Source organism: Pantoea sp. CFCC18179 (assembly GCF_059412405.1).
Map to the genome: position 1 here is coordinate 287664 of NZ_JBNBPM010000001.1, position 115343 is coordinate 403006.

Sequence of the window (115343 nt, forward strand, 5' to 3'; positions counted from 1 at the left end):
CAACAAATTTCCAGTTTCGTCATACCATTCTCCTTTTCATGACTTCTGGCTCGTGAGGAATGCTTCAGTTAGTCTGCTTAATTAAACAGTTTACGTGGAACTCGCACTATGGCATTCGATTTTAATCAATGGATAGACCGTCGTCACAGCGATAGTTTGAAATGGCACAAATATGGTGATCGCGATGTGCTGCCTTTGTGGGTTGCCGACACCGATTTTCGCTCGCCGCCCTGCGTGATTGAGGCCATTAAAAAGCGTGCAGATCATGGTGTGTTTGGCTATGGAGATACGCCAAGCGGATTGATTGATATCACAGTTTCCCGCTTAGCGCAGCGCTACAACTGGCAGATTCAGCCGGACTGGATTGTGCTGCTGCCCGGTGTGGTGTGCGGTTTGAATCTTTCGGTCCGCGCATTCACGGAATCAGGCCAGGCAACGGTTGCACCGACGCCAATTTACCCACCGTTTCGCAGTGCAGCAAAATTAGCGCAGCGCGCGCAAGTTAATCTCCCGATGCAGTTACAGGATGATCGTTGGGTGATGGATCTCGACCATCGTGCGATGCAGGGTAACGAGCGTTTATTGATGCTGTGCAATCCGCAAAATCCGGGAGGCACCGTTTATCGCCGCGAGGAGTTGGCAGCACAATTAGCCTTCGCCCAACAGCATGATTTGATCGTTTGCTCCGATGAAATTCATTGTGATTTATTGCTGTCGCCCGATGTTCAACACATTCCTTTCGCCGCATTGAGTGAAGATGCCGCACAGCGCAGCATCACACTGATTTCACCGTCCAAAACCTTCAACATTGCCGGATTGGGCGCATCGATGGCGATCATTCCCAATCGTGAATTACGCCAACGTTTCAAACGCGTGCGTGAAGGCATTGTGCCCGGCGTGGATATTTTGGCCTTGGTGGCGGCAGAAGCGGCATGGCGTGAAGGTGACGAATGGCTGGCCGCGCAGCTTAATTATCTGCGCGCTAATCGCGATTGGCTGGTTGAGCAAATAAACGCGTTGCCAGAATTGCAGATGGCGTCACCGGAAGCGACCTATCTTGGCTGGATCGATGCTAGCCAGCTGCACGTTGATAATCCCACCAGTTACTTCGAGCAACACGGCCTTGGCTTCTCGCCAGGACACGATTTTGGCGACGATAACTTTGTGCGTTTCAACTTCGGCTGCACGCGTGCAACGCTGGAGCAAGCTGTTGCACGCTTACAAAAAGCCGTGATGGCGCGCCGTTAACCCTGTTCGCTGGCGACAATATCTTCCAGTCGCCACGGATGAAACTTGATGGTGGTTTGCCCATCCGTGACGGCCAGCGTCGGATTGGGCAAACGCTCATTCTCCCCTTTTGGCGCGCTAGTCTTAAACGAAATGCCCGGCTGCGTTAGCGCAGTATCTGCAAGTAGCGCCATGGCACGCACACCCAGGGTTTCCGGTTCGCCGCGCAGCACAATCTCCACATGCTCCCAACCTTCATGGCGATACAGTTTCTCCCCCGGCCATGGCAGTTCAATCACATCCACTTTCCACCCCACAACGTTAAGTGGTTGATGCAATTTGAACAGGCAAATTGGACGTCCATTGATGATGGCTTCTGAGAATTGCGTGCCGATTTGCAAAAAACCCGCTTTCCAGCGTTCGGCCGTGGCGAATTGATGGCAGCGCACGGCAAGGTGATCGGCTTCGTGCTCAGCCAGATTAATGCCTAAACGATTAGCAAATTCTGCCAGAGAGTGCTCAAAACGAGTCAGGTCTTGTTTTAAATCGTCCAGTTCCGTAGGAAAGTGGCTCTGCATCACGCTATTACCTCTACATCAGTTCAAGTTTATTAATCAATTCAAAAAATGATACGCGTTGATTCCGCTTGACAAAATTGTCGGATTCATCCGATTTCAGCACAGAATCGGCTGAAAACCGCATAAATCGCTTATTCATTTCGGATTTATCGCCAAATCAGGTCCAGCAGTTACTTTATGAAAGTGGCTTAACTCACTGTTATTAATCAGAATAGTTAATACAATGAGATAACTCTTATTTAAGATACAAACAATTGCAGCTTGATACCCTTTCTTATAAATTTGTGGTTCACAACTACAAGGAACGGCCTTATGTCCATGCTCATTGTTGTCGCAGTCCTGATTGCATTAATGGGATTTGCCATTTCCCGCCATTGGAAGGTGCGAGAAGACAAAAGCGTTAAAAATCCTCGTCGTCACCCACGGCGCCGTTAATCGGCGCCGAGGCCCGATGTGCCCCTTTCATCCGCGCGAAAAGCTGACGCACTTTAACATTTCACGTATACTTCCCGTCTTATTTTTCCGTCCCGCCGCGCAGTTGCGGGATGAAGACATCGGCTCGCCGCCTGCTGGCGGGCCTTTTCAGCATATGAAGGTAACGCGGTGAATATTCAGGCTCTTCTTTCCGACAAAGTCAGTCAGGCAATGGTAGCGGCGGGTGCGCCTGCCGATTGCGAACCCCAGGTTCGTCAGTCTGCAAAGGTTCAGTTCGGTGATTATCAGGCGAACGGCATCATGGCCGTGGCGAAAAAACTCGGTCAGGCACCGCGACAACTGGCTGAACAAGTGATTCAGCATCTGGATCTGCACGGCATCGCCAGCAAAGTCGAAATTGCCGGTCCCGGCTTCATCAATATCTTCCTTGATCGTCAATGGCTGGCGGCGCAAACCGCGCAGGCGCTGCAACTGCCGCGTCTTGGCGTCAGCGCCATCGCGCCGCAAACCATCGTGGTGGATTATTCGGCACCCAACGTGGCTAAGCAAATGCACGTCGGTCACGTCCGTTCCACCATTATTGGTGATGCGGCGGTGCGCACGCTGGAGTTCCTGGGTCATAAGGTGATTCGTGCTAACCACGTTGGCGATTGGGGCACCCAATTCGGCATGCTGATCGCCTATCTGGAAAAGCAGCAAAACGAAAATCACGAAGAGATCGCGCTGGCTGATTTAGAAGCCTTCTACCGCGAAGCCAAACTCACTTATGACGCCGACGAAGCCTTTGCCGAGCGCGCACGTGGTTACGTGGTGAAACTGCAAGGTGGCGATGAATATTGCCGCAGCATGTGGAAGAAGTTGGTCGACATCACCATGAGCCAGAACCAGCTGGTCTATGACCGTCTCAACGTCACGTTGACGCGTAAAGATGTGATGGGTGAAAGCCTGTACAACGACATGCTGCCAGGCATCGTCGCCGATCTGCGTGAAAAAGGTTTAGCCGTCACCAGTGAAGGCGCCACCGTAGTGTTCCTTGATGAGTTCAAAAACAAGGAAGGCGAACCGATGGGCGTGATCATTCAGAAGAAAGATGGCGGTTATCTTTACACCACCACCGATATCGCCTGCGCCAAATACCGTTTCGAAACGCTGCACGCCGATCGCGTGCTGTATTACATCGATTCACGCCAGCATCAGCACCTGCAACAAGCATGGACCATCGTGCGTAAAGCGGGCTATGTGCCGGAATCGGTACCGCTCGAGCATCACGCTTTCGGCATGATGTTAGGCAAAGATGGACGTCCGTTCAAAACCCGCAGCGGCGGCACCATTCGTCTGGCCGATTTGCTGGATGAAGCGGTTGAACGCGCACATACGCTGGTCAGCGAGAAGAATCCTGAGATGTCAGCGCAAGAGCTGAAAGATCTGTCCGAAGTGGTCGGTATCGGCGCGGTGAAATACGCCGATCTGTCTAAGAGCCGCACCACCGATTACATCTTCGATTGGGACAATATGCTGGCCTTCGAAGGCAACACTGCGCCGTACATGCAGTACGCCTATACTCGCGTGTTGTCAGTGTTCCGCAAGGCCGGTATTGATGCCGACAGCCTGAGCGGCGACATCGTGCTGACCGAAGAGCGTGAAGCACAGTTAGCCACACGTTTGCTGCAATTCGAAGAAGTGATCACTCAGGTTGCGCGCGATGGTACGCCACACGTGATGTGCGCCTATCTGTACGATCTGGCCGGTCAGTTCTCTGGCTTCTACGAACATTGCCCAATTCTCTCCGCCGAGGACGAGAACATCCGTCAGAGCCGCTTGCAGCTGGCCGCATTAACCGCGAAAACGCTGAAACAAGGTCTGGATACGCTGGGCATTAAAACCGTCGAACGTATGTAATCCCCACAGCGGAGATCGCCGTATAGGGCTCTCCGCTGTTTTCCCTCTCTTTTCTGTCAAAAATCCCCTTAATTCTGCTGTGCAGTTGGCTTTTCTCCTGCCCAACACCGGCTAATTCTCTACCTTCTTACCCTTTCTCAATTTTCCGACACAGCTCACCAAATAAACAAAACTCATACCTTCATAACCATTTTATGGCAGACAAAGTCGCACGCCATCCCTAATTTGGTTATGGAAGCAAGAACACAAAAACACGCAACAAGCTGTTTTAAAAGCTAAAAACTATAAAACTTACCCCTGCAATCGGGTTAAAGTGATGCCCCCGGCCCGTGTCAGGGCGGAAAAAAATCTCAACCCGATAACGTCATTAATAAAAAAATCAGAGCGTATCCTATGAGCAACCACGACATTATCGATGTAAAAGGCTGGATCGACGCCCGCCCGATCAGCGGATACCAATGGCTGACCCTCAGCCTGTGTTTCATCATCATCATGTTCGATGGCTACGATGCGGCAGCGATGGGTTTCATTGCGCCCGCGCTGATTGAAGATTGGGGCATCAGCCATGCGGAAATGGGGCCAATTCTCGGCGCTGCGATGTTTGGCGTGGCGATTGGCGCGCTGATTGCCGGTCCGTGGTCTGACAAATTCGGCCGCAAACGCGTGCTACTGCTGTCGATTGCCGTCTTTGCCTGTTTCAGCCTGATGAGCGCCTTCGCCCGTACGCCGCTGGAAATGGGTGCGTTACGTTTTCTCACTGGCCTCGGTCTCGGCGCGGTGATGCCCAACTGCGTCACGCTGGTTTCGGAATATATGCCGGAGCGCCGCCGCAGCCTGATGATCACCGTGATGTACAGCGGCTTTAATATCGGCTCCGGACTGGGCGGATTCATCGCCGCCGGCATGCTGCCGCACTTTGGCTGGCAAGCGGTGCTGGGTTTTGGTGGTCTGCTGCCATTGCTGATGTTGCCGCTGTTGATGTGGCTGCTGCCGGAATCGGCGATGTACATGGTGGTACGCAAGGTGAGCCGTGACAAGATTGCCGCCGTGCTCAAACGTTTGGGCGGCGAGTTCTCTGCCGGTACCGCCTTTGTGCTCAATGCGCCAATCATCCCGAAAAAGGCGCAGGTGCTGCAGTTGTTCAGCCGCGGCTATGCGGGCGGCACTGTCGTATTATGGCTCACCTACTTCATGGGGCTGTTTGTTATCTACCTGCTTAACGGCTGGCTGCCGACCATTCTCCGTTCTGGCGGCGTAACGCTGGAGCGCGCCGCGATTGTGGCTGGCTTATTCCAACTCGGCGGCACCTTTGGTGGCCTGATGGTTGGTGGGCTGATGGACCGCTTCAAAGCAAAATACGTTATCGCCCTGTTCTATCTGTTCGGCAGCTTCTGTCTGGTATCTCAAGGCATCTGGAGCTTTGGCCCGAATGTGCTGGCCCTGCTGGTGTTCCTCGCAGGCGTCTGTATCAACGGCGCGCAAACCGGATTGCAGGCGTTCTCCCCGGCCTTTTATCCCACGGAAATGCGTGCCACCGGCGTGTGCTGGATGCACGGCATTGGCCGTAGCGGCGCCATTATCAGCTCTTTGCTGGGCGGCGTGTTGCTTGGCGTTTTCCCTGGGCAAACCGCTATTTTTATCGTTTTGTCGCTCCCGGCAGTTTTGGCGGCACTTTCCATCACCCGACATCACCCTGCACAGGTGGCTCGTCAGGTAAAAGGCATCGACCTTAATGACCTGCCGTCCCTGTCGCGTACCCTCAATAATCGATGAAGTAGAGGTCAAAAAATTATGGCTAAAATCATAGGCGGTTTAGCAGTTTCCCATACCCCCACCATTGGCTTTGCGGTTGATCACAACAAGCAACAGGAAGGCGCATGGGCACCGATTTTCGATGGTTTTGCACCGATGCAGCGCTGGCTGGAGGAGAAGAAGCCGGACGTGCTGCTGTATGTGTTTAATGATCATGTTACCTCCTTCTTTTTCGATCACTATTCGGCCTTTGTGCTGGGCATTGATGACGAATATGCCGTTGCGGATGAAGGCGGAGGCCCACGTGATTTGCCACCGGTTAAAGGTCATGCGGCGCTGTCACAGCATATTGGTGCCAGCCTGATGGCAGATGAGTTCGATATGTCATTCTTCCAGGACAAAGCGCTGGATCACGGCCTGTTTTCGCCGCTGTCGGCACTGGCACCGTGGCAAGGCGGCTGGCCGATGCAGGTGGTTCCGCTGGCGGTGGGGGTTTTACAGTTCCCGATTCCAACGGCGCGTCGCTGCTATAAACTTGGCCAGGCGCTGAAGCGCGCGGTGGAGAGTTTCCCGGAAGATCTGAAAGTCGCGGTGGTGGCGACCGGCGGCGTTTCACATCAGGTACACGGCGAGCGCTGCGGCTTCAACAATCCCGAATGGGATGCGCAGTTTATCGATCTGCTGATTAACGATCCTGAACGCCTGACCGAAATCACGCTGGCTGAATACGCCACGCTCGGCGGCCTGGAAGGAGCGGAAGTAATTATGTGGCTGATCATGCGCGGTGCGCTATCGGCCAACGTCGAAAAACTGCATCAGGATTACTATCTGCCTTCGATGACCGGTATCGCCACACTGATCCTCGAAAACCAGTCACGCGAAGCGCCGGTCGATGTGCACCAGCGTCAGCGCGATAAGATTAACCTACAACTCAGCGGCGTGGAAAAACTGCCTGGCACCTACCCATTCACCCAAGCGCGCAGTCTGAAAGCGCTGCGTATCAACCGCTTCCTGCACCGCATGATCCAGCCAGAGTGGCGTAAGCGTTTCCGCGACGATCCGCAGGCGCTGTATCAGGAAGCCGGGCTGACCGCTGAAGAGCAAACGCTGATTACCCAGCTCGACTGGCGCGGCATGATCCATTACGGCGTCAGCTTCTTCCTGCTGGAGAAACTGGGCGCGGTGGTTGGCGTGTCTAACCTGCATATCTACTCGGCGATGCGCGGCGAAACGCTTGAACAGTTCCAGCAAACGCGCAATCAGCAGGTACTCTACTCGGTGGCGGGGAAAGCAGACTGATGTTTACGCAACCGGTTATCGACTGCCATCACCACGTTTTTGATCCCAAAAACTTCCCATGGACGCCTGAGAGCGCCTATAACCCGGACGGACACGAGCTGGCGACGCCGGATTACTATCGCGCCGTGATGCAGGCCTACAACATTCGGCACTCGCTGATTGTCGGCCCGACGTCTGGCTACAACACCGACAATCGCTGCCTGCTGGATACCATTAAGCGCGGAGAAGGACGTTTCAAAGGCATTGCTGTTACGCCGCGCGACGTGGATAGCGACACGCTCGCCAGCCTGAAAGATCAGGGCATCGTTGGCATTGCACTTAACGTGGCGATGCTGGGCACCGAACCGTTTATCCAACTTGATGCTCTGATGGGCAGGCTAGCGGAGCTGGATCTCTTTGCCCAGATTCAGGTACAGAACGATCAGCTGTTGGCGCTGTTGCCGCTGCTGTCGCGCACCCGCACGCGCCTGCTGATCGATCACTCCGGCCGCCCCGATGTCAGCGCTGGATTAGCACAACCCGCCTTTCAGGCGCTGCTATCGCTGGCCGGTCAGCAGCGCACCAGCGTCAAACTTTCCGGGTTGGCGAAATTCTCCCGGCAGCCGTATCCCTTCAGCGACGGTCATCCTTATTTGCTGGCATTGCTGAACGCTTTCGGCGCGGAGAACTGCATGTGGGGATCGGACTGGCCTTTCCTGCGTGCCACTGAACGTATGGATATGGGTACGCAATTGCTGCTGATTGAACAGCTGATCCCCGATGAACAGAGCCGCCGTCAGGTGCTTTGGCACACGCCACAGCGGCTGTTTGGTTTTACGGAATTACAGGAGTCACGATGAGAACCATCTATGTACTGAACGGCCCGAACCTCAATCTGTTGGGCACGCGCGAGCCAGAAACCTACGGCTCCGATACGCTGCAAAGCGTGGAAGCGCTGTGCCGCGCAACAGCGGAAGAGTTGGACGTGGCGATTGAATTTCGCCAGACCAATCATGAAGGTGAAATGATTGAGTGGATTCAGCAGGCGCGTTTCGCGGCGCAAGCGCTGGTGATCAACCCGGCGGCGTGGACGCACACCTCGGTGGCAATGCGCGATGCAGTGACCGGCGTGGCATTGCCGCTGTGGGAAGTGCACATCACCAATGTACACAAGCGTGAGCCTTTCCGTCACCACTCCTATCTTTCCGACGTCGCGCAGGGCGTGATATGCGGCTACGGCATTCGCGGCTACCGCTATGCGCTGATGGAAGCGGCGCGCGCAACCTGATTATTGGTCCTGCCCGCACACTTCACGCAGGCAGCGGATCAATGCATCTGCTGCCGGTGAATGGAGACAACCCGCACGCACCGTAAGCCCAATGGCGCGATCGGTATCCGGTAACGGCACCGGTAGCGCCACCAGCGCACCGGAAGCCAGCTCCACTTCCAGCTGGTGCGCGGAGACTGCCGCCAGCATATCCGACTGCATCAGCAAGCCGCGCACTAACGCCAGATCGCCGGTTTCCACCACCGGATCGGGTGCCGGAATGCCCATCGCCTGAAAACTGTTATTCAGCAGATAACGCGCTGGCGTGGCCGAACGCGGCAACACCCAACGCGCAGCCCGCAAATCGTCGGTGGAAAGTTCACGCCCAACTAACGGATGATCGTGACGCGCCAGCAGCACCATGCGTTCAGAGAAAAGCGTTTCGCGCGTCACGTCCAGCGCATCTTCATCGCGGCGCAATGCGCCAAAGATAAAATCGATATCGCCAGATCGCATCTCAGAAGCCAGCACGCCAAAAGCACTTTCGCTGGTTACCACGCGTACGCCCGGATAACGCGCCGTCAGCATCACGATCGCCTGCGGCAGAATGCGCGTACGTCCCAGCGGCAATGCACCCACGCGCACCGTTCCCTCCAGGATCCCGCTGCGGGCGGCAATGTCGGCCGGAATGTGGCGCAGTTCATTTAGCGCACGTCGCACGTTGGCTTCAATTTCACGCCCAGCCAGCGAAGGCATCATGCCGTGCGGCGTGCGCTCCAGCAGCGCGATGCCTGCGCCGTTTTCCAGCACGCGCAGCGCGGCGCTCACTGCGGGTTGGCTCAGTCCGAGGCGGGTTGCCACCGTCTGCATGTGCCTGGTCTGACACAGCGTGATAAAAATTTGCAGCCGACGTACGTTAAACAGCCACAGCGGTTCCGCATCGCTGCGCTGCGCACCGCGTCCTTGCAATTTGGCCAGCCGCTGCGGCACCTGATGCAGCTCCTCAATCGCTCGCAACGCGCGCGGCAGTACACATTTCCCGAAGTCTGTCAGCATCATGCCACCGGCGTGACGTTCAAACAGCGTGACGCCTAACGTGAGCTCAAGGTCGCGAATGGCGCGAGTAATTGCCGACTGGGTGCGAAATAATTCATCTGCCGCCCGTGAGACACTGCCTTGTGCCACGACCTGACTAAATGCCCTGATTTGCATCAGATTTGTCAGCTCCTGCGTGTCCTTTTCTGCCATCTTTCCCTGCCCATTTTCGCCACCGTTCAATGTCGCAATATAAATAAAACGCATACCTGGTGCAATTAAATGAATTATCGCCGTCAGGTTGGCAGTGACAGCATGGAAAAAAACAGCGGAGGAGTATGCCATGACTAACAACACCCCAAAAAAAACCGCGCTGGTGGTCAGCGCTCACTCAGCGGATTTCGTCTGGCGCGCCGGTGGCGCCATCGCGCTGCATCATGCGCAGGGTTATGACGTCCACGTCGTTTGTCTCTCATTTGGCGAACGGGGCGAGTCAGCCAAGCTGTGGCGCAAAGGGGATATGAGCGAGGCGAAAGTCAAAGCCGCTCGCCGCAACGAGGCGCAGGCCGCCGCTGAGATCCTCGGTGCCAGCATCGAATTTTTTGATCTCGGCGATTATCCGCTGCGTGCCGACAAAGAAACCCTGTTCCGCCTTGCCGACGTCTATCGCCGGGTGCTGCCACACTTTGTTCTGACTCACTCGTTGCAAGATCCCTACAACTACGATCATCCGATGGCCACACATCTGGCGCAGGAAGCACGGATTATCGCCCAGGCCGAAGGCTATCGTCCGGGTGAAAAAATCGTCGGTGCGCCGCCGGTTTACTGCTTCGAACCGCATCAGCCCGAGCAGTGCAACTGGAAGCCGGATGTGCTGCTGGATATCACCTCGGTGTGGGACAAAAAATATCAGGCAATTCAGTGCATGGCCGGACAGGAACATCTGTGGGAATACTACACGCGCGTGGCCCAGCAGCGCGGCGTGCAGGCCAAGCGTAATGTCGGCATTACCACCAGCCGCGACATCATTTATGGCGAAGGCTATCAGAGTATCTTCCCGCGCGTGACGGAGGATCTGGCATGAGCATCATCGCTAAAAAAGGCGTTGCGGTGCGCCACATTCCCCGCGCGGCGGCCGCAGATATCGACGCGCTGGCCCGCTCCGGTGTCGCTACCGTGCACGAAGCGCAAGGCCGAAAAGGCTTGCTCGATCCCGCTATTCGCCCGATTCAGAGGGATAGTGCCATCGCGGGCAGCGCGGTCACGGTGCTGGTGGCACCGGGTGACAACTGGATGTTCCACGTCGCGGTGGAACTTTGTCAGCCGGGCGATGTGCTGGTGGTGGCGCCGACCTCGCCGTGCAGCGACGGTTTCTTCGGCGACCTGCTGGCAACGTCACTACAGTCGCGCGGTGTGCGTGGACTGGTGGCGGATGTTGGTGTGCGCGATAGTCGCACATTGCGCGAAATGGGCTTTGCCGTCTGGTCGCGCGCGGTATATGCGCAGGGCACGGTGAAAGAGACGCTTGGTTCGGTGAATGTGCCGCTGGTGTGTGCGGGACAGCTGATCTGGCCGGGTGATGTCATCGTGGCCGATGACGACGGCGTGGTGGTGGTGGCGCGTAACGAGGCTGCCAGCGTGGCAGCCAAGGCGCGTCAGCGTGAAGAGCTGGAAGAGAGCAAACGCCTGCGTTTAGCAGCCGGTGAGCTAGGTCTGGATATCTATCAGATGCGCCCGCGCCTGACAGAGAAAGGGCTGCGCTATCTCGACACGCTTGATCAACTGGAGGATTAACCATGCGCCAGCGTCGCATTCCCTGCTTACTGATGCGGGGTGGCACCTCCAAAGCTGCCTGCTTTCTGGCACAGGATCTGCCAGCGGATCCTGTGATCCGCGATCGGGTGTTGCTGGCGGTAATGGGATCGCCCGATATCCGCCAGATTGACGGTCTCGGCGGTGCTGACCCGCTCACCAGCAAAGTAGCGATCGTCAGCGCTTCGCAACGCGACGATGCCGATGTCGATTATCTGTTTGCCCAGGTCAGCGTCGATCAAGCCTGCGTGGATTACGGGCAAAACTGCGGCAACATCCTCGCCGCCGTTGGGCCCTTTGCCGTCGAACGCAGGCTGGTAAAGGCAGGCAATCAACGCACTCAAGTCCGCATTTTTATGCAGAACACCGGGCAGATTGCCGAAGCTGAGTTCGCCACGCCCGACGGTGAAGTCAATTATGACGGCGACTTACGTATTGATGGCGTGCCGGGCCGCGCAGGCGAGATCGCCCTCACCTTCAAAGACATTGCCGGATCGAGCTGTGGCGCGCTGTTGCCGACCGGTCAGCCACGCGATCGTTTTGATGGCATCGACGTCACCTGCATCGATAACGGCATGCCAGTGATTCTGATACGTGCGGCGGATGTCAATCGCAGCGGCTACGAAAGCCGCGACGCGTTAGATAATGACAGTGAGCTCAAGCAGCGGCTGGAGTCGATTCGCTTGCAGGCCGGGCCGTGTATGAACTTAGGCGATGTCAGCCAGCGTACGGTGCCCAAAGTCACGCTGCTGGCAGAAGCGCGCCACGGCGGTGCGATCAGCTCACGCACTTTTATTCCACACCGCTGCCACGCTTCAATTGGCGTGCTCGGCGCAGTGAGCGTCGCCAGCGCCTGCCTGATCCGCGGCAGCGTCGCCGATGGACTGGCGCGCACCAGCCAGCAATCGCAACAGCGCCTGAGTGTGGAGCATCCCAGCGGCGAATTCAGCGTGCTGCTACAGCGCTCAGGCGATAACCCGCTGGCGGGTTGCGGTCTACTGCGCACCGCACGCGCTATTTTTGCTGGTGAGGTAATGATTCCGGCGGCGGTATGGCCATTCAAAAGGAGTAATGAATGAACATCACCTTTATTGGTTATGGCGAAGCGGGCGGCATCCTCGCCCATGACTTACAGGCGCAGGGCAACGTGGTGACGGTTTGGGATCGCAAAGCCCTCGCGGCAGAAACTCTGCCCGCGCTACAGCAAAAAGCACAAGAGAGCGGCGTGCGGCTGGCGACTTCGCTGGCGGACGCGCTGCAGGACGCCATGCTGGTGTTCTCCACCGTCACCGCTTCTCAGGCACTCAATGTGGCTCAACAGGCGGCAGCACTGTTACAGGCTGGACAGCACTTTCTCGATCTCAACTCGGTGGCACCGCACACCAAACGCGCCGCTGCTGAACTGATTAACGCCGCGGGTGCCAGCTATATCGACGTGGCGGTGATGGCGCCGGTACCGCCCAAACGGCTGGCGACGCCGCTATTGCTTGGTGGTGCTCAGGCTGAAGGTGTGCAGCCGCTGCTGCAAAAATTGGGCTGCAACAGTCGCCTGCTCGGTGCTGAAGTGGGGGAAGCTTCGGCGATTAAGATGTGCCGCAGCGTGATGATTAAAGGCCTCGAAGCGCTAACCACCGAATGCCTGAGCGCGGCGCGGCAGTACGGCGTAGAACAAGCGGTGCTTGATTCGCTGCACGCCAGTTTCCCTTCGCTGGGCTGGAATGATCAGCTGCCGCACTACCTGATTAGCCGCGTGGCGGAGCACGGTCAACGGCGTGCTGAAGAGATGCAGGAAGTGGTGAAAACGTTGCAAGACGTCAAGGTGCCAGCCGCCATGAGCGCCGCGATTGTTGCCACGCAGCAAGGTCTGATTGATGCGTTAAATGCCCGTTCCCTGCGCTATCAACAACTGACACCGTTCGTTTGGCAAGACACGCTGGATAAGATCTATCCACCTCAATGAGTTATACGCCTAGAGGTATGCGTTTTATTTATCGGCAATTGTTTACATTTTTGTAACAGCGTAGCGTAAGCGAAACGAGAAGCACGTTTTAAAACAATAAATATTGGAAGCAGAACATGAAGATTAGAGCATCTGTCGCCCTTTCCCTGCTGCTGGCAGCGGGTATTGGCCAGGCCAGTGCAGCCGTACTGGACGCCAGCCACACCAACCAGGTTATTACCAGTGTCAAAAACAGCATCAGCGCGCAGCATAGCACCGGCTGCGTGGCAGTGGTCGATGCCAGCGGCACGCTGCTGGCCTTTCAGCGTCTTGATGGCGCGTCGCCAGGCTGTGTCGATGCCGCGATTGGTAAAGCACGCACTTCCGCGCTGTATCACGCCCCTTCCCTGAAATTTATGCAGCGTTTGCAGAATGGCGAAACTACCGTGCTCGCCATCCCGCACGCTGTAGCACTCGGTGGCGGTTTCCCGCTGACGCTGCAAAATGAAGTGGTCGGCGCGGTCGGCGTCAGCACCCCCAAACAGGATCTGGATAACCAGGCTTCAGAGGCTGCCGCTCAGGCACTGAAATAACTTTCGAGAATTTCCATGATGACTCTTTCACGCCGCCGGCTGCTGACCGGCACGGCGGGCCTGCTGGTGGCTGGCGTCCTGACGCAGGTGCTTCCTGGCAGCCAGGCTTTTGCCTCGCCGCCGTTGGCCGCCGCAGTCGCGCCTTCCACCAGTTTTACTGCGATTTCCGCCCGATTAACCGGTCTGGAGCAGGCGGATGCCCTGCTGGCGCAGCGCCTCTATAGCTGGCTGCACGACCATTTCCCACAGCTGGATAGCCAGCTCGATATGCTCAACACGCTACTGCAACAGCAACCCACCGCCAACGGCAGCAGCCTGCTGACACTGCTTAATACGCAGCCCAAAGCCCTCAACGATCTCTATCAGGCGCTGGTTTCCGGCTGGTATCTCGGCGTTGTCGGCCCGTTGCCGCGACCGCAATGCATCGCTTTTGAAAATATCGTCAGCTATCAGCTGCTGCGCGATTCCCTGTTACCTCCGAGCTACGCGCCGGGGCAACCTAACTTCTGGACGCAGCCACCTGCAAGGAGAGCACATGTCTGATTCATTAAGCGCCGATGTGGTGGTGATTGGTGCCGGGATTGCCGGTTCTCTGGCGGCGCTAAAGATGGCCAAAGCGGGTGCATCGGTGTTGATGCTGGAGTCCGGTCCGGAGATCAAACGCGATCAGGCGGTAGAGTATTTCCGCAACTCGCCGTTTAAGGGTGACTTTACCGAACCTTATCCGCCGCAGCCGTGGGCACCACAGCCAAAATTCATTCCCAGCGATAACAATTACCTGATCCAGAAAGGCCCGGATCCCTATCGCGCCCAATATCTGCGCGGCACCGGCGGCACCACTTGGCACTGGGCTGGACAAGCGTTCCGCCTGTTGCCAAACGATATGCGCATTCAGTCGCTGTACGGCATTGGTCGCGACTGGCCCATCAGCTATGACGAGCTGGAACCCTATTACTGTGATGCCGAATATCAGATGGGTGTTTCCGGTGACAGCGATCTGGCCTCGCCGCGTTCGCGCCCTTACCCGTTGCCGGGCATTCCACTGCCTTACGGCTTCGATCGCCTGAAGCAGCGCCTCGGCCCGCTGGGTTACGAAGTGGGGATTGGCCCGCAGGCGCGCAACAGCATCGCCTATGATGGCCGTCCGGCCTGCTGCGGCAACAATAACTGCATGCCAGTTTGCCCAATTGATGCGCAGTATCACGGCGGCATCGCTGCACGTAAGGCGCTGGATGCCGGTGTTAAAATCGTCACCAATGCGGTGGTGTTCCGCATTGAGGCCGATGACAAAGGCATCATTCAAGCGGTGCACTATCTCGATCAGAACAAAGCGCGCCATCGTGTCACCGGCAAACAGTTTGTCCTGACCGCCAATGGCATTGAAAGCCCGAAAATCCTGCTGCTCTCCACCAGCGATCGCTACCCGAACGGCATCGCCAACAGCTCTGGCATGGTGGGCCGTAATCTGATGGATCATCCGGGATCGTCAGTGGAGTTCTATGCCGATGAGCCCGTGTGGTTCGGCCGTGGACCGATGCGTCCCGGCAGCATCAATAATATGCGCGACGGCGATTTCCGTGGCGAACGTTCAGCGCTGCGTATCGACCTCGCCAACACCTCGCCGGTGCGCTATCTCACCGAACGACTGGTACGTCAGGGCTACTACGGCAAGGCACTTAACGACAAGTTGGCCTTCCAGGCAGAGCGCTTTGTCCAGCTGAAGTGCCTGCTGGAGATGCTGCCGGAGCCGCAAAACCGCGTCACGCTGAGCAAAACCGAGAAGGATGCCTGGGGCATTCCACGCCTCGAGGTTTACTACAGCTTCCCGGAATATGTGCATCGCGGCTATGACCAGTCGATGATCGATTTCCAACGCATGGTGAAACAGATGGGCGGAACCGAGGCGGTCTACAGCAAACGCGGCGTTTACGACAACAACCAGCACATCACCGGCACCATGATCATGGGCAGTAATCCGCAGGATTCAGTAGTGGACGGTCACTGCCGTACTCACGATCACCCGAATCTGTTTATCGCTGGCACCGGCATTATGCCGTCAGCTTCGACGGTCAACTCAACACTGACCGGAACCGCGCTGGCGTTACGTATGGCCGACAGCGTTCTGACAAGCTTGTAAGGAGCATCCGATGAAACCTGTATTTATTCAGGCCGCCATCGCGGTGGTCTTGATGCACTGCGCCATGGCGCAGGCGGCAGACAATGCTGCCCAGATTAAGCGCGGCGAATATCTGGCGCGCGCCGGCGACTGTACTGCCTGTCACACCGCTACCAACGGCCCGCTGTTTGGCGGCGGCTTTGCAGTCAGTACGCCTTTCGGCCAGATCTGGGGCAGCAATATCTCCTCCGATAAACAGTACGGTATTGGTAGCTGGAGTGACGATCAGTTCGTTGCAGCAGTGCGCGACGGTATTGGCAAAAATGGCGAGCAGCTCTATCCAGCTATGCCATATGACTCCTTCACCAAAATGAAGCGCGACGATGTGCTGGCGATCAAAGCCTATCTCATGTCGATGCCACCGGTGCATCAGGCTTCACCGCAAACCGACCTGCCGTTTCCGTTCAATCAGCGCTGGGGAATGCGCTTCTGGAAGTGGTTTAACGTTGATAAGGGCGAATTGCAGAACGATGCGCAGCAGAGTGCGCAGTGGAATAATGGTCGTTATCTGGTTGAAGCGCTGGCGCACTGCGGTACTTGCCATACGCCACGTAATCTGACCATGGGCATGGATAACGATAAAGCACTGGCCGGCGGCGATCTCGGCGGCTGGATGGCGTACAACATTACGCCGGATAAGCAGGCAGGCATCGGTGACTGGAGCCAGCAACAGCTGGTGACCTACCTGAAAACCGGATTTGTCGCCAATAAAGCCAGTGCCTCCGGCCCGATGGCCGAAGCTGTTGAGCACAGTCTGCAATATCTGCCGGAGAGTGATCTGCAGGATATCGCCACCTATCTGCGCGACGTTAAGCCACAGCCAGACTTGCAGCAAACCCGTGCGCGCGACAGTTGGGGACAACCTTCCACCGCGCTGATTGATCTGCGCGGTGCCGATGACGCGACCCGCAATGCCCAACCCGGCGCGGTGCTGTTTGCCGGTAACTGTGCTAGCTGTCACGGCGCGGAAGGTGCGGGATCGGGCAGCGGTTTCCATGCATATCCGTCGCTGTTCCATCACACCAGCACCGGCGCGGTAGATGGATTAAACGTGGTATCGGTGATCCTCAATGGCGTGCATCGCCATATGACTGAGGGCGAAGTCTTTATGCCGGCTTTTGCACCCGAGCTTAGCGACCAACAGGTGGCAGACGTCAGTAACTTTGTTACTCAGCAGTTTGGTAATCCAGCGGCGGCTAAGGTGAATGCAAAGCAGGTGAAAACGTTAAGAGAGGATGCCAAGCTGGCTTTTCCAGCGATTTACGCTCAGGGTGATAAGCCTTAATCAACTTACTCGGCGACGCAAGACGCGTCGCCGAGGTGTAACGCATTATTGATAATTCACTGTCACCTGGCTGCTAATCACTCGTAATCCCGGCGGTAACGCACCCTGCCCTTGAAAGCCAAACGCCAAATGCAACGTCTCATCCGCCGCGACGTTTGCTAAACCACGCGTGCTGCCGTTAGCGCCTTCAATTTCGACACAACGGTCAGCCGCACATAACCGCACCACCAAACCCGACGGCGCGGGGCGGCTAAGCTGATAGCGCCAGTTCACAATCGAGATATTGCCCGGCGCGGCCGAAGGTGCTTTCAGCGCGGGCGTCATCAACCAGTTGCCACGCACACCCAGGCTCGGCCCGCTGGCGTTCGCAGTCCAGGCACCGTCGGCGGCATCGCTTGCCAAAGGTAATGACATCATCGGCAACATCATTAACGCCCAGCACCAACGACGCATTATTTGCCTCCAATGGTGGCGGTCATGCGGATCTGGCGATTGTCGGTCAACTCCATATTCGACAACACAATCAACTGCGGCAAATTGCGACGCAGGAAGCGCGCCAGCAGCGCACGCAGCGGATGATTCACCAGCAGCACTGGCGGCGCGCCGGCCATTTCCTGTTGCTGCAATGCGCCTTGCGCCTGCACCATCAGACGATCGGCCAGGCCAGGTTCCAGTCCACCGCCACCCTGCAAGGCTTGCAGCAGCAAGCGTTCGAGCGTGGCATCCAGACCAATGACCTGCACTTCGCCATTGCCTGGGAACCACTGCTGGGTAATCGCACGACCGAGCGCCACACGCACCACGCTGGTCAACTCTTGCGGATCGTTTTGTACCGGCGCATGTTCCGCCAGCGTTTCGATAATGGTGCGCATATCGCGAATCGACACGCGCTCAGTCAGCAGGTTTTGCAGCACTTTATGCAGCGTGGTTAAGGTGATGACGCCCGGCACCAAATCTTCCGTCAGCTTCGGCATCTCTTGCGTGACGCGATCCAACAGTTGCTGCGCTTCCTGACGACCAAACAGCTCGCTGGCGTATTGACCAATCAGATGGTTGAGATGTGTTGCTACCACGGTGCTGGCTTCGACCACGGTAAAGCCCTGAATCTGCGCCTGCTCTTTCAATGCGCTGTCGATCCAGATCGCCGCCAAGCCAAAAGCAGGATCGACGGTCGGTTCACCCGGCAGCGAACCGGCTGCGGTACCTGGGTTGATCGCCATCCAGCGGCCCGGATACGCATCGCCGCTGCCTATTTCCACCCCTTTCATCAGAATGCGATAGCGCGCAGGCGGCAGTTCCATGTTGTCGCGGATATGCACCACCGGCGGCAGGAAACCAACCTCTTGCGCCACTTTCTTACGAATGCTGCGGATACGTCCCAGCAGCTCGCCATTTTGCAGGTGATCGACCATCGGAATCAGGCGATAACCGACTTCCATACCCAGCGAATCTTCCAGTTGCACATCGGTCCACGACGCTTCGACCGTGGAGGGCGTTTCCTGAGTTTTCACCAGACTGGCGGATTCTGCCGGTTTCTTCGGCTGCATTTCACGGCCGCGCAACCACCAGGCGAGGCCCAGTAATGAAGCGGTGAATAACAGGAACACAAAGTTTGGCATGCCCGGCACCAGGCCAAGTAAACCAATCACGCCGCCGCTGAGCATCAGCACTTGTGGGTTTTTAAACAGTTGCGAAACCATCTGTTCGCCGACATCCTGATCGGTGCCGACACGCGTAACGATAACACCGGCCGCGGTAGAGATAACCAGCGCTGGAATTTGCGCCACCAGGCCATCACCGATGGTCAACAGCGTGTAGGTTTCGCCCGCATGACCGAGATCCATACCGTGCTGCACCACACCAACCAGCAACCCGCCTATGACGTTTATCACCATGATCAAAATGCCGGCGATGGCATCACCACGCACGAATTTACTCGCACCGTCCATCGAACCGTAGAAGTCGGCTTCCTGCGTGACCTCGGTACGACGTTTTTTAGCTTCCTCTTCACCAATCAAACCGGCGTTGAGATCGGCATCGATCGCCATCTGTTTGCCGGGCATACCATCCAGCACAAAACGCGCGCCGACTTCGGCGATACGACCAGCACCTTTAGTGATAACCATGAAGTTGATGATAACGAGGATGATAAACACCACGATACCAATGGCGAAGTTGCCGCCGACGAGGAAGTGACCAAAGGCTTCAACCACGCGCCCCGCCGCATCCGCACCGGTATGACCTTCCAGCAAAATAATACGCGTCGAGGCGACGTTCAGTGCCAGACGCAGTAGCGTCGAGAACAGCAGAATGGTGGGGAAAGCGGCGAATTCCAGCGTGCGCTGGGTGAACATCGCCACCAGCAGCACCATGATTGACAGTGCAATGTTGAAGGTAAACAACAGGTCGAGAATGAACGCTGGCAACGGCAGCACCATCATCGACAGGATCAACATGATCAGTACTGGACCGGCCAGCACCTGCCACTGCGTATCTTTAAAGTTGCCCGGTAAACGCAGCTTCTCGGCTAAGTTAGCCATCGTTTCTGTTCTCTCCTGCAAAGTCCATGTCTGCCGGAACCGGCAGGTTTTTTGGTTTGTTTGGAATCAGGCCGCCTTCACGCTTCCAGCGCCGCAGCTGCCAAACCCATGCCAGCACTTCGGCCACCGCGCCATACAGCGCGCCGGGGATGAACTGACCAATTTCTGTGTGTCGATATAATGCACGCGCCAGCGGCGGTGCTTCCAGAATCGGGATGCGATGCTCTTTAGCTAATTCACGAATTTTCAGGGCGATATCACCGGCACCTTTTGCTACCACTTTCGGCGCGCTCATCTTGCCTTCCTGATATTTCAGTGCCACCGAATAGTGCGTCGGGTTGGTGACAATAACGTCCGCTTTTGGCACATCAGCCATCATGCGACGGCGTGCTGCGGCACGCATTGCCTGGCGAATGCGTCCTTTAACGTGCGGATCGCCTTCGTTCTGTTTGTGTTCGTCACGGATCTCCTGGCGCGTCATCTTCAGCTTTTTGAAGTAGCTATATAGCTGCCAGAACACGTCAAAGCCGACCATCGGGAACAGACCCAACATCACCAAGCCGCAGCAGGCGGCCATCAGCGATAATCCGTGATGCAGCGCGTTGATCGGCGGTTCGCTCATTAAACGCAGCATTTCTTGCCAATGGCTCCAGATGTACCAACCCGCCACCAGCGCCACCAGCGTCGCTTTCATGATCGACTTCAGCAATTCAGCAGCGGTTTGGCCGGAGAACATGCGACCGATACCGCTCAGCGGGTTGAGCTTTTTCACATCGAACTTGATGGATTTACCGCTGATATTGAGGCCACCGAGCGCCATCGGTGCCGCAATCGCCACCACCACCAAACCGCCCATCAGCGGCAGCACCGCAATCATCGCTTCTTTAATCAGGCTACCGATGTGGGCGATGATCACTTTGTCATCCGTCACCATGCCGTGATCGAAGCGAAATCCGGTGGCAACCATACTGGCCAGTCGTTCCGCCATGCTGTTGCCACCAACCCACAAAATCAGCAAGCCAATCAACAACATCATTACTGAAGTCAGTTCGCGCGAACGCGGAATCTGCCCTTCCTCACGCGCCTTTTCAAGTCGGTGGGGTGTGGGCGATTCTGTTTTGTCCTCGTTACTCTCTTCAGACACGGCACAACCTCAGCCAGCAGGAATTCTGAGCATAGAATGCCAAAAGCCCGTCAGGCTAAAGCGCGGATTAAAGGGGAGAAATGTGAGTTTATTTAGCCATAAGTGAAATTGGGTTGAGGTGCAGAATAACAGCCATGCAATAAAGGCATAAAAAAAGGCGTCCTGCGCCATGACTAAGCATGTGTAGGACGCCTTTATCCAAAGCACTCGTTTTGCCGTAAACCAAACAAATGCACAATGTCAGTAGTGTTTTGCAAAGTGTGTGCCAATCACCAAACTGTGGATTTCAGGCGGTTTTGCATTGGGCAAGGTGATTTAGACGGCTGGTTTGCACGGTGACGAAGCAAGGCTGCACATTTTCTGTGCAACTCGCCTTAATTTGCCTTATAAGCCATCCAAAGCAAAAGCCATGCCGTGCTGTAGTTTTAATGGACAGATTTGCGCCCGGAAATTCCGAAAGTCACAAAATTGTTTCGCTGAGCAATCTTTTTTAATCTTAAGAAATAGATTAATCTTATTTACCATTTTTGATTGGACCTGGCAGTGACTAAAAGCCACTGCGCAGCCGGTTATTGTTAACTCGCACAAATAAATTAACCCAGCTTATCTATCACCGTGACTATGCGTTTTATATCATCGGCCTGCGTCGCTTTTTCGCCCGGTAGCACGGGATTTATCAGGGTGCAATGGTTTGAATTCTCAAAAGTCTTAGGTAGACTTAGTTCAGCACTATCTTTCTGTAATCTGTCTGTTTTTTTGATGGCTTTCTCGCTGCCTAATCTGCCCGCCTTCATGGCTCGTGCCGCAGATTACTCTGCAGCTAATCTGATGAAATTTGAGGATCATGGTGAATAAGAGTCTCGTGCTTACATTGCTGGCGGTTTTAACCTTGGCCGGTTGTAAAGCGCCGCCACCGCCGGTTAACGACGATACGCTGGTCACCAGCGAAGTGAACGGCGTGAAGCTGGTTCATCGTAATGCGGTGGCAGCGCCAGGCGAGTTTACGCCCGTGAATGAGAGCTATCGTGCGTTGTATGCCGCATCCGTTATGACCACGCCCGATTTCGGTGGCAAAGTGGTGCGCTATCTGGATAACGCCAAACCGTTTGAAGTATTGGGTCGGGTTGAACACAGCTGGTTAGCCGTGGCTGATGAACCTAACGGCCAGTTGATTGGCTATATTCCACCGAAAGCCGGTGTGGAAAGCAGTCGCTACGACGCTACCATCCGTAGCGATCGTCCGCGTCCCCGCCGTAATAGCAAGCAAGTCTGCGTCGCCGTAGGTGGTGCCAGTAAAGCTTGTCGCACTAACGATACCGCGACCTGGATTTTAGACTGATAATGCAATCCGGCGCACAGCGTCCGCGGCGGTTCTGATGCCGCGGACTGTGATTTTCGCCCTTGCCAGGACAATCGAGATTTAATGACTCAGGATTCCCTTGCGCGCGATGGCATTGTCGCGAGCAATGATAACCTTTTGCTTAATGCCGCAGCACCGATCCTGAATGCCGTGGTACGTATACGGCAGGCCGCTACACATGACGATCCCGCGGGTTTACGTCAGTTATTGATCGAAGAAATCCGTCTATTTGAACAGCGTTGTAAACAAGCCGGTTTGCCGTTTGAGATGATCATCGGCGCGCGCTATTGCCTGTGCAGCGTATTGGATGAAGCCGCCGCGCAAACGCCGTGGGGCACACGCGGCGTGTGGTCCGGCAATGGCATGTTAGTCACGTTTCATAACGAAAGCTGGGGCGGCGAAAAAGTGTTCCAGCTTTTATCGCGCGTATCGCAAAGCCCACAGCAACATTTGTGGCTGCTGGAAGTGATTCACTACTGCTTATTGCTGGGCTACGAAGGCCGTTATCGCGGCAGTGACAGCGGGCGCGCACAGTGTGACGGCATCCGCAAACGCCTGGCACAATTGATTGCTGAAAATCGTCCCTCAAGCGCTAATCCCGTGACGCCATTAGTGGAAGTGCATCCACTGGTCAGCACCTTGACGCGTCCGATGGTGCCGCTGTGGGCGTGCGTGACCTTAGCCACTTTGGTGGCCTGTTTGATTTACAGTGGCCTGAATTGGCGACTTGGCAATGCCGCGGAACCGCTGCTGCGTGCCATCTACCAAACCCCGCTACCGCAAATTACCCCCGGACGTCGCCCCACTTCGCCGCAGGCGTTGCTCGATCTGCATCAACGCTTGAATGATGTGATTGCCGCTGGTCAGTTGGAAGTGAGCGATGGCGCGTTCGGCAGCAAAGTGATTATTCCCGCCGATAAACTGTTCGCCAGCGATGGCACCGTGGTGAATCAAGTCGGCCGCGCGCTGTTAGCGCACGTCGCCAGCGCGATGAAAACCGTCAAAGGCACGGTGCTGGTGTCGGTGTACACCGATAACAGCCCGGTGGATGGCCGTTTTGCCTCAAGCTATGAATTCTCATCGGCCCGTGCCCGCGCGGTGACGCAATTGCTGAATCCGCAGTTGGCTGAAGGCCATAGCGTCAAAGCCGAAGGCCGTGGCGACAGCAATCCGCTGCTACCTAATGACAGCAACGAAAACCGCGCACGCAATCGTCGCGTGGAAATCACTCTGTTTGCGACCCCGGAAACCCTTGGCAATCATCAGGGAGACCAATGATGCGCGCATCACTGCAACATCTGTTAACCCATCGTCTGCTGTGGAGCCTGATTGGCGTCACCGCATTGAGCTGCGTGCTGTGGATGCTCGGCCCGTTGTGGAGCTGGGGCGATACACGTCCGCTCGAGCCGGTTTTGCCGCGCCAGTTAGCGGTGGGTTTCTTGTTCTTCCTGTGGCTGCTGTTCCAGTTCATTCCCGCATTGTGGCGCGGCTGGTTCAACAGCAAATTGCTTAATCGCTTACAGCAGATGAGCCAGGAAGAGTTATCCGATCGCCAGGCCACCGAAACCTTGTTAACCCAGCGCTTCAGCGAAGCCGCGCTGCGTTTAAAGCGCACCCAATTTGGTCGCCGTCATCAGAAAAGCTGGCTAGCGCGTTTTCAAAGTCATTATCTGTATCAACTGCCGTGGTACGTGATGATTGGCGCGCCCGGTGCCGGTAAAACCACGGCACTGCTCAATGCCGGATTAGAGTTTCCGCTGACCGATAGCCTTGGTAAAGCGGCGATTCGCGGCGTCGGCGGCACGCGCCATTGTGATTGGTGGTTCACCGACAGCGCAGTGCTGATCGATACTGCGGGACGCTATGCCTTGCAAGAGAGTCAGCGCGCGCGGGACGGCGCAGAGTGGCAGAGCTTCATCAATCTGCTGAAACGCTATCGCACCCGCCAGCCGATTAATGGCGTGATCATGACTATCAGCGTCTCCGATCTGCTGACCGACTCCGCCGAAGCACGCCACGCGCAGGCCAGCGCGTTACGCGCTCGTATGGCGGAATTGCACCAACACACCGGCATTCATTTCCCGGTGTATGTGATGGTGACCAAAACCGATCTGCTGAAAGGCTTTATGAGTTTCTACGGCGCGCAGAGCAAACAGCAGCGCGATGCAATTTGGGGCTTCACGTTCCCGTGGGAACCCGGTAAGCCGCATAAAGACAATTGGCATCGTAGCTTTGCCCAGCAATACCAACACGTTGAGCAGCGCTTGCAGCAACAGTTGGCGAATGTGATGTCGGCGGAACGCGATTTGACCCAGCGTGCTGATAGCTTCCTGTTCCCGCAAGAATTCAGTTCGTTGCGCCCATTGTTGAATGAATATCTTGATGTGGTGTTTTCCAGCCAACAAGAGCCGATTGCCTGGTCACCGCGCGGTCTGTTCTTCACCAGCGGCACCCAGGAAGGTTTACCGTTTGACCGCATCATGGGCGAACTGAACCGCAAATTGCAGTTGCCGCATACCGGCGAAAGCAGCCTGGCGGCGTGGGATAGCGTCAATCGCAGCAGCCCGATTCCGGGCAATAAAGGGCAAAGCTTCTTTATTCGCGATTTGCTGAGTGATTTGGTGTTCCGCGAAAGCGGCCTGGCGGGTAGCAATCGCCATTGGGAATACCGCAATCGCCTGTTTCACTGGATTGGTTACGGCGCGCTAACCGGCGCATTGCTGCTGCTTTCAGGTTTGTGGCTCACCAGTTACATCCAAAACCAGCGTTATCTGGACCAGGTTGCGGCGCGCATCGTCCCGATTACCACGCAAAGTCAGCAGGTGATTCATCAGCCCGCCGATAATATTTTTGATCTGCTACCCTTCTTAAATAATCTGGTGAAGCTGCCGCTGTCCGAGCGTTTTTCCCTCGACAATCCACCGCTTACCATGCGCGTAGGATTGTATCGCGGCAACCAGGTGAGCGATGCGGCGTGGGCGCTTTATCAAAATGCGCTTAAGTCTTTACTGTTGCCACGCGTGGCCCAGCAGATCACCAATTTGCTGCGTGACGATCCTGGCAACGATAACGAATACAGCCGTAATGCGCTGCGTGCGTATCAGATGCTGTATCAACCGCGCAATTATGATGGCGAGTTCCTGCGCGGCTGGTTGATGCAGAATTTACAGCGTACCTTGCCGAATGATGTCAGCGCGCGTGATTTACAGCAGCTTGACTGGCATCTGAGCCAGCTATTAGACCAGCAAATCCAGTCTTCGCCCTATGCGCGTGATAATGCGTTAATGATGCGCAAGCTTGCGGAGAATCTGAAAAATGCCGGTGACGATAGCAATATGCTGGCGATTGCGCCGCAGGCCGTTTCGCAGCGATTGACCAAACACAGTGAGTAATGGTGAGGTAACGATGCCGACACACACTGCGCCTGGCTGGTATGGCAAATTACCGGCAACCGGCGATTTTTTACGCCAGCGTCTGAGCGAAAATACCGTGACGCCCTGGAGTCATTGGTTTCAGCAAGGTTTGATGCAGTGGCATCAGCAACCGGATGCCACTACCGCACAATTTTTGCGCGCGCCGGTGTGGAACTTTGTGTTGCCGCTCTCGCCATTACGCCAGCACGTGCAGATGGGCTGCTTATTGCCGTCCTGCGATCGCGTGGGTCGCGCGTGGCCGCTGCTGGCGTTGCGCAGTTTTCCAGTAAATAGCTGGCACAGCTCGCAACTCGGCGTTTCCGGCGACTGGTTTCAGGAGTTAGGCGCGTTGCTGTTGCATGCGGTGCGCGATCGGCTCAATCCCGATGCGCTGGAACAACAGATGCAGCACTTATCACCGCTGCTGGTACCGGATACGCAGCGCAGCGACATCATGGATGTGATCGGTTTTGAAGATTTACCCTGCACGCTAAGCTGGCGTGAAGTGGCTGACAGGTTCGATCCGCAGCAGCACATTAGCTACTGGTGGAGTAATCGCAGTGACGGTTTTGGTCATGCCACGCATAAACACAGTGGCCCGCTCACTGCGCAACTTTTTTCGCTGTTATTTAACCCGGCGTCTGGTGCACAGCCGGGCCGCAACGGCCTCTATCCACCGATGTTTGAATAGGCCGTGGCGTTTGCCTCGTAACGGGATGACTCATGCAATTTACCATTGTGCAGTGCAATACGGATGTGCCCGCAAAGACGGTTGCCTTCAAACCGCCCGGCGGCACCATTGGCCGCAGTCAAGATAACGATTTGGTTTTGCCTGATGAATCGCGGGCAATATCGCGTTTGCAGGCGCTGGTGCACCTGTCTGCAGAAGGTGAATGCCGCTTGACCAACCAAGGCAGCGTCACCTCGGTGGTGCTGAATGGCGTCGCGTTGGCGCGCGGATCGCAAGTGGCGCTGCACGATGGCGATACGCTGCAAATTGGCGATTATGGATTGGAAGTGCGCGATCCCCTTCAACTTAATGGTCAGCATGATGATCCGTTGGCGTTATTTGCTGAGAGCCATGCTGATCCGCTGGGCATGTTGCAGGAGCCGGAGATCGTTCCCGAACCCGCCGCACGTCAGGAACGCCGCAACGACCCGCGTTTGGCGATTGATCCGCAAAGCGATGCTCCGACGTTGCCCAGCGTGCAGCCGGGTGTCGATCAAGACAAACTGATTGCCGCGTTGCTGGAAGGGATGGGGCTGAATAACGGCCATCAAACCGCCATTACCGAAGAGCAAATGCGCGTCACCGGACGCATGCTGAGCCTGTTTTCCCAAGGCACCGTCGCCCTGCTTTCTTCGCGTTCGATTCTCAAACGCGGCGTGAAAGCCGACATGACGATGATCCTCAACGAAGCGAATAACCCTTTCAAAATTTTGCCATCGGGTAAAACCGTCTTGATGCAGATGTACCAAAGTCAGATGCCCGGCTTTATGCCACCAGAACCGGCGGTACGTGATGCGTTGGTCGATTTACAAGCCCATCAACTCGGTATGATTGCCGGCATCCGCGCGATCATTGCGGCGATGCTGCAATCCTTCAATCCGCAGCGGCTGGAAGAGGAAGCGCGCAAAGATGGCGTGCTGCCAAAACTGGCGTTCAGCGGCGGGCGTAAAGCGGCGCTGTGGGACTACTTCTCGCGCCACTATCAGCGCACCGCTGGCGAGATCGAAGATGACTTCCACACGCTGTTCGGCGAAGCCTTCCTGCATGCCTACGATATGGAAGTGAATCAGTACAAAGATTCCCAAACGCGGACTGAAGACGCATGAAAATGATGTTTGCCAGCCGCTGCCAGCAAGGCATGCGCGATGAAAATCAGGATCGCACCGGCGCCGAGTTAGATGATCATAAAGCCTGTTTTTTAGTGTGCGATGGCGTTGCCGGCCTGCCCGGCGGCGATATGGCGGCACAGCTGGTGCGCGACACCTTGCTGACACAACTTCAGGAAAGCGCTGTTTTCACGCCAGAAAGTACCCGCGCGGCGATTGAACGCTGCCAGCAAGTGTTGGTTGAGGCGCAGGGAAACAATCCGAATTTTTCACGCATGAGCACCACTCTTGCCGCGCTGTTTATTGACCGTGAAAAACAGCTCGCATGGTGGGCGCACGCAGGTGATAGCCGGGTTTATCACTTCCGTCATGGGGTGCTAAATCAGGTCACCCGCGATCACAGTTTGGCCCAGCAATTGCGCGAAGCGGGCTATGAAAATACCGGCATTAACAGTAATTTACTTTATAATGCGCTCGGTATTGAGCCCGCCCGTCCGGCCACCTTTAGCGAGGTGATCGCCTTGACCGACGGCGATGCGTTTTTGGTGTGTAGCGACGGATTTTGGCTCAATCTCACCACCCACGAAATGGAACTGGCACTGCGCATGGTGAATGCCTGCGAAGAGTGGCTGACTTTGATGGAACAAGCCGTTAACCGCAGTGTGAAAAGCGACAATCTCAGCGCCCTGGCAGTCTGGATTGGCGAACCGCAGGAAGCGACGCTGCTATATTCCCAGGCTGATGCGGCACGTTTTATGCCGTCACGTTATTGATAGGACTCTTATGAAAGTGTGGTTGACGGGCTTTGCAACCCTGTTGCTGGCCTTTAATGCGCAGGCAGAAGATTATCGTGTGGTGTATTCACCCAGCCTGTCATTGGAAGTCTACATTGATGACGTGGCCAGCAAAGCGCCAAACGACTGGTGTAAAGAGACGCTACCGTTGCGCATTGTGTCGGGTAAAAGCACCGACTCCAGTATTCTCACCAGTTTCCTGCCGCGCGTCGGCACGTTGCTGGCGAATCAATGCGGCTTGCTGGATGAGCTTCCGTGGCAAATGACCAACAAAGACGGCAGCGTGTTAGCAAACGGTAGCGCGGCTAAATTGCAGAACTGGCGTCCCATTGTCCTGAACGATGCCACTGCCAGCGCCACCGCCAATAACGCTGCGCCGCTCGATCTGTCACGCCCGGCGGACAGCACGCCGTTGCAACATTTTGCCCTGCCCGGTGGCTGCCATTTCCGAACCTGGTGGGACGACAAAGGTGAATCGCTGTTCATCCCAGACAACCCGCAACAGCACTGCTCGACCGAAGGTTGGCTGGAAGGCCCAAGCGACATGACGCTGATGAGTGATGGCAAAGCGCGCAGCGTGGCGCTGAACTTCTATCAAGGCTATCCGATCACTAACCTGAAACTCAGCGGGCCGCCGCTGGAAGTGGTATCGGTCAATAATCAACGCATGATTGTTTCGCGCCCGGATGCCGAGGATAGCTGGCTGGTACTGCCGTTTGACGCGCAACAACATGTCTGGCGTTTCAATGGCACGTTGTTACTGAAGATGGATAAAACCGCGGATCAAGACAACGATACGATCAAACAGCGGGTTGAGACGTTACGCGGCGTGTGGTCGCCGCAATTTATGCCACAGCAAAAAGTGACTGTGTTACTGATTGACACCCTGCATGCGGATCTGGCCGATCCGGCGATTGGTGCCTGGCGTAACATTAATTAATTAGCGGTCGTCGCTACCGTCAAGAATTTGGCGGGGCGCTACAGGACGTGTTCAGAGAGTTCACTATGTCGGCAAACGAAAACCATACACCTAACGCCCTGCCTGCGGGCTACCGGTTTAATGAATTTGAAATCAAGGAAGTGATTGGCGGCGGCGGATTCGGCATTGTTTACCGTGCCTGGGATCATCAGCTAGAACGCACCATCGCCATCAAAGAGTACATGCCGGTTTCACTGGCGGTACGCGCGGCAGATATGACGCTGGAACTGCGCGGCGAACGTTTCAATAAACTGTTCACTGCCGGTCGCAATAGCTTCATTCAAGAGGCACGTCTGCTGGCGCGCTTCAATCATCCGGGTTTACTGCATGTGTTGCGCTTCTGGGAAGAGAATGGCACCGCCTACATGGGCACCCTGTATTACAGCGGCATGACGCTGAAAGAGTGGCAAATCACCAGCCCCGATAGCATTGATGAAAGTTGGATCCGTCGTCTGTTGCCGCCGCTGTTTGGTGCCATTGATACCATTCATGCCGCCGGATATCTGCATCGCGATATCTCGTTAGACAATATTCAGATTCAGGAAAATCAGCTGCCGGTGTTGTTGGATTTCGGCTCAGCACGTAAAGAAATCGGCAACCTGTCTGACGAAACCGAGATCATGCTGAAGCCCGGCTTTGCGCCGATTGAACAATACAGCGAAGAAGGTGAAATCGAGCAAGGTCCGTGGACCGATATTTACGCGTTAGGCGCAGTGCTGCACAACTTGATCACCGGCCATGCGCCGCCGGTCAGCGTGGTGCGTTGCATCGAAGATAATTATCAGCCTTTGGTCGAACGTAAACCAGAAGGCTATTCGCTGCCGCTGCTGCACGCTATCGACTGCGCGTTAGCCATGAAGCCGCAAGATCGTCCGCAAAGCATAGATGCCTTCGCCAATCTGATTGATTTACCGGTGAGCGATGTTGAAGCCCTGTCGACCACCTTCCCGGCCGTGGCTGAACCTGTTGCCCCTGCTGAACCGGTGATGGTGACGCCAGAGCCGCAAGTGTTGGCGGTCAATCATGCCTCAGCATCTGTAGAACCGTTAACGCCGCGCAACGTGCGCCGCTTATCGCCGGGCTTAGTCGCGGCGGCGGCCATCGCACTGCTGGCAGTGATTTTGGTGGTGTGGAAAACCAATCGTCATAGTGATGTGCCGCCAGTGGCTGCCAGTACCACACCAGCCGCGCCGCCTGCGGCAGCAAATAGCAATGTGGCGAGCAGCGCGCCGACCATGGCAACGGTTTATCTGCGCTTGCAAGCGGGTGAGAATGTGGTGCTGAATGGTGAAGCTAAAGATGTGAAACCGTCAACCAGCGGCTTTGCGTCATTGAATCTGGCTGCCGGCAACTACCGTATTGAAGTGCACCATGGCAGCGAAGTGCACAGCCAATCGCTGACCATTGATAAACCCGGAACCTGGCTGATTAATCCCGCACAATAATCGCTTAACGCGCTGCAGTATTCTGCTGTAGCGCGCGAACCTCAGCGGCCAAACGTGTTAACGCGTCTTCCTGCATGCCACGCTTACCTAATTCTTGCTCCAGCGCGTAGAGATACTGCGCGTTAGTGCCAAGCGGCCCGCTCGCCTGCGCAATCAGCGGCGCAATGGTGCGGCGGCAAGAGTCACTTTCATACAGCGGATGACGCGGATCCATGATAAACACCAACGCAGTGACGTTGCGCCCATCATCCAGCTCCAGTTCGCACCAGGTGGGCAAATAGCAGCCGGTAATCATCTCGCGCTTCCACAGCAGTTCGAGTTCATCATGCAAGCGGGATTCTGGCAGACGGAACGCCAATCCGCTGGTTGAACCGCCCTCTTTTAACGCCAGCATGCGACCTGGCGCGGTCACAGTGCCACGACCGGCGGTGAGACGCAGACAAAAAGCACGATGCCAACCTTCCAGTCGACCTGATGCCACTTCTTCTGCTTCAAAAATCGGGTTCCACATCAACGAGCCATAGCCAAAAATCCACACCGGACTTTGGTCAGGACGACACGCCAGCGTCGCGGATAACGAAGCCGCGCGTTTTTCGCAGCTCCACAACAGCGCTTCATCGATATCGCCAAAGGATGTCTTACAATCTGCTTTTAACAAAAATTCCCGCGTTAACACTGTGGTCTCCTCTACTGCGCTGACATCTTATTGGTGTGGTTCTCTGAAGTGATGTCTACAGGCGACGCTAACTGCATCGTCTTAATAAAAGACATTAATTCATTTTTAACAAAAATTTCAAGATTGACCCCGATCACAAAAGGGAAATTGTTTGTAAATAGCATCGGCTGCCTGGCGGGGAACTTGAATTAGGCGGGACAAAATGCGAAGCGGGCCGCAAAGACCCGCGTTAAGCGCTACTGTTTAGGGTGCCATTTGTCGTCTTCACCTTTGGCGTACTCTTGCTTCACCGCCGACCAGGCAACTTTGTGCGACACCTCTTCCCGCGATTCGTCACCGCGTCGATCATCCGGATCTTTATACTGGTCCCAGGCGCTGTTAAAGGCTTTTTGATAAATGGTTTGCGCGTGGCTCGGCAAAACGTGACGCACGCTGTCAGGCAACTCGCGGTTTGATGAATAAGGCATAATTCCTCCTGTTTCACACACACTTTTTAAGTCTGGAGCAGATCAAATAAAATGCAAACATGCCTTTTAACGCAGACAAGACAAGAAATGGATGTAAAGCAGGATAAACCATAATTAAAGTCAGTATTCATCATGAAATTTTCGTCACAAACGCAGCTAAATATTTTCTCAACATAATGAATATCAGGCCTAATCTTACGATAACTTATGCTTTCATCATGTTATACCTGCTTTTCACTTTTGGTAAAATCGCGTAAAGCTGCAACATGCGGCCTGATGAAAAGTTAAACTGCTAAGCGCTAGAAAACTCATTATATTTATCAGGCAATGAATGCCTGATTTGTTCTTTTTGCCGGAGAGGATGGTAAATGCCTGCACATGAAAAAACCCGCCATACGGAATACTCACTGATCTTCCCTGTCGCTGCGCTGGCGGTGCTGAGCTTCTTCGGTAACCAGACAGCGCTATTGCCAGTCATCGGCATCAACCTACTGGCGCTGGTCGCCATTTTAAGCAGCGCCTTTAGCGTGGTGCGTCACGCCGATGTGCTGGCACACCGTTTAGGCGAACCTTTCGGCTCGTTGATTCTTAGCCTTTCCGTGGTGATTTTGGAGGTCAGCCTGATCTCCGCGCTGATGGCCACCGGCGATGCGGCACCCGCGCTGATGCGCGATACGCTTTACTCGATCATCATGATTGTCACCGCCGGTTTGGTTGGTTTTGCCCTGCTGCTTGGCGGCCGTAAGTTTGCGACGCAGTACGTCAATCTGGCGGGCGTTAAGCAGTACATGATTGCCATTTTTCCGTTGGCAATTCTGGTACTGGTGTTTCCTAACGCGTTACCCGGCGGCGATTTCACCACCGCACAGGCGCTGATTATCGCCGCGATTTCTGCCGCGATGTATGGCGTGTTCTTGTTGATTCAGACCAAAACCCACCAAAGCCTGTTTATTTATGAGCACGAAGATGAAGGCGACGATGGCGATCCGCATCACGGTAAACCTTCCGCGCACAGTTCGCTGTGGCACACCGCATGGCTGGTCGTGCACCTGATTGCGGTTATCAGCGTGACCAAAATGAATGCGAATCCGCTGGAAAGCTTGCTGACCACCATGGATGCGCCAAAACAGTTCACCGGCTTCCTGGTCGCGCTGTTGATTCTGTCGCCAGAAGGATTGGGCGCGATCAGAGCGGTATTGATGAATCAGGTACAGCGTGCGATGAACCTGTTCTTTGGTTCGGTGCTGGCAACCATTTCACTGACCGTCCCTGCGGTGACCATCATTGCCACCTTAACCGATCAGCAGCTGGTATTTGGTCTTGAGCCGCCGCAGATGGTGATGATGAGTGCGGTGCTGATCCTGTGCCACATTTCGTTCTCCACCGGACGCACTAATGTGCTGAACGGCGCGGCGCATCTGGCGCTGTTTGCAGGGTATTTGTTGACGATTATGCTTTAACGTTGGCGGTTGCCATAAATGGCAACCCTACGGAAATCGTGCAATTTGTAGGGTCGCCATTGATGGTGACCAGAAAATAAAAAAGGCGCCATCGGCGCCTTTTTCACATCTGAAAACAATCAGTTGCTGGTATCCAGCTCTGGGAAACCTTTCACCAGATCGTCAATCGCTTTCATCTGCACCAGGAACGGCTCCAGCTTATCCAGCGGCAGCGCGGATGGACCGTCGCATTTCGCGCTGTTTGGCTCTGGGTGCGCTTCAATGAACAGACCAGCGATGCCCACCGCCATACCAGCTCGTGCCAGTTCAGCCACTTGTGCACGACGACCGCCCGATGCCGCGCCGAACGGATCGCGGGTTTGCAGCGCGTGCGTGACGTCGAAGATCACCGGGCTGTTTTGCGTGACGTTCTTCATCACGTTGAAGCCGAGCATATCGACAACCAGGTTGTCATAACCGAAGTTGCTACCGCGATCGCACAGAATCACCTGGTCGTTGCCACCTTCGACAAATTTATCGTAGATGTTGCCCATTTGGCCTGGGCTGACGAATTGGGGTTTCTTCACGTTGATCACCGCGCCGGTTTTCGCCATCGCTTCAACCAGATCGGTCTGACGTGCGAGGAACGCAGGCAACTGAATCACATCAACCACATCAGCAACAGGCTGCGCCTGTGAAGCTTCATGCACATCGGTGATGATTTTCACGCCGAAGGTTTGCTTCAGCTCCTGGAAAATCTTCATGCCCGCTTCCAAACCCGGACCGCGATAGGATTTGATGGAAGAACGGTTGGCTTTGTCAAAAGAGGCTTTGAACACGTAAGGAATGCCGAGTTTTTCGGTCACTTTCACGTAATGTTCGCAGATGCGCATGGCGAGATCGCGCGATTCCAGCACGTTCATGCCGCCGAAGAGTACGAATGGCAGATCGTTTGCGACCTTGATATCGCCGATTTTCACTACTTTCTGTGTCATGCCCTTTCCTTTCCTGTTTTCGGGTCGCGCTTAGTGCAGCGTGACCTGTTTCTGTTCAATAGCGTGAATCTGCACTTTAATCATTTCGCTGACCGGGTCTTCAGGACACTGTTCAACAAAATAGGTCAAATCGGTCAGCGCGATGTGTTCACACTCAAGTTGCGCATAGATCAAACCACGATCGCGAATTTCATAGGGATCATCGGGATCAATACGCAACAGAACCTGGCTCACGTTGAGTGCCAGCTCCATTTGCTTCTCTTCCATCAATGCGGACTTCAAGGTGTCGAGCATCTTGCGCATCACGTTGACGGTTTTTGCTTCGTCGAGGTCATCGTTATACAGCTTAGCGGTTGGGCTGATATTGCCTTTCAGCCACACTTCCAGCGTGTGAGTGTCCAGCGTTTCACCGTTAAACGGATTGATCAGCCACATTTCACCGTCCAGCCAATCCGCACGCAGAATCAGCTGCGTCGGGAAAATGACCGGCATCAGCGGCAATTCTAGCTCATCGGCAATGTGCAGCAGAATCACGCCCAGTGATACCGCAGTCCCCTGACGACTCTTCAATACTTTGTCGATCCACAGCGCGTCAGACAGATTGTAGACGCCGCTGGCGCCACCAAATCCCCATTGACGATAGAACAGCTCAAGCAGCTTCTCCAGCTGCAAGTCGGCATCCTTTTCACTGCTGATGAACGCACGGGCTTCATCGACTAACGCCGCCAACTGCTGTTGCACCGACGGCGCGGAAAAATCATTACGTATGGCGCATGTGGCGCCAATCACCGCTTCACTCAACGGTGTTTCACTGTAATCAAGTTGCTCTGGCGAGGTCATACAATCCCCAATAACGGCATTTTGGTCATCGCCAACTTGATTACAAACAGCAATGCAACGATTGCAATCAGGCAAGCGATCCAACGGGTCCCCATTTTACGTGGGCGACGGCTCAATGCCACGGAACCTAAGGCGATGTAGATAATAACCGCTAACAGCTTCTCCGTCAGCCAGCTTCCTTGTGGCGTGAACGGATAAAAGTGGGTAATCATCACCAGCAACGCGCCGCTCAGCAGCAAAAAAGTGTCGTTGATGTGCGGCGCAATGCGCACCCACTTGCGTTGCAGCAGCGCTGAACCGGTGCACTGCCAGTAAAAACGTAGCAAAAACAAGCTGATGGTAATCGCTACCGTCAACAGATGAAAATGTTTAATCAGGGGATACCAGCTCGCCATGGTGCTTCCTTATTGAAAAAATTGTCCTAACGTGACGCGCGGATTGCCGCCGTAATCGTCAACGGTACTCACCGCGTGATAACCGTGCTGCGTCATAATGGCGCGTACGGCCTCACCTTGTTGCCAGCCGTGTTCCAGCAGCAACCAGCCGCCAGCTTGCAGCCACTGCGGCGCGGTGTGAATGATGTAGCGCAAATCGGCCAAACCCTGATCGTCCGCCACCAACGCACTGAGCGGCTCAAAACGCACGTCGCCCTGCTGCAAATGTTCATCTGCGGCATCGATATAAGGGGGATTGCTGACAATCAGGTCAAAACGTTGAGCGGGAAGATGGTTAAACCAGTGGCTGAGCATGAACTGGGCATTATTGATGTGCAGACGCTGTGCGTTTTCCTGCGCCAGTTTCACCGCGGCGGGAATACGATCGCAGCCGATGACCTGACAATCTGGTCGCTCGCTGGCTAACGCCAAAGCGATAGCGCCGGTGCCGGTGCCGAGATCCAGCAGCGATGCGGCGCTAGCTGGCAAATGTGCTAACGCTTGTTCGACCAACACTTCGGTATCGGGACGCGGAATCAGCGTCGCCGCGTTAACACGCAGCGGCAGCGACCAGAATTCCCGCTCGCCAACCATATGCGCAATCGGCTCACCCTCGACGCGTCGCGCCAGCAGCGCATTCAGTTGGGCTAGCTGCGCGTCATCCAGCTCTGCGTCATCAAACGCCACGATCCAACTGCGCGATTTGCCCGTCACGAAGCCAAGTAAAATCTCGGCATCACGCTTCGGGCTATCGCCGCCACACAGCGCAACCACAGCGTGTTGCAGCCAGCGACGGATGTTCATCAATCCTGTCCAGCCAGTGCAGCCAGCTGATCGGCTTGATATTCCTGCACAATCGGCTCAATTAACGCATCCAGCTTGCCTTCCATCACTTCATCAAGACGATAAACGGTCAGGTTGATGCGGTGATCGGTGACGCGGCCCTGCGGGAAGTTATAGGTACGATTGCGGTCGGAGCGATCACCACTGCCCAACAGATTGCGGCGCGTTGAGGCTTCAGCGGCATTACGCTTGGCGGTTTCTGCCGCGTGAATACGTGCGCCCAATACTGCCAAGGCTTTGGCTTTGTTTTTATGCTGCGAACGTTCATCCTGACATTCAACCACGATACCGGTTGGTAAGTGGGTGATACGAATGGCGGAATCGGTGGTGTTAACGTGCTGACCACCGGCACCGGACGAACGGAAAGTATCAATTTTCAAATCGCCCGCGTTGATTTCCGGCATCTCTGCTTCCGGCAGTTCCGGCATCACCGCAACGGTGCAAGCTGAGGTGTGAATACGGCCTTGCGATTCAGTTTCCGGCACGCGTTGCACGCGGTGGCCGCCCGATTCAAACTTAAAGCGACCATAAGCGCCATCGCCAATCACACGCGCAATCACTTCTTTATAGCCGCCGTGCTCACCTTCGTTGGCGCTGATGATTTCCACCTGCCAGCGACGCGCTTCGGCGTAACGGCTGTACATACGGAACAGATCGCCAGCAAAAATCGCCGCTTCATCGCCGCCAGTCCCGGCGCGCACTTCGATAAAGCAAGGGCGCTCATCATCAGGATCTTTTGGCAGCAGCAGCACTTGCAGTTGCTGTTCTAACTCTTCGCGCTTCTCGCGTGACAGTTTTAACTCTTCCTGCGCCATTTCGCGCATTTCCGGGTCGTCCAGCATCATTTCAGCCGTTTCGACATCTTCCTGCACCTGCTGCCATTCGCGGAAACAACGGGTTACGTCGCTAAGCTGGGCATATTCGCGTGATAACGCACGGAAACGATCCTGATCGGCAATCACGCCGGCATCGCCCAGCAACGCTTCCACTTCCTCGTGGCGTTCCTGGAGCGCTTCCAGCTTGGCAACAATAGAACTCTTCATGTAATAGCGGGTATCCCAGTGATAGGTCGTGACCGGCTAGATTACTCTAAACCGAGGCTGTCACGTAAGATCTGCAGGCGTTCGCTATCGCCGTCGCGTGCGGCCTGCTGCAGTGATTTGGTTGGAGCATGGATTAAACGGTTGGTCAGCTTATGCGCCAACTCTTGCAATACTTTTTCGGCGTCAGCGCCTTGCTGCAACGCGGCCAATGCGCGTTCCTGCAATTCGGCACGCACCTGATCGGCTTGTGACCGGTATTCACGGATGGTTTCAACGGCACTTTGTGCGCGCAGCCACGCCATAAATTCGCCGCTTTCCTGCACTACAATGCTTTCGGCTTGTACGGCGGCGGCTTTGCGCTGCGCCATGTTTTGCTCGATGATGGCTTGCAGATCGTCGACGCTGTACAAATAGGCGTTAGCCAATTTGCCCACTTCTGGCTCGACATCGCGCGGAACGGCGATATCCACCAGCAGCATCGGCTGATTGCGACGTGCTTTCAGCGCGCGCTCCACCATGCCTTTGCCGATAATCGGCAGCGGGCTGGCGGTGGAAGAGATAATAATGTCGGCATCGGCCAGGCGGGTTTCGATATCGCCAAGGCCAATCACTTCCGCACCCACTTCATCGGCCAGCAACTGCGCACGTTCACGCGTGCGGTTGGCGATCATCAGTTTTTTCACCGAATGTTCACGCAGATGACGCGCCACCAATTCGATGGTTTCACCAGCTCCCACCAGCAGCACATTAACGGTGCTGAGCGATTCAAAGATTTGACGTGCCAAAGAACAGGCGGCAAACGCAACGGAAACGGCGCTGGCACCAATTTCAGTTTCGGTGCGCACGCGTTTAGCGACAGAGAAGGTTTTCTGGAACATGCGCTCCAGTTCGCTGCTCAACGCGTGATCGCGTGATGAATCAGCAAACGCTTTTTTTACCTGACCTAAAATCTGCGGTTCACCCAACACCAGCGAATCGAGGCCGCTGGCAACGCGCATCAGATGGCTGACCGCTGCGTTATCGTGGTACCAATACAAGCTGGCACGCACATCCTCTTCACGCAGGTCGTGATACGCACACAACCACTGCACCAGCTTCTCCTGCAAATCGGTTTGCTGCTCTACACTCAGGTAGAGTTCGGTCCGGTTACAGGTTGAGAGAACCACACCACTCTGCACCATCGGCTGAGACAGCAGGCTATTCAGCGCCTGTTCCAGCGTGTCGGGTGTAAACGCAACGCGTTCGCGCAGCGCAACTGGGGCAGTTTTGTGGTTGATTCCGAGGGCTAGCAGCGTCATGGTGAATTCGGGTTGGGATATCCCAATAATTGTCAGGGTTTTGTGCAGCGCATTCTACAAGATGCCACAGGTCAAGAAAAGCCATACAAAGCCTATGACTGTAATAAGATTAAACTGATCGTGCGCAATTATCGCTACATCGCCATTGACGGCTTACCTGCGGATGGTTAGCGTTACCGGTTACGAAGTAAAAACGTGTCTGAGGAGATGACCACGTGATGCATTTGCCCCCGCGCAAGTTACTGCGCCTTTTACCCCTTGCCAGCGTGTTACTGGCTGCATGTACCATTAACAAACCACAAGGTCCGGGCCCAAGCACCACGTCACCACAATGGCAGCAGCATCAGCAAGCTGTCGCCAAAATTAGCCAATATCAGACGCGCGGCGCCTTTGCTTATCTCTCTGATAAACAAAAAGTCTATGCTCGCTTTAACTGGCAGCAAACCGCCGCCGATCGTTATCGCCTGCTGTTGACCAACCCGCTTGGCAGCACCGAATTGCAACTTGATGCGCAAGGTTCTGTGGTGCAGATCGTCGATAACAAAGGCAAGCGTTACGTTAGCAATGACGCAGAGAAAATGATTTCGCAGTTGACCGGCATGGATATCCCATTGGCGAATCTGCGTCAGTGGATGATGGGCTTGCCAGGCGATGCCAGCGATTATCAGCTGAACAGTAATTATCAGCTGCAAAGCGTGAACTACAGCCGCAACGGCCAGCAATGGCAGGTCAAAATCAACGATTACGACAGCAAAGTGAATCCACCGCTGCCGGCGAATCTGGAGCTGACCGAAGGCGGGCAACGTATCAAACTGCGCATGGATAGCTGGACCACACAATGATCACCACGTGGCCCGCGCCAGCAAAGCTGAATCTCTTTTTGTATATTACTGGCCGTCGTCCTGACGGCTACCACAATCTGCAAACTCTGTTTCAGTTTCTTGATTACGGCGACACGCTGGAAATCATCCCGGATAACAGTGGCAAGATTACGTTACTGACGCCGCTCGCTGGCGTGCCTGATGAAGATAACCTGATTGTGCGTGCCGCACAGGCGCTGAAAGCCGCTGCCGCCGAGCGCGGGACCCTTCCTGCGCAAGCCGGCGCCACCATCGCGCTAGAAAAGATTTTGCCGATGGGCGGCGGCTTAGGCGGTGGCTCATCCGATGCCGCAACCGTGCTGGTTGCCTTAAATCATCTGTGGCAGACCGATCTTAGCGTTGATGAATTAGCCACGATTGGCATCAAATTAGGTGCGGATGTTCCGGTATTCGTGCGCGGTCACGCGGCCTTTGCCGAAGGCGTTGGCGAGCAGTTGCAGCCAGCCAATCCTGCGGAAAAATGGTATCTGGTGGCGCATCCGGGCGTAAGTATCGCGACACCCGATTTGTTCCGCGATCCGGATCTGACGCGTGATTCACCAATCCGCACATTAGATGAACTGTTACAGCGTCCTTTTCACAATGATTGTGAGGCTGTGGCAAGAAAACGTTTTCGTAAGGTTGATGCGCTGCTTTCCTGGCTGCTAGAATACGCGCCGTCGCGCCTGACTGGGACCGGAGCTTGTGTGTTTGCTGAATTTGACACCGAGTCCGACGCACGTCAGGTGCTGGAGCTTGCCCCGAAATGGATTTGCGGATTTGTGGCGCGCGGGCTTAATCTCTCGCCGTTGCAGCGCACACTTTCTGGGCTCTAAGCGTTAACGTGACAGTGTCACTCGTTCCAGACACTGCACGTAGCGCATTAACACACCCGTATGAACATGCTCTTTGGTATTCGCCGGTTACTCTAGAGCCGTTCATTCTCTGGACGCCAAGCCTGAGGTTCTTCTCGTGCCTGATATGAAGCTATTTGCTGGTAACGCCACCCCGGAACTAGCACAACGTATTGCCAACCGCCTTTACACTAGCCTCGGAGACGCCGCTGTTGGCCGTTTCAGTGATGGTGAAGTAAGTGTACAGATCAACGAAAATGTACGCGGTGGTGATATTTTCATCATCCAGTCCACCTGTGCCCCCACCAACGATAATCTGATGGAGCTGGTTGTGATGGTCGACGCATTGCGTCGGGCTTCTGCTGGTCGTATTACTGCTGTTATTCCTTACTTTGGCTATGCGCGTCAGGATCGCCGTGTGCGTTCTGCTCGTGTGCCGATCACCGCCAAAGTGGTTGCCGATTTCCTTTCCAGCGTGGGTGTTGACCGTGTTCTCACCGTTGACCTGCATGCTGAACAGATTCAGGGCTTCTTTGATGTCCCGGTGGATAACGTATTTGGTAGCCCAATTCTGCTGGAAGATATGCTGCAGATTGGTCTGGAAAACCCAATCGTTGTTTCTCCAGACATTGGTGGCGTAGTGCGTGCCCGTGCTATCGCTAAACTGCTCAACGATACCGATATGGCTATCATCGATAAACGTCGCCCGCGCGCGAACGTTTCTCAGGTGATGCACATCATTGGTGACGTTGCAGGTCGTGACTGTGTACTGGTCGACGATATGATCGACACCGGCGGTACGCTGTGCAAAGCGGCTGAAGCGTTGAAAGAGCGCGGCGCGAAACGCGTATTCGCCTATGCAACTCACCCAATCTTCTCTGGCAATGCGGTTGAAAACCTGCGTAAGTCAGTGATCGATCAGGTGATTGTCTGCGATACCATTCCGCTGTCTGAAGAGATGAAGTCACTGCCAAACGTGCGTACCTTAACATTGTCTGGCATGTTGGCCGAAGCGATTCGTCGTATCAGCAACGAAGAATCGATCTCCGCGATGTTTGAGCATTAATTCATCGCATGAAACCGGGCCCAGTGCCCGGTTTTTCTTTATCGTAGATGATGAATTCCCACCGATTAAGCCGCTGTCGCCACTGATATTCACGCGATAAATTTCGTTAAAATCCGCAATTTTCGCTGCCATTCACTATTTTCATTCCGTGCGCATTGCCGCCCTTTAGCGGTCCATTGATTAGTGGTATTTTTCTTGACACTTTTTTTCAAGAGCTCCGACCACTATGCCTCTCGACATGTATACGCTGTTTGTTTGCGAGCTCTACGTGCTGGGGTTTTTAAGCATTATTTTGGTATTTGCGTGGGTCGGCGCGCAATATGACCGCGTGCTGGGCTGCACCACATTAGCGTTAGTTCTCACGTTCGCCACGGTGCTGCTCAGCAGCTTGCGCAGCGGCGGTTTCCAATTTTTACCGGTCGCGGTGGGCAATGTTCTGCTGCTGCTGGCTTACGGCAATTTGCTTAATGCCTTCCGTTTATTTTGCGGAAAACCGCTTGGACTCAGTTGGTTAGGCGGCGCACTCTTGTGGGCAATCCTCTGCATCTTCCCGGAATTCTATTACAGCCAACCCAAACGCGTTTTAGTGATCTGTTTGCTGTGCATTATTTACACCGGCGCCTTAATCCGCTTGTTGTGGCGAGTGCGCGCAAGCCTCACCGTGACGTTTTGGCCGGCGCAGATTTTGCTGTGGATTCACCTGTTATTTCATGTGGCGCGCATCTTTCTGGATGATGCGGTGGCAACGCCGGTACACGGCGCAATTGCCGGTTCGAGCTTCTCGGTCTACGTAATACTGGAATCAATCTTATTTGTGATTGGCCTGACATTCACCATTCTGGCGATGGTCAATGAACGCACGCAAATTGCGCACAAATTGGCATCACTGCGCGATCCGTTGACCAGCGTGTGGAACCGCCGAGCACTGTTTGAACAAGCGGACAAAATGGTGCAACGTAGCACGCGCCCCACTCAGCCGTTTATCTATAGTGCAGTGCTATTCGATTTAGACCATTTCAAATGTATTAACGATCGCTATGGTCATCAGCAAGGTGACCAGGTTTTAGTGGATTTTTGTTTAGTCGTGCAGGCGTTATTGCCGCAGGAAAGTCATTTTGCCCGTTTGGGCGGTGAGGAGTTTGCCGCGATTATCCCCGGCGATGGCGATCAGGCGCGAATCGCTTGCGAACGTATTCGTTCAGCGACACAGCTGTCGCAGCCCAACGACGTGTGTTACACCGTCAGCATTGGCTTTGCTACCGCGTTGCAGCCGGGACAACCTTTCCCGCCGTTATTGGCGTTAGCCGACGAAGCGCTATATCGTGCCAAAGCCAGCGGCCGTAATCGCACCGAAAGTTATCAGTCGCCATTACAGCCGCTGCAGGAAACGGTGCTGACTTAGTGCGAAGAGTGATCGCGACGGCAGCGTTTATCACCGTAATGACGCAGCCAGTAATAACGATCTTCAACTCTTTCACGTCCGCTCACGCGCGCACCCACCAGCCATAACAATGCACCCACGAAGATGCTGAACATGGCGCCGTGCGCAAGAAATTGCGGCAAGTTTAGAGAAGGAAGCTGATTGATAATGGAATACCCGACGCCCAGAACCATCGTCAGTAAACCTAAGCACATCAAACCATTACCTACATAGCGGCATTGTTGACGTTTCATGATCCACCTCCATCCATATGACAAAAAAACCAAAACAGCACGTATGGTTAACTAGCCATAAGCTTAGGCAATAGTTGCCGCTTAAGTTGCGTACAGGATCACATATCCTTCACAACCTTTGACAAAACTTTACCGCCATAACATTGATTTCGATAGAAATTGATTAGTCACGCAGAGACATTATCTGTGGCGCATGGCCTTTGTGATCCGGGTCGCCAGGCAGTAAACTATCGCCCTTTCCGCAGCAAGACAGGATAAACATCGTGAGCAGCATTAAACTGATTGTGGGGCTAGCCAATCCCGGCGCTGAATACGCCGCAACACGCCATAACGCAGGCGCCTGGTATGTTGATTTACTGGCCAGCCGTAACAATCAGTCGTTAAAAGACGAACCCAAATTCTTTGGCTACACCGCGCGCTTGTCGTTGGCGGGTGAAGATGTGCGCTTACTGGTGCCGACTACCTTTATGAACCTGAGCGGCAAAGCGGTAGCAGCGATGGCGACTTTTTATCGCATCGCGCCGGAAGAAATTTTGGTGGCACACGATGAGTTGGATTTACCACCGGGCGTGGCGAAATTCAAACTAGGCGGCGGCCACGGCGGCCATAACGGCCTGAAAGACATCATCAGCAAATTGGGCAACAACAATAATTTTCACCGTCTGCGCGTCGGCATCGGTCATCCTGGCGATCGCAATAAAGTCACCGGCTTTGTGCTGGGCAAGCCGCCGGCCAGCGAGCAAAAGCTGATAGACGACGCAGTAGATGAAGCGGTGCGTTGTACCGAGCTGTGGCTGAAAGAAGACAAGATTAAGGCGATGAACCGCCTGCACGCCTTCAAGGCAAGCTAAGGCCAATTCCCGCGCCGCAGAAGGCAATTCTGTGTATAATGCGCGAAATTTTTTGAATCTGTCGGCGCTGTTTCGCAGCGTCGCGCACTCAGTGAGAAAGGTAATCAGACCATGGGATTTAAATGCGGTATTGTGGGCCTGCCGAACGTCGGTAAATCCACCCTGTTCAACGCGCTGACCAAAGCGGGTATCGAAGCAGCCAACTTTCCGTTCTGCACCATCGAGCCAAACACCGGTGTGGTGCCAATGCCCGATCTGCGCCTCGATCAACTGAGCGAGATTGTTAAGCCACAGCGCGTGGTGCCAACCACCATGGAATTCGTCGATATCGCCGGTTTGGTGAAAGGCGCATCGAAAGGTGAAGGCCTGGGCAACCAGTTCCTGACCAACATCCGTGAAACCGAAGCCATCGGTCACGTGGTGCGTTGCTTCGAAAATGACAATATCATCCACGTTGCCGGCAAAGTTAATCCTGCCGAAGATATTGATGTGATCAACACCGAGTTGGCGCTGTCGGATCTCGACACCTGCGAACGTGCCATTCAGCGTTGCCAGAAGAAAGCCAAAGGCGGCGACAAAGATGCTAAAGCCGAACTGGCCGCGCTGGAAAAATGCCTGCCGCATCTGGAGCAAGCCGGTATGCTGCGCGCCTTGAAGCTGGATGCTGACGAGAAAGCGGCAATCCGCTACCTGAGCTTCCTGACGCTGAAGCCAACCATGTACATCGCCAACGTGAATGAAGACGGTTTTGAAAACAACCCGTACCTCGATCAAGTGCGTGCGATTGCGGAAGCCGAAGGTTCTGTGGTGGTTCCGGTGTGTGCTGCGGTTGAATCTGACATCGCCGAGCTGGAAGATGATGAGCGCGACGAGTTCATGGCGGAATTGGGTCTGGAAGAGCCAGGTCTTAACCGTGTGATCCGCGCCGGTTATGCTTTGCTGAACCTGCAAACTTACTTCACCGCGGGCGTGAAAGAAGTGCGTGCATGGACCATTCCTGTCGGTGCGACCGCGCCACAAGCGGCTGGTAAAATCCACACCGACTTCGAGAAAGGCTTTATCCGCGCGCAGACCATCGCATTTGACGATTTCGTGGCGTTCAAAGGTGAACAAGGCGCGAAAGAAGCCGGCAAAATGCGTTCAGAAGGTAAAGAATACATCGTTAAAGATGGCGACGTGATGAACTTCCTGTTCAACGTCTAAATATTCTGCCTGAAAAAAATCCACGCATCTGCGTGGATTTTTTGTTTCTGGCACCTGATTATCTTCCACTATGCTTAAAAGGCTCATTAATTACGGGAGACGATCATGTTGCGAATCACCCTATTAATTCCGGCCCTGTTTCTTACCATTATTCATACAGCGCAAGCCGCTGAACCGCCTTTATTTCAGGATTTAACCCCAAGTACCGCCAACCTAAATCAGTACCAATGGAACATGCGTCCGCTGGTAATTTTTGCGCCGTCAAAAACAGATGCCAATTATATTAGCCAAATGGCGATGTTAAAAAACAACGCCGACCAATTAGCCGACCGCGATATTGTGGTGCTGAGTGATACCGCGCCAGCGGAAAATGGCGTGCTGCGTTCACAACTCAAACCCGAAGGTTTTGCCGTGGTATTGGTGGGTAAAGATGGCGGGATGAAACTGCGCGAAACAACGCCATTGAGTTCGGAAGTGTTGCTTTCGACTATCGACCAAATGCCAATGCGTAAAGCCGGTCAGAAGTGAAAGAGTAAAAGCCTGAGAACAGGATTCCCAGGCTTAATCGCATAACGTGATTTATGGCTTATTCAGTATCGCCATACTGCTCATCGGAAACATGCTCCAGCCACTCAACCACTTTGCCATCCTGCGCTTCCTGAATCGCGATGTGCGTCATCGCGGTGGTTGCGCTCGCGCCGTGCCAATGCTTTTCGTGCGCTGGAATACACACCACGTCGCCCGGACGAATTTCACGCGCCGGCTCACCCCAGGTTTGCACATAGCCAAAACCGGACGTCACGATCAAACGCTGCCCCAATGGATGGGTATGCCACGCGGTGCGTGCGCCCGGCTCAAACGTCACATGGCCGGCGCTGGCACGCGCATTTTCATCCGCGGCAAACAGTGGATCAATGCGTACGGTGCCGGTAAACCAGTCTTCTGGGCCAACCATGGATGCTTGTGCGCCGGTTTTGTTAATAGTCGTCATCTCATTTCCTTAAACATTTGCCTGTTATTGGTGTCCAGTATGCCTGAGGGATTGATGCGCATTAACCCTCTAAACCTGAATGCATTTATGAGGAATAATCATCAATCCTGTTCACCACGATGCATTAACGCACAGTGTAGCCACCATCAATCGGCAATGCGTGACCGATAACAAAACTGGATTGAGGGCTGCACAGCCACAGCACCGCATCGGCAATCTCCTCGGCACGGCCGAGCCGTTTAATCGGCACATCTTTCATCATTTCAGCCATCGCTTCGGGCTGGCTTTCTAACATGCCAGCAACCATCGGCGTTTCAATGATTCCCGGGCAAACCGCATTAATGCGGATGTTTTGCGCGGCGTATTCCAAACCGGCGCTTTTAGTTAAACCGACCACACCATGTTTTGATGCATGGTAAATGCCGCGTTCCGCTATCCCGACCAAACCACCCAGCGAGGAGTTATTGACGATGGCGCCACTGCCCTGCTTCTTCATCTGGATTAATTGGTACTTCATGCAGTTCCAGATGCCACGCAAATTCACATCCATCACGAAGTCATAATCTGCCGGATCGGCGATGGCTGTTTCAGCGACCGGGCTTTGCACGCCAGCATTATTAAAAGCCGCATCAATGCGTCCAAAAGTGGCGACTGCCTGATCAACCATGGCTTTCACTTCATCGATATTGGCGACATTACAGCCAATACCAATGGCATCGTATCCTGCCGTAGTTAGCTCGCCAGCGGCGTGAATGACCGCCTGTTGATTAATATCGACCAGCACCACCGCAGCGCCAGCCGCTGCAAAAGCTTTGGCAGCAGCCAAACCCATTCCCGATGCGGCACCGGTAACCAACGCCACCTGACCGTTAAATGAATAATGCATAGTGTATTTCCTGATTCAGTTAATTATTACAGCGGGTCGTAACCGGGTTTTTTATAGAGTTCGTTGGACTTAGCGAGAATATCCGGCTTATAAACCGCTTCGATCCAGTTCTCTTTTAATACATCCTCAATCGATACAGAAATAGAAGATTCATTAATGCCAAATGCGTTGATTAATGTCTCACTCAACGCCTGAGCAATTGCGGTTTTATTCTCTTCCGACTGGCCGACAATTTTAACAATAATATGTGGCATAAACATTCCTCTATCCAAATGGCATGTAATCAACATAGCGTGATTAAATGCCGGCGATAAGCGTCACTGAATGAATAGAGTTATGAGGAATCATCATCAATCGATATTTTCTGCTTTATCAGATTCATAGACACTGCTGAAAATATATTGTTAATATCAGTCGCACCGAGTACAGGAGCGAAAAATATGGCCCGAGACAACCTCAATGATTTGGTGGCATTTGTCACTGTTGCGCGTGAACAAAGTTTTACCCGAGCAGCGGCACAGTTGGGTGTCTCGCAATCCGCGTTGAGCCATACCATGCGCTCGCTGGAAACTAAGATGGGCGTGCGCTTATTAACGCGCACCACGCGCAGTGTTTCACCGACAGAAATCGGTGAGCAGTTGCTAGCCAGTCTTGCACCAAAATTTGATGATATTTATAGCGAGCTGGCCGCGTTGCACGACAAAAAAGAGCATCCGGCGGGCACCATCCGTATTTCAGCCACCGATTTCGCTATCGAAACTATTCTCTGGCCGAAGCTGGCGCCGTTAATGCGCACCTATCCCGACATCAATATTGAGTTCGTCAATGATTACGGTCTTACCGATATTGTGGAAAAACGTTATGACGCTGGCGTGCGCTTGGGCGACCAATTGGCCAGCGGCATGATTTCGGCGCGTATCGGTCCAGATATGCGTTTTCTGGTGGTGGGATCGCCCGACTACTTTGCCGGTAAAAACCTGCCGACGTCACCGCAGGATTTGCTCAAGCACCAATGCATCAATCTTCGCCTGCCGGTTCATGGTGGCTTCTACGTGTGGGAGTTTGAGAAAGATGGCCGAGAAGTCACGGCACGCGTTGAAGGCCAGATTATTTTCCACAGCATTTTCCAGATCGTCAAAGCCGCAGTGGCAGGATTTGGCCTGGCACACGTTCCGGAAGAACTGGCGGCGCCTTATTTGCAATCAGGCCAATTAATCAATGTCATGGAAGAGTGGACGCCGTATTGGGAAGGCTTGCACATTTACTATCCCAACCGGCGCGGCTCGTCCAAAGCATTCTCGCTAGTGATCGAAGCGCTGCGCTATCGGAATTAATCAGTGATTGGCGAAGTCAGCGTCTCGGATCGCACGTTCCGCTGCTGCCAGCGCCACCAGAACATCGCGATCGAGTAATCCTTTCGCCCCGCTATCGCCGGTGAGCTGCGCCAACGCATGCTGATATTGTTTGGCGAATCCCACCGGATGCCCCGGTTTATCCTGCCAGCACAGACGCGCCTGCTGTGCGCCGCTTTGCAGCGCCCTTGCCACTTGCTGAATATCGTCTGCTGTCACCCAGCCCATATCCCCCGGCAGAATCAGCCAACCGTCCCAGTCGGCGGTGGCGCGCACGCCCGCCGCGATGGTCTCGCCGCTGCCGTGACTGGCGAACCGGATGATTTGCGCCTGAAAGCTTGCCGTAATCGCCTGGATTTCCGCGGCATCAGGATGACAGACCAGCGCCACCGGCAGCCCGCTTTGCGTTGCGTTGTGCAGCGTTAAGGCGAGCAGCGGCTGCACATTCCCAGCCGCATCAGCGTGAAGCGCCAGCAGTTTATGCCCGCGCCCGCCGCTGAGCCGATAACGCATGCCTTTGCCCGCCGCGAGAATCACGATGCCGATGCCTGCATCCTCCATAACGTCAGCGCATCTGCAAAATGATGACGTTGCTGCTGGCGGGATCGGTACGCTCACGCAGCGCCTTAACGCTTTCGGGTTTCACCGCTTGCCCGTTATTCCCCCACGAAGTGCGGATAAAGGTCAGCACATCCGCCATCTCTTGATCAGAAAGCTGCTTGCGGAACGGCGGCATGCGATAAGCATCCGGCATGCCATCAGCCACCACGCGAGCTGAACCGTTCAGCGTCACGTTAATCGCCGAAGCGTCATCCACCATCATCGATGTCGCGCCCGCCAGCGGGGAGATCCACGGCGCTTGTCCTTTGCCATCCGGACTGTGGCAGCTGCTGCAACGCGCCATAAAGGTCTGCGCGCCTGGCGTGTGTAAACGGGCTGGTAGCGCCAGCTTGCTGCTGGAATCCTGATACTGCCAGTTGACCGGCTGATTATTGCTGCCCGCCGGTAATGCCTTGAGATAATGCGCAATGGCTTTTAAATCGTTATCACTCATAAACTGCGTCGAGTTGTTGAAGGCGTCGGCCATCGACCCAAACACCACGCCATGCTGGTTACGACCGGTTTTCAGGAACGCCACCACATCATCTTCACTCCAGCGCGCCATGCCGGTGTTGCTGTCCCCGCGTAAACTTGGCGCGTACCAACCATCCAGCAATGCGCCCGCAAGGAAATCGGGGCTGCTGTTGTCCAGGCCTTTCTCGTTGAATGCCAGACCGCGCGGCGTATGACAACTGCCGCAATGTCCCGGCCCTTCAACGATATAAGCGCCACGATTCCACAACTCATCCTGCTGGGCATTGGCTTGCCATGTTGCAGCGGGAGCAAACGCGCCACTCCAGAACGCCAGCGGCCAGCGCATGTTCAGCGGCCACGGAATGTCTGATTCCTTGTTTGCCTGATTCACCGGTTTAACCTGATGCTTAAACCACGCGTAGAGATCCTGCACATCCTGATCGTTCAACTTGGCATAAGAAGGAAACGGCATGGCGGGATAAAGACGATGCCCATCCTTTGCCACACCTTTGCGCACCGCACGATCAAAATCGGCCAGCGTGTAGCGGCCGATCCCGGTTGCGTCATCAGGTGTGATGTTGCTGGTGTAGATGTTGCCAACCGGCGTGGCCATTTTTAAGCCACCAGCAAATGGCGCGCTGTCTGGCGTGCTATGACAAGCCACACAATCGCTGAGACGCGCCACATATTCGCCGCGCTTCAATACGTCGGCATCGGGCGTTGCCAGCGCGGCTTGTCCATCGAATACCGATTTCGGCGTGCGCGTCGCATACAATACCGCGGCCAGCACAATGATGATCATCGCCAATAACCACAGCGAAATCCTGCGTTTCAACATGCTCAATCCCTCAGGTTCGTCGTGGTGAGTTAGGTGAAATCATGGCGTGATAACGGCATGCTGCGCGCGCGTTTGCCGGTCAAACGGAACACCGCGTTCGCCACCGCGGGCGGTACGGCAGGCAGCGGCGGCTCGCCAATGCCACCCATTTTTTCACCACTTTCAACGATGCGAACGTGCACCTTTGCCATACGCGAGGCGGGCAGAATCGGATACAGGTCATAGTTACGCGCCAGCGGTTTGCCCTGTTGATACACGCACTCTTCCAGCAACACTTGCGATAATCCCAGTGCCGCTGCGCTGTTAACCTGCGCTTCGACGATGGCCGGATTAACGATGCTGCCCGGATCGATGGCTTCCCACACGTCATGCACCATCACTTGCCCATTGTTGATCGACACTTCCGCAATCGCCGCCGCTTCGGTGCCGAACGGCGATGCCATCGCAATACCACGCGCGCGCGTCGTGCCATCAGCCGCCTGGAACGGTCCCGGCTTCCAGCCGCCCGACAAATCCGCCACGGCGTGCAGCAGATTGGTTAAACGTGGGTTATCGCGCAGCAAATGCAGACGCAAATCGAACGGATCTTTCTCGCCTTTCGCGGCAATCTCATCAAGGAAGCTTTCGTAGAGGAAATCGTTCATCGAATTGCCCACCGAGCGCCAATAACCGAGCATCACCGGGCCTTTTTTATACAGCTGCGCAATGCGGCGATTGGGGATGGCGTAGGCTTTGCCGGTCAAACCTTCGACGGCGGAATCGTCCATTTTCGCACCCTGCTTACCGGCGATACCTTCAGTTGGGCCTTCCGTGATACTGACGGCTTCCAGCGCCAGTGGATAGCCCTCCGCATCCAGCCCGGCACGGAAACGCACCGCCGCCATCGGGCGATGGGTATCGCGCAGAAACTCCTCTTCCCGGCTCCAGATCACTTTCACCGGACGTCCCACGGCTTTGGCCAGCGCAATGGCTTGCGGATAGACCATCGCGGTGTCGTAAACGAAGTGGCGACCAAAGAAACCGCCGAGCAGCGGAGAGTGGATGAAGATCTTTTCCGCAGGTAAGCCGGTGCGTTTCGCCGCATCCGCCTGGAACATTTCCGGTGCCTGATTCGGCATCCACAATTCCAGCGAACCATCCTCATTAAAGCGCGCCAGCGCAGAAGGCGGTTCTAACTGGGCATGATTGAGGTACTGGCTGTGATAAGTGGCTTCCAGCGTGCTATGGGCATTTTTCATCGCGTTGGCGCTATCGCCTTTAACTTCAGCATCTGCGCCCTCGCCCGGCTCTTTTGCCAGTTGCTCGGCGTGGGCATCGGAGGAGAAGTCGGCAGGCATATAGCGATCGCGCTGATCTTCCGGCGGTTCCAGCCACTCCACTTGTAACGCTTCGGCGGCGCGTTTGGCGTGCCACCAACGTTCTGCCACTACTGCCACTGCGCCGGGGAGTCGATGCACCGAATGCACGCCGTTCATGGCAGTGACCTGCGCTTGATTGCGAATCTGTCCGACATTCAACCCGAGGCGTGGCGCGTGCTGAACCGCCGCTTGCAGCATGTTATCGACCTTGATGTCGATGCTGTAAACCGCCTGACCGGTGGATTTGGCATATATATCAAGGCGATTAACCGGCTTACCAATCCAGCGGAATTGCGCCGGATCTTTTAGCTTCACGTTGGTAGGATCGGGCACCGGCATATCCAGCGCACGCTGTGCCAGATCGCCGTAGTTAATCGAACGGCCAGACGCCGGATCGATCACTTTGCCAGGTTCGGTAATGAGCGTGCCAATCGGCACCTGCATTTCCAGCGCGGCGGCTTGCAGCAGCATCTGTCGGGCTAACGCGCCGAGACGTCGCATGGTGTTGTAACTCATGCGTACCGACATGCTGCCGCCGGTGATGCGCATACCCGAATCCATCACTTTGTATTGCGCATCTGCCGGGGCATTTTCCACCACAAAGCTGGCCGGATCGGCATCTAATTCTTCGCCCACGATCTGCGCCATGCCGGTAAAAATCCCTTGTCCGCCTTCGACGAACGGGCTTAAAAAGCGGATGGTGTTATCGGGGCGAATTTCCAGAAAAGCCGGCACCCGCGTCCCGGCAGGCGCAGCAGCGGCGCCTTGCGCCCGCGCCTCACCAACCGGCAATCCCAGGCCCAACACAAAAGCGCCCGCCGCGGTGCCCGCCACGCTGAGTAAGAATCGACGACGAGAAAGGTTATGCGGTTGTTCAGAGGTTAAGGTGTGTAGAAGCGTTTCAGGTAGGTTCATGCTTCACCGCCCTGCTGCGCCACGTCATGAATTGCCGCGCTAATCGCGTTGTACGTGCCGCAGCGACACAGGTTAATCATCGCCGCCACGATCTCTTCATCGGATGGATGCGCCACTTGTTTCAGTAACGCGGTCGCCGCCATCACCTGGCCGGATTGGCAATAGCCGCATTGCGGCACCTGATGCTGCATCCACGCTTGCACCACGCGTTTGCCAACCTCATCACTCTCAATCGCTTCAATGGTGGTGATGGTTTTGCCCACCACCTGCTCAACCGGCGTCACGCAGGAGCGCACCACTTGCCCGTCGACCAGCACCGAACAAGCGCCGCACTGCGAAAGTCCGCAGCCATATTTAGTGCCGGTCATGCCAAGATCATCGCGGATTACCCACAACAGCGGCGTATCCCCTTCAGCATCAACCTCAAGTGTTTGGTTATTGATTTGAAGTTTCATAGTTCTCCAGTCACGACATTGAGCAACGCGCTTTATCCGCACAAATATTGGGAGTTATAACAATTAATCCTGGCTGATTTTGATGAGATTTCCTCATAACGCTATTCACAGATAGCCACTCATTAATTATGGCTATGAGTGCTAAGCTGCAAATGCGGCTTAAAATTTATTCGTCGCGCATCTGCAAGCCGGTTTTCCTCCAATATTGATTAGGATTGATGGGTGCAAAATCTCGATATTCAGGTATTAACCCGCGCCCGGCATTGGGCTGAAAATAGCGATGTGTGGCTCTGTACCGTGCTGAGCACCTTTGGCTCGTCGCCGCGTCCGCCGGGCACCATGATGGTGTTGCAAGCCGATGGCCGCTATGTCGGTTCGCTGTCAGGTGGATGTATAGAAGAGGATTTTATTGATCGCATTGCCAGCGCGCAGTTTGATCAACCGGCGCAGATTGTGCGCTATGGCGACGGTGGCTTAACGCCAAGCCAGGCGCTGCCGTGCGGCGGCAGGTTGGATATTCTGATTGAGCATTTAGCGGCGGGTTCAAGCAGCGTCGAGTATCTCGAGCAGATGCTGCACGCACTACGCGGCGCGCTGACGCTGAAAAAAACCCTGGTGCTGCCTGATGCCTGCCCGTCATTGCAGCCTTGTAATTGGTCCAGTTCGACCATCGCGCATTACAGCGCCACCCAGGTTGAATTAATTCTGGCGGCGCCGCCACGCATTATCATTGCCGGCCTCTCCAGCGTGGCGCTGTTTTGCGCCAACTATGCGCTGTCGTTAGGCTTTGAGACTCTCGTGTGCGAGCACCGCCAGGAAGTGCGCGACAATTTTGCCAGCAGCCTGCATGCCGATATCACCTTGATCACGCAATTCCCTGCCAGCTATTTAGAACAGCATCCCAGCCATGCCAATACCGCCATTATTTCGGTCACCCACGATCCGCGTATTGATGATTTAACCATGATGGAAGCAATTAACACCGAGGCGTTTTATATCGGTGCGATGGGTTCAATGAAAAACAGCCAGGGACGACTGGAACGATTACAGCGTATCGGTGATTTCTCTGCGCAGGATCTGGCGCGCGTCCATGCGCCAATTGGATTGGATATCGCCAGCAAAACCCCGGCTGAAATTGCTATTGCGGTAATGGCGGATATTATTCGTTGTAAAAACCAGCGGCATTAACCGGCAACGTCAATCAGCACTTTTATGAAATCAAACTCGCGATTATAGAGTTGCGGAAATAGCGCAGGCGCCTCCGCTAACCCGATCCGATGGGTTATTAGCGGCGCGGGATTGAGTTGGCCTTTCTGCATATAATCCAGCGGCATTTGCCACTCCTTACCCGGGAACGGCGCCGATAGCGAATTCCAGGAACCGCGCACCACTAATTCATTACGGATAATTTTTTCAAAACTGGTGCGATCAAATGCTACATCGCCATAAGGGATGCCCAATAACAGCACCGTGCCGCCCTTGTTGGCCAGATTCATGGCATTCACAATGCCGCGCGCATTGCCCGATGATTCAACCACCACATCGCAACCTCTCCCTGCTGTTGCCGCAGCAAAGCGCTGAGCGAAATCGGCATCGCTGACGTTAAACGCGGCATCAGCGCCGGTTTCTAACGCCATCGCCAGTTTGAAATCATCGGTATCACAAGCAAAGACGCTGGCGGCACCATAAATGCGTGCCCACTGCACCGCTAACAAACCAATGGTGCCGCAGCCAACAATCACCACGCGGCTTTGCGGTTGGATGCTGACTTGATCCAGCCCATGCACCACCACCGCCGACGGTTCAACAAAGCTGGCGGCGGCGAAATCCAATCCCTCGGGGATCGCGACCACATTCGCCGCAGGCAAACGTACATATTCGGCAAACGCGCCTTGGTGATGGCCGCCGAGCACCTTCAATTCGATGCACTTAGAAAACTGGCTTTGCTGACAGAATTCGCAGTGATGGCAGGGAAAACAAGGGCAACCAATCACCCGATCGCCGGGATGAAAGCCAGTCACATTGTTACCCACTTCAGCCACGGTACCGGAGAACTCATGTCCCCAGGTCAAACCGGGATTATAGGAGCCAATTTTGCCAAAGCGCGAAATATCAGAGCCGCATATTCCCGCGGTATTCACTTTAATTATCACGTCATCATCGTGCTCAATAAGCAGCATCGGCACATCTTCAAATCTGACATCTTGTTTGCCATATAAGTTGAGGGCTTTCATTACATTCACCTTCAATATAGCGGTGCGCAAAAATGCGCACCCTACGAAAACCTCATCAATGAACCTTAGGGTCGCCATTTATGGTGACCTTATTCGATTCTATTAACGTAAATAAATAAACGTACCTGCGTTATTACTCTTTCTCACCAAACCCGCTGGCAAATAAACCTTTAATTTCACTCATGGCATCATATTCATCGCTGCCTTCGCAGATAATTTCAATATTAGAATTACCTTTGACGCCAGCGCCGAGCACGCTCATTAATCCCTTTAACTCGACGGTTTTGCCATTATTCACCAACATCACCGATGACTGATATTTCTTGACGGTTTTAATCAGCGTGGCAGCCGGGCGCGCGTGGAGGCCCGTGCTATTAACAACACGTATATTTTCTTTAATCATTTTTAAATCCCGATGTGCAGGTTTTCTTTTATTAATATCAGGAAGCGCGATTCATCATTTGGATTTTGCTAAACACATCGGCTTCAACCGCTGCTTTGGCGCTGGTCATCACGCGAGCCAGATTGGCTTCATTATTATTTTCTGTCCAGGCGCGGCCCACGGAAGTAATAAACGCTTTGCGCAAATCGCTGGCAATATTGACTTTCACCACGTTGTATTTAACGAAGCTGCGAATAATCGCTTCATCAATCCCTGAACCACCATGAATCACTAATGGCACCGGACAGATTGCAGCAATCTCTTTTAACAACGGGATATCAATGCGTGGAATATCTTCTAAGCCGTGCACGTTACCCACCGAAACTGCCAGCATGCTACAGCCGGTTTCCTGCACGAAACGCAACACCTGCTGCGGATCGGTTTTACAATCCGCTTCACTGACGTGGTCGTCCTCTTTACCCAGAATCGCGCCCAGTTCCGCTTCCACCGGCACGCCAAACGATTTACAGAAATCCACCGCCGCTTTAGTAAAGGCAATATTCTCTTCAAATGGCAATTCAGCACCGTCAATCATCACCGAGGTGAAACCGGCGCGCACCGCCTGTTTAACATCATCGAGCTCTTTACCGTGATCGAGATGCAAACTGATAGGCACATCCATGCTGGCTGCGCGTTTTTTGACGATTTCATAAATGTAATCGTAGCCAGAAAGTTTGGCATTGGTCGGTGCAATCTGAATGAAATTGGGTAAACCTGAACGCTCAATGGCATCCAGAATGGAAATAGTGGTTTCCAGATTGGTGGTATTAAATGCACCGGCCAGCACGCGTTTCTCCTGAATGCTATTCAGCAGAATATTACCGTTTACTAATGGCATAACATTTACCTCTCTCTTCGTTGAAGTACCGTACCTAAATAATATTTGTCGGATTTGAGCCAGACGTTACCAAACTCAATCGCCATATCTTGTTGGAAAAATACCAGCTGTTCTAAATGCAGCACCGGTGCATCTTCATGCACTTCTAAATAATGGCCGCGATCGGCACCAATAATTTTTGCGGCGTAGCGGCTTTCAGAGAAACTGATCTTCTTACCGGATAATCTTTCAATGGTCGGGAACAGGTTATTGCTGTTGAAATCGATCGCTTCAATGCCTGGGCAATAAGCAATATTGATGCGGTTCTCAATCAGCATCACCTTTTCGCCTTCGACACTGCGCACACGTTTCAGATATAAAATCGGCGCACCCACTTCAATGCCTAATTTGGATGCCACCAGCTTAGAAGCCACATCCAGCCGTGATTCAATCACCTGGGTTTCAAAGTGCAGATGCTGGCTTTCCAGCGACTCCGCGAAGGAGAGCAATCCTTCACCCAGCGAATACGAGATATTTTCGCTTTTAACGAACGTTCCCTTCCCCTGCACTTGCACCAGCAAACCTTCATTCACCAGCATGGTGACGGCTTTCTTAACCGTGCCGCGACTGACGCCGAGCATCTCCATGATCTGGTTCTCAGATGGCACGCGATCGCCGGTGGTGAGATCTCCCTTGTATATGTTTTCACGGATCCACTCTGAGACTTGAAGGTAAAGCGGGACTTCAGAGTCTTTCAAAACGGTATTCATGCGATGTTCCCTCAGTAATTAAGATCGTCTATGTACGACTATGCACAAGTATCGCCCGAACATAACCTGATTTCCCGCCTTTCACAAACGATCTGCTTCACAAAATCCACGCCCTTAACCGCACGTAAGATCAGGAAATATCGTCACTGTTACGCATCCATCTGCATGATGACTTTCAACACGTCGTTATGCGGATTCGACGCAAATTCGATGGCTTCCGCTAACTGTGATAGCGGGTAAGTGTGGGTGATCATATCGTCCACGTTGATGCGGTTTTGGCGGATGATCTCCACCGCTTCCGGCATCTCATACGACGAGAGCGAGTAAGTGCCGATCACCGAGATTTCATCGCGGAAGAAACGCGCCGCATCAATGTTGACCATGTTGTGCTGGTCAAACGGGGAGAACACGACGACGCGTCCCCCGCGTCGCAGCAAATTAATGGCTTGCGGCAGAAGTGCAGACACGCCCGCAGCGATGACCACCACATCGACACCCAAACCTGTAGTGATGTCACCGATGCGCGCTTCCAGATTTTCAGTAGACGGATTGATGGCATGGTGAATCCCCAGTTTCAAAGCCAGATCGAGTTTGAAGGGTGACAAGTCGGAGACAATGACTTGTGACGCGCCCATCATGGCGCTGAGTTGCGCGCTCAGCAGACCAATGGTGCCCGATCCCATCACCAGCACACTGCAACCTGGCGTAATCGCCGCACGCTTAAGGCCATGCAGACAGCAGCCGATTGGCTCGACCATCGCGGCTTTTTCCCACGACACACCTTCTGGAATTTTGTGCGTCAGATGTTTAACGTGCAGCTCCGGCAAACGGATGTACTCGGCAAAACCGCCTGGTTCGATGTGGGTGGGTTTGAACTGTTCGCACAGCGTAAAATGGCCGCGATCGCAGTAGTGGCAGCTAAAACATGGCACGTGAATGGCGGTCACCACGCGATCGCCGGGACGGAAACGCTTCACACGCTTGCCCACTTTAACCACTTCCGCCGCCACTTCATGGCCTAACACCACCGGGCCTGTGACGGTTTGATGCTGCGCTTTATGAATGTCGGTGCCGCACAGACCACAGCTTTTCATTTTCAATAAAATGTCACCGTCCTCAATTTCAGGCACCGGCAACTCTTCGTAGCGGATATCATTTTTGGCGTAATAAACACTGGCTTTCATGGCTCACGTCCTGCTTTGCTGATTTTCAATGTGCATTTTGGTGTGGTAGAGCGGCTGATAGATCTGCTGATAAACACGCTCAAAACCGGCGGCTGCCTGGTTGTCGGGTTGATAGCGCACCAGCGCCTCTTCCGGCAAGGTGCGATTGCCCGGCTCAAATCCTGCGCCTTGCGCACCGATCAGTGCCGCACCACGACTCACCGCTTCGGGTATGTTGCAGGCCACCATTTCGCGATTAAGGATGGTCGCCTTGAGTTGCAGCCAATACGGATTTTGGCAAGCCGCGCCAATCACCATCACCGATTTCCAGTGCGATCCGGTTAAGGATTCGTAGGTTTCCAGCAGCAAGCGCAGTTCGTAACACAGACCGTGAAACACCGCTTTCAGGAACGTTTCGGCATCGGTTTTATCTTCCACGCCGTAAATCAATCCTTTGGCATAAATCGATCTTTTCGGTGGCCCGCTACCACGCAGATGGGGAATGAGGAAACTGTCGGTTGGCATGGTCGCCGCACCTTTATCCAGCATCCAATGCGTCATGCAGTTGAAATCCGCCGGTTTCAGATTGAACAGTGTTGAGAACCACTCAATGGCGTAGCCAGCCGATGGCAGCGAGGCGTAAAGCGTGTAGGCATCCGGCAGCACGTGAGAACCATTCGATACGCGCGATTGGAAGTACGGTTCGGTGGCCGACGGCTTATTTAGCACCACCAGCAAACCTTCGGTGGTGCCGGTCGAATTCAGGATCTGCTGTTCATCGGTGATGCCCACCGCTACCGAACCCACCATATGATCGTGCCCGGCAATCGAAATATTGGGTGCAACCGTCATTGCGGTGATGGCACACAACTCCGGAAGCAACTGACCAATGGGTTCGCCCGCGGCGACTAACGGGCTGAACAGTGACAATGGAATATCCAGCGCCGAACAAATCTCTGCCGACCATGCCTGCTCGCTAATATCAAAAGCCAGCGTACGGGAGGCAAGCGAATATTCTGCGCGCTTCACGCCGCTGAGGCGAAAAGCAATATATTCCGCCATGCACAGCCAGTGCGCTGGCTTTTGCTTATTGGCGTGTTCCATTAGCCATAAAATTTTATTCAGGCTGTAATTACTGTGCGCCGGAATACCGGTAATTTCATACAGCCGACTTTCGCTGATGCGGCTAATAACCTGCTCAAGTTGCGGTTGCGTGCGGGTATCGTACCAGGTCATCACCGGGCCAATGACATTGTTGTTATCATCCAGCAATACACCGGCTTCACCGACGCTGGCGACAGAAACGCTGACGATATTTTCTGCATCGTTAATCGCGCTGGCAATGTCACGTAAACCGGCGATGATACCGAGCCAAAGTTGGTCGATATCAAAATCACTGCCATATTGCGTACTGTTTTTTGGCGTAATGAAACTGTGCTTTTTAATTAATGCCAGATCTGCGATGCGATATAAGCAGACCTTGCAATTGGTGGTTCCAACATCTATGCCAATCGCGTACATATCTCTCCCCTCAGGCAGGGAATATCATCAATGATTAAGAAAGAAGGGAAATACCGCTCTGCCTTTCCCTTGTTATATCGTTATGGGTTATTTCGACATCGCGGCCTGTTGTGCTTCTGCGTGCTCGGCCAACTCTTCGCGCTGCATCTGTTTCGTCGTCATGCGATACAGCAGCAAGCAGGTGACGAAAATCACCGGAATCAAGCCCAGGGCGATGATGTTGCCTTCGAAGATTTTCACCATCCAGAAGCGGAACGGGTTGCCACCATCCAGCAAGCTGGAGATTTCGCTGTCGGTGTTGATCGGGAAGTGAATGCTTTTGGCCACCGCAGTCAGAATCGGTGCCGCCGCCGATGCCACGTACAGATTGACCGTCAACAGCGGGATGCCCAGGATAAAGGCACGCGCAATGTTGCCACGGCAAGCCAGCACCACCATTGAGATCGGCACCCAGATATTCGCCAAATCCCCCAGCGGCAGCAGACGGTTACCCGGCAAAATCACCGCCAGCAACACACCCATCGGAATCAGCAGTAGCGCGGTTGAAAGTACCGATGGATGACCGACCGCCACTGCAATATCCAGCCCGATATACAGATCATCGCGATCCGGGTATTTCTTGCGCAGGAACTTTTTCACTGCCTCAGAAAGTGGCAACAAACCTTCCATCAGCAACTTCACCATGCGCGGCATAATCAGCATCACGGCACCGAGACTCATCGCCAGCGTCAACACGCCTTTGAAATCATAGCGCGCCAGCAACCCAATCCCCGCGCCGAGAAACACGCCTAACATCATCGGTTCGCCAAAGATGCCAAAACGTTTCTGGATGGTGTCGGCATCGGCATTGAGCTTATTGATGCCCGGGATCTTATCCAGAATCAGGTTACCCAGCAGACCGAACGGGAAGAAGATTGCCGATGATAAGGTCGGTAAAGAGATGCCCGGCAGATTGAAGTACTTCTGAATCATCGGTGCACACCAATCCGCTAGCAACAGCGTGATGATTGAGGTGACGCCAGCAATCAACAAACCAAACATAAAGCTGCCGGTGACGTTGTAAACCATCGCGCCCACCATCGAGAAGTGCCAGAAGTTCCACACATCAATATTGACGGTGCGCGTCCATTTCATAGTCAACATCAATACGTTGATGCCAATGGTCAACGGCACCACAAATGGCGCAACCTGCGATGCCCAGGCAATGGCCGCCAGCGGCGTCCAACCCAAATCGACCACCGGCAAGTTAATTCCGGTGTGCTTCACCATGTCTTTTGCCGCCGGGCCGAGTTGATCCAACAACAGGCCGAACACCAGAAAGATGCCGATGAACCCCATGCCAATGGTCAATGAGGAGCGCAGCGATTTGCTGAACCCGGCGCCCAGGCACAGCCCCATAATAAAGATGATGATTGGCAGCATTATCGTGGGGCCAAGCCCCAGCAAATATTGAATCCCGCCATAGAGTGTTTCGAGCATCGGCCTGTCCTCGGTTATTTTTTCAGGATTGAGACGATTTTTTCGAGCAGTTCATCTTCACCAAAACCGGTGAGCAGCGGCAGGCCATTCAACACCGGCGTCTCCAGCGTGGTTTTTACCGCCGAGGTGACGATAATCAAATCCGCCATACCATCCTGAGAGGCGATGGTGCCGATATTGGATTGAATCGGCTCAACGTTAATGCCCTGCTCTTTGCAGTAGGTCACCACTTTTTCCGTCGCCACGGCTGAGGTTGCAATTCCGCTGGTACAGGCGAAGATAATTTTCTTATTCATATCAGACTCCGTTATTTGTAATCGGGATTTAAAATTATTAAGCACGGGTTTAGTCGAGATTTTTTGCCAGTATTTTTATGACTTCATCGCTTGAATCGGTATTTAACAGCGTGTTCATCTGGTCGGTCTTTTGAAACAGTGAAATAAGCTTCATGAGAAATTCCAGGTGCGCATCTTTCTCCTTGAGCAACAGGAAGAAAATAACGTTAACCTTCATAGTCAGATCAGGATCTTCAGCCTGATTGAACACAATCCCTTCCGGACAGGTCACCACCACCAGACGTTCTTCGCGCACATGTTCAACATCTACATGGGGAATCGCCACGCCCATGGTTTCCAGTTGCATTGCCGTAGGATGCTGCTGCTCACGCAGGCGCAACGCTTCTGGATAGCTGGACTCAACAATGCCTTTTGCCAGCAACTGATCGCTGATTTTTACAAACAATTCATCACGTTGCTGCGTAGGCAGATGAATGTGAATCAGCTCGTTATCAAGTGATGTGTTCAATGACATCTGGACCCTCTGTGCTTCCAAGTAAACGAATAGCCTGACGCCTTAGCGATCAGTGACAGGCATAGTTGTCTATGTACAACTATGTTCAACCTGAGTGAACCGTACTCCTGCAAGCGGCCAATGAGCAATCTGCATGCGCAGATTTTGTGCTGGTGCTCACACAAAAAAGATATCTATTGAGCGGGAATAAATTGAGGATACGATTTAACAGTATGAATTGATTAAACATACGCGATGAATAATCACGACATCTATTGGGAGAAGTAAATGAGGTTATTATTAGGGGGGATATTCGTTTGTTAACGATAAATAGCGAAATAATTGAAGGCTTGATGGGTTGCGGTGACGACTGCGTACAACAATTGTATATTCCGTAGCGGCGCGATTTATCGCGCGCTTTAACGCTGGATAAAAAGTCAAAGACGCGCAATAAATTGCGCCGCTACGATATGTGCGGACATTGAACTCATCATTCATGAACCGCAGAGGTTTGTAGCGGCGCTCTGCCAGTAAGCTGCTACTTCCCTACTCGCGCCTGCATGGCGGCGGGATAACGCTCGCCGATCACCTTGATGGTTTCCAGCGCCTGGGTCAGTTTCTGCAACTCTGCGGCAGATAACGTCACGTTCACCGCGCCGAGGTTCTCTTCCAGTCGATGCAGTTTGGTGGTGCCAGGAATCGGCACAATCCACGGCTGTTGCGCCAGCAACCACGCCAGCGCAATTTGGGCTGATGTCACGCCATTATCGGCAGCCAGTTGCGCCACCAGCGTCACCAATTGCTCATTGGCAGCGATAGCTTCAGCGGCGAAACGCGGCACTTTGCTGCGGAAATCATCATCGCCAAAGCTATGGCCAGATTTAATCGCGCCGGTTAAAAACCCTTTGCCCAGCGGGCTAAACGGCACGAAGCCAATGCCCAACTCTTGCAGCAGCGGCAATATTTCCTGTTCTGGCTCGCGCCACCACATTGAGTATTCGCTTTGCAGCGCGGTGACGGGCTGCACCGCATGCGCGCGGCGGATGGTATTGGCACCGGCTTCCGATAAGCCAAAATGCTTCACTTTGCCTTCATTGATCAGGTCTTGTACCGTGCCAGCAACATCTTCAATCGGTACGTCGGGATCCACGCGATGCTGATACAGCAGGTCAATCACATCGGTTTTCAGGCGACGCAGCGAACCTTCTACCGCCTCGCGGATGTGCTCAGGACGGCTATTAAGGATCTGCTGCTTATTATCTTCACCAAAGGTGAAACCAAATTTGGTGGCGATCACCACCCGATCGCGATACGGCTGCAATGCTTCGCCAACCACCTCTTCATTAAGGTATGGCCCGTACACTTCGGCGGTATCGAAGAAGGTCACGCCACGCTCCACGGCGGCACGGATCAGCTCAATCGCCTGTTTGGTATCGGTCGCCGGGCCGTAGCCGTAGCTCAATCCCATACAGCCGAGGCCAAGCGCGGAGACTTCGAGTTGGCTGTTGCCAAGATAGCGTTTTTGCATGGTTCAGTTCCTCTGAAGGGATGTTGTGGGATTACACGTCGAGATTGCGCTGGGTCAGCCACTCCACCATCGCCGGATCGCGATGCGAGAAGAACGCGCTCGTGGCGGTATCCAGTGCGGTGATTTGCTGCATATCGTCGTGGTTCAGTTCAAAGTCCAGCACGTTGAAATTTTCCTCCATGCGCTGTTTGCGCACGGTTTTTGCCAGCGACACGATGCCGCGTTGGTAGATCCAGCGCACCACCACTTGCCCAACGCTCTTGCCATGCGTGGCAGCAATCGCCGCCAGCACTGGATGCTGGAATAAACCATTTTTACCTTCAGCAAACGGTGCCCAGGCTTCGGCCTGAATGCCGCGCGTTTTCATCCACGGCACCGCATGCAGTTGTTGGTTAAACGGGTTCACTTCCACCTGATTAACCGCCGGAACAATGTTATTGAAGGCGATAAGATCGGCGAGACGATCGGGTTGGAAGTTGCTGACGCCAATCGCTTTGATCTTGCCCGCTTGATGCAACTCTTCCATCGCACGCCACGCGCCATGCACATCGCCGTACGGTTGGTGAATCAAATAGAGATCGACATAATCCAGCTGCAAGCGATTAAGTGAACGCTCAAACTGCGCTTTCGCGCCTTCATAGCTGGTCCCCTGCAACCACAGTTTGGTGGTGACAAACAGCGCTTCACGCGCCACGCCGCTGTTACGCAGCGCGTTGCCAACCTGGGTTTCATTTTGATAGGAAGCGGCGGTATCAATCAGGCGATAGCCGGTTTCGATGGCATCAATGACCGCGCGTTCGCACTCGGCGGCATCGGTCATCTGAAACACGCCAAAGCCCAGCAAGGGCATTTCAAGGCCGTTATTCAGTTTGGTGGTGTGCATGGCGTTATCCTTTTTGAGTTTGCAAGGAAGGATAACGCCGCAGGATTGATTTGATTAGATAGGGTAATCAGCTAGGGTTTATTAACCTTGTTCATCAATCAACGCATGGTAATGGAGTGGATTTTCGATGAGGCAACGTATTGCCTTATAAGCAATTTCTCTGACCGAACTCATATAGTTGCTTTATGGTTTTAAAATTTAATTTTTCCATTAGTCGGCATTTATAGGTCGCCACTGTTTTGGCGCTGAGATTCATTTTTAATGCTACCTCAGCATTTTGCAGGCCATTAAGAAGGAGTTGGAAAACTTTAAACTCTTGAGAAGATAACGTTTCAATCTTTTGCTGGTCCGTTAAATCAGCACCTTCAATTATTTTTCTTTTCACCAGCGGAAAATAGCTGTAACCCTTTATGCCGGCATGGATAGCAGTGATTACTTCGCTCAACGTATTGTCTTTACTAACAAAACCATTCGCCCCGGCTGCCGCGCTCAGTGGTGCGTAAAAATCAGGATTTTTTGCGGAAAGCACAATAATGACGCCTGAATAATGACAGCGTCTGAGCCGTTTAATTACTTCCAGACCATCCAGGCGTGCGATATCAATATCGATGATCACAACATCAGGCTGGTATAAGTCAACCAGATGCTGCGCTTCAATTCCATCATCTGATTCAGCCACGATGGTAAATTGCTCTTTTTCTAATAGTGTTCGAACGGCTAAGCGAATCAAAGCATGGTCATCGATAATAATTGTTCGTATTAACGCCATTGTCCTCTCTCTCAATATTCAAACGGATGGATGCATTCTCATCCAACCTTATTTCATAAGAAATGTAGGTAGTCACCTACATCAACTAACAATCCGCTCCGATTGAGTAAGAAAATTCCCACTTGTAAACTCAACTCAACTTTCAAACATCAGGTTTTAATGCAAATAAAACCGCTTAACCAATTAAATACTATGTATTAAAGGAATAATCATGAAATTGAAAACCCTCGTTACCGCAAGCTTAATTGCTTTAGGAACCCTCCCGGCAGCTCAGGCTGCTAATGAAGGTAGCGGCACCATTACCTTCACCGGTTCTATCATTGAAGCACCTTGCTCCATCTCGCATGATAATAGCGAGCAAACCATCGATCTCGGCCAAATCTCAAACGTCGCTCTGGCGAAAAGTGGCAAATCTGAACCTCGCAAGTTTACGATCGAACTGGAAAACTGTGCGTTATCAACCAAAAAGACCGTTACAACAACCTTCACAGGCCCGGCGGGCGGTTCCAATCGCGTAGGTATTGCTGGAACAGCTAAAGGCGCAAGCATTGCGATCGTTGATGGTGCTTACAACGAAATTAAACTGGGCAGCCCTTCAATTGCACAAGCGTTGCAAGATGGTAATAACGCCCTGAGTTTCGCTGCCTATCTGCAAGGCGATGTCGATGCCGACGATAAAGACCTGCCGATTGTCCCAGGTGATTTTCAGGCGGTAGTCAACTTCGGTCTGAACTACCTGTAATAGCGCCGGAGCATGCGCCGAGCTGCATGCTCCACTCTAAAACTTAAGGTCCATCATGCTTAAACTGTCATCTCGGCCACTAAAAGCGGCACCTTAACGTAAAAAGTAAATCTAAAAGAGTCTTTTAATTTTCCAGCCTTTTCCCTTCTTCCACACCATCAAAGATGAGAAAAATCCTACGAGTGATTTAATTTCCCGATGTTGGTGTCGCCATAACTCATCGCTGGCTATTTATTCTCAACATTCAAAATTTTTGTTGATTTGTAATGCACTTACGTACTTTAGGGAAAACCAAGGTCAACAACATGAAAGTGGTTTGTTTCAACATTTCCCTAACATTACAACCCAAACTACTTAGTGTGGTGATAGCCAGTTGCTTGCTGGGTTTTTCATATCACGGAGTTGCTGAAGAGATTGAATTTAATACTGACATTCTTGATATCAACGATCGTGAAAATATTGACCTCTCACGTTTTTCTAAGAGTGGTTTCATCTTGCCCGGTGAATACGAAATGGTTGTAATGGTGAATAAACGCGTGTTACCAGAACAAACTATCGTGATCCAAGCTGTTGAGACGGATAATAAAAACAAGGTTTGTATTACGCCTGAGTTGGTTAAACAGTTTGGATTGAGACAAAGGGTTATTGATAACATCGTCTGGAATCAGGAAAAAAAATGTCTTGATACTGAAAGTCTAAAAGGATTAGAACTGCGACCAGACCTGAGCACATCGACGTTATATATCAGTATTCCTCAGGCGTACTTACAATATTTCAACGAAAACTGGGATGCACCCGCACAATGGGATAATGGTCTACCTGGCGTTTTATTTGACTATAATCTGAATGGTCAAACACAAAGCCAGAAAAAAGGCCAGCGTTTAATAATTAATGCAAACGGTACAACGGGTGCAAACTTGGGTGCATGGCGTTTACGCGCTGATTGGCAATCTCAGCCGAAAAGAATCAATAATAATAAATCCAAAACCCTGGCGCAGCGCTTCGACTGGAGTCGCTATTATGCTTATCGCGCAATCCCAGGTTGGGAAGCGAAAGTATCAGTGGGCGAGGATTATTTAAGTTCAGAGTTGTTTGACAGTTTTAGTTTTGCTGGTGTCAGTCTTGCCTCCGATGACAGCCAATTGCCGCCTAATTTACGCGGCTATGCGCCTGAAGTCACAGGTATCGCCCGAACCAATGCGTTGGTGATTATTAGCCAGCAGGGACGCATTCTAAAAGAAATTCAGGTTGCCGCGGGGCCTTTCCGTATTCAGGACATTGAAAACTCGGTATCGGGCAAATTGGATGTGCGGGTCGAGGAACAGGATGGTGAAGCACAAACATTCAGTATTGAAACATCCAATATCCCCTATCTCACCCGGCCAGGTCGGATACGATATAAATTCTTCACCGGAAAATTATCCGCGTCGCGCCATCAGTTAAAAGGACCGGGCTTTGTCAGCGGAGAATTATCCTGGGGAGTCAGCAACGGTTGGTCACTGTTTGGCGGAGGCATCGGCACAGGAAATTATAGCGCTTTCGCTCTGGGTTTAGGTCGAGATCTCTATTGGTTGGGAGCGATGTCATTTGATATTACGCAATCGCGCGCGATATTAAGCAACCTGAACGAAACGCTTAAGGGCCGATCATATCGTCTCAGCTATTCTAAAAATTTTGAACAGTATGATAGTCAAATTACATTTGCTGGCTATCGTTTTTCAGAACGAAACTTTCTCAGCATGAATGAATATCTGGACGCGCGTAAAGGTGGAACGCACCAAACAAACAGCAAAGAGCTCTATACCATCACCTTTAATAAACAGTTCCGTGATTGGCGACTTAATGCGTATGTTAACTATAATCATCAAACTTACTGGAATCTTCCTGACAATGATCGTTATAGCGCTACCTTATCGAAATACGTTGACTTTGGAAGATTACGAAATCTAAGTTTATCTTTTTCTGCTTACCGTACCATTAATCCCGGCAACAAAGATGAGGGTGTTTTCCTCTCACTTTCGGTGCCTATTGGTAACAACTCTACCTTGAGTTATAGCGCCGCAGAAAGTCGTGGCGGCAGCAATCAACGTGTTAGCTATTATGGTCGCATAAACCAACGTGATAGTTATCAGCTGGGAACCGGTATTAACCGAGATGGCTCGACAGCCAATGGCAGTATTACTCACGATGGTGAATTAGCGTACCTTAATGCAAACGTGAATACTCAATCAGGTAAAAATACGCAAGCAGGATTTAATATTCGCGGCGGCGCAACGGCGACGACTCAGGGTGCCGCGTTACATGGCAGCACGAATATGGGTGGAACGCGGCTGATGATTGATACCGACTCTGTTGCGGATATTCCCGTCAGCAGCGGTGGATTGCCGGTGCACAGTAATCGTTTTGGTAAGTTAGTCGTCACCTCAGTAAACAGCTATTACCGTAATAGTGCCAGTCTCGATGTTAATAATCTGCCCGATAATGTCGACGCAGTGCGTTCGGTCGTTGAGGCAACACTGACCGAGGGTGCCATTGGTTATCGTAAATTTGATGTCATTGCCGGAGAGAAAGCGATGGCTATTTTACGCTTAGCTGATGGTTCATATCCGCCATTTGGTGCCACGGTAAGCAACCGGAAAAAACAAGAAGTGGGTATTGTCAGCGATAGCGGTAATGTTTATCTCACCGGTATTAATCCAGGCGAAAGTATGACGGTAAATTGGTCGGAAAAATCGCAGTGCGTTATCGAGCTGCCTGCCACTTTAACGTCCGTAGATATGACGGCAAATCTCTTTCTTCCTTGTCGAAAAGACAGTGATATTTAACCCACAACCTTTATATTTCGACAAATTATCAACGGGACACCAATATGTTTTGTAAGATGAATTCATTGCTAACTTCACTGATCATCGGTGCAGTCGGTATTCAATCTGCTCAGGCGGCTATTTCATTAGATCGCACACGCATTGTTTTTGATAGCACGCAGAAATCACTGAGCTTGCGTATCAGTAATGAAAATAAAAAGTTACCTTATCTAGCGCAAGGTTGGCTTGAGGATGCAGAGGGTAAAAAAATCACTGCGCCGCTGGTGGTATTGCCTCCGGTACAGCGTGTAGAACCCGGCGCATCCAGCCAAATTAAAATTCAGGGATTACCCAGCGTTGCAGCGTTGCCACAAGACAGGGAAAGTTTGTTCTTCTTTAATTTGCGCGAAATCCCCCCTAAATCGACTAAACCCAATACATTACAGATTGCTTTGCAAACGCGTATTAAGCTTTTTTATCGCCCTGCCGCCATCATAGCAGATAAAGATGCAGCACCATGGCAGGAACAACTCACTTTAAAACGTGAAGGTGATAAATATCGCATACATAACCCAACTAATTATTATATTACGTTAGTTGAAGGTCGCAAAAGCGTTAATGGCAAAGCTATTGAAAGTTTTAAACCCGTAATGATGGCACCAAAGAGCGCGCAACTTCTCACGTCAAGCGTGACTGAACTTGGTTCTTCACCGGTCATTAATTATGTTAATGATTATGGTGCCCGACCTAAACTCCAATTCACGTGTTTAGCAAAAGAGTGTAAGGCCAAACCCATCAAGTAGTAATAATTCGATTAACTGTCAATCATTGGCCGCGACTAATAGCAGGTAAAAAATGTGTGGATTTTCATTACTTAAAAACACTGCATTAATATTTCTATGCTTAATTGCTGTTTATGCCAGCGCAGCTAAAATCAATGTTAATGTCAACGTATTGGGACCATCCTGCATTATCAATGATGGCAATGCCATTGACGTTGACTTTGGTGATGAAGTCCTATCGACCAATTTGAATAACGGTTTCGGCCCTAAAAAAACAATTTACATTGAAGTTAAATGCACGGATGGCGCACCAAATAGTTGGTATCTTTTTCTTGAGGGTGAACAATGGGAACCCAGCATTAAAGTTTTGAAAACCAGTAAAGAAAACTTGAGTATTGTTTTCTATACTGGTTCTGAATGGTTACCTTTGAATGAAAAAAAATACTACAGTGGACCGAGAAGCACTTTTGTCATTTCTGCACGCCCAGAATCGAGTGGCTCTGTAAAGGTTGATCCAGGCCCTTTTACTGCTTTTGCTACTGTTAAGATATTCTTCGAATGAGAAACACCCTGCTTTTTATCCTGACTCTCGGGATTTTCAATCTAACTTCATTTTGGTTGAGTATCTCTTATGCCACACCAAACCTGTTGTTTAGAGGTATTATCATCGATCCCCCTCCTTGTAAAATTAATAATGACGCACAAATCAATGTGGTTTTCGGTGACGAATTAGGCGTGGGGAAAATTGACGGAATTCAGTATCGGCAAAAAATCGCATACCAGATTCAGTGCTCAGCGGATCTGCCTCCTTACAGACTCAAACTCACTATAACCGGCAATGTCATGAGCAGTGATTTTTCGGCGATTCAAACCAGTAAAACAGGATTGGGCATTCGACTATTACTGGATAATCAACGGGTCAACATTGGAAATTCTATCGTTATAGATCCGACCAAACCGCCGGTTTTTGAAGCCGTTCCCGTTGCTAATCCGGGCATTAAATTAAGCGAAGGCAGCTTTGAGGCTATTGCTTCAATTATTGCGGAGTACAATTGAATGCAGAAAATGATGTTTCTCAGCTTGCTATTCAGTATCATTTTTCCCTTATCAGTTTTGGCTGCGACCGATATCCATTTCAGCGGCGCGTTGGTAGCTGAACCCTGCGTAATTGAAGCCGGGGATGAAACCAAAGATGTCGATTTAGGTAATGTTGTTGATAAAGAGCTTTATTTCAATCAACGTTCTTTGACCAAGCCATTAACCTTTACGCTTGTCAATTGTTCTCTAGATATGGCTAAAACGGTCACCATCACGTTTAGCGGTAAGGAGAGTAGTGAATTATCAGGTTTTCTGGCCATGAACCCTGCAAGTAATGCAAAAGGTATTGCCATTGGTATTGAAACATTGTCAGGACAAGCGGTGCTGTTAAATAAAGCTTCGCCTGCTGTTTCACTCGAAAATGGCAAAACTTTAATTCTATTACGCGCTTTCCTGCAAGGTGAGCCCTCGGCAATCACTCAGCGTAGCATCACGCCAGGAACTTACAGTGCCACGGCAACATTTAGTCTCAGCTACCAATAAAGGAACAGACATGAAAGTCCGTAGATTATTATTACTCGGCCTGATGCTGTGGTTATCGGCAGCGATTGCCGGGCCTTTCCCCGTACCATTAACTATTTACCGTACCAGCGATAGACCCGCACAATATAGAGTTAACTGGGCAATCGTTGATATTCCTGAAGCCGATGCTAAAGCCCCTGCCGGTTATTGGTTCGGCAGCGCAGTGGGTCTTGCTGGTACTTTTTCTGTCATCCAAAGTGAAATCTGTGAAAATACAATATGCGCGACCAAAGTTAAACCGGGTGAAACTATCAGTGCTGCCGCGATGCGCGCGTACAATAAAGGCCCCACGACCACCTATTACCCTGCCGCCGGAGGACGAGATGGCACCTGTATCGCTTTCGGTGGTATCCCACAAGGCAATACCTCGTATGCCAGTGCGATATTACCGACCGGCTGCATGCGGCTGCCACCGGCCAATCTGTATTGTTTTATTGTCACGCCAGATATCAACCTTAATCATGGCACTATCGCGCTCAAAGATGTCACTCGCTCCACGGCAACGGCAACGGTAAATATCAATTGCTCACAACAAAATAACGTTAAATTAAGCCTTGAAAGCAAACTTACTTATGTGCAGCTCAATAATAATTACGCAAAAGCGAATATCTTAATCAACAATAAACTGCCGGGAAAACAACATGCGTTGCCGATTGGCTTATCCTCATTGACGATTACCAGCCAGTTAGAGGGCATTAACCAAGGTGGCAACTATTCAGGCTCCGCGGTGTTAATTATTGAACCGATATAGCCCCTTTCTTAATGGCTGCACAGCGGCCATTGCCTACCTAAGTTGAGCTAACACTCATTGGCCCTCGCAGTGCTGCGCTTAATAAACGTGCGGATGGATCTAAAGTCAAATCCTTTAGCTTGTCACAATGTGTTTCTAAGTGTATTTTTATGCACCTAATTTGCATAAAAATATCAAGAATAATCCCAGGAGAAACACCATGTTGAAACGTTTTGCACTGTTCGGCGCCCTGTTGGCGCTGTCGGCAACCGCAGCTCAGGCCACCACTTACACCGTCGGCTCTGGTGGTACCTATCGCCCATTTGAATTTGAAAATGCCCAGAAACAGCTCGAAGGCTTTGATATCGATATTATTAAAGCGGTGGCGAAAGCAGAGAATTTCGACATCAAACTGGTGAATACGCCGTGGGAAGGCATTTTCGCCACGCTGAATTCAGGCGATCGCGACATCATCATTTCCGGCATTACCATCACCGATAAGCGCAAGCAGATGGTGGATTTTTCCGCACCTTACTTCCCGGCTGAACAAGCCATTGTGGTACCAGAAAATACGCAAGTTTCGTCACTGGAATCGCTGAAATCCATCAACGTTGGCGTAGTGAACTCCAGCACCGGCGATATCGTGGTTTCGGATGTGCTGGGCAAAAACAGCACTGCAATTAAGCGCTTCGATAACACGCCATTGATGTTACAGGAACTGTATGAAGATGGCATCGGCGCGGCAGTTGGCGACGTGGGCGTGGTGAAGTACTACATCAAAACTCACCCAGAAAAGCAGTTCAAACTGATCTCGGATAACACATTCCAGCGCCAGTATTTCGGCATTGCCGTAGCAAAAGGCAACGACGAGTTGCGCACTAAGATTAACGCTGGTCTGCAAAAAATCGTTGCTGACGGCACTTACGCCAAAATCTACGCCAATTGGTTTGATAACAACGTACCGACGCTTCCTGCGCAGTAAGTTCCGCTTGTCGTCACGCTTGAAAGGACGTTTTTTATGACAGGATTTCGCTGGGAAATCATCCAGGAGTATATGCCGTTGTTTATCGACGGCGCGATGATGACCCTAAAATGTACCCTGATTTGTGTCATCACCGGCACCTTGTGGGGCTTAACCTTGGGCTTAGGTCGCCTGGCGCAAGCGCCGCATGGCCCGTGGAAGTACATTTTGCATTATGGCGTACAGTGGCCGGTGCGCATTTACATCAGCGCCTTTCGTGGTACGCCGCTGTTTGTGCAGATTATGGTGGTGCACTTCGCGCTGATTCCGCTGTTTATTAATCCGCGCGATGGGGTATTGGTGGCAAACGGCATTATGTCGGCTGATTTTGCCCGCTCTCTGCGTGCCGATTACGGCGCGTTTCTCTCCTGCGTGGTGGCGATCACTTTGAATGCCGGTGCGTATGTTTCAGAGATTTTCCGCGCCGGCATTCAATCGATCGATCGTGGGCAAATGGAAGCCTCGCGTTCACTCGGCATGCCGTATGGCCGCACCATGCGCCGTGTGATTTTGCCGCAGGCGTTTCGTCGCATGCTGCCGCCGCTGGGCAACAATGCCATCGCGATTGTAAAAGATTCCTCACTGGCTTCGGCAATTGGTCTCGCCGATTTGGCCTACGCCGCACGCACGGTTTCCGGCGCTTATGCCACCTATTGGGAACCGTATCTGGTGATTTCACTGGTGTATTGGGTGTTCACCTTCGTGCTGTCGCTGCTGGTTCGTTACATGGAAAAGAGGTTTGGCAAAAGTGATTCACGTTGAAAATTTACAGAAAAACTTTGGTGCAACCTCAGTACTGAAAGGCATCAGTTGCGACATCGCGGCACAGGAAGTGTTGTGCGTCATCGGCCCTTCCGGCTCGGGTAAAAGTACCTTCCTGCGTTGCCTCAATGGACTGGAGAGCATCGAAGGCGGTCGCGTGGTGGTGAACGGTTTTGAAGTGCAAAACCCGAAAACCAACATCAACACGCTGCGGGAACACGTTGGCATGGTGTTCCAGCGTTTCAACCTGTTCCCGCACATGACAGTGCTGGAAAACCTGATCATGGCACCGATGGATGTGCGCAAGCTGTCGCGCCAACAAGCCATTGAGCAAGCCAAAGTGCTGCTGGCGAAAGTCGGGCTGGAGGACAAAATCGATGCGTGGCCGAACAGCTTGTCGGGCGGCCAACAGCAGCGTGTGGCGATTGCCCGCGCGCTGGCGATGGAACCGAGCATTATGCTGTTTGATGAACCGACTTCCGCGCTCGATCCCGAATTGGTTGGAGAAGTGCTCAGCGTGATGAAAATGCTGGCGCAGGAAGGCATGACTATGGTGATCGTCACCCACGAAATGGGCTTTGCCCGCGAGGTGGCCGACCGCGTGCTGTTTATGGATCAAGGGATTATTCAGGAGATGGATACGCCGGAGAAGATTTTCACGCAACCGACGAATCCACGTACGCAGGCGTTTCTCAGTAAAGTGCTGTAAGGTCGCGATTATTAGCGACCAAGCTCTCAGGCGGCTCAATCAGCCGCCTTTACTGCGCAATATGCACCCGCTTTTTAATATCTTTCAGAAACAGCGTAATAGTGAACGTCATCATCACCAGCAGAGACCATGCTCCCCACTTCCCTACATGCACCGTTGCCCAAGCGCCCAGTTGATTGGGATATTGCCAGACGCCAAAGAAGGTGCCGAGATTTTCCGCCAGCCAGATAAAGAAACCAATCAGGATAAATGCTACCAGCAGTGGCATACGGAATGGCCGATCGTACGGGGTAAATACCACGCTTGAGCGTGCATATAACCCCAACGCCACCGCCGCAATGTACCAGCGATAATCGCCGATAAAGTGATGGGTGAAGAAGTTGGCATACAGCGCCAGTGAAAGCAGCACGGCATAAATAATCGGCGGATGGTGGCGAATTTTGAGATCCATTAAGCGCCAGCACTGAATGATATAGCTGCCCACCGCCGCGTACATGAAACCGCTAAATAGCGGCACGCCGCCGATTTTACTCCATCCCGCTTCTGGATAGTGCCAGGAACCAATCGCCGATGAGGTTTTGAATAATTCCAGAGCAAAACCGAGCAGATGAAAGAGCGTGATGGCTTTCAGTTCATCCCAACTTTCCAGCTTGCTTAATACCATGATGAGTTGAATCACTACGGCGATCAGCAGCAACACGTCATAACGTGCAAGACCGAATAATCCGGTGCGTGGCACGCTGAAAATCGCCATGAAAAATAATCCAGCAAATAAGCAGGCACGCGCTTCTTTGATACCGAACCAGAGGAACTCCAGCGAAAACCGTCGCATACCGGTTAACTGCGTGGCAGGAGGATGAATAAGAAATGAATCAAGGCGATTATGCACAAAGCACTCCGTGTAATGAGACGATCCTGGGAGTTGAGCATAATCAAAAAGCCAATCAGCGTCGCGTAAATGCCGCTTAAGTTAAACGCTTTTCGGTCACCATAAATGGCGACCCTACAAAGGACTGGCGCGGTTTTCGTAGGGTCGCCATTCATGGCGACCGATTCAACACGCAGAGTTACCCCAACGACAATTTCCGTTGCGGATGCGAGGCGGGCAGTTGGCTTTGTTTACCAAAAATCTTCTCGCGCAGGGTGCCATCTTTATAGGCCGTTTGCGCCAGACCGCGTTTTTGCAGCACCGGCACCACGTGTTCCACCCATTCATCCCACCAGCCCAACGTGGTGACCGGCACGACGTTGAAGCCATCGACGCCGGCATCAGCGAACTGTTGCACCTTATCAGCAATCTGCTCTGGCGTACCGGCGAAGCGGCCTGGCAACAGCGCATGCTGGATTAAGTATTCGCGCCACGTCAGCACCCGGCCTTGACCATAATCGGCATCCACGGCAATGCGGAATTTTGAACGCATATGCGGGCTGAACGCTTCGCGACGGCTTAACTCCGTCAGTGGCGTATCGGGATCAATATTCGCCAGATCGATACCCGATCCACCGCTGTAGAATCCTTGCAGCGCGTTGATATCAATGTTGTCGAACAGATGTTGTTGTTTGCGCTTAGCCTCTTCTTCGGTAGAGCCGATCACCGTCGAGAGCATCACCAACTTTTTCAAATCTTCCGGCTGGCGACCAAAGTCCACCACGTCCTGATTGAGGGTCGCGATGTCTTTGCGCGCAGTGTCCGGCGTTTGTGACGGCAGGAAAGTGACCTCCGCGTTGCGCGCGGCAAAGCGCCGTCCCGCATCTGAGTTTCCGGCCTGGAAAAATACCGGGCTGCGCTGCGGCGACGGCTCAACAATGTGCGGCCCTTCCACCCGATAACGCTTACCAACGTGATTAATCTTGTGGATCTTATCGGCATCGAAAAAGCGATTGGTGGCAGGATCGTGCAGCACCGCGCCCTCTTCCCACGACAGTTCCCACAATTTATACGCCACATCCAGATACTCTTGCGCCCATTCGTAGCGTTCATCGTGCGCCACAATGTCCTGATAGCCGTAGTTGCGGAATCCATTGGAGAGATACGAAGTCACAATATTCCAGCCAATGCGGCCACCCGTGAACTCATCCAGCGACGAAATCTGCCGCGCAAACGAGAACGGATGCGCCTGAATCACGTTGCTGGTCACCACTAAACCCAAATGTTCGGTCACCAAACCCAGTGCCGACAAGATGGTGATCGGATCCGGTTCAGGAAACTGCGTACCCGCCTGGATGGTGGTTTTGCCGTCGCCATATTCGATGTCATACACGCCGACCACATCGGCGATAAACAAGGTATCGAACAGGCCTTTCTCCAGCGTTTTCACCGTCTTCACATAAGCATCAAGCTGGTTGTAGCCGTATTGCACTTGCCCTTCCGGTGTGCGCCAGTAACCGTGGCTGTGATGGTTAGGCGTGAGATGCAAAAATCCGTTATAAATCAATTCACGTGACATATTCGCTCCAGTAACAACGTTAGACGGTTTCCAGCGCAGCCAAACGCGGCAGCGAGGCAAGTAACTTTTGGGTGTAAGGATGGCGTGGGCGGTAGAACACCTCGTCGGCGGCGCCCTGCTCAACTGCCTCGCCATTTTGCATCACCAGCACACGGTCGCTCATATGATGGATAACGCCGAGGTCGTGTGAAATAAACAGATAACTGACGCCAAGTTGCGCCTGTAAGTCGCTCAGTAGATCGAGGATTTGCGCCTGAATGGTGACATCCAGCGCCGAGACTGCTTCATCCAGCACGATCACTTGCGGATGCGTGGCGATGGCGCGGGCAATCGCCACGCGCTGCCGTTGACCGCCCGACATGCGCGCCGGCCACTGAGTCAGATGTTCAACGCCCAAGCCAACGGCATGCAGCAGGCTAATCGCCCGTTCGCGCGGCGTTTGCGTCGCGGGATGCCGATCCAATGCAATCGCATCCAGCAAAATGTCGCCCACGCGCCAGCGCGGATCAAAAGACGAAAGCGGATCCTGATACACCACCGCAATCTGGCGGCGAATGGCACGCTGTGCGGCAACCGACGCGTGGCTCCATGGCTGACCAACAAACAACACTTCGCCGCTGTCCGGCGCTTCGAGCGCCAGTGCAATGCGCGATAAAGTGGTTTTACCCGATCCTGATTCGCCGACAATGCCCAAGGTTTCGCCGCGTTTGAGTGAAAACGACACATCCGCCACCGCGGGATGTCCACGGAAGCGCTTCACGATATGGCGTGCTTCCAGTACCACTTCCGTTGATTGCGTTGTCGTCTGCGCGGGCGCGTTCGGCGCGACAGCGGAAAGTCGCTGCCCTTTAGTGTGTTCGCTGGGAATGGCGTTAATTAATCCCTGCGTATAGGGATGCTGTGGCTGCTGTAGCACCTGCTGTGCCGCACCGGCTTCGACGATCGCGCCGCCCTGCATTACCAGAATGTGATCGGCAATTTTTGCCACCACGGCTAAGTCATGGCTGATGAGAATCACGCTGGTGCCGCGATCTAGCATCTGCCGCAACACCTCCAGCACCTGCGCTTGTACCGTCACATCCAGCGCGGTGGTCGGTTCATCGGCGATCAGCACATCGGGATGCAAGGCAATCGCTGAGGCGATCAGCGCACGCTGGCGCAAGCCGCCCGACAATTCACCTGGCCGCTGTTTAGCGCGATATTGCGCCTGCGGCACGCCAACTTCTTCCAGCAGCGCGTGCACTTTTTGCTGGCGGCTGGCGGCATTGCCCCAACCGTGCAGCGCCAGCGCTTCGGCGATCTCTTTGCCCACCGGGCGCAGCGGATCGAGTGAGACCAATGCATCTTGCAAAATAAAGCCGACCTTGCGGCCGCGCACCTTACGCCACCAGTTGTCGCTGCGCTGAAGCAGCGTTTCGTCGTGCAGATTCAGCGTGTTGGCCTGCACCTGCAAACCGTCACCCGCTAACCCCACCAGCGCGCGGGCGGTCACGCTTTTACCCGATCCTGATTCGCCGACCAGCGCCAGACAAGTGCCGCGTTGCAGGGTAAAACTGACGTTTTTCACAATATGGCGCGGCGCTGAATTATCACCGCGCGCCCAAATGTTCAGGTCGCGCACTTCAATCATGTGTTTGCTCATCAGCGCTTCTCCCCTTCGGCTCGCTGCTGGATGTAGCGGCCGATTTGCGTAAATGACAGCGCCACCAGCACAATCGCAATGCCCGGCAACACTTCCAGCCACCAGGCGACGGTGACGTTTATTTTTCCCGCTTCCAGCAGCGCGCCCCATTCCGGCGACGGCGGCACCACGCCCAATCCGAGAAACGATAAGCCAGATGCCCACACCACCGATTGGCCAATGCCGAGTGCTACCAACGAGAACAGCGGCCGGAATACGTTAGGTGCGATGTGCTGGGTAAACAATCGATGCCACGGATGGCCGAGCGCACGCGCCGCTTCGACATACCCGGATTGCTTGACTTGTAGCGCCTGCGCCCGCACCAACCGTGCATAGCCCGGCGCGGTGCCAATGCCGACCGAAATCAACAGGCTGCTGGCGGAAGGCCCAAGTAACGCGACAAACAGCAGCGCCAGCAGCAAAGTGGGAAACGCCAGCAGGATTTCCAACAGCCGATTAACCGGTTGCGCCAGCCAGCGCGGGCCTAATGCCGCACTGAAGCCCAACACCATCGCGCCAAACAGTGCGATGGTCATAGCACCGATGCCAATCAGCAGCGACTGGCGCGTGCCCCAAATAATGCGGCTGTACAAGTCGCGGCCAATGTCATCGGTGCCGAGCCAGTTGGCCCACGAAGGGGCTTGCAGCGCGCGATACAGATCGGTGGTAAACGGATCGTGGGTCGCCAGCACGCCGGGCGTGATGGCCGCGACAATAAAGAACAGCGCCACAAGGCCCGACAGCAGCACCGAAAGCGGCAGGTGCCACGCCAACCGTTTTACCTGCGGCGTTGCGAAATCAGAGAATTGAGTGCTCATGAACGGCCTCGCAGACGCGGATCGACGATCAGGTAAATCAGGTCAACCGCCAGGTTAATCACGATGTAGAGGAAACTGATGAGGATCACGATGCCCGACACCAGCGCAAAATCCTTGTTACTCACTGCGTTGACCAGCACGTTGCCCAGTCCGGGACGCGCAAACACCGCTTCCACAAGCACCGCGCCAGACAGCAAATTGCCAATCGCCCAACCGCTGAGCGTGATGGCCGGAATCAGCGCGTGGCGTAACACGTGGCGCAGCCGCACGCCCGCCAAACTCATGCCGCGCGCCCGTGCCGACAGCACAAACGGCTGCTGCATGCTGCGCTCAAATTCGCCGCGAATCGCATGTCCAATAAATCCGGCCAGCGGAATCGCCAGCGTGATGGCAGGCAGCACGGTGCCCAGCCAGCTGGTGCCGCCGACCACCGGAAACCAGCGCAAACCAATGGCAAAAACAATCAGCAGCAAAATGCCAATCCAATACTGCGGCAATCCGGCCATCACGGTTTCTACTGCGGAACCCAACGCCGCCAGACGCCGGTTGCGTCCAGCCGTTAACAACGTCCAGGGAATGGCGATAATCCACGCCAGCAGCAACGCGGCAATCGCCAGGGTAAAGGTTGGCAGCAACTGCTCGGCGATGATGTGCACCACCGGACGCTGCAACTCAAAAGAGAAACCGAAGTCGGCGTGTAACAACTGCCAGAAGTAGTGCAGATACTGCTCGGCAATTGGCTTATCAAAACCATATTGCGCGTTGATCGGCGCCAGTTCTGCCGGCGTGCGTTCAATCACCTGGCCGGAGGTGATATTCAGCAGAATGGTGGCACGATCGCCTGGCAACACCGACAGCACTAAAAAGGTGACAGTAATGGTGCCCCACAACACAAATAGTGCGGCGGCAATGCGCACGATGAGGGTGCGCAGCAGCGTGGTACGTTGATCGTGCGGCGCGGCAACCGGTTCGACGCGGGCGTCGCGGTTCTGCGACGTGGAAGTGATGTCACTCATGGCTTCTCCTGCACGAAATAGGCATCGTTAAAGTTCAGCAATCCGTTGCCCTGATCCTGCCAAAGCCCACGAATGTTGTTGGCGATGGCCACGTTGTAGGTGAAGTTGTAGCCGCCGATGGCAATCGCCTGATCGTCAAACCACTTTTGCAGCACGTCGAACTTCTGTTGACGCAGTTGCACATCCGGCTCGCGCTGGGCATCAAGGATTTGCGCTTCAACTTCGGGATTATTGAAAAAGCTGGTGTTGTTGCCATTGAACGCGCCGTTTAGCGCATGGTTGTAGACGATGTCGAGGATGTTGGGCGACGGCCACACCCAGTAACCAAAGCTGATTTCTTTATCTGCCGGACGCGAGCGCGCACCGGCAAAGCCTTCGGTTTGCGTCAGCGGTATCAAATCGAGTTTAATGCCCACGCGTTTGACCTGATCCTGCACTGCCTGCAACATCAGCGCGCCTTCCTGATCGATGATTGCCGAGATAAACGGCAAGCGTGCATCCAGTGTTTTGCCATCTTTGCTGCGATAACCGGCGGCATCGCGTCCGGTCCAACCTGCCTGATCCAGCAGTTGATTGGCTTTGGCGATATTCAGTGAGTAACGGTCGTCAACATTGAGATACAGCGGCGTGCTCTTGCTCAGCGAGCCGTTGCCCTCATACGGCATCGCACCCTTAAACACCGTTTTGACGATCTGTTGGCGATCCAGCGCGTAAGCAAATGCCTGGCGCACCCGCTGATCGATAAACGGACCGCGTTGCACGTTAAACGAGAACGCCTGCGGCCGCCCGGTAGCGACGTAGGACAGCGTTTGATAGTGGCGTTGCAGCGCTTGCCACTGTGCGGATGGCGGTTGATAAATCACATCCGCGCCGCCACTCACCAGTGCGCCCCACCGCGTGGTGGCGTCTGGCACGAACTTCCACTCCAGATGTTTGATGTACGCCGGGCCATTGTGGTGCGCGTTTGGCGGTGCCCAGCGATAATCGTCATTGCGTACAAAGCTGATACCATCGCCTCTGATCCAGCGCGCCACTTTCCACGGTCCGGTGCCCACCGGTCGTAAACACTTTTGCTCGCTGCTGTTATGCGCCAGCGAATCCGGAGACTGAAATCCGTAATGCCCATTGGCCAGCACGTTGTAAATTTCAGGATTCGGCTCGGATAAATGCAGCGCCACGGTATAATCATCGACTTTGCTAAATCCACTCATATAGGTAAAACCGTGCCAGCCAATTCCTTTTTGCCACGCCGGATAATTGGCAATGACCGCATCAGCATTAAATTTATCGCCATCAGTAAATTTAACGTCGCGACGTAAATGGAAAGTAATGGTTTTACGATCGGCGGATTCACTCCAGCTGGTCGCCAGCCAGGGACGAATTTGTCCATTATCGTAACTGACCAAATAATCAAATACCTGACGCGATAAATACGCTTGCTGCACCCAACCGCCCCACAAGCACGGCGGTTCCTGCTCATGTAAATACACCAGCGTGCCATCGCTGGAAGTGGCTAATGGCGTCTGCGCGCTGGCGCTCATCGGCAACGCACAACTAAACGTCGCCCATATCGGTATCAATAACCGCTGAAGAGGCTGATATCTCATTTCGCTACATTTCCCGGCAAAAGACTAATAACAGATTTCGCGTGGATCTATTCCGCTTGAAATTATATTTTCTGGAAATTAATGGATAACTTTTGGAATAGGGTTTGAATAGAGCACAGTTCTAAAGCGCGGCAAATAACAATAGTGGCAGTAAATATGCAGAAAGAAATTATGAGTTCCATATAGTGAAATAATCGGCGATTAGTCATTGACCGAAATAGCTTACGCAGAAAAAGCATTAATTCGCGCCCGCTGACGATGACATAGTATTGAGCAATTACTGTGCAGGAGAGCAGCGTTATGTCGCAAATCGAATCAGGTTGGGGAGCTGGCCCGACATCCCGTTATGAACAGTTGGCGGAGCGGTTCCGTCCAGTATTCAGAAAAATACGCGCGGGCGCGATTGACCGTGAGTTACAGCGTCAGTTACCGCTGGAGCAGATTGAATGGTTGAAGCATAGCGGCTTCACCGCGTTGCGCGTGCCGGAGAGCGCGGGCGGTCTGGGCGCGACGCTGCCTGAGCTGTTTGCGCTGCTGATTGAACTCGGCGAGGCGGATTCCAATCTAGTGCAATCGATTCGCGGACATTTAGGCTTCGTGGAAAACGTCTTGAACAGCGGTAGCAGCCCGTTCCGTGATAAGTGGCTGACGCGCCTTGGACGCGGCGAAATCGTTGGACCTGCGTGGAGCGAAACCGGCGATGCACGCCAGTCCGAATTCTCCACGCGCATTGAGCGTCAGGGCGACAATTGGCGGCTTAACGGTCGCAAGTTTTACACCACCGGTTCGCTCTATTCCAATTGGATTGACATTGGCATCACGGACGAAAATGGCAAAGGCATCTCCGTGACGGTGGCTCGCAGCGCGGCGGGCGTGACGGTATTGGATGACTGGAATGGCTTCGGTCAAACCCTTACCGCGAGTGGCACCGCCATTTTCGACAACGTTGCCATCGCCGCCGATGATCTCAATGAAGAGGTGCATTTCCGCTATTCACCGGCGTTCTATCAGTTGATTCACCTGGCGACGCTGGCCGGCATTGGCCGCGCACAAAGCGGTGAAGTGGCGCAACAGGTCGCATCACGCACGCGCACCTACAGCAACGGCAACGCACCGCGAGCCGCGCAGGATGCGCAGATTTTGCAGGTGGTCGGACGTTTACGCGGCGCGGCTTATAGCAGCGGTGCGATTGTGCTGCACGCTTCCAGTGCAGTTCAGCGCGCATATGATGCCCATTTTAGTGGCGATAAAGCGTTAGAAGATGATGCGGTGGCGATCGCCGAGCTGGAAGTGTCGCAAGCGCTGAATGTGGTGAGCGACCTATTGCTCAATGCCAGTTCGACGCTGTTTGATGCGCTGGGCGCGTCGGCCACGCTGAAACCACTGGCGCTGGACCGCTTCTGGCGCAATGTTCGCACCCTTTCTTCACACAATCCGCGTATTTATAAAGATCGCATCGTCGGTGATTTCGCGGTTAATGGCACATTGCCGCCAGAACAGTGGCGCATTGGTGTGGCAGATAAATCCTCTGTGTAAACGATATGGATGGCCGCACTATCCCGTAGCGGCGCAATTTATTGCGTTGTGTTGACCTTTTAAAAGCAACTGAACGCGATAAATCGCACCGCTACGGATTGTGCATGATATTGACGCCATGAGACACTCTGGCTTATTTCGTCAAAATGTCTTTATCACGCCATGAAAACCATTTTAATCATTGTGCCCGACGGCGGCATGCTGTTCGAAGCGGCGGGCATCGCCGATATCCTGATGCGTGCCAATCTGCACTTGCCGGTTGGCATCGATCAACAACGCTATCGCGTCAGCCTCGCCACCACCCAATCGCATCAGGTAATCCACGGCCAATCCGGCCTCAATCTGTTAGCCGATTTTAAGCTGGCGGAACTTGATCCGCGCGCTGCGTGGGACACCATCATGATTACCGGACGCGGCGACAGCATGGAAGAAGGCAACATGGTGATCGATTTCATCAAGCTGGCCGCTCCGCAAGCGCGACGCGTGGTGTCGGTATGCGGCGCAGCGATGTTGCTGGCCGAAGCGGGTTTGCTGGATGGTCGTCGCGCCACCACGCATTGGCGGCTGCTCGAAAACCTGCAATCAAGTTATCCACGCATCCGCGTCGAAGGCGGTCCGTTATACATTCAGGACGGTGCAATCTGGACCTCCGGCGGCGTCAGCTCCGGTTTTGACCTAACGTTGGCACTGGTTGAAGAAGATTTTGGCTTTAGCGTGGCGCGCGATATTGCGCAGGATATGGTGATGTATTTGCGTCGTCCTGGCGGTCAGATGCAGTTCAGTCGTTTCCAGCTGCAAGCCACGAGTGATGCTGGGCCAATAAGTGAATTACAAAGCTGGATCCGTGAAAATCTCGCCGACGATTTGGCCGTGGAAAAACTGGCCGACCGCGTGGCGATGAGCCCACGCAATTTCACCCGCGTGTTCACGCGCCAAACCGGCGTGCCGCCTGCGCGCTATGTGGCGGAAGCACGTTTAGCCGCCGCGCGTGAACGTCTTGAGCAGAGCCACGACACGCTGGAACGCATCGCACAAGTGACCGGTTTTGGCAGCAGCATCAATTTGCGCCGCAGCTTTGAGCGCCAGTTGCATCTCACGCCAGGCGAATATCGCCAACGCTTTCACTGCAAAAAATTGGCGTAAAGTGATCCTTTTTTGGCGTTTACGCCAATCCATCATCGGCTTAGAGTGACTCCAACCTCTTCGGATAAGGAGTCAACCATGACTAAGATCGGCATTAACGGCTTTGGCCGTATCGGACGTAACGTGTTCCGCGCAGCACTCGGTAGCGATGATATTGAAATCGTTGCCATCAACGACCTCACCGACAGCAAAACCCTCGCCCATTTACTTAAACACGATTCGCTGCTCGGCCGATTACCCGCAGAAGTTGAAGCCGGAGAAGGCGAATTGCGTATTGATGGCAAAGCGGTGCGTGTGTTTAGCGAGCGCGATCCGGCCAATATTCGCTGGGCCGATGTTGGCGTTGATATCGTGATTGAAGCCACCGGCTTCTTTACCGAACGCGACAAAGCGGCGGTGCATATCACCTCAGGCGGCGCGAAACGCGTGATCATCTCCGCGCCGGGTAAAAATGATGATCTGACGATTGTGCTGGGCGTTAACGATCAACGTTACGATCCGCAGCAGCACTTTGTGGTGAGTAATGGCAGTTGCACTACCAATGGATTAGCCCCAGCGGCGGCGGTGTTGCATCAGGCTTTTGGTATCGAGCACGGCTTGATGAACACCACGCATGCTTATACCAACAGCCAGGTACTGCACGATCAGCCTGAGAAAGATCTGCGCGGCGCGCGAGCAGCGGCACTGTCGATTGTGCCTTACTCTAGCGGCGCGGCGAAGGCGCTGGGCCGGGTGATTCCAGAACTGGATGGGCGTTTGACCGGCTATTCGCTGCGCGTACCGGTTCCGGTGGTATCAATTGTCGATTTAACCGTTACGCTGAAACGTGACGTGACCGCCGAAGAGGTGAATGACGCGTTCAAAGCAGCGGCCGCGGAAGGTCCATTGAAAGGCATTTTGGGTTACAGCGATGAACCGCTGGTTTCCAGCGATTATCAGGGCGATGCGCGTTCATCAATTATTGATGGGCTTTCAACGCTGGTGATTGGCGGCAATCTGGTAAAAATCCTCGCCTGGTATGACAACGAGTGGGGCTTCTCCAATCGTCTGGTTGATCTCGCGCGCCTGATGGCGAAACGCGGTTTGTAAAATAGAAAGAGCGCATGGATATGCGCTCTTTGTTTGTAGGGTCGCCATTTAGGGTGACCGCTTTTTATTTCAGCCCCATCGCATCCTTCAGCGTGAAGAACAGATCGGTCTGATCGGTCAATCCCACCACATTCGCCGCATGCGGGCCATACGCTGCGATACGCACCTGCGTGCCGGTGTGGCCTTGCGAATCCTCTTCTGAATTGCCGTAACTGATGGTCATCACCGCACCATCTTTGGTGTTCACCGCCTGAGTCAAACCGGGCGCTTTAGTGCCATTCTCAATGATCTGGCTGCTATGCGCGTGGTCAGCAGTGACGACCACTAAGGTGTCGCCATGCTCACGCGCAAACGCCAGCGCTTCCTGCACCGCTTCATCCAGATCAACCGTTTCGCCAATCTGGCCGCACGGATTAGCCGCGTGATCCTGCTTATCAATCGACGCGCCTTCTACCTGCAAGAAGAAACCTTTGTCATTGCTGCTCAGCAGATTGATGGCTTTTTTGGTCATCTGCGCCAGCGTTGGCACCGAAGCCGGGCGATCTTTATTCGCTTCGCACGTGACAACCGGCTTATCAATGTTGCCGTGATAACTGGCTTTCGGCCCCAGCCAGCGCACCGGCATATTGCCGTCGGCAAACAGACCAAGCACCGGCTTAGTTTGATCGGCGGTTTTAATAGCGTTCATGCCATCAAGATTATCAACCCACTGATAACCCAGCGCCTGTGCTTGCTCGCGCAAGGTTTTGCCCTGATATTCGCCGGCTTTGGCGGTTTCACCAAAGGATTTCGCGCCGCCGCCCAAGGTGACGTCCGCGCGGGTTTTCAGCAGCTGTTCGCTAATCGAGCCTTTACCGCCCTGCTCCAGCGCATTGCCCGGACACAATTCGCTGGTTTTCTCTGGGCCATAACATTTACGAGAAGTGACGTGCGCGACTAATGCCGCTGGCGTGGCATCTTGCAACTCGGCAGTGGAGACGTTACCGGTGGCTTTGCCTGCCGCTTTCGCCAGTTCGAGAATCGTGGTTTGATCTTTGCCGTTCACATCCACACCAATCGCCCCATTATACGATTTGGTGCCGGTAGCCCACGCGGTCGCCGACGCAGCGGAATCCGTCACGTAGTTAGGTTTGTGGGTTTTCTTGTCGAGCGAATAGTGAGTGTATTGGCCGGTCAGTGGCAACGCATCGAGGCCGGGGAAGAAGCCGCCCGCTCCACGCGCCTGATTACGCGCCGCAGTGATTTCCGAATCACCCATGCCATCGCCAATCAGCAGAATCACGTTCTTGGCCGTGGTGTTGATTAATGAAGCTTTCAGGGCTGCGGTTTGGTCGCCGGTCAAACGGCGTGCGCCGCCATGTTCAGTGATATCGCCGCTAGCGGCGCGAGAATATTGTGCATCTTCCGCACCTGCTGATGTCGCGATCAGTGAAGCCAGGAGCGTAACCGTAAAAAGAGGTATGTGTTTCATTTATAAGCATCCTTATCCATAGATATAACCAAATGTTTCCGTGGACAAGTCTGCGACAGTGCGGTGACGTTTTTGTGACAGTCGGCGAATAATTTGATGACAGAATAACCATTGTGAGCAGGCGAAAGGCAATGCGCTCAGAGCTTAAGCGAATAGATCAAAAGGAGAAAATAGCACTTGACCCTTTTCAGCGATCTCCCTATAGTAGCGCCCCGTTGACCCAGCGCGGTTGGCAAAAAAATGTGGTGAGGTGTCCGAGTGGCTGAAGGAGCACGCCTGGAAAGTGTGTATACGGCAACGTATCGGGGGTTCGAATCCCCCTCTCACCGCCACATTCTAAAGAAGAGCCTGAACGAAAGTTCAGGCTTTTTTTTGCCCGTTAAACCGGGTTAACGCTCTCGGGTTCCATCTCACGCGCCAAATCCATCAGTGCTTTTTTATTGTTGATAACATAACCAGACTTCCCTTTTACTAACAATCCTTCCTGAGTGAGTTGTGCAATCACATATAAAAGGTGGCGATAGGACACACCCATATATTCCGCAACCTGCGTATGCTTTTCATGGTATACATTGTTGTTTTGTGTCAATAAAATAAACGCCGCCAAGCGGTTTACCAAGGAGAAGGATTGGTTTCGAATTAAAGAGACAATGTTTCGATAATTCTTATGGGTTAAGCTGATGCAAATATGACGTAAAAACAGTGCATCATTTAATAGTTGTGCGCGGAGTAATTTCACCGGCAAGGCCAAACACCAGCACTCTTCAATTGCCTGAACCGCACGTGATTGATGATCTTTATCAATCAATTCGAGTTCACCAATAAAACAGTTTGCGCCAAAAAAATCAATCAACGATACTTTGCCGTTTGCCAATGTCGCATAAAGTTTCGCCCGCCCCCGCGCCAAATAAAATAAATATGTCGGTGGCTCGCCCTCTTTCACAATGTAATCACCCGCAATGACGTGAAATAATCGCGTCTCTTGCATCACATCCATAGAAAATTTTGCCGAATAACCCGACTTTTCTATTAAGTTATGCTTAAGAATTTCATTGTGGATTTCTTTCATAATCGTTTCCCAGCATGAGATTTCTCATATTTAACTTACGATTTTCGCTGTTAGGGTTAAAGCGTCGACGTAGCACTGTCATCACACTTTTAAAAAACAAATCTGATTCGCCCCCTGAAAGAGGAAGTGAGAAATGGCACAAAGAAAAATTATTCTGGATTGTGATCCGGGTCATGATGATGCTATTGCAATTATGATGGCAGCTAAACATCCGGCAATTAATTTACTCGGAATAACCATTGTCGCGGGTAATCAAACGTTAGAAAAAACCGTAGTGAACGGTTTGAATGTCTGTCAGCATTTAGACATTGATGTTCCCATCTATGCGGGTATGCCGTTGCCAATCATGCGCCAGCAGATCGTCGCCGACAATATTCATGGCGAAACCGGACTCGATGGCCCGGTCTTTGGGCCATTAACCCGTCAAGCCGAGAGCACTCACGCGATTCAATACATTATTGATACGTTGATGGCCAGCGAGGGAGATATCACGCTGGTGCCTACCGCTCCATTAACCAATATTGCCGTCGCCATGCGCATGCAACCAGCAATCATCCCGAAAATAAAGGAGATCGTCCTGATGGGCGGCGCCTATGGCACGGGAAACTTCACACCTTCAGCCGAATTTAATATCTATGCCGATCCTGAAGCAGCCCGCGTGGTGTTTAGCTCAGGCGCACCTTTGGTCATGATGGGACTTGATTTAACCAATCAGACCGTATGTACCAAAGACGTTATTGCCCGCATGGAAAAAGCCGGCGGCCCAGCCGGACAACTTTTCAGTGACATTATGAATTTTACGCTCAAAACCCAGTTTGAAAATTATGGCTTAGCCGGAGGACCAGTGCATGATGCGACCTGCATTGGATATCTAATCAATCCTGAAGGCATTAAAACCCAGGATATGTATGTTGAGATTGATGTAAATTCAGGACCCTGCTATGGCCGAACGGTTTGCGATGAATTAGGTGTATTAGGCAAACCCGCCAATGCAAAAGTCGGCATCACCATCGATACCGATTGGTTCTGGGATTTAGTCGAAGAGTGTGTACACATGTACAAATAATCTTTCTCATAAACTCTCTCTATTTACCGGGCATGCAGCAGAGCGAAAGCTTTAATGCATGCCTGCATCGCTATCAGGCATACCAAAACGTAATATAACGAGAAGATCATTATGGATATAATGAGAAGTTTTTTAGGTATGGTGGTATTACTGACAATTGCTTTTATATTATCTGTAAATAAACGAAATATAAGTTTGAGAACGGTGAGCGCCGCACTGTTGCTACAAACGATTATTGGTGGAGCAATACTCTACTTGCCGCCAGGAAAATGGCTGGCAGAAAAAGTCGCTTTAGGCATCCATAAAATAATGAACTACAGTGATGCAGGAAGCGCATTTATCTTTGGTGCATTAGCCGGGCCTGATATGGACAGAATCTTTAACGGAGCCGGATTTGTTTTTGCTTTTCATGTCTTACCCGCCATTATTTTCATCACGGCATTAGTCAGCTTGCTGTATTACATCGGGATTATGAAGTTGCTGATTGGTGTTCTTGGCACCCTTTTCCAAAAAGCACTGGGCATTAGCAAGATTGAGTCATTTGTTGCCGTCACCACTATTTTTCTGGGTCAGAATGAAATCCCCGCCATCGTTAAGCCATTTATTCATCGGCTCAATCGCAATGAGTTATTTACTGCGATTTGTAGCGGGATGGCGTCCATTGCTGGCTCGACAATGATTGGCTATGCCGGGTTGGGCGTACCGATTGATTATTTGTTGGCAGCCTCGTTGATGGCGATCCCAGGCGGAATTCTATTTGCCCGTATTCTCAGCCCTGCAACCGAGGAGACGCAGATTGTTTTTGATAATCTCTCCTTTAGCGAAACGCCGCCCAAAAGCATTATTGAAGCCGCAGCATCTGGGGCGATGACCGGGCTAAAAATTGCCGCAGGGGTCGGCACTGTTGTAATGGCATTTGTCGCCATCATTGCCTTGATCAATGGAGTGATGGGCGGTATCGGCAGTCTGTTTGGTTTTGGTGATGCGAGCTTGCAAGTGATTTTTGGCTATGCACTGGCTCCACTCGCATGGGTGATGGGTGTCGATTGGCATGATGCTACGCTAGCAGGCAGCCTGATAGGGCAAAAACTCGCGATTAACGAGTTTGTGGCGTATCTGAATTTTTCCCCTTATTTGCAAACGCCCGGCAGTTTAGATAGCAAAACCGTGGCGATTATTTCGTTCGCGTTGTGTGGTTTTGCCAACTTTGGTTCGATTGGCGTGGTCGTGGGTGCATTTTCTGCCATCGCGCCACAACGGACCTCTGAAATTGCTCAACTCGGTATGCGGGCGCTGGCAGCGGCAACCCTCTCTAATCTGATGAGTGCCACCATTGCGGGCTTGTTTATCGCTATTGCTTAAAAATAAAAAACCCGGCTTGCACCGGGTTTTGCTTAGCTACATTCTCAATCAAACGGTTAACTGTAAGCGTGCAGCGTGCGTTGACACAGCGCTGAGCGGACGCAATCCTCTTTACCGAAGCGCACCACGCCAATCATCTCATCCTCTTCGAAGCGCGCGAGCGCATCGGCCAGACCAGACTTGGCGTGCGACGGTAAGTCACACTGGGTGATATCGCCGTTAACAATCACGGTCACATTCTCACCCAAACGCGTCAGGAACATCTTCATCTGTGCCGCGGTGACGTTTTGTGCCTCATCAAGGATCACCACAGCATTTTCAAAGGTACGTCCACGCATGTAGGCGAAGGGCGCGATCTCTACCTTGGCAATTTCAGGCCGCAGGCAGTATTGCATAAAGGAAGCGCCGAGACGTTTAACCAGAACGTCGTAAACCGGTCGGAAATACGGGGCGAATTTCTCGGAGATGTCTCCTGGCAGGAAACCGAGATCTTCATCCGCCTGCAAAACCGGGCGCGTCACAATAATCCTTTCGATATCCTTATTGATCAGGGCCTCAGCCGCTTTGGCTGCGCTAATCCAGGTTTTTCCGCAGCCGGCCTCACCGGTAGCGAAAATCAGCTGTTTCGTTTCTATGGCGTTGAGATAGTGTGCCTGAGCTTCATTTCTGGCCTCAATCGGACCGCGGTCACGCGCATCGCGTGCCATCCCAATCGAATCCAACCCACCCATTTGCACCAGCGAAGTGACCGATTCTTCTTCACGCTGACGGTGACTGCGAGAGTCGCTACGAATAACGCGTCTTGCTTCACGACGTGCTTTGATCACTGCTTTCTGTCTTCCCATAGTGGCACCTTACAGTTGGTTTCATTTATCGCGGCGGATCACCCGCGGCGATGACTTGAACGCTTTAGAGGTTTATTTGGCTTCCTTGTAAGCCGTTTTTGAGCCAGTGAGAATGGTGCGTCATCGCGCCGAAACGCAATAGCGCACCGGTAAAGAGAATGAGATTGAACGAGAACGAAGTTTTAATTCCAGAGAGGTTGCGTTGAGGGGAAGAAATCCCCCGCAGTGTACTGCGTGTGGTGAAGCTATTTAACTGTCCCAAAGAGAGACGGGTCATGCGCGAACTCCAGTGGCTTAGCCACACAACTGACAACGCTTATGAATAAAGTGCATCATATTTGCGGTGGTTTGCAACAGTAATTTTACTTCCACGTAAAGAAAAAAAGATAAGCGAAGCATTGCGCCAGCGAGCTTAAATTAAACTAACTTTATTTATCAATGAGATAGTTAATTAGCCGGTCGGCGAACTTTTTAGGAACATTCGCGATCGCCTGCGCCCAGCGGAAAGTTTAAGGAATGCTTAACAAAAAACGCCTGCCTAACGATACGCTAAGCAGGCACTGTGCATTTATTAATCAGGCTTGCAGTAAAGGTTGGCCGAGATAATGGTTTTCATCCGCGACGCCTGGCAACGCAAAAAAGTATCCGCCACCAATCGGGCGAATATATTCTTCCAGCGCTTCGCCATTCAGACGTTGCTGCACGGTAAGAAAGCCTTTGGCTAAATCATGCTGATAGCAAACAAACAATAAACCCATGTCCAACTGACCGGCGCCGGTAATACCGCTGGAATAGCTGTAACCACGACGCAGCATCAAACTGCTGTCGGTTTCTGGCGTGCGTGGATTGGCGAGCCGAATATGCGCATCCAGCGCAATCAAATCGCCATCCGGATCTTTACGGTAATCCGGCACATCGTGTTCGTTTTGCATGCCGAGCGGCGCGCCAGATAACTTCTCACGACCAAAAATGGTTTGCTGTTCTCCAAGCGGCGTGCGGTCCCACATCTCCACGTGGAAACGAATGATACGCACCGCCTGATAACTGCCGCCGTGCGTCCACGCGGGTTCCTGTTGCTCATGCGTCACCCACAATAGTTGATCCATCAATGCGGCGTTATGAGTATCGGGATTGGCGGTGCCATCTTTGAAACCGAGCAGATTGATTGGCGTCTCTTTGCCGTTGCTGCGTGCTGCGTGATCGGCAATAAAGCCGTCGCGTCGCCAACGCACCGCCAGCAAATCTGGCGTGTGTTTGATAATGTCACGCAGCGCATGGATCACCGTATCTTGCGTGTTGGCGCAGATTTGCAGCAGCAGATCGCCGTGGCACTGTTCCGCATCCAGCGAATCGTTGGGGAATCGCGTCATGGTTTGCAGTTGCGCCGGTTTATGCGCACTTAATCCAAAGCGTTCATCAAACAACGCGGTGCCCACCGACAAGGTCATGGTGAGATTGTCAGGTGAGATATCCGCACCGAGAATGCCCGAATCCATCGGCGGCAACTGCGGATTGGTTACTGCTGGCGCCGCGCCGCCTTTGGTCAGAAAGGCAAACCGCTGGGTGAGCAACCGGAACAGACGTTCAAGATCGGCCTTGTCACTGGCGAGAACATCAAAAGCAATCAGCATCATCGACGCCTGTTGCGGCGTGACGATACCGGCTTGATGCGGGCCGTAAAAAGGTTGCGCCTGCTGGCGCGAATTGGGTGCAACCGTGCCGGGAGAGAAGCTATCAGCAGCGGAAGCCGTGTGAAACGGGCAGCCACCGCCGAGGGCGGCCGCACCGCCCAACATGCCTAATCCCTGCAATAAACGACGACGCGACGGTTGCGCCGCGTCATTTTTATCACTCATGATCAATCGAGACCTAAGGTTCCACGCAACAGGGAGAGATCTTCCGCCAGCGTGGTAATTGGGCCTTTCAGCGCATTACGATCGGCGGTGGTGAGTTTTTCATACGACTCAAAGCCGTCTTTGGTACGGTATTTGCTGAGAATGCTGTCCACTTTCTTGAAGTTGGCATCCACTTTCGCCAGCAATTGCGGATTGCCTTTTTGCAGCAGCGGACGCAGCAGATCAACGATTTTCTGGGCGCCATCAATGTTGGCCTGGAAGTCAGAAAGATCGGTACGACTGTAACGGTCTTCTTCGCCGGAGATTTTGCTGGATGCCACTTCTTCGATCAGGCCAGCCGCGCCGCCGACCACTTTCACCGGCGGGAACGCCAGTTCACTGATGCGGGTTTGCAGATCCAGCACGTCCTGATTCAGCTTGGTGGCAAAATCTTCCGCCCCTTTGGTGGTGTTATCCGCGAAGAGAATTTTTTCCAGACGATGGAAACCGGTGAATTTCGGATCTTCGTTTTTCTTCTCGAAGTCATCTTCACGCGCATCAATGCTGCTATCTAAATCGGAGAACAGCTCAGCAATCGGTTCGATACGCTCGTAATGCACGCGCGTGGGTGCGTACAGCGCTTTCGCTTTCTCGACATCCCCCGCTTTCACCGCATCGGTAAAGGCCTTGGTGCCCGCCACCAGCTCTTTCACTTCATTCATTACGTAGACTTTGTAGTCGGCAATTGGGCCAACCAGTTCCAGCACATCGGGTTTACCGGTCGCGGCTTTCTTCGCATCACCGCTCACCACCAGCTTACCTTTCGGATTGCTGAGCAGGCCGCAGGTCATGTCATATTCGCCCGCTTCGAGGTTGGCGGTCAGTTTCTGGCTGAAGCCCGGCGCGATGTTCTCACGCTCTTCCACCACCATCACCCCTTTCAAAATCTCCCACTCCAGCGCTTTCTGGCTGTTGTTTTTGATGATGAATTGGGTTTTGCCGGCCTGCACATTCAGCGACATCGGCTCACACTGTTTGTCGGTCACGGTCACCGTGACTTGTGGGATGGCAGCAGCAGAAGCGGCACCAGAAAGCGCCAGCATTGAAACCAACAGCGCCTTACGGCGGAAGCGAATCGTCATAGTGATATCCCTGTTACATGGAAGAACAGGCGCGCAATCGCGCCTGATTAAATTAGCGCGTGGTGCGTGCCGCGTTGATCTGCGGGCGAGCCGGGAAGAAGAACAACAGCAGTGCGGGAATCAGGTAGATCAACCAAACCGTGACTTCGCTGACGCTTGGCGTTTCCTGATAACCCAAAATCCCTTCCAGCAGCGTGCCGAACACCGAATGCGTCGAAAGCGTATTGCTCATGTCGAACGCCACATCCTGGAAGTGATTCCACAATCCGGCTTCGTGGAAGGCGCGAATGGCGCCAGCAGCCAATCCGGCGGCAACAAACAAGATGAACAAGCTGGTCCAGCGGAAGAAGTTTGCCAGGTTAAGGCGAATGCCGCCGTAGTAAAGCAGCATGCCGAGCACCACCGAGGTGGCGAGGCCGAGTACGGCACCAATGGGCGGTGCATAGCCGACGTCCTGCGTGAATGCGGCGAGCAGGAAGAACACCGATTCCAGCCCTTCACGCGCGACCGCCAGAAACACCATCAGTACCAATGGGAAGCCGCTGCCGCCCTGCTTTTGCAGCGCCTGATCCACCGATTTTTCCAATGTGGCTTTGATATTGCGCGACACCTTGCGCATCCAGAACACCATGGAGGTGAGAATCACCACGGCGATCACCGCGACAATGCCTTCGAATAATTCCTGCTGCTTCTGCGGGAACTCGCCGGTGGTTTCATTGATGAAGATGCCCAATGCCAGGCAGAGTGCGGCAGCAATAAATACGCCTGCCCACATCGCCGGGAACCATTGGGTGCGCTGGGTGCGTTTGAGATAGCTAGCGATCAGGCTGACGATGAGTGCTGCTTCCAGGCCTTCACGCAGCATGATGAGAAACGGTACGAACATCACCAACCTCTTGATTGTTAAGGAGGGTAAATCCTAGGTAAAAAAACGTAAACTGCGAACGATACTGATTATCATTACGGGGAGAAAAAATACAAGTCGCGCCAGGAAATTAATTTGGTTTTTGCGGAATGGGAGCGGAGTTTTGGGCGAGATTTGACGTGGTAGGGTGCGCATCCTTGCGCACCTTGGGAATGAACCAGTTAGGTCACCATAAATGGCGACCTTACAAGGTTACTTCGTGTGATATTCGGCTTCTGCCGCCGCAAAGCGCTGTTGCGCGGCTTCAGATGGCGCGCGACCCAACAGGCTGAACACCACAATCGCGATGCTGGCAAAGGCGAAGCCAGGAATGATTTCATACAGCTCGGTGTAGCCGTAGGATTTCCACAGCAGCACGGTTGCTGCACCAATCACCATACCGGCCAGCGCGCCGTTGCGCGTCATACGCTTCCAGCACACGCCGAACAGCACTACCGGACCAAACGCCGCACCAAAACCGGCCCACGCATAGCTTACCAAGCCTAGCACGCGGTTTTCTGGGTTTGCTGCCAGCGCAATGGCGATCAGCGCAATCACTAACACCATGAAGCGCCCTACCCACACCAGCTCTTTCTGGCTGGCGTTTTTACGCAGCAAGCCTTTGTAGAGATCTTCGGTCAAGGCGCTGGAACACACCAACAACTGGCAGCTCAGAGTTGACATCACCGCCGCCAGAATGGCTGAAAGCAGAATACCGGCGATCCACGGGTTGAACAGAATACGCGCCAGTTCGATAAACACACGTTCACCGTTTTGGCTGACGTTGGCAGCGTGTTCCGGGTGGTTTTGGAAGTAAGCGATACCAAAGAAGCCCACCGCTACCGCACCCGCGAGGCACAGAATCATCCAGATCATACCGATACGACGTGCGGTACGAATGGTGTGATGCGAATCCGCCGCCATAAAGCGCGCCAGAATATGTGGCTGACCGAAATACCCCAAGCCCCAACCGAGCAGCGAAATCACCGCCACAAAGTTCAGTCCTTTCAGCATGTCGAGGTTTTCGAGACTTTTCGCTTCGATCACTGCCAGCGAATCATCGAGTCCGCCAACCGCCACAATCACGATAATTGGCGTCAGAATCAGCGCGAAGATCATCAGGCTGGCTTGCACGGTATCGGTCCAGCTCACCGCAAGGAATCCGCCCACCAGCGTGTAGAGAATGGTGGCGGCGGCACCGGCCCACAGCGCCGTTTGGTAATCCATGCCGAAGGTGCTTTCAAACAGACGCGCACCGGCGACCACGCCAGAAGCGCAGTAGATAGTAAAGAAGATCAGAATGACCACCGCCGAAATGACGCGTAACAGCTTGCTGTGATCCTCGAAACGGCTGGAGAAGAAGTCCGGCAGGGTTAAGGCGTTATCGTGATGCTCAGTTTGCACGCGCAAACGTCCAGCAACGATTTTCCAGTTCAGCCATGCGCCGAGCGTTAGGCCGATAGCGATCCAGCTTTCAGAAATGCCGGAAAGAAAAATCGCACCCGGCAAGCCCATCAACAGCCAACCGCTCATGTCAGATGCGCCCGCAGATAACGCGGTGACGACGCTGCCTAAACTGCGGCCACCAAGAATGTAGTCATCAAAACTTTTGGTTGAACGGTAGGCAATAAAACCGATTAACACCATCCCAAGGATATAAACCACAAAGGTCACCAACATCGGTGTACTTATACTCATACTCTCTCCACTTATTATTTGATCCGTTAAGAGAAATCGCGGGCCGTCGGAACGTGACCGCCCTATTTACCGCATCCAGAGAAAGCGATTTCCCTTAAGGCGCGGTATCCTGCCGCAAAGGTGCGGCGCGCACAATGCATTTAACACAGCTGTCACATTGGTGATACCAATGCAGCTTTTTTTCTGCCCATAGGTTGCACCGGATCACACTTCGGTTGCACCCGCGTTTACCATGTGGTCACCATAAATGGCGACCCTACGGCAAATCCTTGGTTTGTAGGGTCGCCATTCATGGTGACCGCCTTGCAACATGGGTTGCACAAAGTTGCAACATAGGTGATATTGCTGCCCACGCTGGAGTTGAATCACTTTTTTGAGGACGAGGAAATCATGGGAACCACCACCATGGGGGTGAAGCTGGATGAAGCCACCCGCGATCGCATTAAACTGGCGGCACAGAAAATTGACCGCACATCCCATTGGCTAATTAAGCAGGCGATTTTTAACTATCTGGAGCAATTGGAAGCCGGTGAAGCGGTACCTGAATTCCCGCAACAGCTGATTGATGCGATCGGTGATGAAGGCGTGCCAGATGAGGCATTGCAGCCTTTCCTCGACTTCGCCGAACACATTTTACCGCAGTCGGTGAGCCGTTCAGCGATCACCGCCGCGTGGCGTCGTCCTGAGACTGACGCCGTGCCGATGCTGCTGGAGCAAGCGCGTTTACCGGCTCCGCTGGCAGAAAAAACCCATCAATTGGCTTACAGCCTCGCCGACAAGCTGCGTCACCAAAAAGGGGCAACCGGCCGCGCTGGCATGGTGCAAAGTCTGCTGCAAGAGTTCTCACTCTCCTCGCAGGAAGGCGTGGCACTGATGTGTCTGGCCGAAGCGCTGTTGCGTATTCCGGATAAACCCACGCGCGATGCGCTGATCCGCGACAAAATCAGCAACGGTAATTGGCAATCGCATTTAGGCCGTAGCCCGTCGATGTTCGTCAACGCCGCCACTTGGGGCTTGCTGTTCACCGGTCGTCTGGTCTCCACCCACAACGAAGCCAACCTGTCGCGTTCACTGAATCGCATCATCGGCAAGAGCGGCGAACCGCTGATCCGCAAAGGTGTGGATATGGCGATGCGTTTGATGGGCGAACAGTTTGTCACCGGTGAGACCATCGCCGAGGCGCTGGCGAATGCGCGCAAGCTGGAAGAGAAAGGCTTCCGCTACTCCTACGATATGCTTGGTGAAGCGGCACTGACCGCCAGCGATGCCAAAGCTTATCTGGTGTCGTATCAGCAGGCGATTCATGCCATCGGCAAAGCTTCGAACGGTCGCGGCATTTATGAAGGTCCGGGCATCTCGATTAAGCTGTCGGCGCTGCATCCGCGATACAGCCGCGCGCAGTACGAACGCGTGATGGACGAACTCTATCCGATCCTCAAATCGCTGACGCTGCTGGCGCGCTCCTACGACATCGGCATCAACATCGATGCGGAAGAAGCCGATCGCCTTGAGCTGTCGCTCGATCTGCTGGAAAAGCTGTGCTTCGAACCGGAGCTGGAAGGCTGGAACGGCATTGGTTTCGTGATTCAGGCTTATCAAAAACGCTGCCCGTTTGTGATTGATTCGCTGATCGACCTGGCGCAACGCAGCCGCCGCCGCCTGATGATTCGTCTGGTGAAAGGCGCGTATTGGGATAGCGAAATCAAGCGTGCACAGATTGATGGCCTCGAAGGCTATCCAGTGTATACCCGCAAGGTCTACACCGATATTTCCTATCTGGCCTGCGCGCGCAAATTGCTGGCGGTGCCGAACCTGATTTATCCGCAGTTCGCCACCCACAATGCCCACACGCTGGCGGCGATCTATCAGCTGGCGGGCAACAACTATTATCCTGGCCAGTATGAATTCCAGTGCCTGCACGGCATGGGTGAACCGCTGTACGAACAAGTGGTAGGTAAAGTGGCGGAGGGCAAACTCAATCGTCCGTGCCGCATTTATGCGCCGGTCGGTACCCACGAAACCTTGCTGGCTTATTTGGTACGTCGCCTGCTGGAAAACGGTGCGAATACCTCATTCGTTAACCGCATCGCCGATAACAGTTTGCCGCTCGATGAGTTGGTGGCCGATCCGGTGGCTGCCGTTGAGAAAATGGGCGCAGCGGAAGGCGCGGTAGGTTTGCCCCATCCAAAAATTCCGTTGCCGCGCGATCTGTACGGAGCCAAACGTGCCAACTCGGCCGGTTTGGATATGGCCAACGAACATCGCCTGGCGTCGCTCTCTAGCGCCCTGCTGAACAGCGCCACGCAGCCGTGGAGCGCGCAACCGTTGGTGGAAGGTGAATTGGGCGCAGGCGTTAGCCGTCCTGTACTCAATCCTGCCGCGCCTGCGGATGTCGTCGGTAGCGTTCGTGATGCCACTGAAGCAGAAGTTTCAGACGCGCTGGATGCGGCGGTGAATGCCGGTCCAATCTGGTTCGCCACGCCGCCGCAAGAGCGTGCCGCGATTCTGGAACGCGCTGCTGAAGCGATGGAAGGCCAGATGCAGCAGCTGATCGGCCTGCTGGTGCGTGAAGCGGGTAAAACCTACAACAACGCCATCGCCGAAGTGCGTGAAGCGGTAGATTTCCTCTATTACTACGCCGGCATGGTGCGCGACGATTTCGACAACGAAACCCATCGCCCGCTTGGCCCGGTGGTGTGTATCAGCCCGTGGAACTTCCCGCTAGCGATCTTTAGCGGACAAATTGCCGCCGCATTAGCAGCCGGTAACAGCGTATTAGCCAAACCGGCGGAACAAACTCCACTGATCGCCGCGCAGGCGGTACAGATCATGCTGGATGCGGGTGTACCGGCAGGCGTGCTGCAATTGCTGCCGGGACAAGGTGAAACCGTCGGCGCGCAGCTGACCGGTGATGAGCGCGTGCGTGGCGTGATGTTCACCGGTTCAACCGCCGTCGCTACCCTGCTGCAACGCAACTTGGCCGGTCGTCTTGATCCGCAAGGCCGCCCGACGCCGCTGATCGCGGAAACCGGCGGCATGAACGCGATGATCGTCGACTCCTCCGCGCTGACCGAGCAAGTGGTGGTGGATATCGTGGCATCAGCGTTTGATAGCGCCGGTCAACGTTGCTCCGCGCTGCGTTTGCTGTGCGTGCAGGATGATGTTGCCGACCACACACTGAAAATGCTGCGAGGCGCGATGGCGGAGTGCCGCATGGGTAATCCAGAACGTCTCTCGACCGACATTGGCCCGGTGATTGATGCCGAAGCCAAAGCCAATATTGAGCGTCACATTCAGGCGTTGCGCAATAAAGGCTTCAACGTTTATCAGGCGGCGCAAGAGAATCCACAAGACAGCAAAGAGTGGAACAGCGGCACCTTTATCAAGCCCACGCTGATTGAGCTGGATCAGGTCAGCGATCTGGATAAAGAAGTGTTTGGCCCAGTGCTGCACGTGGTGCGTTTCTCGCGTAACCAGTTGCCGCAGTTGGTCGAGCAGATTAACGCGTCGGGTTACGGCCTGACGCTCGGCGTGCACACGCGTATTGATGAAACCATCGCGCAGGTCACGGCTTCTGCGAAAGTCGGCAACCTGTACGTTAACCGCAACATGGTCGGGGCAGTGGTTGGCGTGCAACCGTTCGGCGGCGAAGGCTTGTCGGGCACCGGTCCGAAAGCCGGTGGTCCGCTGTATCTGTATCGTCTGTTGGCGAACCGTCCAGATGGCGCGCTGCGCATTACCTTTGATCGCCAGGATGCTGAACGCCCGGTTGATAGCACGGTGCGAGCAGAATTGATGCGCGCGCATCAGGCGTTGCAGCAATGGGCGCAGGATAAACCGGAGCTGCTGGCGTTGTGCCAACGTTATGACGAACTGGCACAAGCGGGTACGGTGCGTCTGTTGCCGGGTCCAACCGGTGAACGCAACACCTTCACGCTGCTGCCACGCGAGCATGTGCTGTGCATCGCGGATAACCAGCAAGATGCGCTAACTCAGCTGGCGGCGGTCACCAGCGTCGGCAGCCAGGCGATTTGGCAAGATGATGAGTTGCACCGTACGCTGCGTGCTGCATTACCGGCTGAGGTGCAAGCGCACATCAAGCTGGTGAAAGATGCGCTGGCAGCCGAGTTTGATGCGGTGATTTATCACGGTGATGCCGATCAACTGCGCAGCCTGTGCGAACGGGTGGCGGCACGCGATGGCGCGATTGTTTCGGTGCAAGGCTTTGCGCGCGGTGAAACCAATCTGCTGCTGGAGCGTTTGTTGATTGAGCGCTCATTAAGCGTCAATACCGCCGCTGCGGGCGGTAATGCCAGTTTGATGACGATAGGGTAAGACAATAGCGGCCCAAACGGGCCGCTTTTTTTTACGCCGCCGATTTATTGCGTTTCAAGCCAATCAGCGTTGGGAACACAAACAACGACTGCCCCAATCCTCGGTTGGTCACCGACCACACCGCCACCGAACACAGCGAACAAATCCCGACAATCGCCAACGGATAGAAACAAGCCCACAGCATCGAGAACCACGCGTGTTCGAACAGATGATGACGCTGCGCGAACAGAATCGCCGACATGCCAAAGAACTCAATAAAGATGCGGTGAATTACGTAGATTTGCAGCGTGTTACGCCCTACCCAGTTCAGATAGCTCATCTTGAAATGCTCGTTCAGCCAGCGACACGCCGCCACGCTGAACAACACGGCGAGGATGCACAAGAACAGGCTTTTATCGAGACCGAAGATCACGTGCAGTCCGGAGATCGCCGCCAGGATGGCCCACGGCACAATGTTATCGCGACGCAACTCGCTCATGCGCAGCATCATCGGACTCCAGAATGCGCCCAGCAGGAAGAAAAGGAAGTATTGCGCCACGCTTTGCGGTCCCCAATACGGGATAATTTTCTCCACCGCCAGATAATTCAGCACAATCGCCACCACCAGCAGCGCCACTTTCTGCTGCTTGAAGATTTTCGCACACAGGAAATAGAGCGCTAAACCGTACAAATACCATGAGGTGCTCATCGCCAGGAAAGTCAGCTTGAGGAACTCAACCAACGAACCGGCATACGCCGCATTAAGGTTTTGCGAAATACGCTGCCCGGTGATTTCGGTGGAGATGCCAACAATCGACCACCACTGAATAAAGCCCCACAAAATATACAGATAGAACAGATTGGTGATACGACTGGTAAACACCTGCTTCCACGGACGATTCAAAATTCCGTTAGTGGCCAGCAAACCTGAAACAAAGAAAAATGCTGGCATACGCAGCGGCGATAATACGGTATTAAATTGCACCCATATTTCGGCCGGGATCCAACCGGCGGTGAGCAATTTTACCGTGCCTTCAAAACCGGGTAATACGGTGTGATACAACACCACCAGCAATATGCAGGCGCCCTTAAGGGTGTTGACCCATGCAATATCTTCTTTCCTGGCGTTATTCATATGATTAACTCCCGCTGCTGTGTAGGTCATAAAGGAGAAGTGTGAGGAAATAAGCGTTGACGCATTTGTAATAGTTAAACAATTATTCAACAAGCCTAGCGGGCATGATGTAGCGAAAGTCCTAAATGTTTTTTTCTGGTCCTGATATAACAATACTTTACAGATCCAGACAATAATAGACTACTGAGCAGGCTAAGGAAATTTGCCTTAATTAGAGTCACTAAAAGCGACTTAACTAAATTAAGTGTGAAAGTCATCACGGTGGGAAATTAAGAAAAATCACCCCTTTCTTATACCAGGAAATATTATAAAAATATTAATAACAAATTTAAATGTGGCATATGGATAAGCGGGATTTTTTGGGATGTGTTAAAGCGGAAATATTATCTTTATTCATGTCGTAGGGTCGCCATTTATGGTGACCTGGCAAAAAATATATTTTGGGCCAGCGCACTGGCCCAAAGAAATTATTGCAACGGAGCCGGTTTGTTTTCGGCTGAAGATTTACGCAGCAGGCGCGGATAGAGGAACAGCATTCTGCCTGGCCCGCGATTCAGCATAGTCCACACCAGCAGTGAAATGCTGGTACAGAGCGCGACGCCGGTGATCGGCATCAGCAACGCCCACGCCCAACTGAAGGCCGCATGGCCAAACCAGCCGTAATGCAGCGCCAGCGCGATGGCGCTCAATCCCAGCAGCTCAATAAAGATGCGGTGCAGCACGTAGATTTGCAGCGTATTGCGGCCAATCCAGTTAAGCCACGCCATGTTGAAACGTTCGTTAAGAAAGCGACACAGCACGATGCCAAACACGATGGTCAGCAAGCTGTAAAACGGATTTTTATAGATGCCGCCAACGTGGTGCAGGATGCCAATCAGGGCAATCGCGCCGAGCAGCAACCAATGCTGGCGCTTCAATTCACTTACCTCAATCAGCGCCTGGCTGAAGAACACGCCAATCAGGAAGTAGAGATAATTCTGCGCCACGCTCGCCGGGCCCCAGCCGGGAATCAGGCTGAACTGCGCCGCGTAAGTGGCAACGATTCCCAGCGCCATCAACGCCAGCTTTTGGCGATGGAACAGTTTCGTGAACAGGAAGAAACCGGCTAATGCGTAGAGATACCAAAGGCTGGTCATTGAAGTCATCAGCAGTTTGATGAACTCAAATGGCGTATCGGCATAGGCAGCATTTTTGGTGCTGGAGAGCCGCTCCCCGAGATGCGTTGAAATGGTGTGAATGCTGATCCACTGAATTACGCCCCACAGCAAATAGAGATAGGCGATGTTACTGAACTTCTTGGTGAACACCTCTTGCCAGCTTTTTTTGGTGATCGAACTGGCGGCCAGCAACCCCGATACGAAGAAGAAAGCGGGCATACGCAGCGGCGATAAGTAGGTATTGAACGCCACCCACCAGTGTGCAGGCAGTAAACCGGCGGTGAGATGATGCAGCGAAGGGGCGAACGTGGTGATGATGGAGTGGTGCAATACCACCATCAAAATGCAGCCCCCTTTTAGCGTGTTGATCCAGAGGACCTCTTTCCTGGCAGTCGTCATTGCTTTGTCCTAATTGCGCCATGAATTTGTAAAGAATTATTTATATTTACAAAGATGTCTCAATCGGGACTTTCCTAATAAGGAAAATCATCAGTGCACGTAGGATTTTACTGATTAATTAGTCAGCTATTTCAGCAGGTTATATTGAATGTCAGAAATGAATTTAGGATAAAACTGAGAGGGTTAGAACCATTGAAAATTAGAAAAGCGTCGCCAATGGCTGACGACGCTGGTGTTTATTGATTAAGAAACTTATCGAGAAATTGCCGGGTGCGTGCTTGCTGCGGATTACTGAATAACTCCTTGGCCGCGCCCTGCTCCACGATGCGCCCTTGATCCATGAAAATGGCGCGATCCGCGACGTCGCGCGCAAAGCTCATTTCATGGGTGACGATTACCATGGTGCGTTTCTCTTCTGCCAGTGCGCGAATGGTATTCAGCACTTCGCCGACCAGTTCCGGATCGAGCGCCGAAGTGGGTTCATCAAACAGAATCACTTCCGGACGCATCGCCAATGCACGGGCAATCGCCACACGCTGCTGCTGGCCGCCAGAAAGACGGCGCGGGAAACTCTGTTCCTTGCCATGCAAACCAACTTTCTCCAGCAGGCTGCGCGCACGCGCAATCGCTTCATCCTTTGGCTCGCCTTTGACGATCACCGGCCCTTCAATGATGTTCTCCAGCACCGAACGATGCGGGAACAGGTTGAAGTTCTGAAACACAAAGCCCACTTGCTGGCGTAATTCGCGCACCAGCTGCTTCTGCTTGTTGAGCCCCAGCGCCGCATCAATGGCGATATCTCCGACTTTAATGTGCCCGCTTTCCGGCACTTCCAGCAGATTGATACAGCGCAGCAAGGTGGTTTTACCCGAGCCGCTTGGCCCAATAATCGCCACTACTTCGCCGGGCGCCACGTCGAGATCGATGCCGTGCAGCACCGTCTGGCCGTGAAACTGTTTCACCAGCTGACGGACTTCAATTGCACTCATTTGCCCTCCCGATCCTGACGATTCACATGCGCTTCCAGCCGATTTTGCAGCGCCGACAGCACTGTCGCCATCACCCAGTAAATCAGCGAGGCCGCCAGATACATGGTGAACACTTCCAGCGTACGTGAGGTGATCAGCTGCGCCTGACGGAACAGCTCTGGCACCTGAATGGTGGCGGCCAGCGAAGTGTCTTTGACCAGGCTGATAAAGCTGTTACCCAGCGGTGGCAAGGCGGTGCGCGCCGCCTGCGGCAGAATCACGCGGCGCAGCGTTTGCCACGGCGTCATGCCGATACTGGCTGCGGCTTCCCACTGACCACGTTCAATCGCGGCAATCGCGCCACGCAGTGATTCAGAGGCGTAGGCGGCGGTATTCAGCGACAAACCGATCATCGCGGAAGGAATCGGATCCAGCTCGATACCAAACTGCGGCAGACCGTAATAGATCATAAACAGTTGGGCGATCAGCGGCGTGCCACGGAAAATCGACACATAAATGCGCGCCAGCCAGTTAATTGGCCAGAAGTGCGACAGGCGCATCAACGCCAGCACGAAGCCGAGCACCAGGCCGAAGAACATCCCGCCGATACTCAGCTGTAGCGTGAACAGCGCGCCTTTGAGTAAGAATGGTGCTGAATCCAGCACCAGTTGTAAACTTTCCTGCATTATTTAGTGACGTCCGCGCCGAACCATTTCTCTGACAGTTTGCTCAGTGAACCATCTTTCTGCATATCGGCAATCGCCGCATCAATGGCTTTCACCAAATCGTCATTGCCTTTACGCACCGCAACGCCCGATTCCAGACGCGAGAACGCCGGGCCAGCCACTGCCATGGTGTCGCCGGTTTTCTTCACCAGATCCAATGCTGCCAGGCGGTCAACCAGGATGGCATCTAAACGGCCTGAACGCAGATCCTGATATTTGGTTGGGTCATCATCGTAGGTACGCACATCGGCTTTCGGCACATTATCTTTCAGCCACTGTTCGTAGTTGGAACCCAAACCAACGCCGACTTTCTTGCCGGATAGGTCTTCTGGCTTGGTGATGCTGCCGGCGTTTTTCTTCATGGTCAGCGCCTGCACGCCAGAAATGGTGTACGGCGTAGAGAAGTCATACTTCTTCTGGCGCTCTGGCGAAATGGTTACCTGATTGATCACCACATCGATGCGCTTAGAATCCAGCGAGGCCAGCATGCCGTCCCATTTGGTTGGACGCAGATCGGCTTTCACGCCCAAGTGCTGAGCCAGCTCCTGCGCGAACTCCACTTCAAAACCGGTCAGCTTGCCTTTTTCGTCCTGGAAGCTGAACGGCGGATAGGTGCCTTCCAGACCGACGCGCAGCTCGCCTTTGCTCTTCACTTGCGCCAGCAGATCTTCTGCCGCAAAGCTTTTAACGTTGACGCCCGCGACCAGCGCGACGGCCATCATGCCCATCACCATTTGGCGACGAATAGGAGAGAAATTCATGTTTACCCCATTTTTTGTGATGTGTTGTTGTGTGTTGTAGGGTCGCCATTCATGGTGACCTCTTGTTAATAACCGCCGGATTATAAACCGTTTTTAACTGCTGTCTCAGACCGAAGGGTGATAAGCAAATAACGCCGGTGAACCGCCGGTATGCACAAACAGCAGCGGCCCTTCACGGCGGAAGCGGTTTTGCGCGATGCCATCAATCAATCCGGCCATCGCTTTGCCGGTATACACCGGGTCGAGCATGATGCCTTCAAGGCGCGCCAGCAGTTTCACCGCCGCCATGCCTTCATCATTGGGTTCGCCATAACGCGGCGCGAAATAGTCATCCCACAAGGTGATCGGCGCGTTGGCCTGCACTTCCAGCTGCTCGGCCAGCGCGCTGCGAATGCGTTCCACCACCGGCAACTGTGCCGCGACTTTACGCGAGACCGTCACGCCAACCAGTTCAGTGTTAGGCAGCAACTGCTCCAGACCAATCGCCAAGCCCGCATGCGTACCGGCGCTGCCGGAGGCGACTACCACGCCAGCGAAATCCACTACGCCTTCACTTTGATGGGCAATTTCCTGCGCACATTCGACGTAGCCGAGCGCGCCTAATGCGTTCGAACCCCCAACCGGCACAATGTACGGACGGAAGCCCTGCGCTTCAAGGTGTTCGGCCTGTTGCGCCAGTTGCGCGTTGGGATCGTTAAGCGCCTCGACCATGACGATTTCAACGTCCATCAAGTCGAGCAGTAAGCGGTTGCCGTTGGTGAGGTAATTTTCTGAAGTAGTGCCAATCGGATTTTCCAGCAGCGCCACGCATTTTAAGCCGAGACGCGCGGCGACGGCGGCGGTTTGGCGCACATGGTTGGATTGAATCGCACCGGCAGTTAGCAATACATCCGCGCCTTCGCGCAGCGCATCAGCCGCCAGAAATTCAAGTTTACGCAGTTTATTGCCGCCAAGTGCCACCGGCGTGAAGTCATCGCGCTTAATGAAGATGTCGCGACCAAGATAATCAGACAGCCGCGGTAAATGTTCCAGCGGCGTAGGCGCACCGAGCAATTCCAAACGCGGGAACTGGTGCAGAAGATGTAGGGACAATGCAGCCTCCAGGCAATATGCAATTATCCATACAGTGTTGCAGAAGTTGAGAAAAGTCGCACCCAGAAATCCATGTGCGCGGCCCTTGTTGCTGCCATGCTCGACAACAACAAGGGCGGAATCCCAATCAGCTTTGCTGCCAGCCTAAAAACTGGTCATATTTGCGCAGTGCGATGCGGTAGTTGTTGTTGCCCGCATCAGGCAAATCGTTCTCCAGACATTCATGCCAGCTATTGCCCCGCAAACGATCTGCCGGGAAGTTTTTCGCCTTCAGCATGTCATCCAGTCGACGCAAGCGCACCACATACTCACGAATGGTGCTATGACTCATTTCGGTCTGCTCAAACAGGTACTGTTTAAACGCCATAATGTCGAAGTAATTCGGATGGGTATTGCAAAAAATATCGCTACAGAACCGACACAACGCGGTCAATTCTGGCTGGAGCTTCATCCACACTTGATCGTCAATCATTTGGTCCATACGTGCGATGGCCTCTTTATTGATGATCTGTCCGCGGAATACTAACGCCATACGGTCTAAAACTTTGCCACAGTGTGAACAGTTGCTTTGGCTGTGTTTATAGTCTTTAAGATAGCGACTTAAAGGTCTGGCTTTAACTTTGGCTCCCATTGCTGAGTCCCCGGTTTTATTGTTTTTTTCGATCGCCAGGAACTGAGTCTGTCAGCGCGCCCCCGATAATCGGGCACGCAGGCGTTTAATCGCCTGACTGTGCAGTTGACTGACGCGGGATTCACCCACTTCCAGCACCGCGCCAATCTCCTTCAGGTTCAGTTCTTCCTGGTAGTACAGTGTGAGCACGAGTTTTTCACGTTCAGGCAACGCCTCAATCGCTTCAATCACGCGGTCACGTAGGTTTCCTTCCATTAACTGATGAAGCGGGTTGGCTTCTTCATGCCCTTCCGTCACCAGCTCCGCACTGTCGCCGTGCTCTTCCCGATACTCGTCGTAGGAGAAAAGTTGGCTGTTATTGGTATCGAGCAAAATCTGCCGATACTCTTCCAGCGAAACATTCAGCTGTTCAGCCACTTCCTGCTCGGTAGCCGAGCGCCCCAACGCTTGTTCTACCTGATGCATAGCACCTGCTACCTCGCGCGCATTTCTGCGCACGCTGCGTGGCGCCCAGTCGCGACTGCGCAGCTCATCCAGCATTGCTCCCCGGATACGCTGCACGGCGTAGGTGGTAAAGGCGGTGCCCTGTAGCGCATCGTAGCGCTCCACGGCATTTAATAAGCCAATGCCACCGGCCTGCAGCAGATCGTCAAGCTCAACGCTGGCCGGCAAACGTACCTGCAAGCGCAACGCTTCGTGCCGCACCAGAGGAACGTAGCGCTGCCAGAGCGAATGTTTATCCATCACGCCATCGGCGGTATAGAGATCGTTCACGTTGACTACCCTGCGTTAATAAAGTTATCGGCATGATTATCCAATTCTGTAGGGGTTTTGATTGGCGGAATAGGCGGGCAAAAGCGAGGTTATTTCAAATTTGTTATGGTTGGCGGTGGAATGCACCGCCAACCTTGGGTTCAACCGCGCAGGTCACGCAGTCGTTGCCGCGTACCAGGCGGCACGGCATCCCACAATGCGCAAACTTTGCCCTCAAGTGCCTGATAAAAAGGCGTAATGAATGCTTCAGTTTCCAGCGCGGGATTAAACAACACCTCGCCGGTTTCGCCGTTGATGCTTATCATTTTGTTGATAAACAGCCGTTGCAGGTCGCTGCGCAGGAACAAACCGTTATCCGCACTGTTATCCGCCAGAAAGCCTTCTTCATTCTCCTGGGTGTCGATATAGCAGGCTTCCACCCACGGCCAGCTGTGGCGCTCGGTAAGGCGCGTGCCGGTGATGATGCAGGCGCCGTAACGCGCTTTCACCGCCGTGGTGAATTCTGCCTGGCTGGCACGCTGTAATACTTTGGCTTTCACGCGCCTTCCCACTTCCGTACCGGGCATCACGCCGCTCGGCACCTTGTGTTGCGGCGTACTCAGCACCACCAGAAATTGAATTTTGCGCGATAAGGGGAAACATGGATGCGCGTTGGCATCGAACAGTTGCCAATACTCTTCCTCTTCCGTTTGGCGCATTAACACCAGTTTGAAGCCGCGGCTGTTTAGCAGGTTTTGTGCCGTCGCCGAGTTGGGATCGAGCATGGCGAATACCTGGGTTTCCCCCACCACTTTCCAGCGCCCTTCTTTACGTGCCTCATCATCGCGCCGGAAATAAAGAAACGCCTGCTGGTTCTTTAAATAGTGTTCAAAACGGCGCAGGTAGTTTTTGCGCTCGTTATCGTCCGAGACAAACAGCAGATCCTCGATCGGACTGTTGATCTCCTCCTGCGCAAACAGCGCGCGAATCACTAAATTGCGAAAACTGGTCGACGGGCTCAGCAACCCGCGCGCGGTGAGTTCCTTTTCATCAGGATGCTGCTGCGTGTAGCGCAGGGCAATCTCTTCGAAGGTCAGTAGCTCACCCGGTAACAAGTCATAATTGAAGCGCATAGACACCCCAGAAACGGAAAAAATGTGGCTAAAAAATTGAAATGATTCTGTTGGGAGTTATCGGCAAATCTGGCGTGGACTGTAACAAGGCGGTTACTTTTCTCTGGAAGTAAGGTGTTGGCGGAAATTGGCTTTTTATTTGCGGGGAGATTTGGGTTTGTGCAGCGGGAAACGCGGTGTGTAGCGGTCACCATAAATGGCGACCCTACGAAAAGCAGTATGTGGCCAGCGGTGTTGTAGGGTCGCCATTTATGGTGACCGATTTAATATCCCGCTGGCGGGTAAGGCAATTATTTCAACAAATAGATCAACGACAAATCATCATTTACTTTAGATTTTTCGATCTCAGCGAGGAAGGCTTTATCGGAATGCTGATCGTGTTTAGTCACCGCGTGATAGCTGTAAATAATATTGACGATATCTTCTTCTTCGATATTTTCGACCAAATCAGCACAAGCCGAAAGCAACGCTTTGAGCAAGAACCATTCTGAAACCAGCAGATAAAGATTTGCCATATTGCTAATCTCTTTCTTCGCGGGGAACTCATCGTTATACATGCGGTACTGGATATAGTTGCTCAGAATATGTGGACGTTCCGCTAACCAAGGCAGCATACGGTTTTGCCATGCAGCGTCTAAACGTTGCATCGAAGCAGCAACGTCCTCGATCTCTGCACCATTGCTTTGGATAAAAATCAATTTGTTAGCGTAGTGATGCAGCGTTGACCAGCCGCGTACGCCTTGTTTTCCTGCCAGATACACTTGTACGCGCAGCAATAACGCCCACTGCAATTGATAATCAGGCTTTAATTCATTGATGTTATTTTTTATTTGTCCATTTTGAATCGAGCTAATGATATCGCTGTAATACGCTTCCAGCTGCTCATAGTTATTTTCAGCCTCTTTATTTTTTTCAATGTAGAGGAACAGCAAGGCGATGCCATAAAAGCCCTCTTCTGCATTGACGCCACTGCTCAGCATAATGTTGCTGCACATGATATTAATTAGACGTGATTCTTGATCGATATCCGGTAGCTTCATTGCCTGTGGTTGCAGAACCGTCTTTTGCTCCAGCAGCATAGCATCAGTGCGCAGCAGTAATTTTTTCGCCGCTTCCGGGCAAGACAACGATAAGTTTTGGCGTATCTCTAATTTTGTCTGCTTTTGCAGACGCGGATAGGTTGCGCAAGTCACGCTTAATGCGCTGGCACCCAACGATTTATGGATTTTGCACAGGCTATCTTCATTGAGGAAAGCACACTCCGCGCGTTCCGACAGTTTCATTTTTCCCCAGTTTTGATAACTGGTTTTGGTGGTAATGATATTGTCAGCCGCGATGCGGCGAATCTCAATTTCACCACTTTTTAAATAGCGATTAACGGTCGGTTTATCGAGGAAAATATCCCAGCCTTTGCAGCAATGGTCACGACATTCACTGCCAATACATTTGAAGGTATTAAAAAATACCGGCTCAACCACGGAGATCTCTTTCATGCTGGTACCTGTTTATCGACATTGCTGCGGAATAATGATTTTCAGCTAGATTACCTCGTCAATTGGCGTTCAATGCGGCTAACAACCCTGCAAAAACCAGCTTTTCCTGGGCATAAAAAAACCCCGCCGAAGCGGGGTTTGATAAGCAAGGAGCTTAGAGCGATTAGCCCTGCAGCAGAGACAGAACCTGCTGTGGAACCTGGTTAGCTTTAGCCAACACTGAGTTACCCGCCTGCTGGATGATCTGTGCTTTAGACATGTTTGAAACTTCAGTTGCGTAGTCAGCATCCTGAATACGAGACTGTGCTTCAGACAGGTTAGTGGTGGTGTTGTTCAGGTTAGTTACCGCTGAATCCAGACGGTTCTGAATCGCACCCAGGCTTGAACGGAACTTATCGATGCTGCTGATAGCTGAGTCCAGAGCGGCCAGTGGGTCAGAAGTTGCAGTACCGGCGCTGGTTGCATCAGTCGTGATCTTGCCTGAAGCGGTCACGTTCACTGCAGCACCAACGGTTTTCGCGTTCGGGTTAGCAGATGAGTTGTCAACAGTGGTGCCATCAGCCAACAGGTTAGCTTTAACAGTTACTGCTCCGGTATCTTTGTCTACTGCGTACTGAGTAGTGAACTTAGCTACGTCGGTGAAGTTACCGTTAGCATCAGAGTAAGTGTCGCTAGATTTACCAACAGCTGCGCCGTCGAAGTTAACAGCACCTTTCATCACACCAGACTGGTAGTTGATAACAGCTGATTTCGCTGCACCAGCAGTTGAAGCTGTAGAGTCAGCAGCTGCAACTTTAGCCATCACTTCATCTTTAGAGATAGAAGCAGTGTAAGTCACATCACCAGTAGTCGCTGCGAAGCCGTAAGAAGTGCCACCGATAGCAACGGTAGAGTTGTAGGTGCCTGCTTTAGCTGCGTTTGAAGAAGCAGTGAATACTGAAGTCAGAGTTGCCTGAGTCAGTGAACCGCTGGCGTTGTTGGTGGTCAGGTTACCAGTGGTATCCATGTAAGCAGTCTGGCCATCGATGGTCAGGTTGCCGTTGTTATCAGACTGGAAGGTCACAGCATCGGTAGAACCACCAGCAGCGGTGTAAGTACCAGTGATTGAACCTGTATCTGGAGCCAGTTTGCCACCGAAAGTACCGGCGCCAGCACCTGCAGTACCTGCTGCAACATCAGCAGTGTAAGAGAAGTTACCTTTAGTTGCGTCGTAGGTATAAGTAGTATCAGTACCTGCGCCATCAGTAACTTTAACAGTATCGCCAGTAGACAGCTTAGAGAACGCCTGAGAAGCAGTCAGTGCGCTGTTCTGAGTAGTCAGGTTGTACAGGCCAGAACCGGTAGCAGTTTCGGTTGCGCCAGCAGCAGTCAGGTTAGAAACGGTAGCCGCTTTGTTAGCAACAGTGCCGGTGCCGTTTACGTTGAAGCCGTTCAGACCCAGAGTAGAAGAGTCAATCTTCTTCAGGTCGATAGAGATGGTCTGGCCATCGTTCGCGCCAACCTGAATTTTCAGGGAGCCGTCTTTAGACAGTACGTTCACGCCGTTGAACTGAGTCTGACCCGATACGCGGTCAATTTCGTCCAGACGTGATTTGATTTCGTCCTGAATTGAGTCCAGGTCAGACTGGCTGTTAGTGCCGTTCTGAGACTGTACAGTCAGTTCACGAACACGTTGTAAGTTGTTGTTGATTTCAGACAGTGCGCCTTCAGTAGTCTGCGCAGCAGAGATACCGTCGTTGGCGTTACGAGCAGCCTGAGTCAAACCGGTGATGTTAGACTGGAAGCGGTTGGCAATTGCCTGACCTGCTGCGTCGTCTTTTGCGCTGTTGATGCGCAGACCAGATGACAGACGCTCAATTGAAGTAGAGAGCGCAGACTGGTTTTTGTTGATGTTGTTCTGTGTGATCAGCGAGAGGCTGTTGGTATTAATGACTTGGGCCATGATAAATATTCCTGTTAATCAAGTCTTTCGGTTAAGGTGTGGGCTTCAACCCGCCGGCTTCAGCGCCGTCAAAGTTGTTATCGTCTGCCCTTAAACAACCTTTAGATTTTTTTTAGTACCAGGTGAAAAATTTTCCCTTCAACCTGTCACGCTTATCTTTATCGCCCTACCCGCAGACTTCTTTAGCCACACTTGATGATTTTTTCTAGCGCCCGAATTGCCCTTCTCTATATGTCTTATTCGCTTTATTGCCGGCTGGTAAATAATTCTAAACTTTGCCCATAAAGAGCCGATAACCCGCGGTATTGATTCTCCGTGTCGACATAGAAAGGAAACAACATGACCACAATTTCTACCCTCGGTATCGGTTCAGGCCTCGATCTTAGTTCTATTCTGGATAGCTTAACGACCGCTGAAAAAGCGTCTCTGACGCCGATTTCTAATCAGCAGACGGCGTATACCGCAAAACTCAGCGCCTATGGCACCCTTTCCAGCGCATTAACCTCTTTCCAGACTGCCAATACCGCGTTAAACAGTGCCGACTTGTTCAGCGCCACCAGCGCCACTAGCAGTACCACAGCGTTTAGCGCCACCACTTCTGGCAGCCCAGTCGCCGGTAAATACACCGTTAGCGTGACGCAGCTGGCGCAGGCGCAAACCCTGACATCAGGCGTGCAAACCAGCAACACCACGGCATTGGGTAGCTCTGATGCCAGCCGCACCCTGACGATTAAATTGACCGATGGCACCAGCAAAGACATCACGCTGACCAGCGATCAAACGTCATTGACCGGTATGCGTGACGCGATTAACAGCGCCAACGCCGGTGTCAGCGCCAGTATCATCAAAACCGGTGATGGCGCGTATCGCCTGTCATTAACCGCTTCAAAAACCGGTGAAGCCAATGCGGTTTCTTCGGTGACGGTGACCGGCGATGACACGCTGCAAGGTATTGTGGGTTTTGATTCGACCAAGACTGATGCGGATAATCCGCTGGATGTGAGTGTTGCCGCGCAAGATGCGCAGTTGACCGTGAATAACGTGGCGATCACCAGCAGCACCAACACCATCAGCGATGCGCTGGAAGGCATTACGCTCAACCTGAATGATGTGACCAGCGGCAACCAAACGTTGAACATCACCCAAGACACCTCGAAAGCCACCACCGCGATTTCTAACTTTGTTGATGCCTACAACAACCTGCTGGATCAGTTCACCAGCCTAACCAAATACACCGCGGTGGATGTCGGTTCAGACACGCAAGACTCCAGCAACGGCGCATTGGTTGGCGACAGCACCTTGCGCAGCATCCAGACCCAAATTAAGAGCATGCTGACCAACAGCTCC

Annotated in this window: 108 protein-coding genes and 1 tRNA gene (2 of these 109 cut by a window edge); 50 read left to right on the forward strand and 59 right to left on the reverse strand. The window is 53.2% G+C overall.

Features of this window, described 5'->3' with window-relative positions; genetic code table 11:
* Positions 1–23, reverse strand: partial view of a copper homeostasis protein CutC gene (gene cutC, locus ACPUC7_RS01365; protein WP_494921479.1) — the 5' end (the start) only. It extends 730 nt beyond the left edge of the window; 23 of the gene's 753 nt are visible here — the first part of the coding sequence; the start codon lies at positions 21–23; its stop codon lies off the left edge, out of view.
* An 85-nt stretch (positions 24–108) separates the two neighbouring features.
* On the opposite strand from cutC, the gene ACPUC7_RS01370 reads away from it, so the two are divergent.
* Entirely contained in the window at positions 109–1248 is a 1140-nt protein-coding gene (locus tag ACPUC7_RS01370) for a MalY/PatB family protein (protein WP_494921480.1), read from the forward strand.
* On the opposite strand, the gene ACPUC7_RS01375 is transcribed toward ACPUC7_RS01370, so the two are convergent.
* Complete coding sequence (locus ACPUC7_RS01375; RefSeq protein WP_494921932.1) at positions 1245–1805, reverse strand: VOC family protein; 561 nt, start codon at positions 1803–1805, stop codon at positions 1245–1247. The two genes, ACPUC7_RS01370 and ACPUC7_RS01375, sit on opposite strands and share 4 nt — an antisense overlap.
* A gap of 603 nt (positions 1806–2408) precedes the next feature.
* Here ACPUC7_RS01375 and argS point away from each other — a divergent pair.
* The 5 genes from argS (at position 2409) to aroQ (ending at position 8457) form a co-directional block, all read left to right on the forward strand.
* The gene (gene argS, locus ACPUC7_RS01380) at positions 2409–4139 is read left to right on the forward strand and encodes an arginine--tRNA ligase (RefSeq protein ID WP_494921481.1); all 1731 of its coding nucleotides are present in this window, start codon (positions 2409–2411) and stop codon (positions 4137–4139) included.
* 393 nt (positions 4140–4532) lie between these two features.
* On the forward strand, positions 4533–5912 hold the full coding sequence (locus ACPUC7_RS01385; RefSeq protein WP_494921482.1) for an MFS transporter: 1380 nt from the start codon (positions 4533–4535) through the stop codon (positions 5910–5912).
* Positions 5913–5930: 18 nt separating this feature from the next.
* On the forward strand, positions 5931–7190 hold the full coding sequence (locus ACPUC7_RS01390) for a gallate dioxygenase (protein WP_494921483.1): 1260 nt from the start codon (positions 5931–5933) through the stop codon (positions 7188–7190).
* On the forward strand, positions 7190–8029 hold the full coding sequence (locus tag ACPUC7_RS01395) for an amidohydrolase family protein (RefSeq protein ID WP_494921484.1): 840 nt from the start codon (positions 7190–7192) through the stop codon (positions 8027–8029). The genes ACPUC7_RS01390 and ACPUC7_RS01395 overlap by 1 nt, the downstream gene beginning before the upstream one ends.
* On the forward strand, positions 8026–8457 hold the full coding sequence (gene aroQ / locus ACPUC7_RS01400) for a type II 3-dehydroquinate dehydratase (RefSeq protein ID WP_494921485.1): 432 nt from the start codon (positions 8026–8028) through the stop codon (positions 8455–8457). Before ACPUC7_RS01395 ends, aroQ begins: the two co-directional genes overlap by 4 nt.
* Here aroQ and ACPUC7_RS01405 read toward each other — a convergent pair whose 3' ends face one another.
* Positions 8458–9684: a LysR family transcriptional regulator gene (locus ACPUC7_RS01405; RefSeq protein WP_494921486.1), complete on the reverse strand. Its 1227-nt coding sequence runs from the start codon at positions 9682–9684 to the stop codon at positions 8458–8460.
* 130 nt (positions 9685–9814) lie between these two features.
* On the opposite strand from ACPUC7_RS01405, the gene galB reads away from it, so the two are divergent.
* The 8 genes from galB to ACPUC7_RS01445 all read left to right on the forward strand — a co-directional run bounded on the left by galB (position 9815) and on the right by ACPUC7_RS01445 (position 17276).
* Positions 9815–10555, forward strand: coding sequence for a 4-oxalmesaconate hydratase (gene galB, locus ACPUC7_RS01410; protein ID WP_494921487.1), 741 nt, complete (start codon positions 9815–9817; stop codon positions 10553–10555).
* A complete protein-coding gene (locus ACPUC7_RS01415; protein ID WP_494921488.1) occupies positions 10552–11265 on the forward strand; it encodes a 4-carboxy-4-hydroxy-2-oxoadipate aldolase/oxaloacetate decarboxylase in 714 nt (237 codons plus the stop codon). Before galB ends, ACPUC7_RS01415 begins: the two co-directional genes overlap by 4 nt.
* A gap of 2 nt (positions 11266–11267) precedes the next feature.
* On the forward strand, positions 11268–12362 hold the full coding sequence (locus ACPUC7_RS01420) for a 4-oxalomesaconate tautomerase (RefSeq protein ID WP_494921489.1): 1095 nt from the start codon (positions 11268–11270) through the stop codon (positions 12360–12362).
* Positions 12359–13243 (forward strand): NAD(P)-dependent oxidoreductase, encoded by an 885-nt coding sequence (locus ACPUC7_RS01425; RefSeq protein WP_494921490.1) that lies wholly within the window; start codon positions 12359–12361, stop codon positions 13241–13243. The genes ACPUC7_RS01420 and ACPUC7_RS01425 overlap by 4 nt, the downstream gene beginning before the upstream one ends.
* A gap of 116 nt (positions 13244–13359) precedes the next feature.
* Complete coding sequence (locus ACPUC7_RS01430; RefSeq protein WP_494921491.1) at positions 13360–13815, forward strand: GlcG/HbpS family heme-binding protein; 456 nt, start codon at positions 13360–13362, stop codon at positions 13813–13815.
* A 15-nt stretch (positions 13816–13830) separates the two neighbouring features.
* A complete protein-coding gene (locus ACPUC7_RS01435; protein WP_494921492.1) occupies positions 13831–14358 on the forward strand; it encodes a sugar dehydrogenase complex small subunit in 528 nt (175 codons plus the stop codon).
* Positions 14351–15952 (forward strand): GMC family oxidoreductase, encoded by a 1602-nt coding sequence (locus ACPUC7_RS01440; protein ID WP_494921493.1) that lies wholly within the window; start codon positions 14351–14353, stop codon positions 15950–15952. Before ACPUC7_RS01435 ends, ACPUC7_RS01440 begins: the two co-directional genes overlap by 8 nt.
* Positions 15953–15962: 10 nt before the next feature.
* The gene (locus ACPUC7_RS01445; protein WP_494921494.1) at positions 15963–17276 is read left to right on the forward strand and encodes a c-type cytochrome; all 1314 of its coding nucleotides are present in this window, start codon (positions 15963–15965) and stop codon (positions 17274–17276) included.
* A 45-nt stretch (positions 17277–17321) separates the two neighbouring features.
* Here ACPUC7_RS01445 and flhE read toward each other — a convergent pair whose 3' ends face one another.
* The 3 genes from flhE to flhB are packed head-to-tail and all read right to left on the reverse strand — an operon-like array spanning position 17322 to position 20960.
* Entirely contained in the window at positions 17322–17729 is a 408-nt protein-coding gene (flhE, locus tag ACPUC7_RS01450; protein ID WP_494921495.1) for a flagellar protein FlhE, read from the reverse strand.
* Positions 17729–19816: a flagellar biosynthesis protein FlhA gene (flhA, locus tag ACPUC7_RS01455; protein WP_494921496.1), complete on the reverse strand. Its 2088-nt coding sequence runs from the start codon at positions 19814–19816 to the stop codon at positions 17729–17731. Before flhA ends, flhE begins: the two co-directional genes overlap by 1 nt.
* Entirely contained in the window at positions 19809–20960 is a 1152-nt protein-coding gene (gene flhB / locus ACPUC7_RS01460) for a flagellar biosynthesis protein FlhB (RefSeq protein ID WP_343552609.1), read from the reverse strand. Before flhB ends, flhA begins: the two co-directional genes overlap by 8 nt.
* An 844-nt stretch (positions 20961–21804) precedes the next feature.
* On the opposite strand from flhB, the gene ACPUC7_RS01465 reads away from it, so the two are divergent.
* The 8 genes from ACPUC7_RS01465 (at position 21805) to ACPUC7_RS01500 (ending at position 30787) form a co-directional block, all read left to right on the forward strand.
* Positions 21805–22299 (forward strand): SH3 domain-containing protein, encoded by a 495-nt coding sequence (locus ACPUC7_RS01465; RefSeq protein ID WP_343552608.1) that lies wholly within the window; start codon positions 21805–21807, stop codon positions 22297–22299.
* Positions 22300–22383: 84 nt separating this feature from the next.
* The gene (gene icmH / locus ACPUC7_RS01470; RefSeq protein WP_494921497.1) at positions 22384–23598 is read left to right on the forward strand and encodes a type IVB secretion system protein IcmH/DotU; all 1215 of its coding nucleotides are present in this window, start codon (positions 22384–22386) and stop codon (positions 23596–23598) included.
* The gene (gene tssM / locus ACPUC7_RS01475) at positions 23598–25712 is read left to right on the forward strand and encodes a type VI secretion system membrane subunit TssM (RefSeq protein ID WP_494921933.1); all 2115 of its coding nucleotides are present in this window, start codon (positions 23598–23600) and stop codon (positions 25710–25712) included. Before icmH ends, tssM begins: the two co-directional genes overlap by 1 nt.
* A 13-nt stretch (positions 25713–25725) precedes the next feature.
* Positions 25726–26424: a type VI secretion system-associated protein TagF gene (gene tagF / locus ACPUC7_RS01480; protein WP_494921498.1), complete on the forward strand. Its 699-nt coding sequence runs from the start codon at positions 25726–25728 to the stop codon at positions 26422–26424.
* Positions 26425–26456: 32 nt separating this feature from the next.
* Entirely contained in the window at positions 26457–27569 is a 1113-nt protein-coding gene (gene tagH / locus ACPUC7_RS01485) for a type VI secretion system-associated FHA domain protein TagH (protein ID WP_343552605.1), read from the forward strand.
* Entirely contained in the window at positions 27566–28342 is a 777-nt protein-coding gene (locus ACPUC7_RS01490; RefSeq protein ID WP_494921499.1) for a PP2C family protein-serine/threonine phosphatase, read from the forward strand. Before tagH ends, ACPUC7_RS01490 begins: the two co-directional genes overlap by 4 nt.
* Positions 28343–28352: 10 nt before the next feature.
* The gene (locus ACPUC7_RS01495; RefSeq protein ID WP_494921500.1) at positions 28353–29303 is read left to right on the forward strand and encodes a hypothetical protein; all 951 of its coding nucleotides are present in this window, start codon (positions 28353–28355) and stop codon (positions 29301–29303) included.
* 65 nt (positions 29304–29368) lie between these two features.
* A complete protein-coding gene (locus tag ACPUC7_RS01500; RefSeq protein WP_494921501.1) occupies positions 29369–30787 on the forward strand; it encodes a serine/threonine protein kinase in 1419 nt (472 codons plus the stop codon).
* A 4-nt stretch (positions 30788–30791) separates the two neighbouring features.
* On the opposite strand, the gene ACPUC7_RS01505 is transcribed toward ACPUC7_RS01500, so the two are convergent.
* Together ACPUC7_RS01505 and chaB are read right to left on the reverse strand one after the other, a co-directional pair.
* Complete coding sequence (locus ACPUC7_RS01505; protein WP_494921502.1) at positions 30792–31463, reverse strand: gamma-glutamylcyclotransferase; 672 nt, start codon at positions 31461–31463, stop codon at positions 30792–30794.
* 236 nt (positions 31464–31699) lie between these two features.
* The gene (chaB, locus tag ACPUC7_RS01510; RefSeq protein WP_494921503.1) at positions 31700–31930 is read right to left on the reverse strand and encodes a putative cation transport regulator ChaB; all 231 of its coding nucleotides are present in this window, start codon (positions 31928–31930) and stop codon (positions 31700–31702) included.
* A gap of 368 nt (positions 31931–32298) precedes the next feature.
* Here chaB and chaA point away from each other — a divergent pair, with 368 nt between their 5' ends.
* Positions 32299–33390, forward strand: coding sequence for a sodium-potassium/proton antiporter ChaA (gene chaA, locus ACPUC7_RS01515; RefSeq protein WP_494921504.1), 1092 nt, complete (start codon positions 32299–32301; stop codon positions 33388–33390).
* 119 nt (positions 33391–33509) lie between these two features.
* Here chaA and kdsA read toward each other — a convergent pair whose 3' ends face one another.
* The 6 genes from kdsA to hemA are packed head-to-tail and all read right to left on the reverse strand — an operon-like array spanning position 33510 to position 38822.
* Positions 33510–34364, reverse strand: a complete 855-nt coding sequence (gene kdsA, locus ACPUC7_RS01520) for a 3-deoxy-8-phosphooctulonate synthase (protein WP_343552598.1) — start codon at positions 34362–34364, stop codon at positions 33510–33512.
* A gap of 30 nt (positions 34365–34394) precedes the next feature.
* Positions 34395–35204, reverse strand: a complete 810-nt coding sequence (sirB1, locus tag ACPUC7_RS01525; RefSeq protein WP_494921505.1) for an invasion regulator SirB1 — start codon at positions 35202–35204, stop codon at positions 34395–34397.
* Positions 35201–35599: a SirB2 family protein gene (locus tag ACPUC7_RS01530; RefSeq protein WP_343552596.1), complete on the reverse strand. Its 399-nt coding sequence runs from the start codon at positions 35597–35599 to the stop codon at positions 35201–35203. Before ACPUC7_RS01530 ends, sirB1 begins: the two co-directional genes overlap by 4 nt.
* Positions 35600–35608: 9 nt before the next feature.
* On the reverse strand, positions 35609–36442 hold the full coding sequence (gene prmC / locus ACPUC7_RS01535; protein WP_494921506.1) for a peptide chain release factor N(5)-glutamine methyltransferase: 834 nt from the start codon (positions 36440–36442) through the stop codon (positions 35609–35611).
* Positions 36442–37524 (reverse strand): peptide chain release factor 1, encoded by a 1083-nt coding sequence (gene prfA, locus ACPUC7_RS01540; protein ID WP_494921507.1) that lies wholly within the window; start codon positions 37522–37524, stop codon positions 36442–36444. The genes prmC and prfA overlap by 1 nt, the downstream gene beginning before the upstream one ends.
* Positions 37525–37565: 41 nt before the next feature.
* On the reverse strand, positions 37566–38822 hold the full coding sequence (gene hemA / locus ACPUC7_RS01545; RefSeq protein WP_494921508.1) for a glutamyl-tRNA reductase: 1257 nt from the start codon (positions 38820–38822) through the stop codon (positions 37566–37568).
* Positions 38823–39040: 218 nt separating this feature from the next.
* On the opposite strand from hemA, the gene lolB reads away from it, so the two are divergent.
* The 4 genes from lolB (at position 39041) to ACPUC7_RS01565 (ending at position 43004) form a co-directional block, all read left to right on the forward strand.
* Positions 39041–39664 (forward strand): lipoprotein insertase outer membrane protein LolB, encoded by a 624-nt coding sequence (gene lolB, locus ACPUC7_RS01550; protein WP_343553930.1) that lies wholly within the window; start codon positions 39041–39043, stop codon positions 39662–39664.
* The gene (gene ispE / locus ACPUC7_RS01555; protein WP_494921509.1) at positions 39661–40518 is read left to right on the forward strand and encodes a 4-(cytidine 5'-diphospho)-2-C-methyl-D-erythritol kinase; all 858 of its coding nucleotides are present in this window, start codon (positions 39661–39663) and stop codon (positions 40516–40518) included. The genes lolB and ispE overlap by 4 nt, the downstream gene beginning before the upstream one ends.
* Positions 40519–40654: 136 nt before the next feature.
* Complete coding sequence (prs, locus tag ACPUC7_RS01560; RefSeq protein WP_006118899.1) at positions 40655–41602, forward strand: ribose-phosphate diphosphokinase; 948 nt, start codon at positions 40655–40657, stop codon at positions 41600–41602.
* A 226-nt stretch (positions 41603–41828) separates the two neighbouring features.
* Positions 41829–43004 carry a GGDEF domain-containing protein gene (locus ACPUC7_RS01565; protein ID WP_494921510.1) on the forward strand — a complete coding sequence of 392 codons (1176 nt, stop codon included), beginning with the start codon at positions 41829–41831 and terminating at the stop codon, positions 43002–43004.
* Here ACPUC7_RS01565 and ychH read toward each other — a convergent pair.
* Positions 43001–43276: a stress-induced protein YchH gene (gene ychH / locus ACPUC7_RS01570; RefSeq protein ID WP_343553925.1), complete on the reverse strand. Its 276-nt coding sequence runs from the start codon at positions 43274–43276 to the stop codon at positions 43001–43003. The genes ACPUC7_RS01565 and ychH overlap by 4 nt on opposite strands.
* A 263-nt stretch (positions 43277–43539) precedes the next feature.
* On the opposite strand from ychH, the gene pth reads away from it, so the two are divergent.
* The 3 genes from pth (at position 43540) to ACPUC7_RS01585 (ending at position 45858) form a co-directional block, all read left to right on the forward strand.
* Positions 43540–44127, forward strand: a complete 588-nt coding sequence (gene pth, locus ACPUC7_RS01575; protein ID WP_494921511.1) for an aminoacyl-tRNA hydrolase — start codon at positions 43540–43542, stop codon at positions 44125–44127.
* Positions 44128–44238: 111 nt separating this feature from the next.
* Positions 44239–45330 (forward strand): redox-regulated ATPase YchF, encoded by a 1092-nt coding sequence (gene ychF, locus ACPUC7_RS01580; protein WP_494921512.1) that lies wholly within the window; start codon positions 44239–44241, stop codon positions 45328–45330.
* Positions 45331–45435: 105 nt separating this feature from the next.
* Complete coding sequence (locus tag ACPUC7_RS01585) at positions 45436–45858, forward strand: DUF4174 domain-containing protein (RefSeq protein ID WP_494921513.1); 423 nt, start codon at positions 45436–45438, stop codon at positions 45856–45858.
* 58 nt (positions 45859–45916) lie between these two features.
* On the opposite strand, the gene ACPUC7_RS01590 is transcribed toward ACPUC7_RS01585, so the two are convergent.
* The 3 genes from ACPUC7_RS01590 to ACPUC7_RS01600 form a co-directional block, all read right to left on the reverse strand.
* Positions 45917–46321, reverse strand: a complete 405-nt coding sequence (locus ACPUC7_RS01590) for a (R)-mandelonitrile lyase (RefSeq protein WP_343553922.1) — start codon at positions 46319–46321, stop codon at positions 45917–45919.
* 124 nt (positions 46322–46445) lie between these two features.
* A complete protein-coding gene (locus tag ACPUC7_RS01595) occupies positions 46446–47207 on the reverse strand; it encodes a glucose 1-dehydrogenase (RefSeq protein ID WP_494921514.1) in 762 nt (253 codons plus the stop codon).
* 26 nt (positions 47208–47233) lie between these two features.
* Complete coding sequence (locus ACPUC7_RS01600; protein WP_494921515.1) at positions 47234–47461, reverse strand: tautomerase family protein; 228 nt, start codon at positions 47459–47461, stop codon at positions 47234–47236.
* A gap of 186 nt (positions 47462–47647) precedes the next feature.
* Between ACPUC7_RS01600 and ACPUC7_RS01605 the strand changes: the two genes are divergently transcribed.
* Positions 47648–48541, forward strand: coding sequence for a LysR family transcriptional regulator (locus tag ACPUC7_RS01605; protein WP_494921516.1), 894 nt, complete (start codon positions 47648–47650; stop codon positions 48539–48541).
* On the opposite strand, the gene ACPUC7_RS01610 is transcribed toward ACPUC7_RS01605, so the two are convergent.
* Genes ACPUC7_RS01610 through ACPUC7_RS01625 form a run of 4 tightly spaced genes read right to left on the reverse strand, consistent with a single transcriptional unit; the run spans position 48542 to position 53199 of the window.
* Positions 48542–49120: a nucleotidyltransferase family protein gene (locus ACPUC7_RS01610; protein ID WP_494921517.1), complete on the reverse strand. Its 579-nt coding sequence runs from the start codon at positions 49118–49120 to the stop codon at positions 48542–48544.
* Positions 49121–49124: 4 nt separating this feature from the next.
* Entirely contained in the window at positions 49125–50471 is a 1347-nt protein-coding gene (locus ACPUC7_RS01615; RefSeq protein WP_494921518.1) for a c-type cytochrome, read from the reverse strand.
* Between the two features lie 29 nt (positions 50472–50500).
* A complete protein-coding gene (locus tag ACPUC7_RS01620; protein WP_494921519.1) occupies positions 50501–52744 on the reverse strand; it encodes a xanthine dehydrogenase family protein molybdopterin-binding subunit in 2244 nt (747 codons plus the stop codon).
* Complete coding sequence (locus ACPUC7_RS01625) at positions 52741–53199, reverse strand: (2Fe-2S)-binding protein (protein ID WP_343553915.1); 459 nt, start codon at positions 53197–53199, stop codon at positions 52741–52743. Before ACPUC7_RS01625 ends, ACPUC7_RS01620 begins: the two co-directional genes overlap by 4 nt.
* A gap of 222 nt (positions 53200–53421) precedes the next feature.
* Here ACPUC7_RS01625 and ACPUC7_RS01630 point away from each other — a divergent pair, with 222 nt between their 5' ends.
* On the forward strand, positions 53422–54387 hold the full coding sequence (locus ACPUC7_RS01630; protein ID WP_494921520.1) for an XdhC family protein: 966 nt from the start codon (positions 53422–53424) through the stop codon (positions 54385–54387).
* Here ACPUC7_RS01630 and ACPUC7_RS01635 read toward each other — a convergent pair.
* From ACPUC7_RS01635 to ACPUC7_RS01690, 12 genes are all read right to left on the reverse strand, one after another.
* Positions 54384–55433: a galactitol-1-phosphate 5-dehydrogenase gene (locus tag ACPUC7_RS01635; RefSeq protein ID WP_494921521.1), complete on the reverse strand. Its 1050-nt coding sequence runs from the start codon at positions 55431–55433 to the stop codon at positions 54384–54386. The genes ACPUC7_RS01630 and ACPUC7_RS01635 overlap by 4 nt on opposite strands.
* Before the next feature lie 133 nt (positions 55434–55566).
* On the reverse strand, positions 55567–55836 hold the full coding sequence (locus tag ACPUC7_RS01640; RefSeq protein WP_494921522.1) for an HPr family phosphocarrier protein: 270 nt from the start codon (positions 55834–55836) through the stop codon (positions 55567–55569).
* A 37-nt stretch (positions 55837–55873) separates the two neighbouring features.
* Entirely contained in the window at positions 55874–56713 is an 840-nt protein-coding gene (locus ACPUC7_RS01645; protein WP_343553911.1) for a class II aldolase, read from the reverse strand.
* Positions 56714–56718: 5 nt separating this feature from the next.
* Positions 56719–57462 carry a GntR family transcriptional regulator gene (locus ACPUC7_RS01650; RefSeq protein ID WP_343553910.1) on the reverse strand — a complete coding sequence of 248 codons (744 nt, stop codon included), beginning with the start codon at positions 57460–57462 and terminating at the stop codon, positions 56719–56721.
* A gap of 149 nt (positions 57463–57611) precedes the next feature.
* Positions 57612–58646, reverse strand: a complete 1035-nt coding sequence (locus tag ACPUC7_RS01655) for a zinc-dependent dehydrogenase (protein ID WP_494921523.1) — start codon at positions 58644–58646, stop codon at positions 57612–57614.
* Positions 58647–58649: 3 nt separating this feature from the next.
* Positions 58650–60146, reverse strand: a complete 1497-nt coding sequence (locus ACPUC7_RS01660) for an FGGY-family carbohydrate kinase (RefSeq protein ID WP_494921524.1) — start codon at positions 60144–60146, stop codon at positions 58650–58652.
* Positions 60147–60233: 87 nt separating this feature from the next.
* Complete coding sequence (locus ACPUC7_RS01665) at positions 60234–61625, reverse strand: PTS galactitol transporter subunit IIC (RefSeq protein WP_343553907.1); 1392 nt, start codon at positions 61623–61625, stop codon at positions 60234–60236.
* A gap of 14 nt (positions 61626–61639) precedes the next feature.
* Positions 61640–61921, reverse strand: a complete 282-nt coding sequence (locus ACPUC7_RS01670; protein ID WP_343553906.1) for a PTS sugar transporter subunit IIB — start codon at positions 61919–61921, stop codon at positions 61640–61642.
* Between the two features lie 49 nt (positions 61922–61970).
* Positions 61971–62435 carry a PTS sugar transporter subunit IIA gene (locus ACPUC7_RS01675; protein WP_494921525.1) on the reverse strand — a complete coding sequence of 155 codons (465 nt, stop codon included), beginning with the start codon at positions 62433–62435 and terminating at the stop codon, positions 61971–61973.
* Between the two features lie 517 nt (positions 62436–62952).
* Entirely contained in the window at positions 62953–63942 is a 990-nt protein-coding gene (locus tag ACPUC7_RS01680; RefSeq protein ID WP_494921526.1) for an aldo/keto reductase, read from the reverse strand.
* Positions 63943–63973: 31 nt separating this feature from the next.
* A complete protein-coding gene (locus tag ACPUC7_RS01685) occupies positions 63974–64825 on the reverse strand; it encodes an aldo/keto reductase (protein ID WP_494921527.1) in 852 nt (283 codons plus the stop codon).
* 145 nt (positions 64826–64970) lie between these two features.
* Positions 64971–65594 (reverse strand): response regulator, encoded by a 624-nt coding sequence (locus tag ACPUC7_RS01690; RefSeq protein WP_494921528.1) that lies wholly within the window; start codon positions 65592–65594, stop codon positions 64971–64973.
* 211 nt (positions 65595–65805) lie between these two features.
* On the opposite strand from ACPUC7_RS01690, the gene ACPUC7_RS01695 reads away from it, so the two are divergent.
* From ACPUC7_RS01695 to ACPUC7_RS01740, 10 genes are all read left to right on the forward strand, one after another.
* The gene (locus tag ACPUC7_RS01695; protein ID WP_494921529.1) at positions 65806–66336 is read left to right on the forward strand and encodes a fimbrial protein; all 531 of its coding nucleotides are present in this window, start codon (positions 65806–65808) and stop codon (positions 66334–66336) included.
* A 305-nt stretch (positions 66337–66641) separates the two neighbouring features.
* Positions 66642–69161 carry an outer membrane usher protein gene (locus ACPUC7_RS01700; protein ID WP_494921530.1) on the forward strand — a complete coding sequence of 840 codons (2520 nt, stop codon included), beginning with the start codon at positions 66642–66644 and terminating at the stop codon, positions 69159–69161.
* A gap of 56 nt (positions 69162–69217) precedes the next feature.
* Positions 69218–69943, forward strand: a complete 726-nt coding sequence (locus tag ACPUC7_RS01705) for a fimbria/pilus periplasmic chaperone (RefSeq protein ID WP_494921531.1) — start codon at positions 69218–69220, stop codon at positions 69941–69943.
* A 52-nt stretch (positions 69944–69995) separates the two neighbouring features.
* Positions 69996–70484, forward strand: a complete 489-nt coding sequence (locus tag ACPUC7_RS01710) for a fimbrial protein (RefSeq protein WP_494921532.1) — start codon at positions 69996–69998, stop codon at positions 70482–70484.
* Positions 70481–70978 (forward strand): fimbrial protein, encoded by a 498-nt coding sequence (locus ACPUC7_RS01715; protein WP_494921533.1) that lies wholly within the window; start codon positions 70481–70483, stop codon positions 70976–70978. Before ACPUC7_RS01710 ends, ACPUC7_RS01715 begins: the two co-directional genes overlap by 4 nt.
* Positions 70979–71503 carry a fimbrial protein gene (locus ACPUC7_RS01720; protein WP_494921534.1) on the forward strand — a complete coding sequence of 175 codons (525 nt, stop codon included), beginning with the start codon at positions 70979–70981 and terminating at the stop codon, positions 71501–71503. It abuts the gene before it with no gap.
* 10 nt (positions 71504–71513) lie between these two features.
* Positions 71514–72293, forward strand: coding sequence for an MrpH family fimbial adhesin (locus tag ACPUC7_RS01725; protein WP_494921535.1), 780 nt, complete (start codon positions 71514–71516; stop codon positions 72291–72293).
* Between the two features lie 199 nt (positions 72294–72492).
* A complete protein-coding gene (locus tag ACPUC7_RS01730) occupies positions 72493–73254 on the forward strand; it encodes a basic amino acid ABC transporter substrate-binding protein (RefSeq protein ID WP_494921536.1) in 762 nt (253 codons plus the stop codon).
* Between the two features lie 36 nt (positions 73255–73290).
* Positions 73291–74055 (forward strand): amino acid ABC transporter permease, encoded by a 765-nt coding sequence (locus ACPUC7_RS01735; protein ID WP_343553893.1) that lies wholly within the window; start codon positions 73291–73293, stop codon positions 74053–74055.
* A complete protein-coding gene (locus tag ACPUC7_RS01740) occupies positions 74042–74764 on the forward strand; it encodes an amino acid ABC transporter ATP-binding protein (protein ID WP_494921934.1) in 723 nt (240 codons plus the stop codon). Before ACPUC7_RS01735 ends, ACPUC7_RS01740 begins: the two co-directional genes overlap by 14 nt.
* Positions 74765–74813: 49 nt before the next feature.
* Here the strand turns inward: ACPUC7_RS01740 and ACPUC7_RS01745 are convergent, their stop codons facing one another.
* The 6 genes from ACPUC7_RS01745 to ACPUC7_RS01770 all read right to left on the reverse strand — a co-directional run bounded on the left by ACPUC7_RS01745 (position 74814) and on the right by ACPUC7_RS01770 (position 82333).
* Positions 74814–75653 (reverse strand): DUF817 domain-containing protein, encoded by an 840-nt coding sequence (locus ACPUC7_RS01745; RefSeq protein ID WP_494921537.1) that lies wholly within the window; start codon positions 75651–75653, stop codon positions 74814–74816.
* 178 nt (positions 75654–75831) lie between these two features.
* Positions 75832–77211, reverse strand: coding sequence for an NtaA/DmoA family FMN-dependent monooxygenase (locus ACPUC7_RS01750; protein ID WP_494921538.1), 1380 nt, complete (start codon positions 77209–77211; stop codon positions 75832–75834).
* Positions 77212–77230: 19 nt separating this feature from the next.
* The gene (locus ACPUC7_RS01755) at positions 77231–78853 is read right to left on the reverse strand and encodes a dipeptide ABC transporter ATP-binding protein (protein WP_494921539.1); all 1623 of its coding nucleotides are present in this window, start codon (positions 78851–78853) and stop codon (positions 77231–77233) included.
* Positions 78853–79710: an ABC transporter permease gene (locus ACPUC7_RS01760; RefSeq protein WP_494921540.1), complete on the reverse strand. Its 858-nt coding sequence runs from the start codon at positions 79708–79710 to the stop codon at positions 78853–78855. The genes ACPUC7_RS01755 and ACPUC7_RS01760 overlap by 1 nt, the downstream gene beginning before the upstream one ends.
* Positions 79707–80726 (reverse strand): ABC transporter permease, encoded by a 1020-nt coding sequence (locus ACPUC7_RS01765; protein ID WP_494921541.1) that lies wholly within the window; start codon positions 80724–80726, stop codon positions 79707–79709. The genes ACPUC7_RS01760 and ACPUC7_RS01765 overlap by 4 nt, the downstream gene beginning before the upstream one ends.
* Positions 80723–82333: an ABC transporter substrate-binding protein gene (locus ACPUC7_RS01770; protein WP_494921542.1), complete on the reverse strand. Its 1611-nt coding sequence runs from the start codon at positions 82331–82333 to the stop codon at positions 80723–80725. Before ACPUC7_RS01770 ends, ACPUC7_RS01765 begins: the two co-directional genes overlap by 4 nt.
* Positions 82334–82633: 300 nt before the next feature.
* Between ACPUC7_RS01770 and ACPUC7_RS01775 the strand changes: the two genes are divergently transcribed.
* From ACPUC7_RS01775 to gap, 3 genes are all read left to right on the forward strand, one after another.
* Positions 82634–83869 (forward strand): acyl-CoA dehydrogenase family protein, encoded by a 1236-nt coding sequence (locus ACPUC7_RS01775; protein ID WP_494921543.1) that lies wholly within the window; start codon positions 82634–82636, stop codon positions 83867–83869.
* 162 nt (positions 83870–84031) lie between these two features.
* Positions 84032–85012, forward strand: coding sequence for a GlxA family transcriptional regulator (locus ACPUC7_RS01780; RefSeq protein ID WP_494921544.1), 981 nt, complete (start codon positions 84032–84034; stop codon positions 85010–85012).
* 78 nt (positions 85013–85090) lie between these two features.
* A complete protein-coding gene (gene gap / locus ACPUC7_RS01785; protein ID WP_494921545.1) occupies positions 85091–86101 on the forward strand; it encodes a type I glyceraldehyde-3-phosphate dehydrogenase in 1011 nt (336 codons plus the stop codon).
* A gap of 64 nt (positions 86102–86165) precedes the next feature.
* On the opposite strand, the gene phoA is transcribed toward gap, so the two are convergent.
* Positions 86166–87572 (reverse strand): alkaline phosphatase, encoded by a 1407-nt coding sequence (phoA, locus tag ACPUC7_RS01790; RefSeq protein WP_494921546.1) that lies wholly within the window; start codon positions 87570–87572, stop codon positions 86166–86168.
* A gap of 244 nt (positions 87573–87816) precedes the next feature.
* Between phoA and ACPUC7_RS01795 the strand changes: the two genes are divergently transcribed.
* Positions 87817–87904: transfer RNA gene (locus tag ACPUC7_RS01795), tRNA-Ser, on the forward strand.
* 47 nt (positions 87905–87951) lie between these two features.
* On the opposite strand, the gene yeiL is transcribed toward ACPUC7_RS01795, so the two are convergent.
* The gene (yeiL, locus tag ACPUC7_RS01800; RefSeq protein ID WP_494921547.1) at positions 87952–88641 is read right to left on the reverse strand and encodes a transcriptional regulator YeiL; all 690 of its coding nucleotides are present in this window, start codon (positions 88639–88641) and stop codon (positions 87952–87954) included.
* Between the two features lie 133 nt (positions 88642–88774).
* On the opposite strand from yeiL, the gene rihB reads away from it, so the two are divergent.
* Together rihB and ACPUC7_RS01810 are read left to right on the forward strand one after the other, a co-directional pair.
* Positions 88775–89707, forward strand: coding sequence for a ribosylpyrimidine nucleosidase (gene rihB, locus ACPUC7_RS01805; RefSeq protein WP_494921548.1), 933 nt, complete (start codon positions 88775–88777; stop codon positions 89705–89707).
* A gap of 111 nt (positions 89708–89818) precedes the next feature.
* Positions 89819–91069 carry a NupC/NupG family nucleoside CNT transporter gene (locus ACPUC7_RS01810; RefSeq protein WP_494921549.1) on the forward strand — a complete coding sequence of 417 codons (1251 nt, stop codon included), beginning with the start codon at positions 89819–89821 and terminating at the stop codon, positions 91067–91069.
* A gap of 56 nt (positions 91070–91125) precedes the next feature.
* Here the strand turns inward: ACPUC7_RS01810 and phoH are convergent, their stop codons facing one another.
* From phoH to putP, 6 genes are all read right to left on the reverse strand, one after another.
* A complete protein-coding gene (gene phoH, locus ACPUC7_RS01815; protein ID WP_343554305.1) occupies positions 91126–91914 on the reverse strand; it encodes a phosphate starvation-inducible protein PhoH in 789 nt (262 codons plus the stop codon).
* Between the two features lie 64 nt (positions 91915–91978).
* Entirely contained in the window at positions 91979–92191 is a 213-nt protein-coding gene (locus tag ACPUC7_RS01820) for a hypothetical protein (RefSeq protein ID WP_343554304.1), read from the reverse strand.
* A gap of 298 nt (positions 92192–92489) precedes the next feature.
* A complete protein-coding gene (gene efeB, locus ACPUC7_RS01825) occupies positions 92490–93770 on the reverse strand; it encodes an iron uptake transporter deferrochelatase/peroxidase subunit (RefSeq protein ID WP_494921550.1) in 1281 nt (426 codons plus the stop codon).
* A 2-nt stretch (positions 93771–93772) separates the two neighbouring features.
* On the reverse strand, positions 93773–94891 hold the full coding sequence (gene efeO, locus ACPUC7_RS01830; RefSeq protein ID WP_494921551.1) for an iron uptake system protein EfeO: 1119 nt from the start codon (positions 94889–94891) through the stop codon (positions 93773–93775).
* Positions 94892–94943: 52 nt separating this feature from the next.
* On the reverse strand, positions 94944–95777 hold the full coding sequence (gene efeU, locus ACPUC7_RS01835) for an iron uptake transporter permease EfeU (protein ID WP_343554301.1): 834 nt from the start codon (positions 95775–95777) through the stop codon (positions 94944–94946).
* 231 nt (positions 95778–96008) lie between these two features.
* Entirely contained in the window at positions 96009–97493 is a 1485-nt protein-coding gene (gene putP, locus ACPUC7_RS01840) for a sodium/proline symporter PutP (RefSeq protein ID WP_343554300.1), read from the reverse strand.
* Between the two features lie 390 nt (positions 97494–97883).
* On the opposite strand from putP, the gene putA reads away from it, so the two are divergent.
* The gene (gene putA, locus ACPUC7_RS01845) at positions 97884–101828 is read left to right on the forward strand and encodes a trifunctional transcriptional regulator/proline dehydrogenase/L-glutamate gamma-semialdehyde dehydrogenase (RefSeq protein WP_494921552.1); all 3945 of its coding nucleotides are present in this window, start codon (positions 97884–97886) and stop codon (positions 101826–101828) included.
* A 31-nt stretch (positions 101829–101859) separates the two neighbouring features.
* On the opposite strand, the gene ACPUC7_RS01850 is transcribed toward putA, so the two are convergent.
* From ACPUC7_RS01850 to ACPUC7_RS01900, 11 genes are all read right to left on the reverse strand, one after another.
* Positions 101860–102942: an acyltransferase family protein gene (locus ACPUC7_RS01850; protein WP_494921553.1), complete on the reverse strand. Its 1083-nt coding sequence runs from the start codon at positions 102940–102942 to the stop codon at positions 101860–101862.
* A 467-nt stretch (positions 102943–103409) separates the two neighbouring features.
* A complete protein-coding gene (locus tag ACPUC7_RS01855; RefSeq protein WP_494921554.1) occupies positions 103410–104498 on the reverse strand; it encodes an acyltransferase family protein in 1089 nt (362 codons plus the stop codon).
* 236 nt (positions 104499–104734) lie between these two features.
* On the reverse strand, positions 104735–105487 hold the full coding sequence (gene tcyN / locus ACPUC7_RS01860) for an L-cystine ABC transporter ATP-binding protein TcyN (RefSeq protein ID WP_343554296.1): 753 nt from the start codon (positions 105485–105487) through the stop codon (positions 104735–104737).
* Complete coding sequence (gene tcyL / locus ACPUC7_RS01865; protein WP_224931622.1) at positions 105484–106152, reverse strand: cystine ABC transporter permease; 669 nt, start codon at positions 106150–106152, stop codon at positions 105484–105486. The genes tcyN and tcyL overlap by 4 nt, the downstream gene beginning before the upstream one ends.
* A complete protein-coding gene (gene tcyJ / locus ACPUC7_RS01870) occupies positions 106152–106952 on the reverse strand; it encodes a cystine ABC transporter substrate-binding protein (protein WP_343554295.1) in 801 nt (266 codons plus the stop codon). Before tcyJ ends, tcyL begins: the two co-directional genes overlap by 1 nt.
* Before the next feature lie 105 nt (positions 106953–107057).
* Positions 107058–108044 carry a D-cysteine desulfhydrase gene (locus tag ACPUC7_RS01875; RefSeq protein ID WP_494921555.1) on the reverse strand — a complete coding sequence of 329 codons (987 nt, stop codon included), beginning with the start codon at positions 108042–108044 and terminating at the stop codon, positions 107058–107060.
* 127 nt (positions 108045–108171) lie between these two features.
* The gene (gene fliZ / locus ACPUC7_RS01880; RefSeq protein WP_343554293.1) at positions 108172–108675 is read right to left on the reverse strand and encodes a flagella biosynthesis regulatory protein FliZ; all 504 of its coding nucleotides are present in this window, start codon (positions 108673–108675) and stop codon (positions 108172–108174) included.
* A 51-nt stretch (positions 108676–108726) separates the two neighbouring features.
* Entirely contained in the window at positions 108727–109449 is a 723-nt protein-coding gene (locus ACPUC7_RS01885) for an RNA polymerase sigma factor FliA (RefSeq protein WP_343554292.1), read from the reverse strand.
* 140 nt (positions 109450–109589) lie between these two features.
* A complete protein-coding gene (locus ACPUC7_RS01890) occupies positions 109590–110561 on the reverse strand; it encodes an HNH endonuclease signature motif containing protein (RefSeq protein ID WP_343554291.1) in 972 nt (323 codons plus the stop codon).
* A 290-nt stretch (positions 110562–110851) separates the two neighbouring features.
* Complete coding sequence (fliB, locus tag ACPUC7_RS01895) at positions 110852–112054, reverse strand: flagellin lysine-N-methylase (RefSeq protein ID WP_494921556.1); 1203 nt, start codon at positions 112052–112054, stop codon at positions 110852–110854.
* Between the two features lie 163 nt (positions 112055–112217).
* Positions 112218–113996 (reverse strand): FliC/FljB family flagellin, encoded by a 1779-nt coding sequence (locus ACPUC7_RS01900; RefSeq protein WP_494921557.1) that lies wholly within the window; start codon positions 113994–113996, stop codon positions 112218–112220.
* Between the two features lie 339 nt (positions 113997–114335).
* On the opposite strand from ACPUC7_RS01900, the gene fliD reads away from it, so the two are divergent.
* A protein-coding gene (gene fliD, locus ACPUC7_RS01905) for a flagellar filament capping protein FliD (RefSeq protein ID WP_494921558.1) crosses the window boundary here: on the forward strand, positions 114336–115343 show its 5' portion. 417 nt of this gene lie beyond the right edge of the window; 1008 of the gene's 1425 nt are visible here — the first part of the coding sequence; the start codon lies at positions 114336–114338; the stop codon falls past the right edge of the window.

Bases quoted from the DNA above. Each gene is read 5' to 3' on its own strand.
- ACPUC7_RS01370 (WP_494921480.1), top strand. From the start codon at position 109: ATGGCATTCGATTTTAATCAATGGATAGACCGTCGTCACAGCGATAGT.
- ACPUC7_RS01375 (WP_494921932.1), bottom strand. From the start codon at position 1,805: ATGCAGAGCCACTTTCCTACGGAACTGGACGATTTAAAACAAGACCTG.
- ACPUC7_RS01385 (WP_494921482.1), top strand. From the start codon at position 4,533: ATGAGCAACCACGACATTATCGATGTAAAAGGCTGGATCGACGCCCGC.
- ACPUC7_RS01390 (WP_494921483.1), top strand. From the start codon at position 5,931: ATGGCTAAAATCATAGGCGGTTTAGCAGTTTCCCATACCCCCACCATT.
- ACPUC7_RS01395 (WP_494921484.1), top strand. From the start codon at position 7,190: ATGTTTACGCAACCGGTTATCGACTGCCATCACCACGTTTTTGATCCC.
- aroQ (WP_494921485.1), top strand. From the start codon at position 8,026: ATGAGAACCATCTATGTACTGAACGGCCCGAACCTCAATCTGTTGGGC.
- ACPUC7_RS01405 (WP_494921486.1), bottom strand. From the start codon at position 9,684: ATGGCAGAAAAGGACACGCAGGAGCTGACAAATCTGATGCAAATCAGG.
- galB (WP_494921487.1), top strand. From the start codon at position 9,815: ATGACTAACAACACCCCAAAAAAAACCGCGCTGGTGGTCAGCGCTCAC.
- ACPUC7_RS01415 (WP_494921488.1), top strand. From the start codon at position 10,552: ATGAGCATCATCGCTAAAAAAGGCGTTGCGGTGCGCCACATTCCCCGC.
- ACPUC7_RS01420 (WP_494921489.1), top strand. From the start codon at position 11,268: ATGCGCCAGCGTCGCATTCCCTGCTTACTGATGCGGGGTGGCACCTCC.
- ACPUC7_RS01425 (WP_494921490.1), top strand. From the start codon at position 12,359: ATGAACATCACCTTTATTGGTTATGGCGAAGCGGGCGGCATCCTCGCC.
- ACPUC7_RS01430 (WP_494921491.1), top strand. From the start codon at position 13,360: ATGAAGATTAGAGCATCTGTCGCCCTTTCCCTGCTGCTGGCAGCGGGT.
- ACPUC7_RS01435 (WP_494921492.1), top strand. From the start codon at position 13,831: ATGATGACTCTTTCACGCCGCCGGCTGCTGACCGGCACGGCGGGCCTG.
- ACPUC7_RS01440 (WP_494921493.1), top strand. From the start codon at position 14,351: ATGTCTGATTCATTAAGCGCCGATGTGGTGGTGATTGGTGCCGGGATT.
- ACPUC7_RS01445 (WP_494921494.1), top strand. From the start codon at position 15,963: ATGAAACCTGTATTTATTCAGGCCGCCATCGCGGTGGTCTTGATGCAC.
- flhE (WP_494921495.1), bottom strand. From the start codon at position 17,729: ATGCGTCGTTGGTGCTGGGCGTTAATGATGTTGCCGATGATGTCATTA.
- flhA (WP_494921496.1), bottom strand. From the start codon at position 19,816: ATGGCTAACTTAGCCGAGAAGCTGCGTTTACCGGGCAACTTTAAAGAT.
- ACPUC7_RS01465 (WP_343552608.1), top strand. From the start codon at position 21,805: ATGGTGAATAAGAGTCTCGTGCTTACATTGCTGGCGGTTTTAACCTTG.
- icmH (WP_494921497.1), top strand. From the start codon at position 22,384: ATGACTCAGGATTCCCTTGCGCGCGATGGCATTGTCGCGAGCAATGAT.
- tssM (WP_494921933.1), top strand. From the start codon at position 23,598: ATGCGCGCATCACTGCAACATCTGTTAACCCATCGTCTGCTGTGGAGC.
- tagF (WP_494921498.1), top strand. From the start codon at position 25,726: ATGCCGACACACACTGCGCCTGGCTGGTATGGCAAATTACCGGCAACC.
- tagH (WP_343552605.1), top strand. From the start codon at position 26,457: ATGCAATTTACCATTGTGCAGTGCAATACGGATGTGCCCGCAAAGACG.
- ACPUC7_RS01490 (WP_494921499.1), top strand. From the start codon at position 27,566: ATGAAAATGATGTTTGCCAGCCGCTGCCAGCAAGGCATGCGCGATGAA.
- ACPUC7_RS01495 (WP_494921500.1), top strand. From the start codon at position 28,353: ATGAAAGTGTGGTTGACGGGCTTTGCAACCCTGTTGCTGGCCTTTAAT.
- ACPUC7_RS01500 (WP_494921501.1), top strand. From the start codon at position 29,369: ATGTCGGCAAACGAAAACCATACACCTAACGCCCTGCCTGCGGGCTAC.
- chaB (WP_494921503.1), bottom strand. From the start codon at position 31,930: ATGCCTTATTCATCAAACCGCGAGTTGCCTGACAGCGTGCGTCACGTT.
- chaA (WP_494921504.1), top strand. From the start codon at position 32,299: ATGCCTGCACATGAAAAAACCCGCCATACGGAATACTCACTGATCTTC.
- kdsA (WP_343552598.1), bottom strand. From the start codon at position 34,364: ATGACACAGAAAGTAGTGAAAATCGGCGATATCAAGGTCGCAAACGAT.
- sirB1 (WP_494921505.1), bottom strand. From the start codon at position 35,204: ATGACCTCGCCAGAGCAACTTGATTACAGTGAAACACCGTTGAGTGAA.
- ACPUC7_RS01530 (WP_343552596.1), bottom strand. From the start codon at position 35,599: ATGGCGAGCTGGTATCCCCTGATTAAACATTTTCATCTGTTGACGGTA.
- prmC (WP_494921506.1), bottom strand. From the start codon at position 36,442: ATGAACATCCGTCGCTGGCTGCAACACGCTGTGGTTGCGCTGTGTGGC.
- prfA (WP_494921507.1), bottom strand. From the start codon at position 37,524: ATGAAGAGTTCTATTGTTGCCAAGCTGGAAGCGCTCCAGGAACGCCAC.
- hemA (WP_494921508.1), bottom strand. From the start codon at position 38,822: ATGACGCTGCTAGCCCTCGGAATCAACCACAAAACTGCCCCAGTTGCG.
- lolB (WP_343553930.1), top strand. From the start codon at position 39,041: ATGCATTTGCCCCCGCGCAAGTTACTGCGCCTTTTACCCCTTGCCAGC.
- ispE (WP_494921509.1), top strand. From the start codon at position 39,661: ATGATCACCACGTGGCCCGCGCCAGCAAAGCTGAATCTCTTTTTGTAT.
- ACPUC7_RS01565 (WP_494921510.1), top strand. From the start codon at position 41,829: ATGCCTCTCGACATGTATACGCTGTTTGTTTGCGAGCTCTACGTGCTG.
- ychH (WP_343553925.1), bottom strand. From the start codon at position 43,276: ATGAAACGTCAACAATGCCGCTATGTAGGTAATGGTTTGATGTGCTTA.
- ychF (WP_494921512.1), top strand. From the start codon at position 44,239: ATGGGATTTAAATGCGGTATTGTGGGCCTGCCGAACGTCGGTAAATCC.
- ACPUC7_RS01585 (WP_494921513.1), top strand. From the start codon at position 45,436: ATGTTGCGAATCACCCTATTAATTCCGGCCCTGTTTCTTACCATTATT.
- ACPUC7_RS01590 (WP_343553922.1), bottom strand. From the start codon at position 46,321: ATGACGACTATTAACAAAACCGGCGCACAAGCATCCATGGTTGGCCCA.
- ACPUC7_RS01595 (WP_494921514.1), bottom strand. From the start codon at position 47,207: ATGCATTATTCATTTAACGGTCAGGTGGCGTTGGTTACCGGTGCCGCA.
- ACPUC7_RS01600 (WP_494921515.1), bottom strand. From the start codon at position 47,461: ATGCCACATATTATTGTTAAAATTGTCGGCCAGTCGGAAGAGAATAAA.
- ACPUC7_RS01605 (WP_494921516.1), top strand. From the start codon at position 47,648: ATGGCCCGAGACAACCTCAATGATTTGGTGGCATTTGTCACTGTTGCG.
- ACPUC7_RS01610 (WP_494921517.1), bottom strand. From the start codon at position 49,120: ATGGAGGATGCAGGCATCGGCATCGTGATTCTCGCGGCGGGCAAAGGC.
- ACPUC7_RS01615 (WP_494921518.1), bottom strand. From the start codon at position 50,471: ATGTTGAAACGCAGGATTTCGCTGTGGTTATTGGCGATGATCATCATT.
- ACPUC7_RS01620 (WP_494921519.1), bottom strand. From the start codon at position 52,744: ATGAACCTACCTGAAACGCTTCTACACACCTTAACCTCTGAACAACCG.
- ACPUC7_RS01625 (WP_343553915.1), bottom strand. From the start codon at position 53,199: ATGAAACTTCAAATCAATAACCAAACACTTGAGGTTGATGCTGAAGGG.
- ACPUC7_RS01635 (WP_494921521.1), bottom strand. From the start codon at position 55,433: ATGAAAGCCCTCAACTTATATGGCAAACAAGATGTCAGATTTGAAGAT.
- ACPUC7_RS01640 (WP_494921522.1), bottom strand. From the start codon at position 55,836: ATGATTAAAGAAAATATACGTGTTGTTAATAGCACGGGCCTCCACGCG.
- ACPUC7_RS01645 (WP_343553911.1), bottom strand. From the start codon at position 56,713: ATGCCATTAGTAAACGGTAATATTCTGCTGAATAGCATTCAGGAGAAA.
- ACPUC7_RS01650 (WP_343553910.1), bottom strand. From the start codon at position 57,462: ATGAATACCGTTTTGAAAGACTCTGAAGTCCCGCTTTACCTTCAAGTC.
- ACPUC7_RS01655 (WP_494921523.1), bottom strand. From the start codon at position 58,646: ATGAAAGCCAGTGTTTATTACGCCAAAAATGATATCCGCTACGAAGAG.
- ACPUC7_RS01660 (WP_494921524.1), bottom strand. From the start codon at position 60,146: ATGTACGCGATTGGCATAGATGTTGGAACCACCAATTGCAAGGTCTGC.
- ACPUC7_RS01665 (WP_343553907.1), bottom strand. From the start codon at position 61,625: ATGCTCGAAACACTCTATGGCGGGATTCAATATTTGCTGGGGCTTGGC.
- ACPUC7_RS01670 (WP_343553906.1), bottom strand. From the start codon at position 61,921: ATGAATAAGAAAATTATCTTCGCCTGTACCAGCGGAATTGCAACCTCA.
- ACPUC7_RS01675 (WP_494921525.1), bottom strand. From the start codon at position 62,435: ATGTCATTGAACACATCACTTGATAACGAGCTGATTCACATTCATCTG.
- ACPUC7_RS01680 (WP_494921526.1), bottom strand. From the start codon at position 63,942: ATGCAAAAACGCTATCTTGGCAACAGCCAACTCGAAGTCTCCGCGCTT.
- ACPUC7_RS01685 (WP_494921527.1), bottom strand. From the start codon at position 64,825: ATGCACACCACCAAACTGAATAACGGCCTTGAAATGCCCTTGCTGGGC.
- ACPUC7_RS01690 (WP_494921528.1), bottom strand. From the start codon at position 65,594: ATGGCGTTAATACGAACAATTATTATCGATGACCATGCTTTGATTCGC.
- ACPUC7_RS01695 (WP_494921529.1), top strand. From the start codon at position 65,806: ATGAAATTGAAAACCCTCGTTACCGCAAGCTTAATTGCTTTAGGAACC.
- ACPUC7_RS01700 (WP_494921530.1), top strand. From the start codon at position 66,642: ATGAAAGTGGTTTGTTTCAACATTTCCCTAACATTACAACCCAAACTA.
- ACPUC7_RS01705 (WP_494921531.1), top strand. From the start codon at position 69,218: ATGAATTCATTGCTAACTTCACTGATCATCGGTGCAGTCGGTATTCAA.
- ACPUC7_RS01710 (WP_494921532.1), top strand. From the start codon at position 69,996: ATGTGTGGATTTTCATTACTTAAAAACACTGCATTAATATTTCTATGC.
- ACPUC7_RS01715 (WP_494921533.1), top strand. From the start codon at position 70,481: ATGAGAAACACCCTGCTTTTTATCCTGACTCTCGGGATTTTCAATCTA.
- ACPUC7_RS01720 (WP_494921534.1), top strand. From the start codon at position 70,979: ATGCAGAAAATGATGTTTCTCAGCTTGCTATTCAGTATCATTTTTCCC.
- ACPUC7_RS01725 (WP_494921535.1), top strand. From the start codon at position 71,514: ATGAAAGTCCGTAGATTATTATTACTCGGCCTGATGCTGTGGTTATCG.
- ACPUC7_RS01730 (WP_494921536.1), top strand. From the start codon at position 72,493: ATGTTGAAACGTTTTGCACTGTTCGGCGCCCTGTTGGCGCTGTCGGCA.
- ACPUC7_RS01735 (WP_343553893.1), top strand. From the start codon at position 73,291: ATGACAGGATTTCGCTGGGAAATCATCCAGGAGTATATGCCGTTGTTT.
- ACPUC7_RS01750 (WP_494921538.1), bottom strand. From the start codon at position 77,211: ATGTCACGTGAATTGATTTATAACGGATTTTTGCATCTCACGCCTAAC.
- ACPUC7_RS01755 (WP_494921539.1), bottom strand. From the start codon at position 78,853: ATGAGCAAACACATGATTGAAGTGCGCGACCTGAACATTTGGGCGCGC.
- ACPUC7_RS01760 (WP_494921540.1), bottom strand. From the start codon at position 79,710: ATGAGCACTCAATTCTCTGATTTCGCAACGCCGCAGGTAAAACGGTTG.
- ACPUC7_RS01765 (WP_494921541.1), bottom strand. From the start codon at position 80,726: ATGAGTGACATCACTTCCACGTCGCAGAACCGCGACGCCCGCGTCGAA.
- ACPUC7_RS01770 (WP_494921542.1), bottom strand. From the start codon at position 82,333: ATGAGATATCAGCCTCTTCAGCGGTTATTGATACCGATATGGGCGACG.
- ACPUC7_RS01775 (WP_494921543.1), top strand. From the start codon at position 82,634: ATGTCGCAAATCGAATCAGGTTGGGGAGCTGGCCCGACATCCCGTTAT.
- ACPUC7_RS01780 (WP_494921544.1), top strand. From the start codon at position 84,032: ATGAAAACCATTTTAATCATTGTGCCCGACGGCGGCATGCTGTTCGAA.
- gap (WP_494921545.1), top strand. From the start codon at position 85,091: ATGACTAAGATCGGCATTAACGGCTTTGGCCGTATCGGACGTAACGTG.
- phoA (WP_494921546.1), bottom strand. From the start codon at position 87,572: ATGAAACACATACCTCTTTTTACGGTTACGCTCCTGGCTTCACTGATC.
- yeiL (WP_494921547.1), bottom strand. From the start codon at position 88,641: ATGAAAGAAATCCACAATGAAATTCTTAAGCATAACTTAATAGAAAAG.
- rihB (WP_494921548.1), top strand. From the start codon at position 88,775: ATGGCACAAAGAAAAATTATTCTGGATTGTGATCCGGGTCATGATGAT.
- ACPUC7_RS01810 (WP_494921549.1), top strand. From the start codon at position 89,819: ATGGATATAATGAGAAGTTTTTTAGGTATGGTGGTATTACTGACAATT.
- phoH (WP_343554305.1), bottom strand. From the start codon at position 91,914: ATGGGAAGACAGAAAGCAGTGATCAAAGCACGTCGTGAAGCAAGACGC.
- ACPUC7_RS01820 (WP_343554304.1), bottom strand. From the start codon at position 92,191: ATGACCCGTCTCTCTTTGGGACAGTTAAATAGCTTCACCACACGCAGT.
- efeB (WP_494921550.1), bottom strand. From the start codon at position 93,770: ATGAGTGATAAAAATGACGCGGCGCAACCGTCGCGTCGTCGTTTATTG.
- efeO (WP_494921551.1), bottom strand. From the start codon at position 94,891: ATGACGATTCGCTTCCGCCGTAAGGCGCTGTTGGTTTCAATGCTGGCG.
- efeU (WP_343554301.1), bottom strand. From the start codon at position 95,777: ATGTTCGTACCGTTTCTCATCATGCTGCGTGAAGGCCTGGAAGCAGCA.
- putP (WP_343554300.1), bottom strand. From the start codon at position 97,493: ATGAGTATAAGTACACCGATGTTGGTGACCTTTGTGGTTTATATCCTT.
- putA (WP_494921552.1), top strand. From the start codon at position 97,884: ATGGGAACCACCACCATGGGGGTGAAGCTGGATGAAGCCACCCGCGAT.
- ACPUC7_RS01850 (WP_494921553.1), bottom strand. From the start codon at position 102,942: ATGAATAACGCCAGGAAAGAAGATATTGCATGGGTCAACACCCTTAAG.
- ACPUC7_RS01855 (WP_494921554.1), bottom strand. From the start codon at position 104,498: ATGACGACTGCCAGGAAAGAGGTCCTCTGGATCAACACGCTAAAAGGG.
- tcyN (WP_343554296.1), bottom strand. From the start codon at position 105,487: ATGAGTGCAATTGAAGTCCGTCAGCTGGTGAAACAGTTTCACGGCCAG.
- tcyL (WP_224931622.1), bottom strand. From the start codon at position 106,152: ATGCAGGAAAGTTTACAACTGGTGCTGGATTCAGCACCATTCTTACTC.
- tcyJ (WP_343554295.1), bottom strand. From the start codon at position 106,952: ATGAATTTCTCTCCTATTCGTCGCCAAATGGTGATGGGCATGATGGCC.
- fliZ (WP_343554293.1), bottom strand. From the start codon at position 108,675: ATGGGAGCCAAAGTTAAAGCCAGACCTTTAAGTCGCTATCTTAAAGAC.
- ACPUC7_RS01890 (WP_343554291.1), bottom strand. From the start codon at position 110,561: ATGCGCTTCAATTATGACTTGTTACCGGGTGAGCTACTGACCTTCGAA.
- fliB (WP_494921556.1), bottom strand. From the start codon at position 112,054: ATGAAAGAGATCTCCGTGGTTGAGCCGGTATTTTTTAATACCTTCAAA.
- ACPUC7_RS01900 (WP_494921557.1), bottom strand. From the start codon at position 113,996: ATGGCCCAAGTCATTAATACCAACAGCCTCTCGCTGATCACACAGAAC.